The organism is Citrobacter sp. Ce119 (assembly GCF_030334525.1).
Lineage (GTDB): Bacteria > Pseudomonadota > Gammaproteobacteria > Enterobacterales > Enterobacteriaceae > Citrobacter > Citrobacter europaeus.
The window spans coordinates 1-106,272 of sequence record NZ_JAOWDR010000040.1; the positions used below are offsets into that span (position 1 = coordinate 1).

The window sequence follows — 106,272 nt, forward strand, 5'->3', positions numbered from 1 at the left end:
TAGCTCAGCTGGATAGAGTACTCGGCTACGAACCGAGCGGTCGGAGGTTCGAATCCTCCCGGATGCACCATCTTCTCCGAAATAACTGTGAAACTGTTTTTTCATGGTCTGCGAGATAATCGCCAGCACCATCTTCCCCTTTTCGAATCATTTCCTCATACTCCCGGAACACCCCTTAATTCGCTGTCAGCGACAAAATCAATCAATTACGATAAAATAACGTCTGGTCAATCGGCTTGTGAGAAGACGATGTACGAACGTTATGCGGGTTTGATTTTTGATATGGATGGCACCATCCTGGATACCGAGCCTACGCACCGTAAGGCGTGGCATGAGGTATTGGGGCATTATGGGCTACGTTTTGATGAACAAGCCATGGTCGCCCTCAATGGCTCCCCAACGTGGCGTATTGCCCAGTCGGTAATTGAGTTGAATCATGCCGATCTTGACCCACATGCCCTGGCACGTGAAAAAACCGATAAGGTGAGAAGCATGCTGCTGGATAGCGTCCAACCTTTGCCATTGGTTGACGTCGTGAAGGCCTGGCATGGTCGCCGTCCTATGTCGGTAGGTACGGGGAGTGAAAGCGCGATTGCAGAGGCTCTGCTCGCTCATCTTGGGCTGCGTCGCTATTTTGATGCTGTAGTCGCAGCCGATCACGTTCAACGCCATAAACCTGCTCCTGATACGTTTTTGCTCTGTGCTGAACGTATGGGCGTTGTTCCGGCGCGCTGTGTGGTGTTTGAAGATGCTGATTTTGGACTGCAGGCGGCGCGTGCCGCGGGAATGGATGCTGTGGATGTCCGGTTATTGTGAGTGATGGACTATCGCTCCTGTCACTGTTTGCCAGCAGTTTTCTCAGCGCTACGCTATTACCCGGTAATTCTGAGGTTGTTTTAGTTGCTTTGCTGGTTTCTGGGGTAAGTCATCCCTGGGTCTTAGTCTTAACAGCAACAATGGGTAATAGCCTTGGAGGGTTAACTAACGTTATCCTTGGGCGTTTCTTTCCATTGCGTAAAACATCGCGCTGGCAAGAAAAAGCCACTGGCTGGCTGCGGCGCTATGGCGCTGTCACACTATTATTAAGCTGGATGCCGGTTGTGGGCGATTTACTGTGCCTGTTAGCTGGATGGATGCGCATCTCGTGGGGCCCGGTACTCTTTTTCTTATGTCTTGGCAAGGCGCTGCGCTATGTTGTTGTCGCAGCGGTTACGACGCAAGGCATTATGTGGTGGCACTAATTGTGTTGTGAGATAGCCTACAGGGTAACCAATACCATTATGCTAATTAAAACGATTTTGACAGGCGGGAGGTCAATTTGATCCCGGACGTATCACAGGCGCTGGCCTGGCTGGAAAACCATCCTCAGGCGTTAAAGGGGATTCAACGTGGGCTGGAGCGCGAAACGCTGCGCGTTAATGCAGACGGGTCATTAGCAACGACAGGTCATCCTGAGGTGTTAGGCTCAGCGCTAACGCATAAATGGATAACCACTGACTTTGCCGAAGCGCTGCTGGAGTTTATTACGCCTCCTGGCGACGATATTGAGAAAATGCTCACGTTCATGCGCGATCTGCATCGTTATACCGCCAGAAATCTGGGCGACGAGCGTATGTGGCCATTGAGCATGCCTTGCTATATTGCCGAAGGCCAGGATATCGAACTGGCGCAGTACGGTACGTCGAATACTGGTCGTCTGAAAACGCTGTACCGTGAAGGCCTCAAAAACCGTTACGGCGCGTTGATGCAAACTATCTCTGGCGTACACTACAATTTCTCGCTGCCGATGGCTTTCTGGCAGGCGAAATGCGGCGTAACGGACGGTGAAGATGCGAAAGAGAAGATCTCCGCAGGTTACTTCCGCCTGATCCGCAACTACTACCGTTTTGGTTGGGTTATCCCGTATCTGTTTGGTGCCTCTCCGGCCATTTGTTCCTCCTTCCTGCAAGGAAAACCGACAACCCTGCCGTTTGAAAAAACCGACTGTGGGATGTATTACCTGCCATACGCGACGTCGCTGCGTCTGAGTGATTTAGGCTATACCAATAAGTCGCAAAGCAATCTCGGAATTACGTTTAACGATTTGCATGAGTATGTGGCAGGATTAAAGCGCGCGATTAAAACTCCTTCCGAGGAGTACGCGGCGATCGGTCTGGAGAAGGATGGTAAGCGTCTGCAAATCAACAGCAACGTTCTGCAGATTGAAAATGAGCTGTATGCGCCTATTCGCCCGAAACGTGTCACTCGTCGTGGTGAAACACCTTCTGACGCGCTTCTGCGCGGCGGTATTGAGTACATCGAGGTTCGCTCGCTGGATATCAACCCGTTCTCACCGATTGGCGTAGACGAGCAGCAGGTGCGCTTCCTCGATCTGTTTATGGTCTGGTGTGCGCTGGCCGATGCCCCGGAAATGAGCAGCGATGAATTGCTGTGTACGCGTAAAAACTGGAACCGTGTGATCCTCGAAGGGCGTAAGCCTGGGCTGACGCTAGGCATTGGCTGTGAAACAGCCCAGTTCCCGCTGCCGAAGGTAGGTAAAGATCTGTTCCGCGATCTGAAACGCGTGGCACAAACGCTGGACAGCATCGATGGGGGAGAGGAGTATCAGAAGGTCTGTGATGAACTGGTTGCCTGTTTTGACAATCCTGAACTGACTTTCTCTGCACGGATCCTTCGGTCTATGATTGATGAAGGCATCGGTGGCACGGGCAAAGCGCTGGGTGAGGCTTACCGAAATCTACTGCGTGAAGAGCCGTTAGAAATATTGCAGGAAGCTGAATTTATTGCTGAAACCGAGGCTTCAAAGCGTCGTCAGCAGGAGATCGAAGCGGCGGATACTGAGCCGTTTAGCGTGTGGCTGGAAAAGCACGCTTGATACAAAAGAAAAAGGCCACTCGGGAGTGGCCAAAATTTCATCTCTGAAAACAGGGATGATGATAACAAATGCGCGTCTTTCATATACTCAGACTCGCCCCGGAACAAAGAGTTCAGATTATTTTTAAAAAATTTATCGGAGGTGGCTAAATGCCGTTGTTAGATAGTTTTACTGTCGATCACACCCGGATGGAAGCTCCCGCGGTCCGGGTTGCAAAAACGATGAACACCCCGCATGGCGACGCAATCACCGTGTTTGATCTGCGTTTCTGCATTCCGAACAAAGAAGTGATGCCTGAGAAAGGTATCCATACGCTGGAACACCTGTTTGCAGGTTTTATGCGTAATCACCTCAACGGTAACGGCGTTGAGATTATCGATATCTCTCCGATGGGATGCCGCACCGGCTTTTACATGAGCCTGATTGGTACGCCGGACGAGCAGCGAGTTGCCGACGCGTGGAAAGCAGCGATGGCGGACGTGCTGAAAGTGCAGGATCAAAACCAGATCCCAGAACTGAACGTTTACCAGTGTGGTACGTATCAGATGCACTCGCTTAGCGAAGCGCAGGATATCGCTCGTCATATTCTGGAGCATGATGTGCGCGTTAACAGCAATGAAGAGCTGGCGCTGCCGAAAGAGAAACTGCAGGAACTGCATATTTAGTCTTACTAATTAGCTGTTTCAGTATTTAAATTAACCCCGGTTTGTAGCCGGGGTTTTTTATTGCTTAACATAATTTGTATTTATTATATTTGTGAAGAAAATACATCACGTATTAACTAAAGCATGGCCAGAGAAATAATAAAATGTGATCTGGTATACAGAAAGTTGCGGATGATTAACGATGCCAGACCGCATTGATCACATAAATTAAAAAACATAAATAATGAATAGAAAAACATAATGGAATGCACCAGATATCCGGGTAATAACAAGACTCTTTTAATAGCCGGTGGATGAGGTTTTTATCAAATCTTATCTGGTATACATTTAACTTTAGGGATAAAAAATGAAGGTGAAATATTTAGCGCTAGTGGTCGGCGCTTGCTTTTCGCATAACCTTTGGGCAGCGAATACCGCTATTGAGCAGCGTCTTGCCGAACTGGAGCAGCGTGTGATTAATGCCGAGCAGCGGGCCGCAGATGCTGAATCGCAAATTCGCTCGCTGAGACAGCAGCAGGTAGCTGCAGCGCCGACGGTGCAAGTACAGTCTGCTGAACCCTCCGCCTCTACGGAAAATCCACCCAAGTTAACGCTATCCGGTTTTAGCGATATCAAGTTCTATGGCGACGTTGAGTTTAATATGGATGCGGCAAGCCGCTCTGGTAGTCTGACATCAACCAGAACTTCGGCAAATAAAGATTGGGCGCCAGGAACGAATGAACGTTGGGATATCAACGGGCGTCTACTATTAGGGTTTGATGGCTACCAACGACTGAACAACGGTAATTTCGCCGGATTCTCAGTTCAGCCGCTGGCAGACCTGACCGGAAAAATGAATCTCGATGATGCAGTGTTCTTTTTTGGTCAGGAAAAAGACTGGCAAATTAAGGTCGGACGTTTTGAAGCGTACGATATGTTCCCGCTGAATCAGGATACGTTTATTGAATATTCAGGTAATACGGCGAATGATCTTTACAGTGATGGCTATGGCTATATTTATATGATGAAAGAGGGGCGTGGACGTAGCGACAGCGGCGGTAATTTCCTGATCAGTAAAACCATCGATAACTGGTATTTTGAAGTGAATACATTGATGGAAAATGGCAGTACGCTCTATACCGAGAAGCAGTACCACGGGATGGACTTAACCAATGATAAAAACGTGGCCTATGTGCGTCCGGTGATAGCCTGGCAAAGCGGACGCTTCTCGACGGCGGTGGCGATGGAAAGTAACGTCGTCAACAACGCCTATGGCTATTATGAGAATGGGAAGTGGATCGATCAGTCCGATCGTACAGGCTATGGTTTTACTATGACCTGGGATGGTCAGAAAACCGATCCAGAAGATGGTGCGGTGATAAACCTGAACACCGCCTATATGGATGCGACCGACGAGACCGATTTTACCGCCGGGGTGAATGCGTTGTGGCACCGGTTTGAGCTGGGTTATATCTATGCGCATAACAACATTGACGCCTTCAACGCCACTAATCTTGAAGCCGTTTGCGAGGAAGATTGTTGGATAACCGATCCTGGCAGTTATGATATTCACACCATTCATGCCTCATATCTGTTCCCCAACGTACTGGATATGAAAAACTTTAACATCTACCTCGGTGCCTATGCCTCATGGGTTGAGGCCGATCCGAATAATGGCGATAACAGCGAAGATGCACGCTACGGCGGGCGCCTGAGATTTAAATATTACTTCTGATCGCGAGTCTAATAAAAAAGGGATCCGCAGATCCCTTTTATCAGAAGCTTAGTGTGCGCCGCCGCCACCACCGCCTGCGCCGAAGGGCGGTTTGGCAAACCACACCAGGCCAAGCAAAACCAGGAAGATCCCCGCCGACATCCAGAAGATTTCGTTGGCGGAAATAATCAGACCCTGATTGGTGATCTGCTGAGCTATCCAGCCTGACGCCTGCTGCTGCGTCATCCCTAAATCCTGCAGCTTATCGTACATGGCCTGCGCATTTGGGTTGTAGGGGTTTACGGATTCCGTTAACTGCGCATGGTGCAGCGACTCGCGGTTCGTCCACATCGTTGTCGTAATCGACGTGCCGATAGAACCTGCCAGCGTTCGCGTAAAGTTCGACAAACTTGATGCTGCGGCCAGACGCTCAGGCGGTAAGCCGGACAGCGTGATGGTCGTCAGTGGCATAAAGAAGCAGGCTACCGCGAACCCCTGAATAAACTGCGGCCAGGCTGATGCGCCAAAGTCCATACCCGGTTCGAACGTCCACGCACGCCAGTAGAAACAGACGGCATACATAATAAAACTGAACGTCACCAACCTACGCATATCCAGCTTGTGCGCAAAGCGGCCGATAATTGGCGACAGGATCACCGGAATGATCCCTACCGGCGCGGACGCCAGACCGGCCCAGGTTGCCGTATAGCCGTAAACCTCCTGCAATAGCTGCGGCAGCAGGACGATTGCGCCGAAGTAGAGCATATAGGCCAGGCTGATACACAGGCAGCCGATGGTAAAATTGCGCGACTTAAACAGCGAGAGATCGACGATGGGGTGCTCGTCGGTAAGCTCCCAGACGATCAGGAAGCTGATAGCGACAACCGCGACCACCGTCAGGATGATAATCTCCTGCGAGGCGAACCAGTCCAGCTCTTTGCCGCGGTCGAGCATAATCTGCAAACTGCCGATACCGATGACCAGCAGAGCCAGACCAATGGCGTCGATGCGCCGCTGCTCGGTTTTGGTTTCCCTACCGCGCAGGGTTTGCAGGGTCATCAATACCACCGCAGCACCGATTGGCACGTTGATGAAAAATATCCAGCCCCAGTGATAGTTGTCGCTGATATAGCCCCCAAGAATAGGGCCACATATCGGAGCAACAATTACCGTCATCGACCATAGCGCGAGGGCGATGGAACGCTTGGCGGGAGGATAGTTATTCAGCAGCAGGCTCTGTGACAGAGGAATTAATGGACCGGCGACAATCCCTTGTATCACGCGGAAGAAAATGAGCATATTCAGGCTGGTGGACATCCCACATGCCCAGGACGCAATGACGAAGGCAATTGTGGACCACATGAAGAGCCTGACTTCGCCAAAGCGCTTTGCCAGCCAGCCGGTGATCGGAATAGAGATAGCGTTCGCCACCCCGAAAGAGGTGATCACCCAGGTTCCCTGGCTCAGCGAAGAGCCCAGGTTCCCGGCGATAGTGGGGATCGCCACGTTAGCAATGGTGGAGTCCAGCACCTGCATGAATGTCGCCAGGGACAGCGCGATCGTCATAATGACGAGCTGCGCGCCTTCCAGCGGTTTTTGCTGTTGCATCACACGCACCTTTAATTAGCCCGCGTTGGCCCGCACGATCTCTTCGATCATCTTATTGACCGGAGCAAGGTCGATTTCACGTGCATTACTTTCTGCTACCGGCGTGGTGCGAACCTGGCTTGCCAGAATCTGCCCGTCACGATTAGCGGTATCAACGGTTACCAGCGTAGACAAACCGATACGCAGCGGATGCTGCGCCAGTTGCTGCGCATCCAGTTCGATACGTACCGGCAGACGCTGGACGACTTTGATCCAGTTACCGGTCGCGTTTTGCGCTGGTAACAGGGAGAAGGCGCTGCCTGTACCCATATCCAGGCCGACTACTTTACCGGTGTATTTCACGTCATCGCCGTAAATATCACTGATAACGGTCGCCGGTTGGCCGATACGCATGTGCGCGAGCTGTGTTTCTTTAAAGTTAGCATCCACCCACAGATTAGTGGCCGGAACAACTGCCATCAGCGGCGTGGTTGGGCTAATTTGCGCGCCAGGCTGCACGGCACGACGGGAAACATAGCCGGTCATTGGACTGACAATTTTAGTACGTTCCAGTGCCAGCCAGGCATTGCGCACTTCAGTGGCAGCCTGTTGCACGGCGGGCTGGTCTTCCAGCTTGCTACCCAGAATCATCGCCTGGTTAGCATTATATTGTTGAATTGCGACATCAAGCTGGGCCTGCGCGCTGGCGACAGCATCACGCGCATGTTGCAGTTCTTCGCGGCCAATCAGGTTGGCGTTGCCCAGTGGAACACGGCGATTAAAGTCGCTTTGCGCCTGCGCCAGTGCGGTTCTCTGCACTTCAATGCTGGCCTGCAACTGCTTGCTGTTGATCATCAACTGGTGCGTCTGACGCACGCTGGAAGCCAGCGCAGTTTTGGCTTTTTCAAATGCCTGTTTTGCGTCCGTCTGATCAAGGGTGACCAGTACATCGCCTTGTTTTACAAAGTCAGTGTTATCAGCCCAGACTTTCGTCACGCTGCCTGATACCTGCGCCATGATTTGAACCTGGTTCCCTGCCACGTACGCATCGTCTGTCTCTTCGACATGACGCAGTACTAAAAACCAATAAATCCCATATGCCACGGCAATGATAATAAAGAGCAAGGTCAGAAGGAGCAGCGTACTTTTACGTTTGCCATTCTTCTTGACCGGTTGCTGCGGGGTTTGAGTCTCCGCATTTGCGCTCATGTTGTTCTCCACGATCTTCTTTTTTTCACATCGGCTGAGCCGACCTGTTTATCAGACAGGCCAGCAGTGTGCGTGCTGGCCTGTCGGTTTTTTCATTTATAAATCTGGATTTCTGAGCGAGTCGGCGCCTTAGCGCAGCGCTTCTAACACCGCACCATCCTGCTCCATCTGATCAAGACGGGTCAGAAGTTTACGGGTAATTTGCTCGAGCTGATCTTTTTCGGTGGTGCTGAGAGACGACCAGAGCTGATGCAGGCAGTTGTGCTGAGGCGGTAATACCTCTTGCAAAAATGCATGGCCTTTCTCGGTCAATTGCAGATGCAGACAGCGGCGATCGTTATCGCTTTCGCGACGTTCGATCCAGCCACGTTTTTCTAACTCATCCGCGATGCGGGTAGCGTTAGTGCGTGACGAGCCGAGCGCGCAACTCAGTTCAGAGGGCTGAATACTGTGGTTTTCCTGAGACTCCAGCGTAATCAACGCCATAAACAACGTCTCGTTAATCCCTTGAGCTTTCAGCATCTTATTGCGGTTTTCCAGCAGCTTGCCCTGCATGTGCATGCAGAGACGAGTCAGAAGCACTTCCTGATAAGGGAACTCTTCGTAGCGGCTGGCGCGAAATTTTAGCATTTGTTCAATGGGCGTAAACGAACTATCCATTTGGGTATAACCTCATTAATTTCAGCCGATATAGTAACGACAGTGACAAATAAAGTAAATGTATTATTTATTTAAATTGATTTCTTTTATCTATAAGCCAACCAGCATTTTCCAGGCTAATCCGTAGCCCAGAGCACTCAGTAAGGTTGGAATGATGATGCTGCGGGTCTTATAGAAGCTTGCGCCCAGTATGACAAACCCCACCAGCGTCGGTACGAACCGACGAGCGTCGTGCATCACTTCTGGCGCGGTAGACACCACCAACAGGGCGCAAATTGATGCTATGCCAATGGTGTCGAGTAATATGCCCGTTGCGCCGCGCCTGGTCGGGCGAACATTACCCACTCGAAGGCGCAGCGGTAAATAGCGAAAGCAGTAGTTCACGCAGCCGACCAACAGGCCAAGCAGCAGGACCTCATAGCTCATCAGGACCCCCCTGCCAAAATGACTGGATGAGAGCCGTCAGGCATCCGCAGACAATGCCGGCAAGGATGGCGGCAGGAATGGAAAACAGCATAACGCCAGCCAGCGCCCCGGCTAGCGCCGCAGTGACGCAGAGCGCCTGCTGACGCTGGAAAGAGGCCAGTAGGAAGCTCATGAACAGCGCCGGGAGCATGAAGCCCAGCGCCGCCTCAACGGCCGGGTAATCCTTAAGTAAACCGCTGCCGGAAAACGCGCCGATCACTGTGCCAAATACCCAGGAGGCCCATGAGCATAGCGCAATGCCAATCATCCAGTTCTCACTCCAGCGCCGGTTATCCCGTACCAGCTTTGCGGTTGCGGCGGCAAAGACTTCATCGGTGAGGCCAAAGGCCCACAGCGCACTTTTGGGTTTGCTCAGTCGCTGGGCGATTCGGCTACGCAGGGAAGGGCCGTACAAAACATGGCGTACATCCATGGCCATGACGGTCAGAGCGGCAACCCACAGAGAACTGCCTGCAGCGAGCATCGTGGTGATGACAAACTGGCTGGCTCCCGCATAGATAATGCAGGAGAAAAAGACGCTTTCAACGGGAGAAAAGCCAAGGCGAGTGGCATTGAGACCAAATGCAAAAGCGACCGGAATATAGCTAATGACTATTGGCAGGCTGTCTTTGAATCCTTCAGTTAGCGTTGCAGAACTGGGTTCAGACTGGGGTATAGGGCTTTCCATAGGGTTATAGGTTTCATTACCGAAATTAATATAACTTGGTTCAATGAGTTATAACCTTAGCAGACTGATGGGCTCCTTAACACCCTGTGGAGCCCAATCAGCGGTAAACATGCACTATACGCTTAATTTACGGCTTCCTGACGGTGAAAACCTCGCCACCAGACCAACAGATTGAGTAGGGCAACGGTCGTACCGGCCAGACAAACGCCAGCCCACCCGGCATGCTGCCAGGCGGAGGCTGAAATCAGCGACCCTGCCGCTCCGCCAATAAAATAGCTGGTCATGTATCCGGCGGTCAGGCGATTACGCGCGTCCGGATGAGTGCGATAGATAACCGTCTGGTTGGTGATATGTACGCCCTGAACGGTGAGATCCAGCACCAGAATGCCGATAATCAGCATGGGGACGGAAGCGTGCCCAAACCAAATAGCTAGCCAGGAGAGCAGCAGCAATAACAGCCCAAGGGTGGTGGTCAGGTGAGATTTACCTTTATCGGCAAAACCGCCCGCCGGACGCGCGCCTAACGCCCCGGCGGCTCCCGCCAGGCCAAACAGACCAATCATGCCTTCTGAATAGTTAAACGGCGGTGCGGCGAGCAAAAACGCCATTGATGTCCAGAGGATACTGAAATTGGCAAAGGTCAGACAGCCCAGCATCGCGCGGGTACGCAGCAGTTTATCGTGGATAAACAGGCTGAATACCGAACCCAGAAGTTGCGGGTAGTTAAGATGCGTTTCTGATTTCATCTTCGGCAGACCGCGCCACAGCGCAATCGCCATCAGCGCCATTAATACCGATGCCACCCAAAACACGGTGCGCCAGCCGCCCAAATTGGCCAGTAATCCCGCTACGGTGCGCGCCAGCAGAATGCCCAACAGCAGGCCGCTCATAATCGTGCCGACGACTTTACCGCGCTTGTCTGGCGTGGCAAGTGTCGCCGCCAGCGGAACTAAAATCTGTGCGACTACCGAGAACAACCCGGTCAGGGCGGTGCCGAGGATCAGCATGCCCAGCGACTGGCTGCTGGCGGTAATCAGCATGCCGCCTGCCGCTAACAGCGTCATGGAGACGATCAGCATCCGACGTTCGAACATATCGCCAAGCGGGACTAAAAACAGCAGGCCAGCGGCATAGCCGAGTTGGGCCGCGGTGACGATAAACCCTGCGGTACTGGCAGATAGTGAAAAGTTACGGGCGATGGTGTCGAGCAACGGCTGAGCATAATAGTTACTGGCGACGGCAAGGCCGGTGGCGATAGACATTAACAGGATCAGCGAAGGGCTAAGTCCCTGAGTGGTTTTCGTCATTGTTTTCAACTGAGTAATGGGTTGCAGAAAACAATCATAACGGAAGTGATTAACTGTTGCTGATTTGTTGGGTGATGGATTGTGCGGTTTAGGGGGGATAGAGGGAAACAGGCCGGATAAGCGTTAGCGTATCCGGCATTCAGTCGATGTTATTTCTGCGCGGCCAGCGCTTCGTTCACCCAGCCGTCAAACTGCTGCTGGTGGGCTTTGATCCAGCCGTCAACGTGACCCTGCACGTCGGCTTCAGACGCTTTACCGTCATGCATCATCGCGTTCTGCGCGTTGATATCCGCCAGCGGCAGCTTCATGATGGCAAACAGTTTCGCTGCAGCCGGGTTTTTCTCCGCCCAGGCTTTATTGGCGACAATATGCATCGTGTTCACCGGGAAGCCGTAGTTGGCGCCGTTTGGCAGCTTGGTATCAATATCTTTCTGCTCGCCTGGCAGGGAAGAGAACGGTACCTGCAGCCAGACCACATCTTTACCCGGCTTCATGACGTCGCTGACCCAGTACGGTGTCCAGGTGTAGTAAAGAATGGGTTTGCCTTCTTTAAAGCGGGTAATGGTGTCAGCCATCATCGCCGCATAGTTACCGTGGCTGACCTCGACGGTTTTTTCCAGATCGAAAGCTTTGTTCTGGTGGTTGATTACGGCTTCACAACCCCAGCCCGGTGAACAGCCCATCATATCGGCTTTTCCGTCACCGTTAGTGTCAAAGATTTTGGCGATCTTCGGATCTTTTAACTGAGCGATGTTAGTGATTTTGTACTGCTCAGCGGTTTTTTTGTCGATCAGATAACCCTGTGCGGCACCCGTAACGAATACCCCCTCGCGATAAAACTTTTTGTCTCCGCCCGCAGCGGCGTACATATCATCATGCAGCGGCTGCCAGTTCACGGCGGTAAAAGTTGCATCGCCAGAGGCAATGGAGGTATAGCCGACGTTGTAATCAACTTCGCTTGTTTTGTTAACGGTGTAACCCAGCTTCTCCAGCGCGCGGGCAACAAGCTGCGTCTGGAAGGATTCTTCAGAGATTGTGCTCTGAATTGGCTGTACGGTGATGCCTTTGCCCGGCAGGTCGGCAGCGAAAGTGCTGGTGGAGACAAGGGTGGCAAACGCTGTGGCAATAATTATTTTCTGTCGCATCGTTGTTCCTTATTACACTTCATCCTTCAAGCTGCCTCTTTGTTGGCTGCACTCATGCACCCCAGTCACGTACTACTTGTACGCTCCTGGGGATACATTCGTTTGCCGCCGCGATGCAACTTGAATGATTTTGTGTAAGTTAATGAATTGTAGGCCCGGTAAGCAATGCGCCACCGGGCAACGGGTGAATTATTTCGTGAAAGGGCGAGTGATAAGCCCAACGGGACCAGTGGTGTACCAGCGACGGTTGCCACGACTACGCGAGTCGCGACCAACGGCCTGCGTCAGGCGATCCAGGATGATGGCGAGGATTACAATCCCAACCCCACCGACGGTGGCAAGCCCCATATCCAGACGACCGATTCCACGCAGCACCATCTGACCCAGCCCGCCGACGGCGATCATCGACGCGATGACGACCATTGAAAGCGCCAGCATCAGCGTCTGGTTGACCCCGGCCATAATAGTGGGCATCGCCAGCGGGAGCTGCACTTTAAACAGCATCTGACGCGGGCTGGCGCCAAACGAACGCGAGGCTTCAATCAGATCGGCTGGCACCTGGTTAATCCCCAGAATGGTCAGACGTACGATTGGCGGCAGGGCGAAGATAATCGTCACCACCACGCCTGGGACGTTACCAATACCGAACAGCATGACAATCGGCACCAGATAGACGAACGCTGGGGTAGTTTGCATGGCGTCCAGCAGCGGGCGAACAATTTTTGCCGCCCGCGGACTGCGTGCTAACCAGATCCCCATCGGCAGACCAATCACTACGCAGAACAGCAGAGCGGTCAGTACCAGCGCCAGGGTTATCATGGCCTGCGACCACGCACCGATGGCACCGATGGCAATCAAGGAAATCAGCGTAGCAACGCCCATTCCGACACCGGATATCTGCCAGGCAATCAGGGCGAACAGGATAATCGCCACGGGCGCTGGCATACCTAACAGAAGCTGCTGGAAGCCGTTGAGAATGTAATCCACCGGAACACGAATGCCCTGGAAGACCGGACGGAAATGGGTAACAACCCAGTCGATCCCTTCGGTGACCCAACTATCCAGCGGGATCAGTGTTTTATGGAACGGATCCATAATATTGAAATGTTCTGGCGCCGGCGCAGGGGCGCTGGTCAGCCAGTCTGCGCTACCGCCGTCAGTGGGCGCACCAGATGGCGTGCTCCAGGCATCGGCAGTTTGTGCGGCGCTGTCGGCCGCTGGTGTGGTATCCCACGGATTAGTTTGATCAGCCATTGTTTACCCCCTCACGATCTAAAGCCTGTAACAGCATGCGTTTTGAAATGACGCCCACATACTGCTGTTCCTCATCAACAACCGGCACCGCGCACGGGGCCTGGCCGACATGAGAAAGCAACTCGCTGAGAGGAGTTTGTGCATCTACGGCTAACGGCTCATCGATCAATGCCGCTTCAATACCTTGCGCCTGACTTAACGCTGTTTTTAAGGAGTCGATTGAAACAACGCCAACGAATTTATTGCCGCGTTCGATCACGTAACCATATTCGCGATCTTTGTCCTGCAATAATTGCAGCGCTGAACGTGGACCCACCCCGGGCGTTTTACGAATTAAACCTTCGGGGCTACGGCGTGAAATATCTTTCGCACTGAAGACCTGGCTAATATCAACGCCACGGAAGAAGGTGCGTACATAATCATTGGCTGGATTATTCAGGATTTCATCCGGCGTGCCGACCTGGACCACTTCACCGTTTTGCATAATGGCAATTCTGTCGCCAATACGCATAGCTTCGTCGAGGTCATGCGATATAAAGACCACGGTGCGTTGATGTTTCGCCTGTAGTTTTACCAGTTCATCCTGCATCTCAGTACGAATTAATGGATCGAGGGCTGAGAAGGCCTCATCCATTAATAAGATGTCAGGGTTTATGGCTAATGCACGGGCGAGGCCCACACGCTGGCGCATTCCCCCGGAAAGTTCATCCGGGTATCCGTGAGCATAATTCTCCAGACCAACCTGACGTAGCGCATCTAACGCTTTTTCACGACGTTCATCCGCGCCGACACCGGCTAATTCCATGCCGAATGCCGTATTGTCCAGCACCGTCATGTGCGGCATCAGGGCAAAGGACTGGAACACCATCGCAATCTTTTTTCTGCGCACCTCGCGAAGCTCGGCATCGGATATGCGGGCGATGTCTACGCCGTCAATCAATACCTGTCCGCGGGTGGGTTCAATCAGGCGATTGAGAAGGCGTACCATTGTGGATTTACCCGAACCGGATAATCCCATGATGACAAATATCTCGCCTTCTTCAATGGCCAGACTGGCGTTCTTTACGCCAAGCGATAGCCCTGTTTTATCCAGAATCTGCTCTTTTGAAAGTCCTTTTTCAATATATTTGAAGGCTCTCTGGGGATGCTCTCCAAATATCTTATAGAGATTTTTAACTTCTAATTTAATTGCCATGCAATAGAATGATTCCTGTTATTTGTTTATATCGATATATTACCTGATGGAAATAGTGACCTTTTTCTACCCTAACATACTGAGAATCTGAGACAACCCTGAATTTGGTTGTGGCATGAATATTGCCGAAGGCCAGGCGGCGGGACTTCCCGTGATATAAGGGCTGAGCGCGAATGCGGGCGGGTTAATATTTTTTGTAAATGCCAATGAAAAATCGCCTGAATTGCTGGAATGCAGGCGAATAATGCGTCTGATATTGAGTGTAGATCACACAATTATATTTGCACGACAAAAGTGTGATCCTGTTAAAATATTTCCGCGAAAAATGTACGGTATTTCCCGCAGAAATGATTGCTAGAAATTCCAGTCGTCGTCTTCGGTTTCGACCGCTTTTCCCATCACATAGGATGAGCCAGAACCCGAGAAGAAATCGTGGTTTTCGTCAGCGTTGGGCGACAGCGCGGCAAGGATTGCCGGGTTAACCTCGGCCATTTCAGGTGGAAATAGCGCCTCATACCCCAAATTCATCAATGCCTTATTGGCGTTGTAGCAAAGGAAGGCTTTGACGTCATCCACCCAGCCTGTTTCTGCATACAATTCTTCCGTATAGCGCGCTTCGTTATCATACAATTCCATCAGTAGATCGAAGGCAAAGTTCTTTAACTCCTCGCGTGCGGACTCGGAAATATGCTCCAGACCTTTTTGATATTTATAACCAATGTAATACCCATGAACGGCCTCATCACGAATAATCAGGCGAATAAGATCGGCTGTATTGGTCAATTTGCCGCGGCTGGAAAAATACATCGGTAACCAGAAGCCGGAATAGAACAGGAAGGATTCCAGAAACACGCTGGCAATTTTCTTCTTCAACGGTTCGTCGCTGGCGTAATGTGCCAAAACGATCTGCGCCTTGCGCTGGAGTGGGGTATTTTCTTCACTCCAGGCGTAAGCTGTATCCACATCTTTGGTCTGGCAAAGGGTGGAGAAAATAGAGCTGTATGAACGGGCGTGTACCGCTTCCATAAAGCTGATATTCGACAGCACCGCCTCTTCATGCGGCGTTAACGAATCGGCCATTAACGCGGGTGCTCCGGCAACATTCTGAATGGTGTCGAGCAGCGTCAGCCCGGTAAAAACGCGGATGGTCAACTGCTGTTCGGCGGCGTTCAACGTTTGCCAGGCCGGGATGTCATTGGAGAGCGGGACCTTTTCCGGTAGCCAGAAGTTACTGGTCAGGCGGTTCCATACCTCGAGATCTTTATCATCCTCAATCTTGTTCCAGTTGATGGCGCTCACGCGGGATAATGTCATTTTCTCCTCCTTACAGCGCGCATGACACGCAACCTTCGATTTCGGTTCCTTCCAGCGCCAGTTGACGTAGTCGGATGTAGTACAGCGATTTGATGCCCTTACGCCAGGCGTAAATCTGCGCTTTGTTGATATCGCGCGTGGTGGCGGTATCGGGGAAAAAGAGCGTCAGTGAAAGCCCCTGATCGACATGGCGCGTTGCTTCCGCGTAGGTATCAATGATTTTTTGTGGACCAATCTCGTAGGCATCCTGATACAAGGCCAGATTCTCATTGGTCATAAACGGGGCAGGGTAGTAAACGCGCCCGGTTTTACCCTCTTTGCGAATCTCCACTTTCGACACGATCGGGTGAATGCTTGACGTGGCATGATTGATGTAGGAGATAGAACCGGTGGGCGGCACCGCCTGTAAATTCTGATTATAAATGCCGTAGCGCATCACATCTTCTCGCAGCTGCGACCACATTTCGCGCGTTGGCAGCGTAAGGCCGCTGGCAGCAAACAGTGTGCGTACCTTGTCGGTTTTTGGCTGCCAGTCGCCCTGCAGATACTGACTAAAATACTCGCCGCTGGCGTAGCGGGATTGTCTGAATCCGGCAAAGGTTTGACCGCGCTCGCGGGCGATCTTCATTGACGTATTCAGCGCATGCCAGGTGATGGTATAGAAATAGAGATTGGTAAAATCCAGCCCTTCCGGCGAACCATAGGCGATCCCTTCCCGTGCCAGATACCCGTGCAGATTCATCTGCCCAAGACCAATCGCGTGCGACGCGCTGTTCCCGGCTTCGATCGAAGGCACGCTGCGGATGTGGCTCATGTCCGAAACGGCGGTTAAACCGCGAACCGCCGTTTCCACTGTACGACCAAAGTCCGGTGAATCCATGGTATGGGCAATGTTCAACGAGCCGAGATTGCAGGAGATATCATGCCCGGTCTGTGCGTAATTGAGGTTTTCATCGTAGGTGGAGGCGCTGTTAACCTGCAAAATCTCCGAGCACAGGTTGCTCATATTGATCCGACCGGCAATCGGGTTGGCGCGATTCACCGTGTCTTCAAACATGATGTAAGGGTAGCCAGACTCAAACTGGATCTCTGCCAGCCGCTGGAAGAAATCGCGGGCGTTAATGTATTTTTTGTGTACGCGTTGGTCAGCAACCAGTTCGTCATACCGCTCGCTCACGGCGATATCACCGAATGGTTTGCCGTAAATTCGTTCTACGTCATACGGTGAAAACAGCGCCATCCGGGCGTTTTCTTTCGCCAACTGGAAGGTGACGTCCGGGATCACCACGCCAAGCGAGAGCGTTTTGATGCGAATTTTTTCGTCGGCATTTTCACGTTTGGTATCAAGAAAACGCAAAATATCCGGATGGTGCGCGTGCAGATACACTGCCCCCGCGCCCTGACGCGCCCCGAGTTGATTCGCATAAGAAAACGCATCTTCCAGCATTTTCATTACCGGGATCACGCCGGAGGACTGGTTCTCAATGCGCTTAATGGGCGCACCTGCCTCGCGCAGGTTAGAGAGCAAAAATGCCACGCCGCCGCCGCGTTTAGAGAGCTGTAGCGCCGAGTTTACCGCCCGACCAATTGACTCCATATTGTCTTCGATGCGTAACAGGAAGCAGGAGACCAGCTCGCCGCGTTGCTGTTTACCGCAGTTTAAGAAGGTTGGCGTGGCGGGTTGAAAGCGCCCGGAGAGCATTTCATCAGCCAGTTGCATTGCGAGCGCTTCATCGCCCTGCGCCAGCGTGAGCGCCACCATCGTGACCCGATCCTCAAAGTCTTCGAGATAGCGCTTACCGTCGAACGTTTTCAGCGTATAGCTGGTGTAGAACTTCCATGCGCCGAGGAACGTCTGGAAACGGAATCCGCTGGCGTGGGCGTGGGTGAATAGCTTCAGCACGAACGCGCGATTGTAGCGGGCTAACACGCTGGCATCGTAATAGCCTTCATCTACCAATGTGTCCAGGCGCTCCTGCTGGCTGGCAAAAGCCACCGAGTTGGGGCGGACGTGGGCGGCAAAGAAAGCCTCCACCGCCTGATGGTCTTTGTCGAACTGAATGCGTCCGGCTTTATCGTACAGATTCAGCATGGCATTCAGGGCATGGTAATCCAGCGTTGGCTGCATTACGCGTTCTGCGGTTGTCGTTGCCAAAATTCGCTCACTCCTTTCCGAACGTTGTCGATATCGCTTTGGGTGCCCATCAGCTCAAAGCGATAGAGCCACGGCACGCCGCATTTTTGTGAGATGACATCACCCGCGCGACCATAAGCATCCCCGAAATTGCGATTACCGGAGGCGATCACTCCACGGATTAACGCCCGGTTGTGCGTATCGTTTAAAAAGCGGATCACCTGTCTTGGGACCGCGCCAGCCGTACCGCCGCCGCCGTAGGATGGCACGATTAATATGTAAGGTTCGTCTACCCGGATCCGCTCGCGTTCGTTAAGCGGAATGCGGATGGCAGTCAGCCCCAGACGCTGGATAAAGCGGTGCGTATTTTCGGAGCTGCTGGAGAAGTAGACGAGCTGGCTCATGCGCTGGCCACTTGGGGTTCCGGGCGCAGACGGTTGATCATGTCCGGGCGAAATCCTGACCAACTGGCTTCCCCTGCGACCACGACCGGTAACTGGCGAAAGCCTTGCTCGCGCAGGCTATCAGCCAGATCGGGCTGTAAATCGACGTTCACCATCTCGAAGTCAAACCCGCGGCTTTCCATCGCCCGCCTGGTGGCGTGACACTGAACACAGTTGTTGCGAGTGTAAATAACAATGCGCATGATTCGTATTTCCGTTTGTAAATAAAAGATCGACGCGATAGAGGGCGTCGGGTTGTGTGCGTCTTGATACAGAGGATACTAGATGTAGTTTTAAAAAGATTCAACCATACAAGATATGGTAATTTTAGATTAATGAGGGCCGGGTGAGGAGCGTGACGGGGGAAGTGATATGTATCATCGCAGGTTGCTGGATGGCGGCACGTCGCGTCTAATCCGGCCTACAGGAAAGGACTTCCCAGGCCGGATAAGACATTTATGCTGTCATTCGGTAGCGCAGAATCACATACGCATCCCCACCGCCAGACGGTTAAAGCAGTTCATCAGGCTAATGGCAAACGTCAGGTCGCTAATTTCTTTCGCGCTAAAATGGGCGAGCAGCGGCAGATAAACGTCATCTTCGGCATGCGTACTGGCGATATGGGTGACGGATTCAGCCCACGCCAGCGCCGCACGTTCCTTTTCGCTGAAGTGGTGACTCACCCGCCAGCCTGCCAGTGCGTCCAGTTTGGCCTGCGCAACACCGGATTTACGCAGCGCCTTACTGTGCATTTCCAGGCAAAAGGCGCAGCCATTGATTTGCGAGACCCGTAAGTAAATCAGTTCCGTCAGCGTAGGATCCAGCGCGCAGTTTTCCAGCGCTTTGCTTGCCTGAACCAGGGCGTTATAGATTTCAGGACTGAGTTCATAATAGGGCTGGCGTAACATTGTCATGGTATTTCTCCTCGTTTGGCTGACCCGCAATGTAGCACTATAATGGACTGCTAAAGAGAGCCATATTGTTGCAAAAAAAGCAGACCATAAATGCCGCGCTATCAGCAAATCGCCCGTCAGTTAAAAAACGCAATTGAGAACGGTGAACTCAAGCCAGGTACCAGATTACCTTCCAGTTGGACCTGGGCCCAGGAGCTGGGCGTATCACGCTCGACGGTGGAAAACGCCTATGCAGAGCTGGTGGCGCAGGGCTGGCTTGCGCGACGCGGACAAGCAGGAACGTTTGTCAGTGAACAACTGCGGCCTCAAAGCGCGCCAGCATCACCTGCCATCTTCGCCGGAGAAAAACCCAGACCGCAGCTTTTTCAGATGGGATTACCCGCACTCGATCTCTTCCCGCGCGACGTCTGGGCGCGGGTAATGGGGCGGCGTTTACGCACCCAAACGCGTTTTGATCTGGCGGTGGGCGATGTTTGCGGCGAACGGGTATTACGTCAGGCGATTGTTGATTACCTGCGCGTTTCACGCAGTATTGAATGCCAGCCGGAACAGGTTTTTATTACTTCAGGTTACGCAGCATCAATGACGTTAATTCTGCGCGCTTTGTCTCAACCCGGTGAGGGGATGTGGGTCGAAGATCCTGGCTTTCCGCTGATTCGCCCCGTGGTCGCTCAGGAACGCATTGAGCTGATGCCGGTGGCGGTTGATGCTGATGGTCTGGACGTCTGCGCTGGGATCCGCGATTTCCCGCAGGCGCGTTTTGTACTGCTCACGCCCGCACACCAAAGCCCGCTGGGCGTGGCCTTGTCATTAGACCGTCGCCACCGGTTGCTGGAATGGGCGACTCGCGCGCAGGCGTGGGTAATCGAAGATGACTACGACAGCGAATTTCGCTACCACGGTAAACCGTTGCCGCCGCTAAAAAGTCTGGATGCGCCCCAGCGGGTGATTTATGCCGGAACGTTCAGCAAATCTCTGTTTCCGGCTTTGCGCACGGCATGGCTGGTGGTGCCTCTGACCCAGGTCGAACATTTTCGTCAGCAGGCGGCGCTAACGGCCTGTAGCGTTCCGGTTTTATGGCAGCAAACGCTGGCGGATTTTATGCAAGACGGCCACTTCTGGCGACACTTAAAACGCATGCGTCAGCATTACGCCTTGCGACGACAATGGATGGAAAACGCCCTGACCGAACAAGGATTTAGCGTCATTCCTCAGAAAGGTGGGATTCAACTGGTAATGAGTGTAGACGGAGATGATGTTGCGCTGGTGCGCAAAGCGAATCAGGCTGGACTGGCGGTTCAGGCGTTAAGCCGCTGGCGAATAACTTCAGCAGGAAAGGGAGGAATATTGCTGTCGTTTACCAACATTAGCTCACTGGAAATGGCGCAGCAGGCGGCATATCAGCTGCGGCTGGCGCTGGCCTGAATCAGCACGGTTCTTAAGATATTCGTCCCACCATCGCCACTCGTTTATGGACTTTTCTGAAAGCGTTGCTAATGCTGAATCAGGTAAGGTAAGCCCGCAGTAAAAGATAACGAGGAAAAGAATATGTATTTACGACCAGATGAGGTGGCGCGCGTACTTGAAAAAGTGGGCTTTACCGTTGATGTTGTGACGCAGAAAACGTACGGCTATCGTCGTGGCGAAAATTATGTGTACGTTAACCGTGAAGCACGTATGGGACGTACCGCATTAGTCATCCATCCCACGCTAAAAGAGCGCAGCTCTTCGCTGGCGGAACCTGCTACGGATATTAAAACCTGCGATCACTACCAGCAATTCCCGCTGTATTTAGCCGGAGAGACCCATGAACATTATGGTATTCCACACGGCTTTAGTTCACGAATTGCACTTGAGCGCTATCTGAGTGGGTTGTTTGGCGACGTTAGCTCAAACTAATAATGCGACTGGCAGGGCCAGTCGCAAAGAATCGTATCAAGCTTTAGCCTGGTGATAGCTGCTGACCTTAAACAGGCGGCGGCAATAATCAAGAAAGTAGCCATAGACAGCGCCCATCAGCATTGACACCACGATGTTCGAACTTACTGCAGCCGTAATCTGGTGCCAGTCTGCGCCAACCGTTAACAGAATAATCACATATACCGGCGACTGGAAGGTGACGTAAGCCAACACGTCTGCCAGGTTTTTCCCCCATCCTGCCTGCGTGGCTTTCCGCGCCGCACGCATAAATAAATCGCGGTACATGCCGTAAGGCCATGCGATCAGGATGTTGACGGGGATAGCCACCAGTCTGGAGTACAGTGACTGTTCGAAGCTCATTCCTGAAAGGAATATTTCGATCAACATGTTCACGACAGAACAATAAACAACCATCGCGAACGTGTCTGCTACTGCATGACGCAAGCGTGACTGCGGAGAGAACATGTTAATGCTCCTTGTAAAAAGGGAAAAAAAGGTTTTGAATGCCTTCTTGCTAGTGATTTGTCTTGCTGCTTTCGCGTTTGAATAGGATATCTGTCTGGATAATAACTGGCAACTAGCTTAAAATTTTTATTTATAACCTTTTTGTCGATAAAATGCTCTGCAGTGGTCTGTTTTTTGTTCGTTTTGGTATTTTCGTTGCTGTGTTAATTAAAGGTATTTTAGATCAATGGGTTATAGGAATTTGTTTTTCTGAATTTTTTGCGCTCCTTTTCTGAATGTTGACCAATGTGCAATATGTAGACGAGTTGTCCCGTGCGATGCCGTGGTCTGTTTCTCAAGTGACGTGCAGAGATAGCTTGCAGGTATATTCCTGGCAGCTATCCGGTAATGGAATATATTGCATGGACGATAGCAAAATAGATGCTATAAATACCAGGGTTGGCTATTTGTTTAATAACTCTCGAAGAAATTAGACTGGAAATATAATAAGCAGTTGCATACAATATTTAGCGTAATACTGTTTTTACGTTAAAGAGGTTTTGTTAATATGAGTTCAATGTTAAAAAACTTAAATAATATCCGCTCGCTGCGTGCAATGGCTCGTGAATTTTCCGTTGATGTACTGGAAGATATGCTTGAAAAATTCAGGGTAGTGACCAAAGAACGGCGCGATGAAGAAGAACAACTGCAGCGCCAACGTGCAGAACAGCAGGAAAAAATTAGTGCCTTGCTGGCGCAGATGCAGGCAGATGGGATCAGTCCGGAAGAGCTGTTGAGCATAACGCCTGCGACGGCACGTTCAGTTAAAAAACGTCAGCCACGCCCGGCGAAATATCGTTTTACCGATTTCAATGGTGAAACGCAAACATGGACCGGACAAGGTCGCACACCGAAGCCAATTGCTCAGGCGTTAGCTGCCGGTAAATCTCTTGATGACTTTTTGATCTAATTACGACGGCGGTGAGGGTGCCCTCACCGCTTATTTTCAGCAAACGCCGAAATCACCTTCTTCGGTATATCGCGTCACATCAGCTGCTTTCAGCGTAAATTTATCACCGCTTTCATTACTGGCTTGTACCGCCACAATTTGATCGCCATTGACTTCGATAACTTTCAGTTTGGGTCCGCCCATGCGCGGTTGAACCAGATCGCCAGGTTGAAACATATTGCTCTCCTTTATTTATCGCAGAACTCACCATAGATCACGTCATTCAACGGGTACAGCGCTGTTTCAATGATTACCGCTTAATGAGTACGTCGGTTCCAGGGCATGATATTCAGTACTCGCGCCATGCCGCAAAAGCCGGTCACGCCAGCGAGAATCAGCCCGGCACCAACAAAACCGCTCAGCAGGAAGAACGCGCTGTTAACGGCGTAACCCAGAATGACGCCAAGTAAAGCAAGGCTGCCTGCGGCTATCTGTACCTGACGCATCAGTGGTAACGGTTGTGAACTGTCTTTCGCCACCGGCAAACCAGCGGCTTTCCAGCCATCAATTCCGCCTTCCAGCAACCAGACCTGCGCAGGCGCGGCAATGGCGCTCAGTTTTGTCGCTGCGTTTTGTGTACGTTTGCCGGACTGGCAGTGAAAAATTACCTGACCGGCGCGTAAATTCTCAGGCAGCACTCCGTGCTCAAGCGTGGGTAACGGCACCAGATGCGCCTCAGGAATATGCTCGTACAGATACTCATCAGCATCGCGGATATCAATCAGTTTTGCACCTTGTGCGAGGCGCGTCTGCGCCTCGCGCGGGGAAATCGTCCCAATGGTCATGATGGCTCCTTATGGGCAATACAGTGTTTTTAATGTGGCGATCAGCGAATTCACGGCCGCATTTTTAATGGAGTAGAGGATGCGCTGGGCATCGCGCTGGCTGTCTATCAGACCTTCTTCGCGCATACGCGCCAGATGCTGGGAGGTGGCGGAAGGGCTCAGTCCGGTAGCGCGGGCTAACTCGCCTGCGCTGGTACCGGGCGAACCGCAGAGCATGCACAAAATCAGCAACCTTTTCGGGTTACTCATCGCTTTGAGCAGAGCGGCAGCCTGTTCCGCGCTGGCCTGGAGTTGTTCAAGTTCTGTCATATGTATTTAAGCATAGTCTAAATTAAGTAAATTCTAAAATAAAAAGCCAACGTACGCCAGCGTAAAGAGCGTAAAAGAGGGTAAAACAGCAGGGCGAGACGGACGGAGTTAGCTACACTGATTAATCTTAGAGATAAAATCTCTTTTTAAACAATGATTAACTTTTTGCTTGTAGGGAGTGTGTATGGGTTTCTGGAGAATCGTTTTTACTATTATTCTGCCCCCGCTTGGCGTGCTGCTGGGGAAAGGATTCGGCTGGGCATTTATCCTCAATATCGTTCTGACGCTGCTGGGCTACATCCCCGGTTTGATCCACGCCTTCTGGATACAGACGCGTAACTAATCCTCCTTCTGCTACGGCGCTTTGGCGCCGTTTTCTTTGCGCCTCGTTCTCCTCTGCTACACTTTTGGGTGTTGATTGTTAATAACCGAGGTGGATATGGGACTTTTCAATTTTGTAAAAGATGCGGGTGAAAAACTGTGGGATGCGGTCACTGGAAACCATGACACAGCCGATCTGGCAAAAAAGGTGCAGGAACACCTGAATAAAACCGGCATCCCGGATGCGGATAAAGTGAACGTGCAAATTAACGAAGGCAAAGCCACCGTTTCTGGCGATGGTTTAAGTCAGGAAGCGAAAGAAAAAATCCTGATTGCGATCGGTAATATCTCCGGTATCGCCAGTGTAGACGATCAGGTTAAAACCGCTGCGCCCGCGAGTGAAAGCCAGTTTTATACCGTAAAATCTGGGGATACCCTGAGCGCTATTGCCAAACAGGTTTACGGTAATGCCAACCTGTATAACCAGATATTTGAAGCGAATAAACCGATGTTGAAAAGCCCGGATAAAATCTATCCTGGGCAGGTTTTACGTATTCCGGAACAGTAATATTATTCAGGCTTATTCCGTCAGTAATTTGCCGGACATCGCCTGTTGAATAATCGGAATTGGCGTCAGCAGGTGCTGGCGCATTAATTCGCTGGCGCGCGCGGTATCGCGTGCCAGAATTGCTTCGGTCAGCGTCTTGTGTTGATCGTGTTTATCTTCCAGCATTTCAACTGACAACACCGTTTTACGCAGCCAGATAAACCGGTAGCGCGCCGCCAGAGAGAATAGACGTTCGCGCATTTGCAACAAGTATTGTGAACCGCAGCCGGCGACAATCGCCGAGTGAAACGCCTGATGGCGCTGATCCCACTCGTCGAGCATCTGTTCACTGGCGTCAATGGCTTCAAGTTTGCTGAGCATATGCGCCCGCGCCAGAATTTCAGCTTCCCAGGCGTCATCGCCGCGTTCAATCGCCAGCGCGACCAGCATGGCTTCCATATTGGCGCGGGCATCGAAAATATCGAGCAACTCTTGTTCTGACATCGGGGCGACACGATACCCTTTCTGATTAACCACCGTCACCAGCCGCTCCGCAACCAGCTGCGAAAGCGCTTCACGCAGCGGTCCCACGCCAAGATCGTAGCGCGAGGTCAGCAGACTCATACGCAGTTTTTCATCAGGCTGATAAACACCGCGAATAATGTCGTTCTTCAGCCAGCGGTATCCATCAATGGCCGTCGGTTGGGGAATGGCGGTCATGTCTTACTCCTGAACGGATCCCCGGCCTGCGCCGGGAACAGGTTTAATGCGTATTTTGCAACGGTGCTTTTTGCCACGATAGCAGTTTTTTCCAGCGTGACATAATGGGCACGGTACAAATAATTCCTATGGCTAACAACCCGGTAGAGATAACTTCCAACTGTTGTGCTGGCCGAAATAACATGACTACCAGTACAAAGATAATAAACGCGATGACCAGCCAGGTAAGCCACGGATAGAGCCACATTTTCAGTTTAATTTCGCCGCCTTGCGCCAGTAGGATTTTGCGCATCCGTAGTTGTGAAATCGCAATCACCAGATACACCAGCAGCGCGATGGCGCCGGAGCTGTCGATCAGGAATTTAAACACCTTGGCTGGGGCGTAATAGTTGACCACCACGGTGAGGAACGCGGCCCCCGTAGACAGCAATACCGCCACATAAGGCGTTTTACTGCGGTTTGTTTTACCCATAAAGGCGGGCGCATCGCCACGACGGCTCAGGGAGTAGAGCATACGCGAGGACGTATACAGCGCGGAGTTCAGACAGCTGGTCACCGACAGCAAAATAACGCAGTCCATGATCAGTTTCGCGTGCGGGATATGCAGTAACTCCAATACCGAGCGGTACGAACCCACTTCTTTCAGTCCCGGCATATTCCATGGGATCAGTGCCACCACCACGAAAATGGAGCACAAATAGAAGATGGAGATACGCCAGATAACTGAGTTGGTGGCGCGGACGATATGTTTGTCCGGTGTGTCGGACTCGGCGGCGGCGATGGTGACAATCTCCGCCCCCATAAAGGAGAACATGGTGATTAGCATCGCACTGAGCACTGCGCCAAAACCGTTGGGCATAAAGCCGCCCTGATCCCACAAGCGTGAAACGCCGCTGACGTCAGCATAAGGGTAGAAACCGCTAATTGCCGCCGCACCGAGGGTAATAAACGCCAGAATGGCAATCACTTTGCACAGCGCCAGCCAGAATTCGAACTCACCGTAATTTTTGACGCTCAGCAAATTACTGCCGGTTAATGCCAGCGTGATAACCAGAGAAAACAGCCAGACAGGAATGCCCGGCACCCAGGAGTGTAGAATGATGGCGGCGATATTCGCCTCCAGCGGGATAACCAACACCCAGAACCACCAGTACAGCCAGCCGATGGTATAACCTGCCCACGGACCGATGGCCTTATCGGCATAGGTGGAAAAGGAACCGGTATCTGGGGTGGCGACGGCCATTTCGGCCAGCATGCGCATAATCATCACCACCAGCAACCCGGCGAAAAGATAGGCTAATAATACCGCGGGGCCGGCTTCTGCAATCGCCACGCTTGAACCAACAAACAAACTTGCGCCGATAACCCCGGCAATAGACAGCATGGTGACGTGGCGTGATTTCAGCCCGCCCCCTAAATCATGTGATTGTGACACTTGCCCCATCTTTTAAACCTCTCGAAAGTATTTCACTTGGGAGAGCACCCCGGCATTCCCGCGCCGGGGCACGCGTATTATTGTTATTGACCCTGTTTGCCGGATGGCGGCTCCGCCTTATCCGGCTTAAAATTCCCCGTTCGGATACAGGGCTTAACCCTGCTTCGCCTCGGCAAAACACTGAGCGATAATGTCCAGCCCCTGGCGGATTTGCGCGTCTTCAATGGTCAGCGGAACCAGAATGCGCAGCACGTTGTAGTAAGGTCCGCAGGAGAGCAGGATCAGCCCTTTATCGCGTGCACGCGCCACCACTTCCGCAGTCAGTTTGGCGTCTGGCTTCGTGCGATCGCCGTCTTCAAACAGTTCGATAGCGATCATCGCGCCCAGTCCGCGCACATCGCCAATCTCGCGGTGGGTTTCCGCGATAGCCAGCAGGCCTTCGCGCAGGGTTTGTCCCAGCTCGTTGGCTTTTTGCAGCAGATTTTCCTGTTCGAAAATGTTCAGTACCGCCAGCGCGGCGGCGCAGGCAATCGGGTTACCGGCATAGGTACCGCCCAGCCCGCCCGGTGGGATAGCGTCCATCACTTCGGCGCGTCCGGTCACTCCGGCCAGCGGGAAGCCGCCGGCGATGGATTTGGCGAAGGTGGTAAGATCGGGGGCGACGCCCATCTGCTCCATAGCGAACAGCGTACCGGTACGGCCCGCTCCGCTCTGTACTTCATCGGCAATCAGCATGATCCCGTGCTCGTCACAAATGGCGCGCAGACGTTGCATAAATGCAGGTGAGGCAGCGTAGAAACCACCTTCGCCCTGGACGGGCTCAATCACGATGGCAGCAACATCTTCCGGTGCGGCATCGTTTTTGAAGATGCGGTGAATGCTGGCGATAGCATCGTCGTCACTGATGCCGTGCAGCGGGCACGGATATAGCGCGCGATACACGTGGCCTGGCATCAGCCCCATTCCGGCTGAGTAGGGATTGACTTTCCCGGTCAGCGACAGGGTGTAGTGCGTACGACCGTGGTAAGCGCCGCTGAAAGCGATCGTGCCGGTTCGCTTAGTGGCGGCGCGGGCGATTTTTACCGCGTTTTCCACCGCTTCGGAACCAGTCGTTACCAGCAGGGTTTTCTTGGCGAAATCACCCGGCACTTTCTTGTTCATAATTTCGCACAGCTCAAGGTAAGGCTCATAGGCCAGCACCTGGAAACAGGTATGGGACAGCTTTTTCAACTGCGCTTCTACCGCAGAGACGATCTGCGGGTGCAGGTGGCCGGTGTTCAGCACCGCGATACCGCCAGCAAAATCGAGGAATTCACGGCCTTCAACGTCCCACACCCGACAGTTTTCTGCCCGCTCGGCAAAAATTGGGTGGATCTGTCCAACGCCACGGGGAACGGCGTTGCTGCGACGTTGCATAAGTTCTTTGTTGGTGCTCATCAGGTGTTCTCCAGTATTTATTTTATTAAAGGCCGATGCACATATATTTGATTTCTAAGTAGTCTTCGATGCCGTATTTCGATCCTTCACGGCCAAGACCGGAGGCTTTGATCCCACCAAACGGGGCGACTTCGTTGGAGATAATGCCGGTGTTAATCCCGACGATGCCGTACTCCAGCGCTTCGCCAACGCGGAAGACGCGGCTCAAATCACGGGCGTAGAAATAGGCGGCCAGACCAAACTCGGTGTCGTTGGCCTGAGCGATGACGTCAGCTTCGTCTTTAAAACGAAACAGCGGAGCCAGCGGGCCGAACGTTTCTTCTTTGGCGACCTTCGCGTTATCAGGCACATCCACCAGAATGGTGGGTTGGAAGAAGTTCCCGCCGAGCGCGTGAGGTTTACCGCCCGCGATAATGCGCGCGCCTTTATCCAGGGCATCGGCGATGTGTTCCTGCACTTTGGCTACCGCTTTCTCGTCGATCAGTGGTCCGGTGGTGACGTCAGGTTGCAGACCATCGCCGAGGCGCAGCTTGCTTACCGCCTGCTCAAGTTTTTCGGCAAAACGCTCATACACGCCGTCCTGCACGTACAGGCGGTTGGCGCAAACGCAGGTTTGCCCAGCGTTACGGAACTTCGACGCCAGCGCGCCTTCCACGGCTTTATCGAGATCGGCATCGTCAAAAACGATGAACGGCGCATTGCCGCCCAGTTCCAGCGACACCTTTTTGATGTCTTTGGCACATTGCTGCATTAGCTGACGGCCAATTTCGGTTGAGCCGGTAAATGACAGCTTGCGCACCAGCGGGTTGCCGGTCAGCTCGTTGCCGACCGCGCCCGCAGAACCGGTCACCACGCTGAAAACGCCTGCTGGGATCCCTGCGCGATTGGCAAGCTCTGCCAGCGCCAGTGCGGAGTAGGGGGTTTGGCTGGCGGGTTTAAGCACCATGGTGCAACCTGCCGCCAGCGCCGGGCCAGCTTTACGAGTGATCATCGCCGCCGGGAAGTTCCACGGTGTAATCGCGGCGGTAACGCCGATCGGCTGTTTGATGACGATCAGACGTTTATCAGCCTGATGGCCGGGGATCGTATCGCCATAAATGCGCTTACCTTCTTCGGCAAACCACTCAATAAATGAGGCGGCATAGGTGATTTCACCTTTGGCCTCTGCCAGCGGTTTACCCTGTTCCAGGGTCATCAGGCGGGCGAGATCGTCCTGATGCTCAATCATCAGGTTGAACCAGCGACGCAGGATGTTGGCCCGCTCTTTGGCGGTCAGCGCACGCCATGCGGGCAGAGCGCGGTTAGCAGCGTTGATCGCTTCGCGGGTTTCATCCGCCCCCATTTTCGGTACGCTGCCCAATTGCTGACCGTTGGCGGGGTTGGTCACCGCGAGGGTCTCGCCGCTGTTGGCGTCACACCAGTTGCCGTCGATCAATGCCTGCTGGCGGAATAAGGTTGGATCGTTAAGTTGCATAATTGCTTCCTGTCTTAATCGTGTTAACGGGTGAATGCGGCGTGTAATGTCTCAACGCTACGTGCCGCACGCAGCGTGCGTCCGGAATTACTCTGGTTCTCCAGTAGCGCATGAACTTTGCTGACAATATGCGCGCCGATAGGGATCGCCGACGTTGCCGCCGGAGAAGGGGCGTTACAGGTGTGAATTGAGCGTGGCGTGGTGACAAACAGGAAATCGTCTATTAGCTTGCCATCAGGTGACACCGCCTGCGCCCGCACGCCCGCAGGCCAGGGCTGCAGATCGTTCTGCGTCAGACTCGGGCAGTACTTTTGCACCAACCGCAGATAGCCGCTTTTGCACAGCGAATTCTTCATTTCGCCAAGCCCTGAACGCAGGTTGTTTTGCAGCACGCGGCGAATGCCGGAAGAACCGAGGATCTCCAGCGTATCGCTGAGCGAGAAGTCGCGTTTACGATAGCCTTCACGCTTAAATGCCAGTACCGCGTTGGGGCCCACGGTGACGCTGCCGTCAATCATCCGGGTCAGATGAACGCCGAGAAACGGCATCGCCGGGTCGGGGATGGGGTAGATCAGATGGTTAACTATCTGGTTGTGTTCTGACGCCAGGCGGAAATATTCGCCACGGAATGGACAGATGATAAAGCCGGGTTCAACGCCGAGCATTTTCACCAGTCGGTCCGCCATCAGACCAGAGCAGCTAATCAGCGTTGCCCCCTCAAATTCCTGCCCCTGGCGGGTATGGACGATCACGCCCGCAGCGTGCTCCTTTAGCGCGCTGACCTCGGCGTTGTAAATAATCTCGCCGCCTTTGGCCTGGAAAATCTTCGCCATCGCGGCGGTCACTTCACGGTAGCTGACGATCCCGCTCGACGGGACGAAAATGCCGCCCAGCCCGGTGATATTGGGTTCACGCTCACGTAGTTCCTGCGCATTCAGCCATTCGCGCTCCAGGCCGTTAGCGGCGGTGCGATCCCAAAGCGCCCGCATGCGCTCCATTTCCAGTGAGGAGGTGGCAACCAGCATTTTTCCGCAGACGTCGTAGCGGATGCCGTTTTGGTCGCAAAAGGCTTTTGTGGCGCGATTACCGGCCAGGCAAAATTGCGCCTTCAGGCTGCCGGGGGTGTAATAGACCCCGGCATGAATTACGCCGCTGTTATGGCCCGTCTGGTGGCAGGCCGGACCGGACTCTTTTTCCAGCAGCGCTATTCTGGCGTCCGGATAGACATCAATCAGTTGCATGGCGGTCGACATGCCGATAATACCGCCGCCAATAATCACAAAATCATACATCCGCTTTTTTCCTTCGCGCTTACTGATGAGTCTGGTAGTGGTTTGTCGCGTAAGCGAAATAACCACGTTGGCGCATCAGTTCGCGGCGCAGGTCAGGATGCGAGGTGAAGCGGTCACGACCATGCAGCCAGAACAGGTTGTTGATCAGCAGGAATTTACCCACTGGAACCGGAACGGAAATAATGCTCTTACTGGTTTCCAGCGCATCGGACAAATCGCTCAGCCAGACGCCTTCGTCATAGTCTTTAGGCTGGACGAACTGGTCGATGTAACGCATTACCGGACGCCCCTGCTGGTCAACGTCAAACACCGGATGGAACACTTCCTGGCTGACGTTTTTGCTCGGCGGCGCGGCAAAACGCATCGCGCGACGCGCCAGCGGATGGGTAAAGTAGTGATCCAGATGTTCCCAGTCGTCGAGGTGCAGCAGCAGCGAGTTACCACCGGTCATGTTCTGTTCGTCAATCTTCATCATCAGCACATAGTCGGTGATCTCTTCGAGGTAGGTTCCGTCGTTATGCAGCTCCATGACACGATGCGGCTGGCGCAGGTAGCTGTCTGAGTTATCGACGTTTTTCACCACAAAACGCGCATAATATTGCCCACTCATCGCATCAAAATTGGAGCGTCCGATCAGATGTGCCACCGCCGTCGCCAGCTTAACCATCTCTTCCGCCTGCGCGACATCATCTACGCCGACGGCATTGATCAACAGCGCGCCTTCGGCACGATCGAGCAACGTTTTCAGCAGCACAGGCTGCAACTGATTACCGCACAGATCATCGAGGATTTTGCCCACTTTGAAGCGCAGGAAGGATTTGTATTCCAGGGCCTGTACCGGCCACTGCGCAACGGCCTGGATAAATTGTTCAGTGGTCTCAGCGGAAAAAGTCAGCTCCAGTAGACGTGGGGACTGGGCTGATGGTTTCAGCGTGAAACCGCTGTAATGCTGGGCAGGATCTTCAGCGTTCTGTTTTACGGCAGTCAGTGCGTTCATCAAATCGTTCCTCTCAGTAGATTGTCAGGGAGATATGGCGCAGCTCGTTTCGTAGCCATAAATTAAAAATATCTACATTTTTGAAAAACGCGCACAGAATGAGCTTGTTTGTTTATTATTTGTGATCAAAAACAACAATTATTTAACATTGTAAAAGGTGAGGATTTAGAGGCTGGATGGATACTGAGTAGCTATTTCAGGGGCGAAAACCCCTGATTTTAAAGAGGAAGATAAGGTGTATTAATGTTCCAGAGCGATGGCGCAGACGTGTTCCACATGGGTCAGATCGTGGTATAAGTCGGGCAAGGTCATCTTTTGACGAATTACGATTTTGAGATTGACCTCAATTTTGCCCTTCTTGATATCCCTGATCGTGATGTTTTCGATAATGTTTTTCTGTTGATGAATGCGGGTTATCAGACTTTCAAGAGCGTCTCGTTCATCAAGAATAACCCGCACTTTAACTTTTCCGGGAAACTGGTTTCTGGTCTGTAAGAAAATTATGAATGGGCTTAGTTTGATCGCTAATAAAAATAAAGCCGTGGCAAAAACAGCATGCAAATAAAAACCGGCTCCGCAGGTAATTCCCACCCCTGCAGATGCCCAGACAATTGCCGCAGTAGTGAGACCAGAGATAGCATCGTCGTGTCGGTGCAGAATGACTCCCGCACCGAGAAAACCAACGCCGCTGATAATCTGCGCCGCCAGGCGCATAGGATCGCTACGGATATTCATCGAAATTTCAGCATAGTATTCAGCAGATTGTATTGATACGACAGTTAACACACAGCTGGCTACGGATAAAATAACGCAGGTTTTGAAGCCGACCGGTTTCCCTTTCGATTCTCTTTCCAGGCCAATAATGCCACCCAGAATAAATGCAATACTGATTTTGATGATCGTAGTTAAAGGCAACAATCCTTGCTCATTGATGATGGCGGCCAGATTATTCATGCAATTACCTTAATAAGAGAGTCTTTAACGATCAGGAGTTTGCTTTTTTCAATGTGAGGTCCGTTTTGCGTTTCGAAATATCGTCCCGGAAGAAAATCAGGAAGAATACGCTGACCACTGCAGCAACGCCTGCTGAAACTAGCCAGAATGTCTCCCATTGTGGCAACGCCTCTGGACCTTGTTCCGTCACGGTGTTGTTAAAGATTTGCCCGCATACGGTGGAAGCAAATAGCAGACCAACGCCGTTGGAGACGATAAATCGCAAGCTTTGGGCTTGTGCTTTAATCTCTGGCGCTGCTTTACGGTCAACATAAATGTCGCCCACGGTAAAGAAAAAGTCCCAGCAGAATCCTTGTAACATCAGGCCGATCAGCACAAACATCATGTTGGCATCCAGCGAGGCATTAGCAAATAATAGTGTGCGGATAATCCAGCAAACGGCGCCTAACATCAGCGTGATTTTGAAGCCAGCTTTCAGTAAGAAGAACGACAGCAGGAACATGAAAATGACTTCACAGGCGATGCCAACCTGCATCATTGAGGCGGCGTTATCGAATCCAAGCGCTTTTAAAAAGACCGGGATATAGGCGGAATAAGCCGTTTTAGGGATCATCAGGACAAAAATACTGAGCATCAAAACCGAGAAACTGCGGTCTTTGAAGAGCGCCAGAGCATCCAGACATAACAGATCGCGAAGCGTAAACACGCTTCCTTTTGCTTTCGGTGGGGTATTTGGCAACGTAAAACAGTACAGGCCGAGAACGACACCGGAAGCCGACGCGATATACCAGGTGATGGTATTTCCAGAATAACCCATTTCACCAATGATAAAGCCGATGACCATAAAGCCAAATGTGCCGAATACACGAATAAATGGGAAGTATTTTACCCCGTTAATGTGGCTGAAACTGATACTGTTCGCCAGCGCAGTTGTAGGATAAAACAGCAGACCAACCAGGAAAATCATGGTTAACGTCATACCTGTATTTTGCGCCTCAATAAATTGCGGAACAAACAACAGTACACCAGCATTAATTAAATGCAGGATCGCCATGACTTTTTGTGACGAAAAAAAGCGGTCGGCGACCATGCCAATAAATAGCGGGGAAAGAATAGTCGCCAGGCCAAGCAAAGCATAGGATGAGCCAATAATTGTCGCCATACCATAGGTGCTCAATACCAGCCCCATGGTCATATTCCAGGCACCCTGCATGAAATATTGTATGAACATCATAATCAACAGGCGTGGTGTTTTATTAAGGTCCATATTGCATATCCTTATTGGTTGATGCTCAGGTTAAGCCCGTCCCAGGCGACAAGAATGTTCTCTTTGTCGCATGCCGCAACGAGATCGTCGTGCAGCAGACCTCCGCTGTGTGAAATATGCGAGACGATAAGTTGGCTATTTTTCTCGAGGCAACCGAGTTCCGCAAGCCTGTCTCTGGCGGCGAAGACGGTTTCCAGGCTCATGTGGTTATTCGTACGATTATCACCATTAAAACCGTAGGTGCACTCCAGGACAGCCAGATCGATTTTTTTTCCTTTCAGCCACTGCCATGTGAGCTCAGGAAACCAGCCTGAATCATGTCCGTAAAAAATTGACTGGCCTTCTTTTTCGATAAACCAGGTATAACAAAGCTCCCACTTGGCATGGTTAGCCAGCAGCGGAGTGATGCGGTATCCGCGAGTTTCAACGGTCACGAAAGGAACCAGACAATGAAAAGCAAATCTTTCAGCGCTGTAGCCCGGTAACACTTCCGCGGCACCGTTAATTGCACGGTCATTACCAAAAATGTGCAACGGATGAGTAATTTCAAATCCATACCCTTCCATTCGGCTAAATAGATCGCCGACGTTGAAATGATCGGGATGAGTATGTGTGAACAATAGCGATCTGATCTCTGTTGCGTCCAGGCCATCTCGCAGCAGTTGTTGGCTGAATTCAGGCGCCACGTCAATGAGCAGTTCATCGTCGATAATCGCTGAAGAGTGTGTGCGTAAGTCTTTGCCTTTCCGAATGCGGGCTTGCTGGCAGTGCTCACAACGGCAAAAAGGATTGGGGATCCCTTCAGATGCAGCGGTTCCCAGAAAATGAATCTTCATGTTTCCCTCTTAATGACAAATGCGATCGTTGTTTTTTTAGGCAATAATGTAATAAAACGTAATTGGAACGTGTCAATTATGATTCCGGCGTTTTATATGAACAACGATCTTTTTCCTCAGAAGTGATCCTCTTCAAATATTATAAAATTTATACTTATATTTCATTGTGTTAATGTTTTTATGTTATGAGGATTGTCTATCAACAACATCAGGCTTTTTTATTATGACATGTTTATAAAATGCACTTTTTAATATTGTAACGTTCAAATTTAAGTGCTGAAGATAGTTTCCTGATGAGCGCCGTGCTAGCATCAAAGCATCAGGGGAAGGATGTAAAAATGCCAACTATCAAAGACATAGCAAGAATTGCCGGTGTGTCGCATGGAACTGTCTCGAATGTGCTCAATGGCAGAGGGAATGTAAGCGTCGAGAAGATTGAAGCGGTTCAACGTGCAGCCCGAGAAGTTGGCTATCAGTTGAATGCGCAGGCGCAATCGTTGAGAGCCAGCAAAAGTCAGGGAGTGGCACTGATTCTGCCCGACATCAATGCCGAACAGTACTTTCAACTCTATCGGGGATTGCATCAGGTTTGGCAGCCTTCATTAAGCGAACCGATTGACCTTTACCTGACCAACGATCTGCCCAATCTTGAGCTGGAGATTCTGCAAACGCTGGCGGCAAAGTCCTACCAGGCTGTTGTCTCGGTCAGTTGCCTGAATGACAGTCAGCCCTATTACGACTTGCTCAGGCTCTCCCCGGAAAATGTTCTGTTTGCATATCGCCAGCCTGTCGGCGCAGTTTGTTATTTTAGCCTTGACTATGTGACTGCAGGCGAAGAAACAGCGAGGAGGGCGCTGGCGCAGCAGCCGGGCCATATTGGTATATTCTGCGAACGTCTGGAATTTTCCCATAGCGCGAGCTTTACTCAGGCGATACAGGAAACCTGCCGGGAATTAAGTCCGCATACGAAGCTAACGATTTTACCTGCACATGCCAGTGAAGCTAACACCGTCGCTTTTGACTTTTTTCGCGGGGCAATTCCCGATCTGTTTATTGTCCAGGACTCTGAGAGAACGCGAGCACTGACGCAAGCAGCCTGGTTTGGTAGCTCCCAGTCCTGCCCGCCGATATTGCAACTGAGTGATAATCTTCCTGCATCCTTCGACGGGATCACAAGCTACCAGATGGATTATGGTCGCTTGGGGACAACTATTGCCTCCAGTATTCGCCTGCCCAAAAGTAAAGAAAAGCATCGTATTCTGACGAATTGCGGTTTTTCCTGGAATGGACAGTACGTGCCGCCGCCTGAAACCGAGGCGACGCTGAATATGTTAATTTTACCAAGTCCTTCGACTGATGCGTTGAAGAAATTGTTACCCCACTTTTATCGCCAGACCGGTATTAAGGTTAATCTGGCGGTTTATCCCTATGATGAAGTTTTTGAAATCCTTTCCCATCTTCATCTACATCCTTATTACGATTTATTGCGAATCGATATGGCGTGTTTTCCCTGGTTTGCTGAGAAAGCACTATTGCCGCTGGAATCCGTCTCTTCTGAGCTTCCGCTGCTGTTGGAAAATTTCTCTGAGCAAATTCAACAGCACTTCAGCATGGTGAATGGGACGGCATGGGCAATACCCTTTGATGCCAGTATGCAGCTTCTGTTTTATCGACGAGATCTGTTTGAAGACGCGACGATTAAACGGATGTTTTATGAAGCAACGGGAAAAGAGTTAACGCTGCCAGAGAGCTTTGCACAATTTGATGAGATAGCGGCTTTCTTTAGTCAGTTACATCAGCCAGAAAACAGACAGCGCCCGATGGGAACTGCGGTGACCCTGGGAAGCTCGGGGCTTATTGCTACCGAGTATCTGCTGCGTTACTACGCGCTCGGTGGGCGTTTAGTGCGTGAGGGCGAGCCGGTACAACTCGAGCCTTCACTTGCCGCAACTGCACTCGAACAATATCTACAACAGCTTTCTATCGCCGTGAATCTCCCCGGTGAGTGGTGGAGTGACGCGGTAAAACAGTTTGAGCGTGGAAATCTTGCCATGCTGATCATGTATCTCAATTTGTTTAATGATGTGGCGCACACGGCCATAGCGCCCACTATCGGCTATGCTCCCGTTCCAGGGCAACTTCCACAATTGGGGGGCGGTTCCATTGGAATGTCCCGCTACAGTAAAAAGAAAAAACAGGTTGAGCAGTTCTTTCATTGGCTTTATTCCGATGAAATTGCGCGTCATCTGGTTTTGCTGGGAGGAAATAGCGCCTGGTCTGGAATATGTCACGATCAAAACGTTCTCAATCTCTACCCGTGGTTTAATTTATTGAATGAAAAAGGCATGACGGGAATAAGGGAGTCTGAGGGAAGTAAAGGTGAACCTTTCAACCTGCGCCAGGCAGAGATTATTATCGGGCAAGGCGTGACGAATGCAATTAACGGCATTATGGATGTCACTGAGGCCGTGGAATATATCAATGCGCGAATAAGAAACGAAACGGGTGCCTGAGCCTGCCTCTTCCTGATGACGTAAGAGGCAGGGTAATGCTTTGTCAGTAACCGACTTTATAAATACGCCCGGTTTGGATGCCTTCCACACTGCGGCGATAGGCGTTGGCGACGGCGGCGGCGGGCACACTTTCAAAGCCCGGGAAGAAATCGTCGTAAGCTTCGGCGGACTCACTGAGCACGGTTGGGCTTATCAGGTTAATACGCTGACCACGCTCTAATTCGCAGGCCGCGGCGCGAACAAATCCTTCCAGACCGGCATTGATCGTTGCCGCATTCGCTCCCTGTGCGATGGGTTCATGGGCGATGATGCCGCTAATTAGCGTAATTGAGCCGCCATCATTGAGAAAATGCTGCCCGGTTAGTGCCAGACGAATCTGGCCTAACAGCTTATCCTGTAACCCCTGATTAAAGTCCTCATCGGTCATCGTCGACAGCGGCCCAAAGAACAGATTGCCGGTGGCGGAAATGATCGCATCTACCCGACCGACTTTTTCAAACAATGCCTCGACACTCTCCTGCGAGGTGATATCAACCTGGTAATCTCCCTGCGTGCGACCTACGCGGATCACCTCATGTTTACGGCTTAACGCTTCTGTGACTGCGCGCCCCACTGTGCCGCTGGCACCAATAATGACGATTTTCATAACCACCTCCGCAATAGTGTGAGCCGCTATTCTTTAATGAAAATGAAATCGGATAAACTGGCTAAAAGTTAGATGATTACTAACCAGGGGTTTGTAATATGGATAAACTGCGCGGCATGGAAACGTTTATCGCCGTGGTGGAGAGCGGGAGCTTCACCGTTGCAGCAACGAGACTCGAAATGTCTGCGGTGATGGTGGGTAAATATATTACCCAACTGGAAGCGCAGCTTGGCACGCGTCTGCTGGAGCGTAATACGCGCCGCCAGAGCCTGACCGATGCCGGGCGAGTCTATTTTGAAGAAGCCCGCCGCGTGCTGGAGCAGGTGTCGATAGCCGAACGTTCGGTAGAGCGTTTGCGGCTGGCACCGGCGGGGACGCTACGCATTAGCGCGCCCACTTCTTTTGGCGCTTGCGTGATCTCGCCGCTGGCCGCTGCATTTTTACAGGCCTGGCCAGAGGTGCGCATTGAGCTGGATCTGACCAACCGGATGGTTGATCTGGTGAATGAAGGCGTTGACCTGGCAATCCGTATTGGCGATATCCATCAGACTGACGTGGTGGCAAAATACCTGTGTCCCTACCGTATGGCAATCTGTGCTTCGCCAGAATATCTTGCCCGCTATGGTACTCCCCGGACGCCCGCGGAACTGGTGGACCATCTGTGCCTGTCCCATACCGTGTGGACGGCTCGCAACGAGTGGATACTGCCTGGCGTGACGGGTGAGGTCAGATGGAAACGCGATGCGATCCTGCGCTGTAACGATGGCCACGGCCTGCGTATGGCGGCGGTCGCGGGGGCCGGACTGTTATTGCAACCGGAGGTGTTGCTGGCGCAAGAACTGGCTACGGGGAAATTGATTCGGGTGCTGGAAGGGTTTACGCCGCAGCCGCGGTCGATTCATCTTCTGTGGCGACAGGATTTGCGTCCTCTGCCCAAGCTCACAAGGTTTGTTGAGCACGTGCTGGAAGGAACGCGAAGTTTGCGTTGAAGATGAAAATGCCGGATGGCGCTACGCCATCCGGCTTAATACTAACCGATATCCACCTGCGGTTTGCTGTTACGTTTGCGGATCAGTCGCAGCACTGGCGGGACTACGATAACCAGTACCGCCAACACCAGCAGCACTTTCGCCACGCCGCTGGCCCACAGAATATCCATATTACCGTTACTGATAGACAGCGCCCGGCGCAGGTTCTGCTCCAGCATTTCCCCGAGAACGAAGCCTAAAATCAGCGGCGACATCGGGAAGTGCATTTTACGCAAAATGTAGCCCAGTACGCCGAGGGCGACCATCAGCACCAGATCGAAGGTGGTGCTATGGACGGCATACACGCCAACCGCGGAGACTGCCGCGATAGCCGGTACCAAAAACCACAGTGGGATGGTCAGCATACGGGTAAACAGGCCGATTAGCGGGATGTTCATTACCAGCAGCATCACGTTGGCAATCAGCAGCGCCGCAATCAGCCCCCAGACGATATCCGGTTGTTCGGTAAACATCGCCGGACCCGGTGTAATGTTGTACAGCGTCAGCGCGCCCATCATCACCGCCGTGGTGCCGGAGCCCGGTACGCCGAGCGTCAGCATCGGGATAAAAGAGCCGCAGGCCGAGGCGTTGTTGGCGGCTTCGGGGGCCGCCACGCCGCGAATATCACCCTTGCCAAAGCTGTCGCTGTTGCCGCTGAGCTTTTTCTCGGTCATGTAGGTGATTGCGCTGGCAATGGTCGCGCCAGCGCCAGGCAGAACGCCGACGAAAAAGCCAATCACCGATGAACGCAGGGTTGCGCCAACGCACTGCGCACCTTCTTTGGCGTTAAATAACATGCGGCCCGTTTTACGCACCAGCGTCTGGCCACTGCTGGTATGTTCCAGCATTAACAGTATTTCAGAGACGGAGAACAGCCCAATCACCACCACGATAAACTGCACACCGTCGGAGAGATGGACGCTGTCAAAGGTAAAGCGATAAACCCCGGTATTGGCGTCTACGCCGACGGTCGCAAGGCCGAGACCGATAAGCGCTGCCAGAAATGATTTCAGCGGATTTTGCGCCATCATACTGCCGAGGCAGGCAATAGCGAAAACCATTAAGGCGAAGTATTCCGCCGGACCGAAGGCCAGCGACCATTGGGCTAACGCTGGGGCAAACAGAATGATGCCGCCGATAGCGATAAGCGAACCAAAGAAAGAACTGACCGCCGAGATAGAGAGTGCGACGCCGCCGCGGCCTTGCTGCGCCATCGGATAGCCATCGAGCGCGGTCATAATCGCCGCCGCATCGCCGGGAACATTCAGCAGGATGGAGGAGATACGCCCGCCGTATTCACAACCAATGTAGACGGTCGCCAGCAGGATCAGCGCAGATTCTGCGGGCAGATGCAAAGCGAATGCCAGCGGCAGCAGGATCGCCACGCCGTTAATGGGCCCAAGTCCAGGCAGCAGTCCGACAATAGTACCGACAAAACAGCCAATCAGGGCGATGACCAGGTTTTCCGGTGTCATTGCCACCGCGAAACCCTGAGAAAGATAAATCCAGGTATCCATCGTTTCTCCGTTAACCCAGCCAGGCGCCGAGTGGTAAGGTGACGTCAAGCAGTCGGTCAAAGGCATACCACAGCAGAATGCCAAGCACCGCGCCGGAAATACCCGCAGCCGGGATGGTTGCGCCGAACAGCATGCCAATCACCACGGTGAGAATGGCGGTGGCGATGGGAAAACCGAGCCACTCAAAACCCCAGGCGTACATCAACAAAACAATCACCATCGTTAGCAGCTTTTGCAGCACGTGGCGACGAGGCCAACTGATGGTGTCCGGATGGCGCAACAGCAGCGCCACGGCGCAGACCAGCATCAGGCTGATAATGCCAAGCGGGAAGGGACGCGGCCCAACCGGTTCATAGCTGTATTCGCTGGTGATTTGCCAGGCCACGAACAGCCCGGCTATACAGAGCAACAGCCAGATACCTGCAAAAATACGATCGCTCATCATCTTTGCCTCTGTGCTTATTTCGCCAGACCGAAGGCTTTCGCCTGCTCACGATAATCCGTGACCTGCCTTTTTACGTACTCGTCGAGCTGCTTACCGCTCATGTTGAATTCAAACAGGCCGCGCAGATCGCGCTGCTTTTTAAATTCATCGGTCTGCTGGAGTTTGTTAAAGGCATCAACCCACCACTGATACTCGGCGTCGTTGACTTTGGGGCCCACGTAGAAGCCGCGAATGATGGGCCACACGAGGTCATAACCCTGCTCTTTGGCGGTTGGCACGTTAGCTAACTGACCCGGCAGACGTTCTTCCGAGAACACCGCGAGCACGCGAATTTTGTCGCCGCTGAGATAAGGCACCATTTCACTGAGATCGCCGGAAACCACCTGCACGTGATTGCCCATCAGCGCGGTAACCGGTTCGCCGCCGCCTTCAAAGGCGACGTAGCGCATCTTATGCGGATCAACGTTGGCTTTTTGCGCCAGCAGCGCCGACTTCATCCAGTCCTGGCTACCGATAGAGGCGCCTGCGCCAATGACCACGCTGTTGGGATCTTTCTCCATTGCCGTTAGCAGGTCTTTCAGCGTTTTCCACGGTGAGTCCTGGCGTACGGCAATCATGCCGTAGTCGGTGCCGACACTCGCCAGCCAGCGGACATCATCCACGCCGTAGCGACCAAACTTGCCCTGTGACAGATTCAGCAGTGAGCCGCCGGAGAAGGCCACTACGGTTCCCGCTTCAGCCGGGCGTTGAGCGACGATCGCGTTATAGGCCACGGCGCCAACGCCGCCGGGCATGTAGGTTACGCGCATCGGTTTTTCGATCGCGCCGGTTTCCATCATGCTCACCTGAATCAACTTACAGGTGAGATCGAAACCGCCGCCGGGTTTAGCAGGGGCGATACATTCCGTGCGCGATGGCGCTTGTTCGGCCAGTACAGAGGTACTCATCAGTAAAATGCTTGCAGTAAGGGTACGAAGTAACTGTTTTTTCATTGTTTATCCTCACGCCGGAAAACCGGAATTTCGGGTACGGAAGAAGATTTTTGTGATTATGTGAGCCGATGTGTAGCAGTTCGGTTGCGTGATTGTTAAAACATTAACCTTTCAATTCCCTTTCAATGCGGCAGAAACTTTACAGGATGTGATATGCGTCTCTTATTAGCGGAAGATAACCGTGAGTTAGCTCACTGGCTGGAGAAAGCGCTGGTGCAAAACGGTTTTGCCGTCGACTGCGTTTTTGATGGCCTGGCGGCCGACCATCTTTTACATAGTGAAACGTACGCGCTGGCGGTGCTGGACATCAATATGCCGGGGCTGGACGGCCTTGAAGTCGTTCAGCGGCTGCGTAAGCGAGGGCAGACGCTGCCTGTACTGCTGCTGACGGCGCGCAGCGCGGTGGCCGATCGAGTGAAGGGGTTGAACGTCGGGGCCGATGATTATCTGGCAAAACCGTTTGAAATCGAGGAACTGGATGCCCGACTGCGGGCCTTGCTACGCCGTAGCGCGGGGCAGGTGCAAGGTATACAGCAACTGGGGGAATTGGCCTTTCACGATGAAGGCTATTTTCTGTTGCAGGGGCAGCCCCTGGCGCTCACTCCGCGCGAACAGGCATTGCTGACGGTGCTGATGTACCGTCGATTACGACCGGTTTCGCGCCAGCAGTTGTTTGAACAGGTTTTCAGTCTGAGCGATGAGGTCAGTCCCGAAAGTATCGAGCTGTATATCCATCGCTTGCGTAAAAAACTACAGGGAAGCGATGTGCGTATCGCCACGTTGCGCGGCCTCGGCTATGTGCTGGAGCGTAGCGATGAAGTGGGCTAAACCCCAATCGTTGTATCTGCAACTGCTGATGTTTCTGGGCCTGCCGCTCATGTTGCTGTGGGGACTGTCTGCATTTAACAGCTATGTCAGCGCGCTACAGGCGGCGACGCAGGCATATGACCGAACGTTGCTTTCGTCCGCGAGGACTGTCTCCGAACGACTGGTGGTGCGCAATAAACAGCTGGAAGTAAATGTGCCGTGGGTGGTGCTGGACAGCTTCGAACTCAACATGAACGACAGGTTGTATTACAAGGTGGTCGATCCGATGGGGAAGGTTATCTCAGGTTATGACGATTTACCGGCGATGCCGCCTGCAACCTCGCGTACGCGGCTATATCCGGCGCTGGCGTGGTTTTATCACACTGAATATCGCGGCGAGGCCATTCGCGTGGCGCGTCTGCTGCAGTCCGTCAACGAGGGCGGTATTGCCGGCATGGCGGAGATTTATGTCGCTGAAACGCTGCAATCTCGGCGTTATCTGGCGCGACAGTTGCTGTTTTCCTCATGGGTTTCACAAGGTCTGCTGGTGCTGCTCACGCTGGTGCTGGTTGGCTGGCTGCTGCGTCGGGTGTTACGTCCGATGCGCCAGTTATCATCGTTGATGGTGCGTCGTGAGCCAGGCCTGTTGACGCCGTTGCCAGAGCTGCTGCCGTGGTCGGAAACCCGTCTGCTGATTGTGGCATTCAATCGTTATCTGGACCGACTTCGCGGCCTGATCTCTCGCCAGGAACGCTTCAGCGCGGATGCTTCACATCAGCTTAAAACGCCGCTGGCGGTGCTGAAAACCCAGGCCTCGGTGGCCCTCGCCAGCCAGCAGCCGCAGCAGTGGTATGAGAGTCTGCAAGCCATGAGCGCCACGCTGGATAACACCATTCAACTGACTGAAAGGCTGTTACAGCTGTCGGCGGTGAAGCGCAAAGAGCAAGGAGAAAGGCACTTCTCGCCGGTTAATTTGTATGAGGTGGTGCAAAGCAGCTGTTTTACCCGGCTGGCGCAGGCGCGTAGTAAAGGGATCGATCTGGGCTATGAAGGAGAGCAGGACGCGGTGTGGATTGAGGGGGATGAAGTTCTGCTCGGCGAACTGAGCGGAAATCTGCTGGATAACGCACTGAAATATACGCCGCCGCATGGTGTGGTGACTGCCCGATTGCTGCGAGAAGGAGAGGCGGTGGTGCTGGTGGTTGAAGATAGCGGGCCGGGTATTGATGAGCAGATGGTGCATCAGGCGCTGCTGCCGTTTCATCGTCTTGATAACGTCGGTAATGTTCCCGGTGCCGGGATCGGACTCGCGCTGGTCAACGATATTGCTCGTCTGCACCGCACGCACCCTCAGCTTTCACGGAGCGAAGCATTAGGCGGGTTAAGCGTGCGTGTGCGATTTTTAAGCGTAGCGAGCTGAAATACCTTTTTGATGATGCGAACGTTATTAATATAATTAAAAGTAATTAATTGTATTGTTATTGTAATTTTAAATTTCGCCGCGAGGCCGTGAATTATATTTTACTTGCGGTATTTAACAGCAATTCTGCGACAATTTAGCGTCAATCAAACTAAACTTTTGCGTTATTTATCATACATAAATCACTTTTTCATAGACCACGAATTGTTACCTGTCAATAGCAAAAGTGTTGTTAAAAGTCATCTTTTTTGCTGAATTGGCTAAAACTTTTCTTGACTCAATCCTCATCAAAATCATATAGATATGATTGTGCTCGGGATGTTTATCACAGTAAGAGACATTATTTTTTACATTTACTGACAATGTGCCATTGCGTTTTTTAGACTTGTGATATAATTAGCAACATAAATGAGAAAAAAACAATTAAAGATCAATAAATAATGGGCTGAGATATGCTTAAAAAATCGCTAAAGATTAGCAGCCAAGGATATCCAGTCTTTTTAAAACTGGTCGATTTCATTGTAATCAATGCGACGTTGGTTTTTAGCGCCCATCTGTTAGGTCTGGCGCCATTTAACACCATTGCCATTCTGAGTATTCTCTTCTCAGTCTTTTTCTTGCTGTTTGCTGAATACATAAAAATGTATCAACAAAAGATCAAGACGATCGGTTTACGTAATCAAAAACGGTTGGTTTTTTGTACGCTGTTGGCGATTTTTTTTAACGAACTGGTCAGCATGACGGTGGCTGAACCCGAATCACTCGGCTACCTCGACAAACTGCCTTCACCATTTTATTCAGCCATTATTTACTGGTACTTTATCCCATTACCTTTTCTTTATTACATTCGCTTTTTCATTTTTAAATATTCAACGAAAAAGAGTATGCGCGTGGCGATTATTGGTCTGACCGACAATGGCCTGGCTGCAGAAAACGCGTTAATGAATGAATACGCCAATATCACACTCGATCTGGCGTTTTACGATGAGCGCGCCTTATCCCGCTGCGGCGATATCGTAGATAAGGTGAAAAGCCCCTTCCGTGGCCCGGTGATCAATCTGGTTGAGGAAGCCCGGCAGGGAAATATAGACGAAATCTACATCGCCTTACCGATGGTCGCTTTACACCGTATTCGTCATTTTTTAGCGATGATGTCGGACACCACTGTAGACACCTATATTGTTCCTGACTTCTATACCTACAGTAACAACATGTCCAAGCTGCGCTCCATTCACAACCTGCAAACTATCGGAATCTTTAGTTCGCCGTTTGAAGGGGCGGGTTCATTTATCAAGCGGGCGGAAGATTTGGTGCTTGGCAGCATCATTATGGTGATGATTTCTTCGCTGATGTTGGCAATTGCCATTGGAATCAAACTCACTTCCCGCGGGCCGGTGTTTTTTAAACAAGATCGGTATGGTCTTAGCGGACAAAAAATTAAGGTCTGGAAGTTTCGCTCAATGCGCGTCATGGAGAACGCCGACACGGTTATTCAGGCTACGAAAAACGATCCACGGGTAACCAAATTCGGGAGCTTTTTACGCCGTACTTCGCTGGATGAACTGCCGCAATTTATCAACGTATTGCAGGGAAGTATGTCGATTGTCGGCCCCAGACCTCATGCGGTTACGCATAATGAGCAGTACCGCAAACAGGTCGAAAATTACATGATCCGCCATAAAGTTAAGCCTGGGATCACCGGGCTTGCGCAGATTAACGGTTTCCGCGGGGAAATCGATGCGCTTTATAAGATGGAAAAAAGGGTTCAGTACGATATTGAGTACATTCAAAACTGGTCGTTATGGCTGGATATAAAAATTATTATTAAAACTATTTTCAAAGGATTTGTCGGTAAGAATGCATACTAAATTACTCGTTATTACCGGAATCGTGATATCGCAGCCCGCATGGGCTGATTTAACACCGAAATCACACATTGGCTTTGCAGGGATCGACTTCCAGAGCAAGGTCGCTGTGGACTATGGTTATAATGATAACGTGACTTATCAGCCACATAGCTGCGATGCTATCGGTTCCTCGTTTCAGAGCGCGGCGCCCGTTCTGAGTATGAGCGGAGAACGCGGTCAGGATAAGTATTTGCTGATGTACTCCGGAGATTATCGTAATTACTCAAGCGATTCCGCGGATAACTATAACGACCATTTTTTTCGTTTTAACGGCGCCTGGCGGTATGGGCTCAAGCATGGCTTAACCCTCAATCTGGAGGATACGCTTGGGCATGAGTCCCGCGGTCGTGGTATCACCGAAGGTTTTCTCCCTGGGCAGTTCGAGCAGTATGGGATTAAATCTCCGCTGACGACGAATTTTATCAACAGTGAATTGCGCTACAGCTACGGCGCACCCGATGGGCGCGGAAAAGCGGAACTGGCGTTGTTGTACAAAAAACTGACCTTCGGCAATACGTCTGATGTCCAGGACAGTAGTGAAGATTTCTACAATTATATTCAGGAACAGGAATGGCACGAAAATAGCCTGGTGGCAGAAATTTTTGACCAATACACATCCAGAACGCGTTTTCGCTATAGCTTTATTACTAACCAGCGTCGCTATGATAACAACTCAGAAAAAGACACTAATGAGTATTATTTGCTGTATGGCCTGAAGTCGCAGTTGACGGGCAAAACCAATGTCGACATGAATATTTCATGGCTGTACAAGACATTTGAAAACAACGCAAACTCGCATGATTTTAATGGTCTAAACTGGGACATAAAAGGGGAGTGGAAACCGTTACAACAGTCTGTTTTCACGGTTCACTCGGCGCAAAGCATTAAAGACCCATCGGAAGTTGGGGGTTATATTTTAGTGACCCAGTATGGTCTTTCTTATCAACATTTCTGGTTAGGCAACCGTTTTTCTACCTTGCTGGATTACTCATACACTTCAGAAGACTATAAAAAACAGAATAAGGATCGGCATGATAAAGATGGGGTATTTAGCGTAACCATGAGCTATGACTACACGCCGTCAGTTAATTTTGAGATTAAATATCAAATAGATACATTGAATTCGAATAAGGATACTGATTCGTTTTATATCGGTCCCAACGACAATCAGGAAGTCATTAGAACGTTGGGTTATGATAATTCTATGATTATGCTTAAAGCTAAGGTTCAGATCTAAAATGAAAATAATAGAACTGTGCGCGGTTTTGCTATTCAGTATCCTGATGGTCGGATGCACAACGTCCAGCCCGAGATTAATGGACGATCCTGCTACTGTTCAGCAGGATTACCGACTTGGGGCAGGGGATACTGTCAATATCGCTGTTCATGGTCAACCCGATATGACGATGAGATTTATTTTGGATAAGAGTGGGGAGATCAATTTCCCGTTTGTTGGCGCTCTTAAATTAAAAGATAAAACTGTCGATCAAGTGACCAACGAATTAACTCAACGCCTGACCGGAGATTATTTTACAACTCCGATGGTGACGGTGAGTATTGCCGAGTTCCGTAAATATTATGTTTCTGGCGAGGTGAAAAGTCCGAATGGATTCGCCTGGGAGCCAGGACTTACCGTCGAGAAATCTATTGCGCAGGCGGGCGGATTTACAGATCGTGCTGACCGAAAAGATATCAACATTCGTCTGTCAGGTAGCAATCAGCTGCTGGAGAATGTTGATTTAACGCACTCTGTTCATCCTGGGGATGTCGTGATTATTGGCATGGGGTTCTTCTGACGATGAAACTATCAATAGTGGAAAACGGCAAAAAACGAGAAAGCACGGTCGAATTCTCCCGCTTTGCCAAAGAGCTGAAAAAGAACGCCTGGAAAATCGCGCTGGCCGGTATTATAGCCGGGGTTGTGGCTTATCCGTTAATCAGCATGATGTCCTCAAAGTATGTTTCAACGGCGACGGTGCTGATCAAAGCGCAGGCCGATAACGTTTCTCCGTTTCCACAGGTTGATGGGTTCGATTCAACGCGCAGTGGTTACTACGAAACGCAATATGCGTTGATGCATTCGCGGATTGTGCTTGAGCAAGCCGTGCGCGATATGAAGCTGGATGAAAACCCGGAGTTTACCGGGGAAAAAGCCGGTGCTCAGGGGGCCGATAGCAGTGAAGGTCGGCAGCTGAGAATGGAGCAAGCGCTGAAAACGTTATCGAAAAACCTGAATGTCATCGGTATTCGCACGACGAATCTGGCTTCCATTACCTATGAATCAACTTCGCCTCAGGTTGCGGCTGATATTGCCAACGGCGTCGCGCAGGCTTTCATCAACTATACGGTGGAACAAAAGCGTCTGAAAGCAGAGAAAGCCCGCGAACTGAATTATGAAAAAATGGAAGAGATTCAGAAGTCGATAGCCAAGCAAAAAGAAGAGATGGACAGCTATCTGAAAAACGCCGGGCTGCTGACCTTCCGCGGTATTGATGGTTTTGAAACCGAACAGTTAAGTATCGTGACCAATCGCCTGGCCGATGCGACCCAGCGTCGTGTTGCGGCTGAATCCGTCTATAACGAGGTGAACGGGGGAGGGAAGTCCGTTGAGAGCGTTATCTCACTGCCTTCAGTCTCTAACCACGCTCAGATCCAGGATTTGCGCATTGCGTTGATTCAGGCGCAGCGTACCTTGTCTGAACTACGCAAAGTGTATGGGCCAAAAAACCCCGCTATTTTAAAAGCCGAGGCTGATGTTCAGTCGATCCAAAGCCAGACCGGACGGGTGTTGGGAGAGCTGAAAGTCGGTTTGCGCCAGCAATATCTGGCGGCGCTGGCGGATGAAAAGAACTATCAGCAGCAGGTGGCGCAGCAGAAAGAGGTTTTCCAGAAAATGGCGTCTAAGCGGGATGCTTATAACAGCCAAAAACTGTCGTTAGATAAAATGGAAGACCTGTATAAATCGCTTTATCAGCGTACTCAGGAGCTATCGCTGTCCGGCGTGAGTGCCGATGCGGTGTTATACGACCCTGCCGTACCCGCGCTAAAACCGGCGAAACCGAATAAATCACTGCTGTTGGTGATGGTGGTCATGCTGGTGGTCGTGTTCAGCATCATGTATTTCATTGTCAAAGCGGCGATGGATAACTCAATCGCAACCCTGAGTCGCATGAAAAAACGGCTCAATGTTGCTCCGCTGGGTGAAATCCGTCGTTTTAGCGGAACGTCTGGGCGCGCGCAGGTGCGGGACATGATCATGAAGAACCCGCTAAATGCCGATATTGTGCACGGTATCCGTACCCGGATTATGCTGGATAATCGACCATTACAGACGCTCGCCGTGGCGTCGACGGAGCATGGCGATGGGCGTTCTTTGTTAGCGAATCTGTTAGCGAACTCCTTTAGCTTCGACCAGAAAACGCTGCTTATTGATGCGGATTTCTTTAACACTGGCGGGCTCTCTTCAGAGCTGGCATCAGCCACATCCGCAGGCGTAGCGGAACTGCTGCGCGGGGAGACTGAGCTTGAACAGGCGCGGATCACGCTCAGTGATAATCTCGACTTTATCCCGCACGGCAAGAGCACCATCTCTTCTTTACTGATGCTGTCGTCGGAGCACGTTGAACCCTTAATGCGCGAGCTGAAATCGCATTATCAGCGCATCATTATTGATGTTGCTGCTGTGAATCAGAGTCAGGATGTTCAACTGATCAAACGTGCCGTCGATGGGGTTGTTTTCATTGTGAAAGCCGGGGCCGGATCGGCGGGACAAATCGCCAACGCGCTGGATAAGATCGAGGAAAATAACGGTGTTGTGATTGGCGCGGTGCTCAATGCAGTTGAAGAAAAAGATCTTGAGACGCAAGAAGGTCTGCGTTCACTCAACTTCAGTACCGATCAACTGATGACGACGCCAGGCCGCGTATGAGTCTACTGAAGAGCGCTTCCACGATAGCCGGTTCATCAGTCATCTCGCAGTTGATTGGTGCGCTGTCTATCTGGTTGATTTCACACAAGTACGATATGGCTGAAGTGGGGCTTTATGCGCTCAACTACAGCATCGCCGTGGTGGGCGCTCAGGTATGTACCTTTGCATCGCAGCTTTTAATTCCAAAACAGCACGACGACGAACTGGTACAAAACGTTGTATTTTGCCTGCTCCAAAGCACGATCATTGCCTTACCGTACGCTGTGCTCACCGCGTGGCTGTTTCATCAGAACATCTTGTTCCTCTATCTGCTGACGCTGGCAACGGCATGGGTTTTAATCTCGGAAAACCTGTCGCTACGCACGGCCAATTTTCGTTTTCTGATTTTCCAGCGCATTTCTGTCTCGGTGGTGGTATTACTTTCGGTTCTGGCTACGCATCATGTGCAACTGTTTTATTGGTCATGGGCCTGTGCAACGATGGCGCTGACCATTAGCTGTATTTTGCACTCGTTTGATATTCGGGCGGTGGCGGCCCGACATCTGCGACCCGCCAGTAATTGGCATTTTTTCAAACAGAATATTCATCACATTACCAAAGTGGGCAGTGCGGAAGTGCTGGCGATGGCCAGCAGCAATTTGCCGGTTATGCTGATTAACTTTTGGTTCTCGGCGCTGACGGCGGGTTATTTTTCCGTGGTTAGCCGCTTTTGCCTGGCGCCGGTGGTGATCATTGGCAACGCGGTGCGCAATACTATTTTTTCCAAGTGGTCTATCGATTTCAGAAATAACACCTTTAATTATCAGGAATATACCAGGGTGCGGATGCTGCTGTTGGTGCTGGGTGTCATCTGTACCCTTGGGGTGTTTATTTTCTATCCGATAGTGATGCGTCTGGGCTTTAGCGAAGACTGGATTAACTCCATTGAAACGTCGCGCTACATGTTGCCCTATTTGTTCCCGGCACTGGCGATAAGCCCTCTGACGGTGATTGAACTTATTTTTGGCTCCCACCGCTATTTTCTGCGCATCCAACTGGAACAGCTGGCGATCGTGTTATTCGCTTTTGTCGTCATCCCCTATTTTTATAAAGATTATGCCACGTCGGTTATCCTGTTTTCTTCACTGACATTTATTCGCTACGCCTTCATTTATCTGAAAATGAATAAGCGAGCCAATCTCCTGAAAGATAAGCCGGTGATACTATGACGCTGAATACCGGATACTATTTGCAGGTTTATACCTTTGTCACGCTAATCCTGTGTGGTCTGGTGCAATACTTTACCGGCATGCAGTCGGTGCTGTGGATCCCCTTTTTCCTGACCCTGTTGATGGTGGGATTATTGGTGATGCAGACGCGTGATAGCTCGCTGCAACTGGATGCGCAGGAGACGATTGTCCTGGCGTTGTATTTCTCGTTCCTGGTGCTGGCTGGAACATCGACGCTGATTCAGGGCGGGATCACCGTCGCGATTGTGGCATTTAAAAACGAAATTGCATTGTCGCTGGTGATGATCTGTTTGCTGCTGGGATTTTGCCGGGAATCGCAGATTTATCGGGCAACGCGCTATCTGTATTGGGTGTTTTACGCGCAGATCCCGGTAATGATTTATCAGGTTTTACTGGTCGTTCCCCAGCGCGTCGCGGTGCGTGGTGAAGATGAGAAATGGGACTCCGTGGTTGGCACGTTTGGCGGAGACCCCATGGGGGGCGGTAACACTGCCGCGATGGGCCTGTTTTGCCTGTTGATTATGTTGTTAAAAGTCTCTGAGTATAAGCATGGGCTGACCTCGTTTAAGTCAATGGCGTTGCACATTGTTCTGGGGATCGGGCTTTGTATCATTGGCGAAGTGAAGTTCGTCATTCTGCTTTCGCCTCTGTTTCTGGCGTGGGTGTGGATCTCACCGAGCTACGTCAAAGACGTTAGTAAGGTCAATCTGAAGACGCTGTTGGTTATTGTGGCAGGCATGTTACTGCTGATTAGCCTGTCGATCGTGATCCTCGCGTACTATTATTCTTCCGCGTTTGGCGGCGATCCCTCGAAAAGCTCGCTAAGCATTTTCATCGACTCCTTAAGCTATATTTTTGACCCGAACTACATTATGTCTACCGGGGAGTTAGGGCGCTTTACGACGTTTTTGTTCTGGTTAAAAAATAACGATCTGTGGGGGCTTTCAGGAACGTTATTTGGTTACGGGCTCAACGCCACTAACAGCGGGAGTACGGTGTCGCCGGGCTTTTTGAATATCATCTATAACTTAATTCTCGACTCGACTTCCCTGAGTATGCTGCTGTGGGAAGTTGGGGTGATCGGCACGTTACTCTTTATTAGCTTATTCATTTATATCCTGAAAGTTTGTCAGCCAAAGCCATTACTGACGCTTGAACAACTGGACCAGCAGGACCTCCAGTTATTGAGCTTTGCACCGGCGTTTAACGCTTTTGCTATCAGTTGCTTAATTAGCTTACCTTACAGCCAGATACTGATGATTACACCGATGTTACAATTCCTGTTCTATTTATCACTAGGATCAAGTTTAGTGATTCGTCGAACCGTCCTTCTCTGTGTAGGGTAATTGTATGGACCAAAAACCGTTTATTTCAGTGAGTATTAAAACACTCAATGAATCTGAATGTATTGAGAAAACGATCGACAGTATTCGCCGACAGCTTGTTGATTATCCACATAAAATTATAGTGGCAGATAGTTTGTCAACGGATAACACCCAACAGCTCGCTATCGATAAAGGGGCGACCGTGGTGTCCTTAACTAACCCAGACGATCGCTGCTGCGGCGTCGGGCATCAGTTAGGTTACCTGTATAGTGAAGGGGAATATCTGCTACTGATGGATGGTGACATGGAGCTGGAAGAGGGCTTTGTGGATCAAGCAGTCGCATTTTTGCAGGCTGAGCCGGAATATGCAGGCGTCGCGGGAACCGTTGAAATGGACGATGCCGTTAACTATGAATTTAAATCGCGTAAGCAGCGTATTAATAAAATTTATCCGCTCGGGGATAGTGACCATTTAGGCGGTGGCGGGTTATATCGTCGATCTGCAATTGAAAAAATTGGTTATCTTACCAACCGTAATTTGCACGCTTATGAAGAAGCCGAACTGGGCCTGCGTTTGCTCGATGCGGGTTATAAACTGCGTCGTCTGAATATTCCGTATTTTATTCATACTTCCCATACTATGCCGACCTTTCAGATGCTCAAGCACCGCTGGAAAAGCGGATACTATCAGGCTCCGGGCGAGCTTTTACGTTGTGCCTGGGGAAAACCTTATTTCGGCAAAGCGTTAAAAATGGTCAGGAACGAGGCGATTTTTTCTGTTTATTTGATTGCTTTGTTCATTGCGGCGGTGACCTTCAATCTCGAACTTTTCGACATTGCATTTTTGCCGTTGCTTGCGTTTATTGTCCTGAAAACCGTGCAGAATCGATCGTTATTGAACGGATTGCAGAGCGTAATGAACCTGGCCGTGCTTTCTGCCGGATTGGTTAAAGGCTTGACTAAACCAGTACGCGATCCGTTGACTCCGCCTGACAGTAAAATCATTCATGAATAACTAAGGCTGGCGCAATGAAAGTTTTATTAGTGAATAAGTTTTTTTTCATTAAAGGCGGCGCGGAAACGGTTTATTTTCAAGAGCGCGATATGCTGAAACAGGCTGGTGTGCAGGTTATTGATTTCTCGATGCAGCATGAGAAAAATTTCCCTTCAGACTATGCGGATTATTTCGTCAGCAATGTGGACTATCACAAAGAAAGCAATCTGCTGGGTGGGCTCAAAACGGCGGTTAACTTTATTCATAATTCGCAGGCCTGCAAAAAGATGCTGGCGCTACTACAAAAAGAGCGTCCGGATATCGTCCACTTTCATAACATTTACCATCAGTTAACGCCGGCGTTAATTAAAGTTGCCCGCAATTTTGGCTGCAAAACGGTGCTGACCGCGCATGACTATAAGATAGTCTGTCCCGCCTATTCCATGCTGCGCGACGGCAAGGTGTGTGATTCCTGTATCACCGGAACGGTTTTTAATGCTTTCAGGTATCGTTGCCAGGAAGGGTCTGCCTCAAAAAGTCTTCTGCTCTCTTTGGAGGCGACCTGGCAGTATATTGCGCAAAATTACCAGGCTCTGGATGTGATCGTTTCGCCAAGCGTCTTTTTACGTGGGGTTTTACTGCGTACGCTGCCGAATTCGCGTATTGATGTCATCGTCAATGGCGTTGATGACAGCCGTCCCCTGGATGAGGTAAGCGACGAGGGTTATATGCTGTACTTCGGTCGCCTGAGCCGTGAAAAAGGTGTGGCAACGCTGTTGGCGGCGCATGAGAAAATGCAGAACAAAGCGCTGCTGAAAATTGTGGGTCACGGTCCGCTGCACGATGAGTTAGCCGCCAAATACCCGGACGTTGAGTTTTTAGGTTATGTGCAACAAGGGGAAGCCCTCGACAACCTTATTAAACATGCGCGGGCGGTGATCCTGCCTTCAGAATGCTATGAAAACTGTTCAATGGCGATATTAGAGGCGATGTCCTTAGGCAAGCCGGTTATCGGGTCGCGCATTGGCGGCATCCCCGAACAAATTCGTGACGGTATCGAAGGGATTTTATTTGAACCGGGCAATGCGCAGGAGTTAGCTAATGCGATGGATGCCCTGGCCGACTCGCCAGAGAAAGCGCGGGTCATGGGCTTACTTGGTCGTGCGCGGTTGAGTGAAAAATATGCGCTGAGTAAACATATGGATACCCTCCAGGCGCTCTATAAAGAACTGCTGAGCAGGCCATAGTATGAGTAAAAAAATAACGGTTTTTGGAACGCGTGGTATTCCCGATGTATTGGGCGGTGTAGAGACACACTGTCAGAATCTATATCCTGCCATTAAGCAGCAGTTCGACGTGGATATTTGCGTGATTGCTCGCTCGCCATATGTAAATTATAAACGATCGGTTTATAAGAAAGTCGAAACCTACGCGCTGTGGGCGCCCAAAAAGCGCTCGCTGGAAGCGATTGTCCATTCCGTTTTAGCGGCGTTTAGGACAAGTATCGACCATTCGGATATTGTGCATGTCCATGCTATTGGACCAGGCCTTGTGATCCCATTATTACGCGTGTTAGGGAAGAAGGTGGTTTTTACCCACCATGGGCCCGATTACGATCGGCAGAAATGGGGTTTCGTTGCCAAAAAAATATTGCTACTCGGTGAGCGTTGGGCGGTGAGATATGCCAACGAAGTGATTGTGATTTCTGACGTTATTAATCAACTGATCCAGAAAAAACATGGTCGCTATGATGCACATTTAATTCACAATGGCGTAAACGAGCCGCGATTGTTATCTGATCTGACCATCGACAATACGCTCTCCCGCTTTGGGCTGCAGCCGAAAAACTACTTCGTGGTGGTTGGGCGATTTGTGGAAGAAAAAGGGATGCATGATGCCATCGCCGCCTATCAGCGCAGCGGTTTGACCATGCCGTTAGTGTTAATTGGCGATGCGGATCATCCGACCGAATACAGCGTGCGCCTCAAAAAGCTTGCCGCGGACACGCCAGGCGTCGTGATGACCGGTTTCTTACGGGGTGATGAGCTGCAGGCGGTATTTTCGCAGGCCAGGCTGTTTGTGATGCCTTCATACCATGAAGGATTGCCCATTGCGCTACTGGAAGCGATGTCATTCTCTCTTCCTGCCGTCGTCAGTGATATTCCGGCTAATCTTGAAGTTCAACTGCCCGCCGAGGCCTATTTTAAGGTGGGGGATGTGGCCAGTCTGGCCGAGAAATTAACCCAGTGGGCGACAACCAATAGCGTGGACTATCGTGTATATTTACAAAACTACAATTGGCATGAAATCGCCAAAAAGACGGTTAACGTCTATCACTCCATTGATAAAGATATAGGTTAATTTTGACCAGTCCTCAAAATCGTCCTCCCGTCATCGAACGATTTTATTCTCATCTTGATGAGTCGATTGTTGAGGGGTTGACCCCTGAACAAAAGGAAGGGGTGGAAAATGCTATCCTGGCATCGACGCTGGCTTCGCGGCATCAGATCGATATTCGCCGAAGCTTTCCTTTTTTCAGTAAGCGTTATTATCTGGTTTTTTTGTTTGGCAGAGATTTACGCCGCCAGCACCGCCAGGAATCGACCCTGTCGAGAATGTTGCTCACTTTTTTGCTGCTGATTGCCGTGTTGTTCGTCACCTGCTGCGTATTGCTGACGCTGTATATGATCAAATCCGCGTTAGGTATTGATGTGTTCCAAAATTTTCATGTAGGTATCTGGGACTGGTGGTTAAGCCTGAAAGACCGCTAGCGTTAACAAACCTGTGGAGGGCGTCACTGCGATGAAGTGTAAATGGGTTTCTGCGCTGTTGTTGATGTCCTTTCCGTTGACGGTCATTTCCGCATTAACGACCGTTACCCCCAAAGCATTGACTGGCCCGCTGACCAATCCAGGGATTGGCGTGGCAAGTTTTCATCAGGGATACGGTGAAACGCTGGGGCTGGCTGATTATCCCAATACCGGGTTTGAGTACGAGCGGTTTTACTGGCGAGACCTGGAGCCCATTGAAGGTCAGTATAATTTTGCGCTGGTGGATGATGCCTTCAAATACGCGGCGGCGCATCGTCCCGCGATGAACGTTGGACTGCGGTTTATGGCGCTAGCTGACCCGGGGGATGGTACAAAAATTCCCGACTGGCTGATTAAAAAAGGCGTGAAAGGCACCTGGACGCCCGATAACAAAACATTTATTCCAGATTTAGACGACCCTCTGTTTATTGAGTACAGCCAGCGTCTGCTTAACGCATTCGGAAAACGCTACGACGGCAATGAGAATCTTGCGTTTGTGGATATCGGCATGGTGGGGGCATGGGGTGAATGGCATAACAGCAATTTCTCTAATCTGCAGCCACTGCTGGAACGGTACACCACCGCGCAGTTGGACCGCTACGTCGCAATGCATTTTTCTGCCTTCCCTTCGACGCCGAAAATTATGTTAATGAGCGGTGGGCAAAGCCTGGCGAATGCGGTGGCGCGCGGTGCGGGATGGCGGGCGGACTGCTGGGGCGATCTGCGCGTATTTTCAAACACCTGGAACCATATGGCTGATGATTATCCGCAGCGAATATTGGCCGCGCAGCAGAGTTATTCAGGGTTTAATGACGCCTGGAAACGTGCGCCGGTTAGTCTGGAAATCTGTTCATATATGCAGGACTGGAAGAATACCTTCCACTATACGCGCGCCGAAGTGCAGGGCATTTTTGACTGGGCGATCAAGCAGCACGCCAGCACTATTAACCTGAAATCGAGGGCGATTCCCAGCGATTATCGACCGATTGTTGACGATGCGCTGAGTAAACTAGGCTATCGGTTTCGCTTAGCGTCTCTAAGCCATGAATCCGTGTGGGACGGCGGACAAACGCTGACATTAAACAGCACGTGGTATAACGAAGGTATCGCCCCGATTTATCTGCCCTACACGCTGGCATTTCGTGTGGTGGATAACGCTAATAAAGTGGTGGCGCAGGGGAATGCGGCGGATGATATACGACGTTGGCTCCCGGGTGTTTATCAGGTCAGCTATGCCTTGCCCATGCCGGGAGGACTGGCGAAAGGGCAATACGCGATTGAGGTCGCGATGCTGGATAAATCCGGTGCGCCGAGAATTAACTTCGCCAACCAGGGTAAGCAGAGCAGCGGCTGGTATCGCGTATCAACGATAACGGCACGCTAACCCAGCACGGCAACGCGCCTGGCGGTCAGGCGCGTTGCCGCATACATCAGATGTGATACCCATTCGGGTTATTTTTTTGCCAGTTCCACGTGTCACGCATCATTTCATCAAGGTTATAGATGGCCTTCCAGCCTAACTCTTTGTATGCCAGTGACGGGTCAGACCAACATTCGGCAATGTCGCCAGGTCTTCTGTCGACAAACTGATAGCTTATTTTTGTCTGCGCCGCTTTTTCAAACGCCTCAATCAGATTAATTACGGAATAACCGACTCCGGTACCGAGATTAATCACCTTGTAGGCAGCGCCTTTGTTCTGGCAATCCAGTGCGGCTAAATGGCCGGTCGCTAAATCCATTACGTGGATATAATCACGCACGCCGGTGCCGTCGGGAGTGGGATAATCATTACCGTACACCGACACGGTTTCCAGCTTACCAATCGCGACCTGGGAGATGTACGGAACCAGGTTATTAGGGATACCGTTAGGATCTTCACCAATCCGACCCGATGGATGGGCGCCGACCGGGTTGAAATAGCGCAGGCAGGTAATGCGGAAATCGGGTTGCGCGCGTGAGAAGTCGGCCAGAATTTGTTCGACCATTAATTTAGAGGTGCCGTACGGATTGGTGGTTCCGCCCGTACGCGATTGCTCGCTCAGCGGTACGCTTTCCGGATTGCCATATACCGTAGCTGATGAGCTAAAAATGAATCGATTAACGCCTGCGGCCAGCATCTCATCCAGTAAAACCAGCGTACCGGTGACGTTGTTTTCATAGTAGGCGAGGGGGTCTTTTATCGACTCTGAAACCGATTTTAGCCCGGCAAAATGAATGACATCGGAGATGTTATGGTTGGCGAAAATATTTTTCAATGCCTGTCTGTCGAGAACATCGGCGATATAGACAATGGGTTCTCTTCCGGTGAGCTCCGCGACCCTGTCCAGCGAGATTCGGCTCGCATTCGCCAGATTATCGATGACTACGACATCATCGCCTCTTTCCAGTAGCGTTAACACAGTATGTGAACCAATATAACCTGCACCACCAGTGACAAGAATTGCCATACAGACTCCAGAAAAATGCTATCAAAATGGGCATTAATTCACGTCACTGCCCTGGAAGAAGGTTATGGGTGACGCCTCGTAAGATAATAGTTACGATACCTCACCATACACTTGTAAGATATTTTTTTAAGTATAGATAAAAAGCTGAATTTGTTTATTTTTGTATCATAAGCAATAAAGTTACTTGAGAAATTCAGCGTGTGAACACCGTCACTGTGGTTGATCGACGAGTTGATTTGTTCGATCAGATTCTCATCAAAATTAGCGTTATTCAGGGTGACTAATTCCTTGATGTAGATAGATTTTCCATAGGTTTCAGGCGTGCATTCCTGGGTGAGGAAATACATTTTGTTATCGACAAGATAAGGAGCGCCCGCTCCACGGTGATGAGGGTTGCTCACTTTCAAGGCAGGAGTAATTCGCTGCCACTGTCCGTAAAGATGCTCTGCTGAATGAATAATTATTTTATTATCCATGGTGGTGGACATCAGATAGCAGGTCTCATTCATTGAAAGAAAAATGTTATCGGTTACTTCGGTATCAGAGATTAGAACTTTAATTTGCTTCCAGCGAGCTGGAAATTCTACCGACTGAAACAGTATTACTTCTTTTCTTTCTGATGACTCAGGAATCATGAAGAGCTGATCGTTGATATTAATCAGGAAAGGAAATGACAAATGACACATCAGGTCGTCAAAACCTTCGAGCTTCACATCATCAATTTCAGTCAGTTCACGATCAAGAATGCGGCATCGGAGCGTGCCTTTCGAGTTGCGAAAGCTAAAAGCTTCATAAAAAACATAGAGTTTGTCGTCTTTTTCAATAAGAAAAGGATCGGCCTGAAACGTATATTTCTTTTTTAACTGCTGTGCGGCTGATTTACTTAATATTTCCAGCGTATTATTTGGGAATAAGTGTGTGCCGTGATCCTTAATAATCATGATATCCCACGACTCATGATAGAATAACATATTTATTATTCTTTTTATTTTTGCTTGCATTCGTACCGGCTCCTTTTATCGCCTGCACCATGTATGAACGGCCGTTTGCGACTCAGTGCATGAGACCTGCCGCAATGTTATATTAATGTGCGAAAACCGATGTGGGAACACCAGTGGCTATTTTAAAGCTAGTCGCAAGTGTGTTTTTTGTCTATAGCACAAAAGTAGGTAAAAGCTATCCAGAGCATCCTTGCTCCAGTGGATGATTTACTCGAAATGCACCTGCGGGTTATCTGCAAGAGAAACGTAGGTTTTGCTGTTTTTATCCAGTGTACGGATTTCACCGCTTTCGATGTCATAAACCCATCCGTGCAGACGAAGCGCGTTGTTTCGCAACCCAACCGCGACACAAGGATGCGTTTTAATGTTGTTGAGCTGTGCGATAACGTTCTCTTCCACCATGGCGTTAACTTTATCGATTGGGTTATCCCAGGTTTTCTTATCGACCACGGCTTTCGCGGCATCGGCATAGTGCAGCCAGTGAGCGACAGCAGGCATCGGATCCAGAGGCTGGCTATCGGCAATGGCTTTCATCGCGCCGCAGTTGGAGTGCCCGCAGATGACGATATCCGTCACGCCAAGTGCCACTACCGCGTATTCAATAGTCGCGGAAACGCCGCCTGGTTCCGGTCCAAAAGACGGTACGATATTCCCGGCGTTACGGATAACGAAAAGCTGTCCGGGCTCTTGCTGAGTAACGAGTTCTGGCACCAGACGGCTATCGGAACAGGAGATGAAAAGCGCTTTAGGATTCTGGCTGGACGCCAGGCTGCGAAAGAGTTCCTTACGTTGAGGGAAAATCTCTTTTTGGAAGTTGAGGAAGCCCTCAATGATATGTTGCATAGCAGTGTCTCTTTTCTCTGTTTAAGCAGGTTATGATGAAGATCACACTTTCCAGTTTAACACCAGCCGACGGAAGGGAAAGAGTTTATAGCAGTTCTGCAACATCTTTGGATAATTTTGCCCCACCGTAGTGGGGCGAATAGTTTGCTGTGCGTTATGCTCTCTGCCGTTTTTGGTACGCCGCTTTAAGCCGGTTCATCGCTTCTACCAGTACCGGGCGCGGGCACCCAACGTTGAGTCTCATGTGACCCTCGCCGCCGGGGCCATATTGCGCGCCGGGCGATAGACCAAGCTTTGCTTCATGCACAAAAAAAGCGTTTAGCTGTTCATCGCTAAGATTCATCTCTTGTGCGTTCAGAAACAGAAGATACGATGCGCCGCCATACACAATTGAGATTAAAGGGCAGTGCTGTTCAAGTTCACTTTTAACAAATGCCACATTATCGGCCAGGTAGGCTAATAATTTCTGGTGCCAGTCGCCGCAATGGGTAAAGGCGCTGTAAATGGCTGCCTGCTGTAAGGAATGCGTCTCGGCAAGGTAGCAGTTATCCAGGAAACCATAAAACTGATGGCGTAATTCATCATTTTTAATAATGGCTATTCCGCCCTGGATCGCAGCGGTATTGAAGGTCTTGCTGATAGAGGTCAGCACGATTGATTGGCTGCCTGCCGCTTCGTCGAGAGTAAAAAACGGCAGATGGCGCTTGCCAGGCAGCGTTAAATCACTGTGCACTTCATCAGACAGAATAATGACGCCAGCAAGCTTGCAATAGTGACTGACTTTTTCCAGCGTTTCTCGCGACCACACCATACCGCCCGGATTATGCGGCGAAGGGAAAAGAAACATTTTGCACTGCTTGAGCTTCTCGCTGAAATCATGCCAGTCAAATTCGTAATGACCGTCTTTTTCAATGAGGCGCGTTTGAATCAAATTCCTGCCGCTGGTTTTTACCAGATTAGGATAGGGGTCATATATTGGCGTACAGGTTAAAATATTATCGCCCGGACGGGTAAGCGCCATTAAAGAGAGTACGATAGTTTTTATGACACCGGGAATAAAATGTAACCAGTGCGCCTTGATGTCAGTATCATACTGTTGTTTATACCAATCGATAACGGACTCTTTCCATTGTGGATAATCCATGTTATAGCCTTGTACCGGTTGTGACACCACCGAACGCAACGTGCTCATGATTGGCTCTGGCGTTACAAAATCCATATCTGCAATCCACAGCGGTAATACATCGGTGGTACCGTACATCTGTTGTAATTGTCCGTATTTACGGCAATTCACATCCCTTGTGACAATATCATCAAACAAAGACATTGCTGACTCCTGGAAAGTCTCTGAAAATAATTTAAGCAACGCAATACAGCGAAGAATGTTTATGTATATCTAATAGATATAGTAATTAACCCTGGTGGTGGTTAATTTTAGCGATTAATAACCTATGACTTTTGCTCCACCATATGCTCTGTAGATTCGTTGGGTTCATATTTAGCAATGCCAATACCGGTTGCTGCCCACAACAAAGCAAAGATAACCCCGCTGTAGCAGAGGATTGCCCATGGCAAATAATCAAGCGTTGCCACGCCCAGCATCGTGGCGCAATAAACACCTGAGGCAGACCAGGGAATAATCGGTTCGACAACGGTTCCGGCATCTTCGGTAGTACGCGAAAGATTCTTTGTCGCAAGCCCTCGTTTTTTGTACTCCTCTTTAAAGGCATCACCACACAGCAGCAATGGCAAGGTCCCATTTGCCGTGCAGGCACAAATGGTGACCGTCGTTACAATTGTGGTAGCCACCAGGCGAAATGTGGATTTCACGCCTTTAGTAAGCGCGTTTATCACGGTGTGTAGAGAGCCTGTCGCACTCATTGCTCCGGCAAAGCTGAAGGCGCTGAAAACGGTAACGAAGCTGCTAAACATTGAAATGGCGCCGCCGCGTTCCAGTAAGCGAGAAACATCGGAAGACAGTGTTGGCAGATTGTCTCCGGTGAGCATCGCGAGCTTAAAGCCGCTGACCACGGATTCACCGACCGAAGAGGCGGTAAATTGCTGAAAGACTAATGCCAGAATCATTGAGACGATTGTGGATAAAAAGAGCATCGGGATTGGTGGTCTTTTTGATAGTGAGCCATACAAAACGATGATCGGCGGCAGCAGTAGCAGAATGTTGAAGTGATAAATCTGACCGATAGAGTTCATCAGGCTGGTGATATTTGCCGGCGCGCTGGACGAAGCATCAATGCCCATGCCCATATAGCTGTAAACAACGCAGCAAATAATAAAGCCCGGGCCGGTGGTCCACAGCAGATGGCCGATATGTGAGTACAGGTTTACCCCGGCAGCCAGCGCCGCCATGTTGGTTGAATCAGAAACCGGCGAGAGCTTATCACCAAACCAGCAGCCGGAGACAATAGCGCCAGCAGCAATCGGCAGCGAAACATTCAGGCCAATTGCTACGCCAATCATGGCAATCCCGACGGTGCCGATGGATCCCCAGGAAGTGCCGGTACATACTGAGATCAACGCTCCCAGCATAAATGCTGAAATATAGAAAAACTGCGGATTAATCCATTTCAGACCATAATAAATCATCATTGGAATAGTGCCTGACACCATCCAAGCGCCAATTAAGAAACCGATACTGGCAACAATTAATATAACAGGCAGCGCTTCAGATATTTTATTACAAATAGATTGTAGAATGTCATCCCACGTGTAGCCGTGCGCGATGGCGATAAACGAGGCGGTTGCCGTTCCCATCAGGATCATGGGTTCAGCACGAATATTAAAGATAAAATACCCGATGCTAATTCCGCCCAGCATGACAACCATCGGTAAAACTGACCAAAAGAAAGACAATGGCTTTCTGTTGTTAGCGGTGCAGCTATTTAATTCCATAATTCCATCCCAATCGTTAATGGTTGAACACGTCAAATAAATACCTGCTACAGGTCACTCATGTCTGAGTAACATAGTTGCCAGAGCTCATGGCTGAACCCTATTTTATTAACTGCAGCAGATTATCTGTTTTGACCTGCTATTCTGGTGCTTATATTTTGGTAGTAAGGTAAGAGAGAGTCTGGCGAATAAATTACCCCTCGGCATAAGGTGAATGATTTCGGCGTTGTTGGCTCAGTTTGCGATACTGCTGCGGCGGCATGCCGACGTATTTATGAAACGAGCTGTAAAAACGGCTGCTGGAGCGAAAACCTGCAATCGTCGCGATATCCAAAATTGTTTTATCCGTGTCGCTGAGTAAAGCCCGCACATGGTTGATGCGCATTGCGGTAATGTACTGTTTCATGGTTAGTTGCATCACCCGGTGAAAAATACCCATCGCGTAATTGGGGTTGAGCTTAACGTGTTCGGCAATAGCATCGACCGTGAGTTGTTTGTCGCAATTGGCGGCAATAAACTCCAGCATCTGGCTGACGTAAAATTGTGAATGCCGTGAAATGCTGTTTTTCTGGGTGCGTGACGTCTTGTTACCCAGTACCGGCTGCCAGCCAGCGAGGCTAAATCGCTTGAGCATCAGGGCGATTTCATCAATGGCTAACTGACGAATTTGCTCATTGTCGCTGTTGAGTTCACCCTGCCAACGCTGCACTTCAAATGCGCTCAACTGCTGCGAAACAAGCGAAGTGATCACCATTCCGTGCGTCACGTGGTTAATCAGTTCCCTGTCCAGCGGCCAGGACAAAAACAGATGCATCGGTAAGTTGAAGATGGCCATCTGTTTACAATGCCCGGCATCCGTCAACTGATGAGGTGTGCAGGCCCAGAACAGAGTGATAAATCCCTGTTTGCTCTTCACCACTTCGTCATTGAAAAGGTACTCCACATCGCCATCAAACGGCACATTCACCTCAACCTGACCATGCCAGTGGCTGTAGTTCATGGCCAGCGGCGCCCGCAGCTCGACGTCCATACGCTGATACTCAGAGTAGAGTGCCAGCGGACTTCGCGACTTTTTTTCATAGCTGCGACACATATGTGGGTCGAGCGGCAGCTGCGGGGTACTTTTTGCCATTATGGGTGGGTTCCTGAATAGTGGATCTGACCATGGGTAGCGCCAAAGCATGAACATAGCTTAACTGAAAAAAAACGCCGTTTTCTCTCCATTTTCGCGAAGTTATTCCCAAAAACTCAGATCCTGTGCCTGCCGCTTGCCGATCTGAGTTAACGGGAAAGGGGAGTTTTAATCTTAAAAACGGTCAGACATAGGAGGCTTTGTTTTACCTGCCGGATGGCGGCGCTGACGCCTTATCCGGCCAACTAAAGCTTGTAAGCCGTAGCCCTGATAAACGAAGCGTCATCAGGCTGTGCCGATCTCCAGCCCTGTTACAGCCTGTTTTTTGCTCTCATCCTGTCCCCTCAATCATGCGTTTTGGTATCCGATTTTACCCCTTGAACCCTAATCTCATGACCGCTGTCACATTTATAACCTGATTTATGAACGATCATGTTCAAAAATTATTTTTAGAGTGATAACGTCAGATTGTGCGAGGTTGATGTCCGCTTGTTACCCAGCTCATGCAATTTTTTATTGCATGAAAACAATTATTTAAAGAAATTCAGGGGGAGCAATGAGTGAAGCCAATTTAGACAGAGTAAGCCAACTGGATGTCCCGGAAGAACAGGGTGCCAGTAAGAAAACGATCCGCAAAGTTATGTTCGCCAGCATTTCAGGAACCGTTATTGAATGGTATGACTATTCGCTGTATGGAGCTGCTGCTGGACTGGTTATCAATAAACTCTATTTTCCGAATCTTTCGCCAACCATTGCCACGCTGGCCGCTTTTTTAACCTTTGCGGTCGGCTTTGTCTCTCGCCCTTTAGGTGGGGTAATTATTGCCCATATTGGCGATCGTTATGGACGTAAACCGGCCTTGATTTTTGCTGTGGTATTAATGGGCATCGCCACATTGGCGTTGGGACTGTTACCCACGTATCACCATATTGGTATTTGGGCGACAATTGCGCTGGTGGTTATCCGCCTGATGCAGGGATTTGGTTCGGGCGCGGAGCTTGCGGGGGCGCAAACCTTTGTTGCTGAATACGTACCGGTTAAACAGCGTGGTTTTTATACCTCGCTGATTAATGCCTCTACCGGGGTCGCTATTCTTCTTTCATCGCTGGCGTTTTTTCTGGTAACGCAATTGCCGGATGAGGCCTTTATGAGCTGGGGGTGGCGCGTTCCATTCTTGTTCTCCATTGTATTGTTTATTGTGGCTATTTATATCCGTAAACATCTGGATGAAACCCCTGAATATGTAAGATCAATGGAAAAAGCTGAAAGTAATAAGAAAACCCAGTCTGTCCCTATTAAAGCGTTGATCGTTAACAGCCCGAAAAACCTCATCTGCGGCTTCTTCAGCCTGGCAGGCCATCAGGCAAATGGGTATTTGCTCAGCGTTTTTAGTATCAGTTATCTGACTAATACGCTGGGGATGGCGAAATCTGAGGGTTTGATGGCGCTGATGATTGCCGTGACGGTCAATACCATTATGACGCCGATAATGGGAAAAATGGCCGATAAATATGGTACTACCGTGGTCTTCTCTTTTGGCGCGATTTTCCTCGGTGCTTTCGCTTTCCCATTATTTTGGTTTCTTGATAGCGGTAATATCGTGCTGGCAACCATCGGAATGTGTATTGCTTACGGTATTGGGCATGGCGCGACGTCTGGGGCGCAAGGCGCATTCCTTGCGAATCTCTTTCCAACTCAGTACCGCTACTCTGGTATCGCTTTATCACGGGAGCTTAACAGCGTTATTTTTGCCGGTTCGACCCCCGTTATTGCCGCAGCGCTTATCACCTTTGGCGATGGTGAGCCAACTCTTTTAATTTGCTATCTCATGTTTTGCAGTTTGTTGACTTTAGTGGCCGTACAAATGGCAAGGGGATTAAAAGAACATCATTAATGGACGTTCAGGGAATAGCGTAAAATTCACTAATGAGGTAAAGATGAAAATTATCATTGCAGAAAATAAAGATATTTTAGGTCAGAAAGCCGCTGAAGCAGGTATCCTTGCCATGCAACAAGCATTGGCTCAGAAAGAACACATTGCCATTATTCTTGCGACCGGTGCCAGCCAATTCCAAATGCTGGAAAATCTCATTCAGGCGGATATTGACTGGTCCCGAGTGACGATTTTCCATCTGGATGAATACATTGGTTTAAGTGACGATCATCCGGCAAGCTTTCGCCGCTATCTGCGTGAACGCGTAGTTGAAAAACTCCCTACATTGAAGCAGTTTGTCGGCGTTAATGGTTCTGCTGAAGATATCGATCTGGAGATTGACCGTCTGAACAGGTTGATCGGCGCACAGGCTATTGATGTTTGCTTCGCAGGTATTGGTGAAAATGGACATCTGGCCTTTAACGATCCGCCAGCTGATTTTACTACCACTGTTCCCTATTTACAGGTTGCACTGGATGATGCGTGCCGCCAGCAACAGTTAGGCGAAAAATGGTTTAGTTGCATAGAAGAGGTTCCGTCCAGGGCTATTTCAATGAGCATAAGCCAGATTATGTGCTCCCAAGTGCTGATCCTAAGTATCCCTGACAGCCGTAAAGCTCAGGCAGTAAAACAGGCCCTGCAAGGCCCTGTGATAAATACGGTTCCAGCCTCTATTGTTCAGCGTCATCCCGCATGCCAGATATTTCTGGATAATGAATCCGCATCGCTAATGACTGAACGGTAAGGGATGAAAGATGAAAGTCACTCCAGGTTTGTTTGATATACAGGTAAATGGGTTTGCCGGCATTGATTTCAATGATGAAAATATTGATGCCGAGATGCTGGACTCTGCGCTAGAAGCTATGCTGAAAACCGGCGTGACCTGCTGTCTGCCAACGCTGATCACAGCATCTAAAGCTGTATTGATGAAACGCTTTCAGGCGCTCGATAAAGCGGTTGCTAACAGTGAGCTCGGTGCGTTAATGGTTCCGGGATATCATCTGGAAGGACCTTTTCTGAACCCGGCAGACGGATATGCCGGGTGTCACCCTGCGGAAGATATGACGCCACCTGACCCCCAGTTCATTGCTGACCTCGAACACGGCCTTTCAAGACCGATTCTGCTGGTCACCTGCGCCCCTGAATTTGATGAAGGAGGGGAATTTGTGCGAGGGCTAGCGGCAAGGGGAAAACGCGTTGCAGTCGGACACTCCAGTATTGGTCATGCCCAGCTTCAGATAGCGGTCAGTGCAGGTATCAGTTTGTGCACACATCTGGGAAACGGTATTCCTCAGGAATTGGCAAAGTTGGATAACACATTACAGGCGCAATTGAGTTGCGATGCGTTACATGCCAGTTTTATTGCTGATGGATTACATATTCCGCCGTTTGCGCTCAAAAACCTGCTACGGGCGAAAACGGTGCCCCGTTCAATTTTGGTAACGGATGCGATGAGCGCTGCAGCCTGTGAACGCCCGGGGATGTACCCTTTTGCCGGGGCAATGGTCGAACGCGCTGAAGACGGTACGGTTCGCCAGCCAGGGGCAAGCAATTTGGCGGGTTCCAGCCTGACGTTGGACAGGGCGGTGCGTAATCTTGTGACCTGGCAACTTGTAGGCTTTGATGAGGCCGTCGCGATGGCGAGCGTTCACCCCATGCAATTTATGCAAAAAGCCATGGCGCACCACCAGTGTGCAAACCTGGAGAGCAGAATCATTTGGGATGAAAACAATACCGTTATTGAATGCCGCATTGGCACTGCCTTAAGCAGGTGCTTTCATTAAAAAACGGGGCAGCAATGCCCCTGTAACATTCTTACCGTCTTTTCCTTATCTAGTAATATCCCACAACGTTGTAACTCTTTGTTCCTGCTCATATGAAAAGGTAAATCAGGGTTGATCGATGCGTTGCCTTTCTGGATACTTCGTCAGGTAGCTCTGATGACAACATGTGCCTCTGCAGAGTTACTGTGGGGGAATGCGGCAAACTTCCCGGTCTGAACCCGAAACGTGTTAATAAGAGCATGAATAATAAACGCACAATAGACTTTCTTACCCATTTACCGATTACCCGCGGCTTGCTCAATGATAAGGAACGCGTGTTTCTTGCGGTTCTGAAGGGCGAGGTTAAAACCCGAAGTGAAGCCACGAAACGATTGAAGATTCGTTCAACGACGATCTCTGACTATGTGGCTGAACTTCTGGAGGCTCGCTTGTTAACGGAAGAACCCAGCGAGCATGTCGGACGAGGGAGGCCGTCATTGACGCTTGGCGTCAATGCCAACAGAGTGGTGACGATTGTTTTTCAGGTGATTAGTCAGTCAGTGCACACATTTATGGTCAACCTGGCGGCGCAGATTATTGCACATGAGCATACCGAGGCGCCTCCTGGCAGCGACAATAAGGCTCTGGAAGCTATTTTTCGTCATCTTTATAACGACATTATTGCCAGGCGACCTGAAGATGCAGAAATAGCAGGCATTGTCTTTTCGCTGGGTGGAGTTTTTGATCGGACCACGAATCGCTGGATCCACACCTCTCGCTGGCCCAGGATGCACAACCTGGATATCAGCGCTGTTTTTCCAAAAGAAAGCGACTCAATCACGCTTTCACGCACGCTGGACAATGAGCTATTGATTCATCTGCTCCAGCAAGATGAAAGTACATTGCTGTTACACTGGGGATACGGTGTTGGTTTTGCGTTTGGTCAGTCCGGGGACAATATTGTCGAAGGGGGGTATGCTTTTGGCGAAATTGGTCACTGGCATATCTCAGGACAAAATGCACCTTGCCACTGTGGACAAAAAGGGTGTCTGGAAACGGTTGCAGCGCTGTGGTCAATCGGACACGAAGTGCTCGGAAAAGAGTTTCAGGCGGGTGATGATGAAGAGAATATTGCTACTCTTCTGGCATCAAAGGATCTGGCAGATAACCCAGCAATACAGCAAGCGATTGATCAGATGACAACCGCAGCTTCAAACGTTTGTCGCGTATTCTTTCCTAAAAAGCTGATTGTTTCTGGCCCTTTCGTTAAAAATACCGGTATTTGGCAAGCGTTTTGCGCAGGGTTTGAGCAACAAAACAGCTTCTTTGGGCAGACGATCCAGCAATTGTCCGTTAGTCAGGTTAACCGCGATCTCGGTGTCTACGGTGCGGCGATACCCATACTCGAACAAGGGCTCGCAAAGCTGTTACAGTGAAGACGCATTTCTTCATGGCCCGATCTGAATTTGCTCGAGAATTGTGCGGAGTAGCTGAATAGCGCGCCAGATGTCATCCTCTGTGTCACCATCCCACTCAGGAATGGTGACCAGTTCGGATTTAAACTGTTTCATCAGGATGTGCGCATCAGCAATCTCATCCCGACCGCAGCCCGTAGCAATGCGCGATATCGATTCTGCGGACAGGCTGGAGTAAGGGGTGAACTCCTCACGCTCTGCGCTGATAAGCTTTTGTATTTTTCGCATGATACGTACGTGCTCAGAGTCTCTAAATCAACCGTTTAATTGAATTTTCCAGAGAAAATAATACAGGGTGTTCTAAACCGCAAAAATGAGAGGGTTTGTTGTTTTTATTTGCTATAACAGGAAAAACATAAATAACTTTATTTTTAGGGCAATATATATTTTTATATGGTTTAACACTTCGCTGTTTAATGGTCTGGCTTGTTGACAAATTCCCATGCGGTTTAATTTTCTGGGATAAGCCTTGTAAAATAGAAGAATATACGTCACGTAGTCCACTCTGTGATTTTTTTATACTCAGCGTACTGATTATTTTAACTTTTTCATTAAGAATGAGCCGTGATACATGAAAGGTTTGTCCTACATGTGTAGGAATATTCTCTTTGCTGCGTGTTAATGATTTGATGTCCGCTAAGTATCAAAGTTTAAATTTTGTAAACCAAAATGTTATTTTCATGATTTATTCACTTGAATTATGAAAAAATCATAAAATACGCGCATGGCTATGTTAGAATTTGCATCCTGAGTCTAATGATATATAAATCAATAATATTGCAGACTCACCTGCTCTATAGCCATCGCCTCTCTTTATTTATCGGGATTCTTAAACGCAATGAACGCGATAATCGTTGACGATCACCCATTGGCTCGCATAGCCATCCGCAACTTACTCGATACAAATGGTATTACCGTAACAACCGAGCTCGACTGCGGGGATCACGTGGTTCAAACCGTTGAAAAAACGAAACCGGAACTGCTGATTGTTGATGTGGATATACCGGGTATTAGCGGCATCGAAGTGCTGGAGCAGTTGAGAAAGCGGCACTATGCTGGTGTAATCATTATCATTTCAGCTAAAAATGAATATTTTTACGGTAAACGTAGCGCCGAATATGGTGCCAACGGATTTGTGAGTAAAAAAGAAGGTATGAATAATATTCTTGCCGCCATTGAAGCCGCTAAAAATGGTTACAGCTATTTCCCCTTTTCTCTTGAGCATTTTACGGGTTCATCTGTCAGCGAGCAGGATAAGCTTGATACATTGTCGACCCAGGAAATGAGAGTGTTGCGTTATATTCTCAACGGTATGGATTACAGCACAATTGCCAGCAAAATGAACATCAGCAATAAAACCGTAAGTACCTATAAAAGTCGTTTGATGGAGAAATTAGATTGCTCATCATTAATGGAAATATATGATTACGCGCAGAGAAATAAAATAGGATAGAGTAATGCTGGAACGCTTGTTTATTTTTTTGATGGTCATATTTACCATCGGGGTGTCTACGGATGTAAGCTCTGCCCGGCAAGTTGAGCTGAAAAGTAACTATAGTACCTCTGTACAAAATATCAGTCTGAACAGGGAAGAAACGAACTGGTTAGCGCATAAAAAAACCTTGGTTGTTGGCACCTGGTTACCGGAAGTCTCCCCCATTGTTTACCAAAATAGTGGGGAATATTACCGGGGAGTCAATGCGGATTATCTTGCGCTAATGCAAAAGAATCTCAATCTAAAAATTGTTATAAAGCAGTATGATAATGAGCAAGAAGCACTGGCCGCGCTCGCCAGTAACGATGTCGATACGCTGATAACCCAGCTTTCAAGGCGCCAGGATGTCGGCGGGAATTTATTGCGCACTTCGGCATTGCTGACAACGTGGCCGACGCTTGTGACCTCGCTAAAAAACACCATGCTGCCGCTGACCACGGACCATCAGGTTAGCGTCGCGTGTGTGCGTGATTGTCCTTTCCTTGATGTTATCCAGGATGCTTTTCCTGATGCTAAAGTCTCATTTTACGATGACGAATATCAGGCCATGGCGTCGGTTGTGAATGGTGATAGCCAATATTACATTGGTAACAATATCACCAGCAGTCATTGTATCTCCCGATATTTTTCACAATCACTGGTTATTACGCACTACTTTGATAAACAAGAGCAATATAATTATTTTGTGGTTAAGGAAGAACAGCCGGTATTAAGAAACATTCTTGATGGTTTCATTACATCAATCAGCAATGAAATTCATATGCAGGTCATGCAGAACTGGCTGAACCGCGGCAACCTGGCCTATCTGAATGCGCCGATTCCATTCACCGATCGGGAGAAAGCGTGGCTGAAGAAAAAACATACTATTCGTATTTTGATCAATCCAGATTACCCGCCCTATACGCTTGTTGATCGCAGTGGTGAATTACGCGGTATCCTTGGCGATTTGCTGAATATTATTCATCTGCAAACGGGGCTTGATTTTGAACCCGTTTTAGCTGATTCGAAAAGTGAACAGATGAAAAAAATAAGCGGCGAACAATGGGATATGTATCCCACCATCACCCTGACTAATCAAAATCAGCGTAATTCGACCTTTAGCGATCCGCTGATGAATGTCGCATTTGTGATTATCACTTCCCGCGAGGAAACGGCCGACTCGCTACTGAATAAACCGATCCGTATTGCGTTGCCCGCTGGACATGTGTTGGAAAGTGACCTGAGACAACGCTACCCCAAGGCCACTTGGGTGGATGCCGATACTGGTAGCGTCGCGATGACTATGCTCAGGGATGGCAAGGTTGACTCGGCAATCGCTACCGAATTGTCGGCAAGGTACATGGTCGATCATGACTACCAGAAAAATATGCACTTTTTTAGGCTTCCTGATATGCCGGGTGCCTCGGTAAGTTTTGCGGTCTCTCCTCACGAGCCCATGTTGAAGTCCGTAATGGATAAAGCGCTGCAGGCCATACCGCCACGTGAAATTTTGCAGATGACGGAGAAGTGGTCGAAAATTTCCAATACGCAGGTCGATATCTGGAGCCGATATAGCAAACAGTTCTATCAACTGGTGGTGTTTGCGCTGCTGCTGATAGCGATTAGCCTGATCTGGGGGATCTCACTTTCGCGTGAGGTCAATAAAAGAAAGCAATCGCAGCGTCTGCTGGAAGAGCAACTCCATCTTAAAGAAGCATTGTCTCAAGAGCTGGAGATCGAAAAGAACAAAGCAATTGAAGCGACCAAGGCCAAAAGTCGTTTTCTTGCGAGCATGAGCCATGAATTACGTACCCCTGTAAGCTCGATTGTGGGTTTTCTGGAATTACTGTCGAGTTCAGAACTCAGTCCGGCGCAGCGAAAGGAGGCGATTGCCCTTACCGGGGCGACGGCCCAGTCATTACTTGGGCTGATTGGTAAGATTCTGGACGTGGATAAGATTGAGTCTGGTAAATACCAGGTTGTTCCTCAATGGACGGATCTCTCGCAGCTCATTGAATTGCAGTGTCACTCTTTCGATGCTTTAGCCAGACAGAAAGGCATTACGCTTGCCTGCGTTAGCCAGTTGCCGGCGAACGAGCGGGTCTTTGTCGATCAGCAGGCTTTACGGCAAATTCTCACCAATCTGGTGGGTAATGCGCTGAAGTTTACCGAGCAGGGCAGTATTCACGTGACGGCCCGTTTGACGCCTGACGAGGAGAATCACGGCAACCTGACCATCGCTATTAGCGATACCGGTTGTGGGATTAGTGAAGAGGAGCAGGCTGGGCTATTTCATCGTTATGCTCAGGGGCGCAGCGGGCGTCAACAAACGGGTTCCGGTCTGGGGTTATTTATCTGCAAAGAGCTGGTGACGCTGATGGGCGGTACGCTTGAACTGATGAGCGTCCCGTCGCAAGGAACCACGTTTACCATCACGTTGCCGGTTGAGACTGCCCGACAGTCAGTTGTTCCGGATGGCGACACGCCAGGCGCTCTGTTGCCGCTACCGTGCCTGTCTATTTTAATAGCAGATGATAACCCGACCAATCGTCTGCTGCTTAAGCGACAGTTGAACGCCATTGGTTACAGCGTGGATGAAGCGTGTGATGGCGAGGAGGCCGAAGCCAAACTGGTTAAAAAATCATACGACCTGTTGATAACCGATGTGAATATGCCGAAGAAGGACGGGTTTGATCTCGCGGCTTCATTGCGTCGTCAGCAGCCTCATTTACAAATATGGGGGCTAACGGCCAGCGCGCTCCCGCAGTCACGCGATCGGTGTCTGCAAAATGGGATGAATTTGTGTCTGTTTAAGCCCGTGTCGATTAAGACGCTGACGCATGAACTGAGCAAAATCGAAACCGGTTATTCGTCTCCTTGTTCGATCCGACATCTGAAATTCAATGTTCTGACGGAAAATACCGGCGGCGATCGTGCATTAATGAATGAGATACTCGAAACATTTCGCGAGGCAACGCTCAGCGATTTACAGGCGGCCGGAAAAGCCGTTTTGCAAGATGAACCTCAGCTGTTTTTGCGGGCTCTTCACCGGTTACATGGTTCGGCGCAAATTCTGGGTATTACTGCTCTTCAGACGCTGTGTGAACCTTTTGAATCTATGCGACATGACTGTCTTCCTTTGGCTGTACGCCAGGAAGCATTACAGAAGATTGTTGCGGTCATGCGGGAAATTGAGATTGAGATCGACAGTCTGATTAGCCATTAACCCCCCCGATCGGGTAGCCGTAGCTGCCCGATCGGGAGAGAAAGTCCTGGTTCAACACTCCGTAGTGCTGAGTATTACTGGCCTGCGCCCAGCATCTCGCTATCGATAACAATGCCTTCTTCAGCACCCTTTAACACAAGGTTTGCCTCGTAGTATTTACCAGAAGACAGCAGTTTTTGTGCGCTGGCAACGGCTTTACGAGTCTGATTTAAAGGCATCAGGTATTGAGTCTGAAGTACGTTGATACCCGCCAACTGTAAGGTATCCACCGCACCTTTCCAGTCGCCTTTGGCCATTTTGCCATTCGCTGTATTGATAGCGGATTCTTTGGCCGGAGTGGCAATGTAGTCTTCTGACAGCGCGACAGTCGCGTTAATAATCACGTACTGATCGTCAATCATTTTGGCTTTAGGCGCAGTTTTTACAAATTTCGCCCAGTCGTGGCTGTCACCTGCCAGCAGGGAAGCGGCGTCGTCGGTTAATTTTTTAGCACTGTCAGGCTGTCCATGAAACAGGGCCAGACGGGCAAGCTGAATATCACGCATCGCATTTGCACCTTGCACCGCGACCTGCATAATATCGGCAGCTTCTTTTTGTACATTGGCTGTAGCGGTTTGTGCCGGAGTGGTAGTGGTCGCTGCCAGTACCGGAGCTGAACCCATCATGGTTGCAAGCAGACCCGCAAGAATAATCTTTTTCATTACTTTCTCCTGAATAAAGTTGGCATATGTCACCAAACGAAATAAGCATATTAAATAAATTAAAAGAGTGGAATCAGAGCCAGGAAAGAATAATGAGCGTTTAATCCTACAGGTGTCAGACGTCTGACGCGTGTAGGATTATACGGATAACGGCATTCCTTTTATCTTATATACGAACGCTGAGTGAAAGTCTTATCATTTCATTGTAAGTAATATGTATTAAGTGAGAATTACTCTTTAATTAACAGGTTACATTGCGTTTCTATGTAACGGAGGATGTATGTTTGTTTTTAATCAGCGTAGCCTGAAAGCGTTTAATGAAAAAACACTAACTCATTATAAGAGACACGCCACAATCATGGCGGTGCTGTTGTTGGTTTGTGGCATCTGCTGCTTAATCTATCCAATCGCTGCGGGTGTTTACTTAAGCTACGCAACAGGTTTTATGTTTCTGGTGTGTGGTTTCTATTCTATCTATAGCTTGTTTAGCTCTGGTAAAAAGCAGTTGAAAGCCAAATTTACCTATGCCTTTTTTGCTATCGCGTGGTTACTGCTGGGATACTGTTTCCTCGAGAATCCTGTGATAGGCATGAATTCATTGGCAATAGTTTTTTGCTGCCTGTTTATTCTTGGCGGTATTTTTCGTGTTGCTTCCGGTGTCAAAATGTTCCGCAGTCCGGGTTATGGATGGAATATTTTCATCGGTATTTTTGATCTGCTTATTGCAGCCGTGTGGCTGAATATGGATCCCGACAGGTCATATGTGTTTACCTCAATATTTATTGGCGTTGAGATGATCTTTAGTTCTTTAGCTTTTATCAGTCTGCGCAGAAATACGACGTTGGTAGAAACTGATAAACTCGCCGATAAAAATTAATGCTACCTCTGGAGTGCATTGTGAATATTAAATTGGTTGTTTCTGCAGTTATTCTTATGACTTCTGTTATGGCGCCGATGAGCCGTGCTTTTGCTACGCAGGCAACGGAAGCTGCGCCACAGGATATGACCTGTAAAGAATTCGTTGATATGAGTCAGCAATACAAGACGGCAATTGCCTTTGTGATTGTTAATAAAAATTCGGACTTTAAAGGTGATGATTATGTTCCACTGCATCAGGTGGAAACGGAAGCTGTACCGAAAATGGTTAAAATGTGTCATCAGCATCCGAATATAAAACTGGGTGAACTGGCTGTAAATCTGAAAGGTTCCGGTCTGCACTATTAATTAACCGTTTTGATAGCCTGGCATTAGTTAGAATTGACAACCTCTGTACCTACCCCAGTTGTTCCCCTACAAGAAAATACCCGTGTAATGTTTACCTTGCTAGCCACGAGAAACTCGCTGGATAGCAAGGCCCGCTAATGACCGTAGATCTGACAAACAAAGTCCTATCCCTGGGATAAGATCCCAGGGATAGGACAACAAGTCAGCGTCGGGCTTTAAATCGCGCCAGCATGTTTTCAACGAGAACAAAGAATAGCGGGACAAAATAGATAGCCAGCACGGTTGCGGCCAACATCCCACCGATAACCCCCGTACCGACGGCATTTTGCGCGCCAGAGCCTGCGCCGTCGCTTATTGCCAATGGAATAACCCCCAGGATGAAAGCCAGTGAGGTCATTAAAATAGGACGTAAGCGCATTTGCGCGGCCTCCACCGCGGCTTCAAGCGGTGCTTTTCCTTCGTTTTGCATAATCTCGACGGCGAACTCGACGATCAGAATGGCGTTTTTAGCCGACAGCCCCATGGTGGTGAGTAGCCCGACCTGGAAGTAAACATCATTGCTCAGACCGCGCAGATCGGTAGCCAGCAAAGCGCCGACCACCCCGATTGGCACAATCAGCATCACCGAGAAGGGTATCGACCAGCTTTCATACAGCGCCGCCAGTGCCAGAAACACGACGATTAGCGAAATGCCGTACAGCATTGGCGCCTGGTTTGTGGACAGCGCTTCCTGATAAGACAGACCTGTCCAGGCATAGCCAACGCCTGCGGGCAGTTTATTAATCAGCGACGCCATAAATTTCATTGCATCGCCGCTGCTTTTTCCTTCGACCGGCTGGCCCAGAATTTCCATTGCAGGCTGACCGTTGTAGCGTTCAAGGCGGGGGGAGCCGTAGGTCCACTCGGTGGATGAGTAAGCGGAAAGCGGCGTCATTGCGCCAGAGGCATTACGTACGTACCAGTGATTGATATTGTCCGGCAACATACGAAACGGCGTATCGGCCTGTACATACACTTTTTTAACGCGCCCCTGGTTCAGGAAGTCATTGACATAGCGACTACCAAACGCGGTGGAGATGGTCTGATTGATATCCGATAACGCAACGCCCATGGCTTCTGCCTTCCTGGCGTTGACGTGAATGCGGAACATCGGCGTATCTTCCAGACCGTTCGGACGCACCCCGTCAACCTCTCCTGACGACTGGCTGGCCAGCGCCAGAAGCTCGTTTCGGGCCTGCATCATTTTTTCATGCCCAAGGTTACCGTTATCCAGCAGCTCCATATCAAAGCCTGAAGCGGTCCCCAGTTCCGCGACTGCGGGTAAATTAAACGGATAAACAACGGCGTTATTAATGGTGCTTAAGGCCATCATCGCCCGTCGAATAATGGCGGTAACCGAGTTTTCCTCGCCAACGCGTTCTGACCAGGGCTTCAGGCTGATAAACGCCAGACCGTTGTTTTGCCCCTGACCGCTGAAGCCAAATCCGCCGACGGTGAAAACCGAAGCAACGTTTTTCTGTTCTTTCGTCAGATAGTAATCCGTTATTTCTCCGAGCACTTTGCTGGTGTTCACCATCGTTGAGCCGGAAGGTAATTGCGCCGTGGTCATGAATACCCCCTGATCTTCTTCAGGCAGAAAGGAGGTCGGGGTGCGTGAAAACAGCACGATCATGCCCGCGCCAATCACTAAATACACGACCATGTAACGGCCCGTGCAACGGAGAAGTTTACGGGTGCTGTCCGTGTAGTGCTGAGTACATTTCTCCATGAAGTGATTGAAACGGGTAAACAGAAAATGTGTGTTTACTTTTTCTCCCTCATGGGATTTCAACAGCATGGCGCAAAGTGCAGGCGTCAGGCTCATCGCCACAAACACCGACAGCAGCATCGAGGAGATTAAGGTGATAGAAAACTGGCGGAAAATCTCCCCCGTCGCCCCGCTCATAAATGCCATCGGCATAAATACAGCGGATAACACAACGGCAATACCGATCAGCGCTCTCTGGAGCTGGCCCATCGCTTTATGCGTCGCCGCTTTTGGTGACAAATGTTCTTCGGCAATAATGCGTTCTACGTTCTCAACCACCACGATAGCATCATCGACTAACAACCCTATCGCCAGCACCATGCCAAACATCGTGAGTGTATTAATCGAAAAACCGGCGACGTCGAGTATTGCAAAGGTGCCGAGGATAACTACCGGAACGGCGATTGTGGGGATAAGTGTTGCACGAAAACTCTGCAAAAACAGGTACATGACGAGGAATACCAGAATGATTGCCTCGATCAATGTATGAAAAACGCCCTGAATCGAAATCTCGATAAACGGCGTGGTGTCATAGGGATAAACGGTTTTCATACTGGGCGGAAACCAGGCCGATAATCTGTTCAGCTCTTGTTTGACCGCCTGGGACGTTTCCAGGGCATTGGCGCCAGCGGCAAGTTTAATCGCAATCCCGGCGGCGGGTTTGCCGTTGTAACGTGCAACCGTGGCATAATTTTCCGCACCCAGTTCAATGCGTGCGACATCGCGCAGCAGAACCTGGGAGCCATCTTGCTGGACTTTGAGGAAGATCTGGCCAAATTCATCAGTAGTTTGCAGGCGCGTCTGGACGATGATCGACGCATTTAGCTGCTGATCGGCTGACTGAGGCATGCCCCCCAGTTGCCCGCCGGATATCTGATTGTTCTGAACTTTGAGTTGGGTAATAACGTCTTGCGGAGTGAGGTTATACTTGTCGAGCTTTTGCGGATCCAACCAGATGCGCATGGCGTATTGCGAACCAAACAACTGTACGCTTCCCACCCCGGCAGTGCGGCTTAGCGGGTCTTTAATATTTGAAGCCACATAGTCGGCAATATCATATTGGCTGAGACTGTTATTATCAGAGATAAAGCCGGCGACCATTAAGATGTTGCTGCTGGATTTATCAACGCTTATCCCTTGCTGCTGTACCTCCTGCGGCAGGGAAGGCATCGCCAGCTGTAATTTATTCTGTACCTGAACCTGCGCAATATCGGGTGACGTACCCGTTTTGAAGGTCAGGATAATCGAGGCATTACCTGCCGCATCGCTGGTGGATGACATATACATCAGGCCATCAAGACCATTCATATTCTGTTCAATCACTTGCGTCACGGAGTCTTCAACGGTCTTTGCGTCTGCCCCTGGGTAAGCGGCGCTGATGGTGATGGTCGGGGGAGCAATTTGTGGATACTGGGCGACAGGCAGGTTCATTATCGCGATACCGCCCGTAAACATCATGATAATGGCGAGTACCCAGGCGAAAACCGGGCGCTCAATAAAAAAGTTGGCCATGAAGAAAGTGTCCTTAATGCCTGAAATATTACTGTTCAGTTACCGCGTCAGGTGTGTTCAGTTTTGAATGGAGGACCCGGGCTTTGATTCCCGGACGAATCCTTTGTAGTCCAGACACAATGACCCGATCGCCAGGGCCTAATCCCGCGGTCACTAGCCATTGATTGCCAACGGCCTTCACGGCGTTTATTTCACGCAGTTGCACCACGTTTTCCGGGTCAAGGATCAGCGCGGTGGCTTTTCCTTGTTCGTTATGCGTAATCCCTTGCTGGGGAACCATCAACACGTTCTGCTGACTGCCTTCGTCCAGCAGCGCCGTGACGTACATGCCGGGTAAAATTTCACCCTCAGGATTGGGAAATACGGCGCGCAGGGTCACCGAACCGGTGGTCTCATCAACGGCGGGATCGGAAAACTCAAGCGTACCGGTATGGCGATAGGGCTTGCCGTTTTCCAGCATCAGTTCAACCGGAATTTTGCCTTGTTGTTGGGCGATTTGGCCGTTGGCTTTCTCTTCTTTCAGGCGCAGGAAGTCTTGTACTGACTGGGTTAAATCAACATAAATCGGATCCAACCGTTGAACGGTGACCAGCGCATTTTCCTGATTGGCAGTGACCAGGGCACCCACGGTCACGGAGGATTTACCGCTGATGCCCTCAATTGGCGAGGTGACATTGGCATAGCGCAGGTTGATAGTGGCTTGCTCAAGCTCCGCTTTAGCAACGGCGACATTGGCCTGTGCTTCATTAAGCTGTGAGCGCGTCGTGTCGTAGTCCTGGCGGCTGACGTAATTGGATTTTATTAACGCTGACTGCCGATTTAATGTCAGACGTATGTTATTGGCCGTCGCCATTGCCTTAGCCAGCGCACCTTTGGCTGAATCCAGTCGCGCCTGCAGCGGGGCAGGATCAATTTGATACAGTGACTCTCCTTTGCTGACTTTATCTCCTTCAATAAAGTTGCGCTTTATGATGATCCCCCCAACCTGAGGGCGAATTTCGGCGATCTCAAATGAAACTGCGCGGCCCGGAAGTTCACTTTTAATATTCACTGAGGAGGGCGCTAAGGTAACAACGCCGACCTCGGGCGCCATGGCGGTGGTTTTTACTGCAGGTTTATTATCGCAGGCGGTGATGATGGCGCTACTAAAGAATAATGGTATCAACAGTAAGCATTTTCTGTTCATTGTAATCCCTGAATAATGTGAAAACACAAAGGTTCTTTTATTGCATGCAGGGTGGGGGAATTGTCGGTAAATAACAAAAGATGGTCAGGCATGAGAAGGATAAAGCCCATTTCTTCGCTAAAGAATTAGCGGTTAAAAATTATATGTAACAGGAAGAATACATGTTAAGCGAAGGATCTCATGAAGCTGGATGGCGCAATTAGATAAACGCGAGTTGATGTGGTGGGCGTTAGTTAGCGCCCGACTCCGGAATATATTAGCGCCATCTTACTACTGGGATTATTTCACTAGCTCCGGAGTTACCTGAGTTACTGTGTTGGCGTAGTAGGGGCCTCCCCACATGGGTTCAGGCCAGAACGCGCCATAGCCGTAATCCCACATATTATAGGTGGTGTTGACAGACTCAGTTAAATGCCAGACCTGAATACCCTGTAAATCAACTTTAACAAAGTTATACGGGACCTTGTTGATGAATCCTGATTCATCTCCTTGAATTGTTCCCAAAATAGTCACGAAATGGTTTCTGTAGTTTACCGGATCGAGAAAACCTTTCTGCTGGGCAAGAATTCGTCCCTGATAGCTCGCGTCTATTTGTGGCTTAGCAGAGTCGTTCAGTGGCAAAACGGCGATTTCCAGTAACGTATCCGTTTTGGTGTTAATCACATTGATGACTTTACCACCAAAGCGGGCCTGTTGACCGGTATATAATCCCGGCTGGTTATGCACGGAGATAAAGTTTTTTTGTATATCAGGTTGATTATTACCTTTGATATTCTCAGGAATGGAAGCACATGATGCCAGGGTGAAAGCAAGGGCAATAATCATCAACCCTTTTGTTTTTTTCATTTTTACTTTCCTGCTAAAAAAAGACAGGCCTATAGTAAACCTTTGCGTATTATTGTCAGCAAACGTGCTGTTGATTATCTAAAATTAATATAATTGTAGCTTATGGTAATAATAGACTGTGTTGTAGCTGGTCGCTGAATGAGGACTATATTTTCAACGACCATAAAAGCAACGCGTGCAATTGCTCTTGCGCCTCACGCTGGGGGTGTTAATAAAGCGGGCGATCAATTTGCTGACCGCTATTACCCGACGGAATGACCGCGTTCATTACTCCCGTCACCCAGACGGTAAGCCAGCGCCACCACTAGCGACTGCACCAGGCACAGCGTTGCTGACTGGGAGCGAAACGCGTCAACCTGTGCCTCCTTCACCACAAAGCAGAGATCGCTGAATGTTGCCAGCGGGCTTATCTGGCTGTCGGTAATGACAATCTGGCGCGCGCCTGCATTGGCCGCGGTTTCGCTGACCATCACCGTTTCTTCCGCATAGGGCGAGAAGCTGATCGACACGACGATATCACGCGCTTTGATGCGGTTAATCTGCTCGCGCAGCATCCCGCCCATTCCATCGAGCAAAATAGGGCGACACTCAAGATGGCTCAGGGCATAGGTGAGATAGGCCGCCACGCTAAACGAACGACGCAGACCGGCGATGTAGATGGTGTCGGCTTCAGCCAGTAATTGTACCGCGCGTTCCAGCATTTCTGGTTCGGCACGGGCTGCCAACTGCTGTAGGGCCTGAGTATTCGAACGGGCGAATTCCTGCAAGATATCGAGCGGCGTTTCCGGCACGGCTTCGCTTTCCATCTCACGGAACAGGCGTGCGCGGTCGCTGTAGCTGGCAGTTTCCTCCACCAGATTCATACGAAACAGCTGTTTCATTTCGTTAAAGCCGGTGAAATCAAAAGCATTGGCAAAGCGGATCAGCGTCGAGGGAGGCACTCCGGCACGTTCGGCAATGACGGCAACCGTATCAAAGGCCACGCTATTTGTATTATCCAGCACATAGCGGGACACCTGCTGCAGCCTTTTGCTCAGGCCATCGTAGCGATCGCGGATCTGCTGCTGCAGCTCGTTCAGGCTGGTTGCTGTCGTCATTTTACCTCCTGTTGCATAGTTTTATGATTCTAAACGCAAAACCGCGTCTTTGAAATGTCACGCATTCATCTGGCCGTAAAAACGAAACAAAAGCTCCAGTCTAATCGCTTGCTGAAACATTCTGCCAGTACACGTTAATCATGCGATTCCGCTTGTTAACATAAAAATCCATCCTTGATCACATTAATCATTATTTATTTTGTTTCAACTTAAAATGGAATGTTTGTTTCATATATAGTACACAGATAACGGCGTTCAGGTAACAATCACGTATCAACAGCGAGAGGTTAAGGATGGAGACAGTAGCGAATTTTATTCATGGCGAATGTGTCACCGGTTCAGGCCAGCGCGTTCAGGCGATCTTCAACCCGGCCACCGGCGAGCAGATCCGCCAGGTGGTGATGAGTTCGACACGGGAAACCGAACAGGCCATCGCGGCAGCGCACGACGCATTCCCCGGTTGGGCGCGGCATTCTCCGCTAAAACGTGCGCGAGTGATGTTCCGCTTTAAGGCGCTGCTGGAACAGAACATGGAAAGGTTGGCTCGCATCATCAGCGAAGAGCATGGCAAGGTGTTCTCTGACGCTGTCGGTGAACTGACGCGCGGCCTGGAAGTGGTGGAGTTTGCCTGTGGCATCCCGCATCTGCAAAAGGGCGAACACTCCGCCAACGTAGGGACCGGCGTCGATAGCCACTCTCTGATGCAACCGCTTGGGGTTTGCGTCGGGATCACGCCGTTTAACTTTCCGGCGATGGTGCCGATGTGGATGTTCCCCATCGCGCTGGCAACCGGAAATTCCTTCGTGCTGAAACCCTCCGAAAAAGATCCTTCTCTCGCGCTGGCGCTGGCGAAACTGCTGCAAGAGGCGGGATTACCGGACGGCGTGTTCAACGTGGTACAGGGAGATAAAGAGTCCGTTGACGTGCTGCTTACTGACCCGCGCGTGCAGGCCGTAAGCTTCGTCGGCTCAACGCCGATTGCGGAATATATTTATCAGACGGCCTCGGCTCACGGTAAGCGTTGCCAGGCGTTGGGTGGCGCTAAAAATCACTGTATTTTAATGCCGGATGCTGACATGGATATGGCAACCAACGCCATTATGGGCGCCGCTTACGGCGCGGCGGGTGAACGCTGCATGGCGCTTTCGGTTGTGCTGGCGGTGGGGGATAAAACCGCGGATGAGCTGTGCTCGCGACTGGAAAAACAGATTGCGGCGCTGCGCGTCGGACCGGGGCTTGATCAGACGCCGGAAAACGAAATGGGGCCGCTTATCTCCTCGGCGCACCGTAATAAAGTACTCGGATACATCGACAGCGGGGAATCACAGGGGGCCAGCCTGCGTGTGGATGGTCGGCGTTTTAGCGTTAAAGGCCATGAGCAGGGCTATTTTGTCGGGCCAACCCTGTTTGATAACGTCACGCCGGAAATGACCATCTATAAGGAAGAGATTTTCGGGCCGGTACTTTCTGTGGTGCGTGTAGCCGATTACAACAGCGCGGTGGAACTGATTAACCGCCATGAATATGGTAACGGCACGGCGATTTTCACGCGCGACGGCGGCTGCGCGCGTCGCTTCTGCGAAGAGGTGCAGGCGGGCATGGTGGGCGTAAACGTGCCTATTCCGGTGCCGATGGCGTTCCACAGCTTCGGCGGCTGGAAGCGTTCGATTTTTGGCGCGCTCAACGTGCATGGTAACGATGGCGTGCGCTTCTACACCCGCATGAAGACCGTCACCGCACGCTGGCCGGAGATGCTGCAGGACACTGGGGCCGCGTTCTCCATGCCAACGCTGGGCTGACAGGAGGGGTTATGCAAACCGAACGTATGACCATGGCTCAGGCGCTGGTCAAATTCCTTAATCAACAATATGTCTGTGTCGATGGTCATGAAATGCCCTTTGTTGAGGGCGTTGCCACCATCTTTGGTCACGGTAATGTGCTCGGTATCGGCCAGGCGCTGGAGCAGGAACCCGGTCATCTGCAGGTAATGCAGGGATGTAATGAGCAGGGAATTGCGCACATGGCGACCGGGTTCGCTAAACAGCATCGACGCCAGCGTATTTTTGCCGTGACGTCGTCGGTTGGACCGGGGGCGGCGAATATGGTGACCGCCGCGGCGACCGCGACGGCGAACCGTATTCCGCTGTTGCTGTTGCCAGGCGATGTCTACGCCAGCCGTCAGCCGGACCCGGTATTGCAGCAAATTGAGCAATTCCATGAGCTTGGCATCAGCACCAACGACTGCTTCAGACCGGTCTCGCGTTATTGGGATCGGATTAATCGCCCGGAGCAGTTAATGAGCGCGATGCTGAACGCGATGCGAACGCTCACTGACCCCGCAGACACTGGCGCAGTTACCCTCTGCCTGCCGCAGGATGTGCAGGGAGAAGCCTGGGACTATCCGCTGAGTTTCTTTGCGCGCCGCGTCCATCTGATCGAACGTCGCCCGCCCGACCCGCAGCGTCTGGCGATGGCGCGGGCGCTGATTGCCCGCAAACGCCGCCCGCTGGTGGTGTGCGGTGGCGGGGTACGATATTCCGGCGCGCATGAGGCGTTGCGTGCGTTTGTTGAAACGCTGCAACTACCGTTTGCTGAAACTCAGGCTGGAAAGGGGGCGCTGGTTAGTGACCACCCACTTAACCTCGGAGGCATTGGGGTAACCGGCGGGATGGCCGCCAACCAGCTTGCAACCCGGGCCGATCTGGTGATCGGCATCGGCACGCGACTCACCGACTTTACCACCGGTTCGAAAGCGCTGTTTTCCCATCCGGAGGTTGAGTTCCTGCTGCTGAACGTGGCGGAGTTTGACGCACTGAAGCTTGATGCCACCGCGCTTATCGCCGACGCCCGTACCGGGCTTACGGCATTAACTGAAACGCTGCAAGACTACCGTAGCGATTGGGGGGGCGAGATCGCACAGGCGCAGGCGGCCTGGCGTGATGAGTGCCAACGTTTATGGGATCGCGACTGGCGTCCTGACGATGTTCCCGAAGTGGCAGGGCATCTTGACGCCCAACTGGCGGAATATGGCGACACGCTCAACACGCGGTTGACCCAGACGCGGGTGCTGGGGCTTATCAATCAGCACATCGAAGATAACGCTATTGTCGTGGGCGCCGCCGGATCGCTGCCTGGCGATTTACAACGCATCTGGCAGGTCAAAACCCCGGACAGCTATCACCTGGAATACGGTTACTCCTGTATGGGCTATGAGATTGCGGCTGCTATTGGGGCCAGGCTGGCGAAGCCGCAGCAGCCGGTGTATGCCATGGTGGGGGATGGCTCATACATGATGCTGCATTCCGAACTACAAACTGCCGTTCAGGAAGGGATAAAAGTCACTATCCTGCTGTTTGATAACGCCAGCTTCGGGTGCATTAACAATCTGCAGATGGGGCACGGGATGGGGAGTTTCGGCACGGAAAACCGTCACCGCAACCCGCAAACCGGGAGGCTGGATGGGCCGCTGGTGAAAGTTGATTTTGCCCAGAATGCCGAGAGCTACGGCTGTCGTGCCTGGCGGGTGCATGATGAAAAAAGCCTGCTGGCGGCGCTGGAAGCCTCTCGTGCGCATCCTGGCCCGACGCTGCTGGATATTAAAGTCCTGCCGAAAACCATGACCCACGATTACGCCGCCTGGTGGCGAACCGGTGATGCGCAGGTGGCTGATTCACCGTCGGTGCGCAAAGCCGCTGAGCAGACGTTTGAACAGGTGAAAAACGCTCGTCAATACTGACGCTGGGTAATGCCGGATGTCGCTGCGCTTATCCGGCCTACAACTACTTCTAACCTGTAGGCCGGATAAGGCGTTTGCGCCGTCATCCGGCATGCTGCAACAACGAAATTTTCATTTCATTTTTCCTGCCCCTTCATCCTTCGCCTCCTTCCTGAACGGAAGGGGGCTAATTCCTTCATCTTTCCTGTCTTTATGTTGTGATATTGATAACAAATTTTATCTCGTTCATCTCAAAAGTGTTAACTTGCACTCAAAAACATAATTTTCACTATTTATAAAAATGAAATAAATGTTTTATTTAAGGGGGCGTTAGTTCATCGCATTCACCAACACCGGGAGCCGTTATGTTTAACATTGCTTTACTGGGCGCTGGCCGAATTGGCCAGGTACATGCAGCTAACATTGCCAGTCACAGTGCCACCACCCTCTGGTCCGTCGTCGACCCGAATCAGGAATTTGCCACCCGTCTTGCCACTCAGTACCAGGCTCGTCTGCAAAGCCTGAATGAGGCGATGGCGGATCCTAATGTTCACGCCGTACTGATCGCCTCCGCGACCGATACCCATGCGGATCTGATTGAACTGGCCGCTCGTCATGGCAAAGCCATCTTCTGTGAAAAGCCGGTCCACCTGGATCTGGCCCGTGTACGCGACTGTCTGAAAGTGGTCAAAGAGTACGACGTACCGTTGTTCATCGGCTTCAACCGCCGCTTCGATCCACAGTTCCGCCGTGTGAAAACGGATGCACTGGCCGGGCGTATCGGTAAGCCGGAATCGCTGCTGATAATCTCCCGCGATCCGTCGCCGCCGCCTGCGGAATATGTGCGCGTGTCCGGCGGTATGTTTCGCGATATGACCATCCACGATTTTGATATGGCGCGCTTTATCATGGGCGAAGAGCCGGTTTCTGTGTATGCCCAGGGCAGTAACCTGGTCGATCCGGCGATTGGCGAGGCGGGCGATATCGACACCGCGTTCATCGTACTGAAATATGCCTCCGGCGCGATGGCGACCATCGTCAACAGCCGCCGCTCCTCCTACGGCTACGACCAGCGCCTTGAGCTACACGGCTCTGAAGGGCTGCTGTGCGCGGGCAATATTCTCGAAAACCAGGTGCAACACTACGCGAAGACAGGCTGCACCAGCGCGTTACCTGAACACTTCTTCTTGCAGCGTTATAAATCGGCCTATGCCGCGGAATGGGAACACTTTGTTGCGGTTCTGCGCGGCGAAGCAGTCCCTGATTGCAGCGGGGACGATGGTGAGCGTGCGCTGTATCTGGCGGATAAAGCGCTGGAGTCACTGCATAGCCAACGTGAAGTTCTCCTCTGATTGTCACCACAACCTACCCTACACAGAGAGACATAATAATGAAAAAACTGATCTTAGCTGTCCTCATCGCCATGACATCCGGGGCAGCCATTGCTGAAAATGAGCAAATTGTTTTCAGTACGCCAAACCTGGCGATGCCATTTGAAGTTCACATGCAGCGTACGGCGGTGAAAGCCGCAAAAGAGATGGGCGTGAATTTACAGGTCCTGGACGGGCAAGGTAGCTCGCCAAAACAGGTCGCTGACCTGGAAAACGCCATCACCCGTGGCGCACAGGGTTTTATCGTTTCGCCGAACGATGTCAACGCGGTGTCCAGTGCGGTAGATGAAATTCAGGATGCGAAACTGCCCGTTGTTACCCTCGACCGCTCCGTTGACAGCCAGAAAAAAGTGCCGCACTTCGGCGCGAACAACTACAAAGGCGGCCAGGCGATTGGCGACTTTGTCAAAACCAAATTCCCTGACGGGGCGGACATCATTCTGCTGACCGGCCAGCCGGGCTCCTCCTCCAACATTGAACGTACTAAAGGCATTCGCGACAGCCTGAAGGCGGGCGGTGAAAAGTACAAGATTGTCGCCGATCAGACCGGAAACTGGATGCGTTCTGAAGGGATGCGCATTGTCGAAAGCGTGCTGCCTTCGCTGCCGAAACGTCCGCAGGTGATCCTCTCAGCTAACGACGATATGGCGCTGGGCGCGATTGAAGCATTGCAAGGACAAGGGCTGAAACCGGGTGAGGTTCTGGTTACGGGCTTCGATGCCGTGCCGGAAGCGCTGGCGCGCGTGCGCGAGGGCTGGCTGGCGGTGACGGCGGATCAGCGTCCGGGATTTGCGGTGAAAACGGCCATGACCCAGTTGGTGAATAACGTACGGGAGAAGACCGCGATAACCGGGGCTGACTATCCGCCAACGCTTATCACCAAAGAGAACCTGCAGCAGGCCGAGCGTATCGGCGAAGCTGGCAATTGATATGTCCGCAGCCGCCGCGCAAGTGGCGGCTCACTATGAGGAGGAGCAGACCGATGTCGCAACCCTTACTGAAAGTGACTGACCTGGCGAAAAGCTTTTCCGGCGTCTGGGCGCTGAGCAGCGCGCAACTGACCGTCGGAGCAGGCGAAATTCATGCGCTGTTAGGTGAGAACGGCGCCGGAAAATCGACTCTGCTAAAAGCGCTGGCGGGTGCGCAGCCGCAAACACGCGGGGATATCTGGTTTAACGGCGAAACGTTGCCGGTAGAGGACTCTCCGGTAGAGCGGCAGAACAAGGGCATTATCACTATTTATCAGGAATTTAATCTGCTGCCGAATATGACCGTCGCCGAGAATATGTTTCTCGGGCGTGAACCGCGCAAACGCAATCTGATTGTTGACGAAAAGGCGGTGAATCAGGAGGCGCAGGTAATTCTGGATTATCTGCAACTGAACGTTGCGCCAACCACGGCCGTGGCCCGACTGAGCGTGGCGCAGCAGCAAATGGTGGAAATTGCGCGGGCGCTGACGTTGAACGCAAAGCTCATCATCATGGACGAACCTTCCGCCGCGTTGAGCGACAGCGAAGTAGAAAGTCTGCACCGGGTGGTGCGGGAACTTAAAGGGCGTGGCGTGAGCATTATCTATGTGACCCATCGCCTGCATGAAGTGTTTCAACTCTGCGACCAGTTCACCGTTTTCCAGGATGGGCGTTTTACCGGAAGCGGTGCGGTTGCACAGACCACCGTAGAACAGCTGATCCGCCTGATGGTAGGGCGCGATGTGGCCTTTAATCGCCGCCCGGCCAGCGAAACTCACCATGAAGATAAACCTGTGCGTCTGGCGGTGAAGGGGCTTAGCCGCGAAAAACCACCGCTGGATCCGCATGGCATCGCGCTGCACGACATTAGCTTCCACGTGCATGCTGGCGAAGTATTAGGCATCGCCGGGCTGGTGGGTGCCGGGCGCACCGAAGTGGCCCGCTGCCTGTTTGGTGCCGACGGTTTTACTTCCGGCAGCTTTGAACTTGATGGCGTGCCCTATCAGCCGCGCGATCCGCTGTTTGCGCTGGATCAGGGGCTGGCGCTGGTACCTGAAGATCGTAAAAAAGAGGGCGCGGTGCTTGGGTTGTCGATCCGTGACAACCTGTCGCTCTCCAGCCTCTCGTCACTGCTGCACTGGCGCTGGTTTGTGAATACCCGTAAAGAGGATGCCCTGATCGAATCTTACCGCCAGGCGCTACAGATCAAAATGGTCAACAGCGCGCAGGAGGTACGCAAACTCTCCGGCGGGAACCAGCAAAAAGTGATCCTCGCGCGCTGCATGGCGCTTAATCCTCGGGTGTTGATCGTGGATGAACCGACGCGCGGCATCGATGTTGGCACCAAATCAGAAGTCCATCAGGTGCTGTTTGATATGGCGAAAAAGGGCGTGGCGGTGATCGTGATCTCCTCCGATCTGCCGGAAGTCATGGCGGTTTCCGATCGGATCATCACGCTGAGTGAGGGCCGGGTGACTGGCGAGATCCACGGTGACGACGCCAATGAAGAGCGGCTAATGACGATGATGGCCATCAACCACAACGCCCTGAATGCGGCATAACGGAGTGATTCATGACGCAGATTATTTCTAAAACGCAGGTTCCTGCCAAACGCGGCGGACGTCTTGATCCCATTGCCTTTTTTGAGCGCTTTGGGGTACTGATTTTCATGATCCTGCTGCTGATTTTCTTTCAGTTGCAGAACAGCAACTTTCTTTCTGAACGCAATATTTTCAACATCCTGACCGAAGTCTCCATCTACGGGATCATGGCTGTGGGGATGACGTTTGTCATTCTGACCGCTGGGATCGATCTGTCGGTGGGTTCCATCCTGGCGGTCTGTGCTATGACCGCCGCGTATGTGATTAAGGGCGACAACTTCACTACCGTTGACCCGAATGCCTGGGGCGGCATGAGCTGGCTGATTGGCCTTGGGATCTGTATGGCGATGGGGACCGCGATTGGTTTCCTGCATGGCCTCGGTGTGACCCGCCTGCGTCTGCCGCCGTTTATCGTCACCCTCGGTGGGATGACTATCTGGCGCGGCCTGACGCTGGTGATTAACGACGGCGCGCCGATTGCCGGTTTTGACGCGGGCTACCGCTGGTGGGGGCGAGGCGAACTGCTCGGTATCTCTATTCCAATCTGGATATTCGCGTTGGTGGCCGTAGGCGGTTATCTGGCGCTGCATAAAACCCGCTGGGGGCGCTTCGTGTACGCCATCGGCGGCAACCCGGAGGCGGCGCGTCTGGCAGGGGTCAACGTGAAGCGCGTGCTGGTGAGCGTCTACGTGTTAATTGGCTGTCTGGCAGGGTTGGCGGGCTTCATTCTCAGCGCGCGGTTGGGCAGTGCGGAAGCAGTGGCCGGGATCTCGTTCGAGCTGCGCGTCATCGCTTCGGTAGTCATTGGCGGCACCTCGCTGATGGGCGGCTACGGGCGTATCGGCGGCACCATTATCGGCTCGATCATCATGGGCATCCTGATTAACGGTCTGGTGCTGATGAATGTCTCGGCTTACTACCAACAAATTATTACCGGCTTAATTATCGTTCTGGCGGTGGCGTTCGATACCTACGCCAAGAGCCGTCGCGGCGCACTGTGAGGATCATGATGAAAGAGGTTCGTATTGGATTGATTGGCACCGGGTATATCGGCAAGGCGCATGCCATCGCCTATGCCCAGGCCCCGACGGTGTTTAACCTGCGCGGCAAATTGGTGCGTGAAATGGTGGCGGAGGTCTCGCCGGAGCTGGCGGCCGAGCGGGCGCAGGCGTTTGGCTTCAATCGCTCAACCGGAGACTGGCGTGCGCTGGTGGCCGACCCGGCAATTGATGTCGTTGATATCTGCTCACCCAACCATCTGCATAAAGAGATGGCGCTGGAAGCGATTCGCCATGGCAAGCATGTGTACTCAGAAAAGCCGCTGGCGCTGAACGCCCACGACGCGCGTGAAATGGTTGAGGCTGCACAGCGGGCAGGAGTGAAAACGCTGGTGGGGTTCAACTACATGAAGAACCCGACGGCGCAACTGGCGAAAGAGATTATTGCGCGCGGTGAGATTGGCGAGGTGATCCATTTCTACGGCACCCACAACGAAGACTACATGGCCGATCCGCTTGCGCCGATCCATTGGCACTGTTTTAAAGAGACCGCCGGACTTGGTGCGCTTGGCGATCTGGCGGCGCATATCGTCAATATGGCGCAGTACCTGGTGGGAGATATTCAGCAGGTCTGCGGCGACCTGAAGATTGTGGTGCCACAGCGTCCAGCGCAGGTTGGTTCCTCGCAAATGGTGACGGTAGAAAACGAAGATCAGGCTCACGCAATGGTGCGCTTCGCGGGCGGCGCGCAAGGGGTGATTGAAACCTCCCGCGTGGCTTGTGGCCGCAAGATGGGGTTGTCGTATGTGATTACCGGGACCAAAGGGACTATCAGTTTTACCCAGGAGCGTATGGCGGAGCTGAAGCTCTATCTGCATGACGATCCGGTCAACCGCCAGGGATTTCGTACTTTGCTGGTTGGCCCGGCACACCCGGACTACGGCGCATTTTGCATGGGGGCCGGGCATGGTATCGGTTTTAACGACCAGAAAACCGTGGAAGTACGCGACCTGGTGGACGGTATTGCCGCCGATGCGCCGCTGTGGCCGGACTTTGAAGAGGGCTGGAAGGTGTCGCGCGTGCTTGACGCTATCGCACTCTCGCACCAGGAAGGCCGCTGGCTGAATGTGAACGACATTGTCTGAAGAGGTATCAACGTGGAAAAGCAGTTTGATGTGATATGCATGGGCCGCGTGGCGGTTGACCTCTACAGTCAGCAAATTGGCGCGCGCCTGGAAGATGTGTCGAGCTTTGCCAAATATCTTGGCGGCTCGTCCGGCAATGTGGCTTACGGCACGGCACGCCAGGGATTGCGCTCCTCAATGCTGGCGCGGGTTGGCGACGAACATATGGGGCGTTTCCTGCGTGAAGAATTAAGCCAGGTAGGCTGCGATACCAGCCATCTGATCACCGATAAAGACCGCCTGACGGCGCTGGTGCTACTCGGCATTAAAGACCGGGACACCTTCCCACTGATTTTTTACCGTGATAACTGCGCGGATATGGCGATTACCGCCAGCGATGTTGATGAACAGTACATCGCTTCTGCTCGTTGTCTTGCCATCACCGGGACGCATCTCTCTCATCCACAAACCCGCGAGGCGGTGTTGACGGCGCTCGCTTACGCCCGGCGTCACGGCGTGCGTACGGCGCTGGATATCGACTATCGCCCGGTGCTGTGGGGGCTTACTTCCTTAGGCGACGGCGAAACACGTTTTATCGCCGCCGATCAGGTCACTCGCCAGTTACAGGAGGTGTTGCATCTTTTTGATGTGATTGTTGGCACTGAAGAGGAGTTTCATATCGCGGGCGGCAGTACCGATACGCTGCAGGCGCTGGCGCAGGTTCGCGGTGTGAGTCACGCGACGCTGGTCTGCAAGCGCGGTGCGCTCGGCTGCTCGGTGTATACCGACGCGATCCCGCCCCGGCTTGACGATGGCCTGACGGTGACAGGCGTGCGCGTAGAGGTGCTGAACGTGCTGGGGGCGGGGGATGCGTTTATGTCCGGTCTGCTGCGCGGCTATCTCAACGATGAGGGATGGGAGCAGGCATGCCGCTATGCCAACGCCTGCGGTGCGCTGGTGGTGTCGCGTCACGGCTGTGCGCCGGCGATGCCGAGCAAAGTTGAGCTTGATGATTATCTTTCTCGCGCTGCAGAGGTTCCACGTCCGGATCTCGATCCGCATCTCAACCATTTGCATCGCGTGACGACCCGTCGCCGCGCATGGCCGGAACTGTGCGTGATGGCCTTCGATCACCGCAGTCAGCTTGAAGAGATGGCGCTGCAGTGCGGCGCATCCCTGAAACGTATTCCGGCATTGAAACAGCTTATTTTGCAGGCCAGCCGTGAAGCGGCCAACAGCGCCGGGCTGGAGGGCAAGGCCGGGCTGCTGTGCGATGGTACGTTTGGTCAGGATGCGCTGAATTCGATAACCGGAGAGGGATGGTGGATCGGGCGCCCTATCGAACTGCCGGGATCGCGTCCGCTGGAGATGGAGCACGGCAATATAGGTTCGCAGCTCATCAGTTGGCCGCAGGAGCATGTGGTGAAGTGTCTGGTTTTTTTCCATCCGGAAGATGCCCACGCGCTGCGTCTGGAACAAGAACAGAAAATTACCGAAGTGTACCGCGCCTGTTGCCAGTCCGGGCATGAGCTGCTGTTGGAGGTGATTTTGCCCGCCAGTATGCCGCGCAGTGATGAACTGTATTTGCGCGCCATTTCCCGCTTCTACAACTTAGGTGTTTACCCGGACTGGTGGAAACTCCCGCCGCTCACTTCCGCTGGCTGGAGCTCGCTGAGTGAAATTATCGCGCGACGCGATCCGCACTGCCGTGGCGTGGTGATCCTCGGGCTGGATGCTCCGGCTGAGCAACTGCGTGCTGATTTCAAAGCGGCTGCGGGCCACGGGGTGGTGAAAGGGTTTGCTGTGGGACGCACGCTGTTCGGCGACGCTTCCCGCGCGTGGTTGAAACACGATATTGACGATGCGCAGCTGGTGGCGCGCATTAAAGATAACTACCTGCAGCTTATCGCCTGGTGGCGCGAGCGCGGACAAGCATAATTCAGGAGAAGATGATGACGGTACAATTAGGTATTAATCCACTGACATGGACGAATGACGATCTTCCTTCACTGGGCGCTGAGACGTCGCTTGATACGTGTCTGAGCGAGGGCAAAGAGGCCGGATTTGCCGGTTTCGAACTGGGCAATAAATTCCCGCGCGAGGCGCGACTGCTTGGCCCCATTTTACAGCGTCACGACCTGCAACTGGTTTCCGGTTGGTACTCCGGACGTCTGCTGGAACGCAGCGTGGAGGAGGAGATTGCCGCCGTGCAATCGCACCTGACGTTACTGCGCGAACTGGGCGCGAAGGTGCTGGTATTTGCCGAAGTCAGTGGCTGCATTCACGGCGAGCAGCAGACGCCGGTGCATCTGCGTCCGCGTTTCCCGCAGGCACGCTGGCAAGAATACGGTGAAAAACTCACCGAGTTTGCGCGCTACACCCAGCAGCAGGGAGTGCAAGTTGCTTATCACCATCATATGGGCACGGTGATTGAGTCTGCTGAGGATGTGGATAATCTGATGACGCATACCGGTGATGAGGTTGGGTTACTGCTCGACACCGGACATTTGACCTTCGCCGGGGCCGATCCGCTGGCGGTGGCGCGGCGCTGGGCATCGCGTATCAACCATGTTCACTGCAAAGACGTGCGCGCCGACGTGCTGGCGGATGTCAAAAATCGCAAAACCAGCTTCCTTGATGCGGTATTGAGCGGGGTCTTCACCGTACCGGGCGACGGCTGCGTTGACTATCCGCCGATCATGGCCTTGCTGAAGGAGAATCGGTATCAGGGTTGGTTAGTTGTGGAGGCGGAGCAGGATCCGGCCATCGCGCACCCGCTGACGTATGCGCGTCTGGGTTATAACAACCTTAGCCGTCTGGCGCGTGATGCCGGGCTTATCTGAGGAGGTGACATGTCACGTTTATTATCACGCTGGCAGCAGCCGGACGCGCAAGGGTGTACGCAGTCGGTGACGCCTGAAGGCGCTGGCTGGGGATATGTCGGGTTTAGAGCGTATGAACTGGAGGAAGGGCAGCAGTTGACGTTGCCCGCTGTCAGCGAAGAACGCTGTCTGGTACTGGTCGCTGGACGCGCGACCATCACCACGCCGGGCGCAACCTTTACGGATATCGGCGAGCGGATGAGCCCGTTTGAACGCATAAAACCGTGGGCGGTGTATGTCACTTCTGGCGAGGCAATACAGGTCCAGGCGGTGACCAGACTGGAGCTGGCAGTTTGCGCTGCACCAGGAAAAGGAACCTACCCGACGCGGCTGATTGCACCTAAGGATATCGATGGTGAAGCGCGCTGCAAAGGCCATAACCAGCGTTACGTGCATAACATCTTACCGGAAGATAAACCTGCTGATAGCTTGTTGGTGGTGGAGGTGTGGACCAATGAAGGCTGCACCAGTTCTTACCCAAGCCATAAGCATGACGCCGATAATCCTCCTCACGAAACGTATCTGGAAGAGACCTACTACCATCGGCTCAACCCGCCGCAGGGATTCTGTATGCAGCGGGTATACACCGACGACAGGTCGCTCGATGAGTGTATGGCGGTCTACAACCGCGACGTGGTGATGGTGCCAAAAGGGTACCACCCGGTGGCAACCCTGGCGGGATATGACAGCTACTACCTTAATGTGATGGCGGGTCCGGTACGCAAATGGATGTTTACCTGGGAAGACGATCACGCGTGGATTAACAGCGATTATCCGGTTGAGAGATAGGATGAAAGCGTGTGGCGACAGTGAATCGCCACACGTGGAGTCAGGGCCCGTGCGTTGCCGTGGCGCTACTCTGGTTCAGCAGTAGGAACAGGGTAAGAGGGGAAGTCGATGCTGGATGGCGGCTCACTCCTACAATTTACTGACGCAGACGTTTGTGGGCGAAAAGGTATTGCCTAACAGATAGGCATTATTCATTTTATACATTTGCGCACGTTTTCCGGGCGTGAACGGATCGTAGATATTATGGGTAAACATCTCATCCGACACATTATCCAGACTGTGTTTACTCATTTTCATGTCTTCCAAAAACACAACGCCTTTGTCTCCTATGCGGTAATTAAAACTGACGGAGCGTTGCAGGATAAGCCGATGTCCTGGACGGTTGTCTGCTGGTGGCGTCGTGGTAATAATTCCAGAAAAATCAAGGACGCCGGTGTTATCTTTTTGCAACTGGAGCATCAGGCTACCGTCGTATTTCCCGCCCCCGGGTAGTTCGGGGAGTGAGAGTGTTGAAACGCAATGCACGCTTATCCCCTGATTAACTGTAATGAGCGCAATTCCATTCGCGCTCAACAAGGCGCTGACGGCGACCAGAACGGCGGCTCCTGCAAGTAATATCTTAGTTTTATATTTAGTATTCATGGATATAAAGGTCCTTGCATCCAGCAAACTTTGTTTTTTCTACATTATTGAAAGTGCAGCGGGATAAAAATACACGACCTTTTTCGCCGTAGACGTACAGATCGTCAGGCTGGAAAATAAACAATGCGCCAGCCAGACACTTCAGGTGTAAATCAGCCATTTTTTGTGCTTTTTCAAGCTTTGCGGTCGCTACTTCTCGCGAGCTTTCAAAAACGGTATAGACCGGACAGAGGTCGATATTGCCAAGTTTATACAGGTGTACATCGGGAAGATTGGTTTTAGCGCTGTTAAACAATGTGTTGACTGGGTAAAGAAGCATGATTAAGGAGATGCCCCCGGCAGCTAACAACATCATTTTTACGCGTTTAGACAGGGAAGGCGTGGCTTTCGGCGGTGCAAGGGAAGTCACGGTAACTGAAGGCGGTTCTTCAATGGTGGCTACCAGCCCTTCAGCGATGAAAAAGCCGACCCGCGGCACGGTTTGAATAATCTCATGTTCACAACCGAGTTCCTGTAATCCTTTACGAATCAAAGAAATATATTGGCTTAACGAATTATTTGAGGCCTGCAGACCATTTTTGTCCCAGACATTGGTAAACATCTCTTCTCTCGAGACCACTTTTCCTTCCTGCTCGAGGAGATAGGTGAAGATCCTGTTTGCTGTAATAGACAGGGTAAGGGCGTTATCCGACGGATTCAGACTGGCCAAAACGCCATCATCAGTTCTGAATGTAACTTCATTGTTAATTAGATATTTCATTTTTTCATCATTAACAGAGTATTACTTAATTATAAACCATAGTGGTATTTCTTCTTCACTACAGGAGCGCGGGATGTTACAAGTCCGATGCAGGAGGCGGGGCGTTTCATTTTAGCATCGTAAAGAACACTCCCGGCATAAAAAACCATGAAATTACTCATTTTAAGTATAAATACCTGCTTCATTTTGATGAAATTATAAGAGCGCTACTATTTTCAGATAGACCACTATATTCATTCACCGGTTTGATAACTCCGTAATTCTGGGTCGCTAGTTGATTTACAAATTGTCGGTAGCTTAGTAGATGGCAATTTTTATAATGAGAAAACGATAAATTACTTAAGTAAAATAATCGAAAAATAGTATGGTATCAAGAGTCTTAAACAATAATTAGAAACGGGTTGAGATTTTTAACTTATTACGGTCAATTCCTGATGGTACAGATTTCCCGGAACTTGCTTATCGCGAAGTTGTGTTTTTTGATTGACTGTAACCCTCTTTCTCGCTTTCACAATTTAACTAACTCCAATGAGTTACGTTTATCAAATAAATCTTACAATGAGATTGCTCTTATAAGTTGTTTGTTATTTCAGAACTGTGCTGATAAGTAATTTTTTTACGGGGCGCGAAATAAATTAATATGCGTTTTACTTAATTTGAAATGTTTGTTAGTTGTATCAGAGATGGATTTGTCACATTACATTGTTTATGCAATTCATTAACACTCATCTGTTCGTTTTTTCAGCATCATCAAAATTTAAACCTATAATAAAATTGAATTATGGATAAATCATCTATAAATTGCGAATTTATCAGTATAAATAGATTGTTGGTTGGTGCGGCCATATCATTCGTCACGTACAAGTTGCTCAATGTTTCAGCGGGAAAATCTCCAGAGAAGAGGTACCTGACCGCTGGGTAATTACGAGCATCCCATAATGCTATGTGACCACGAATTTTACCAGGAAGGGTAATCGTGGAATTATTCGGAATGGTAATGATGAACAAGATCTTTAAAGTGGTATGGAGTGTTTCGCACTCGTGCGCTGTTGTTGTTTCTGAACTGGCAAAGCGTTGCAGCGCTTCTATAGAAACCAATAGCTCAGGTAGTATTGAATCTAAAACGCATAAATTCAATATTTCAAAAATAGCGCTAAGCATAATCGGTGCCGTACTGGCTACGCATTCCATATATGCTTTTGCCGCCGACTACGTCTTGCCAGATTACTTACCATCGACTAACGCTAATGGCGCAGGGCAACTTGTTGTCGGTGACGGTGAAACTATGAATATTATCACCGGTACCAAAGGATATGGCAGCATTGCCTCAGGTGCATCGGGCTTTAAAACGATGACGATTCAACAGGCAATGGATAATGGGTATATTTCGTCAGGGAGTGAAAATATAAACCTGACGCAGACGACTTTAGGTGGCCGAACCCACAGCATTCAATATGTTGACCCCATCACCGGGGCTTCGCGTACACTCCAGGTGTATGACAGCAATAATTTTGCAGCAAATAGCGTTGGCGATCTGACGACTTATCTGGGGGTCGGCGTCGGTGATGGGCAGTATGTGAACATGAAGCTGGCGACGGTGACATCAGGCGGTACGCTGGATGTGAATGTCGGTTCAACGGGAAGCGACTGGGCATCAAACCCGGCAAATATCTTCAATGCTGTCACGAAGGTCTCTGGAGTTTATAACGTTGAGAGCAGCGCCAGCGATACTAAAGACGCGGTACTGAATTACAATGCCAAAACTATCGTGCAAAGCGGTAGCGTTGGCAATGTCGCGAACAATGCCGGTAAAGATTATAACTTTGATACTGCAACCTACAACGGCACCTTCTCCAGCTCGCTTGGCGAGTATACGGTCAATAATCTGGATGATTTAAAAAACTACAATGATGCTCTGGTGAAAGCCGTAGAGGCTGGCCAACTTTCGCCCGCGGACTACGAGGCTGAGCTGCATAAAGCCTACACTACAGAACAGAAAAACATTCACTTTGACACCAATATCCCGGACGGCGATGCGGTGTTGCAGGCTGCAAATCGTGATGTGAACAGCTTTATTAAAGCGTCCGGGGCGCGCTCTGTCGTCAATATTTCTGCTGATGCCAATATTCAGGCGGTGTTCAGCGATACTTCCGTGGTGACGCTAACCGACGGAGCCACGCTCAATAACAACGGTACGCTGGGGGCTGCAGCCGGTGCATCCGGTGGTGATTATGTCGTTTCCGCGCGTGATAGCATCGTAAATAACAACGGGATTATTGACGCGGGAACCAGTCGTGATGTGAAAAATGCGTGGGTTGGCGCTCATACAGGGATTCTCGCGACCGGAACGACGAAGGTACAGAGCGACGGCGTTATCAACCTCGCCTCGCACCAGGATATCTATAACGCCTATGGCGTGCTGATGAATGACACGGCAACCTTTATTAATAACGGGGTAATGAATATTGCCACCGGAGGCGAGCCTGCGAAATCTTCCGATAGCGTCTATACCTACGGCGTATTTGTGCAGCGTAATGCTGTTGCTACCAATAACGGCACGATTTACATCGGACGTACTGCGCAAGCGGTAAAAGATGAGGCGACCAGCGAGGTTCAGGTCACTCTTCCGGCCATTGGTATGTATGTGAAGAGTGGGACCATCACTAACACCGGTAACATCACGATTGGCGAAAAAGTCGAGAATGCTGTTGCCATTCAGGCCAACGGTAGTACGTCTCCTGGCGCAATCAACGTTACCCAGGACGGCGTCATTGATATCAATGGCACCGGCTCTGCGCAAAATATTGGCTTGATGGGAATTAACGGTGCAAAAGGGCTGGTGAACAGCGGCACGATTAACCTCAATGGGTACAGTGCCAGCGGCATTGAGCTGCAGGGAGGGAGCCAGGCGCTGCATTCGGGCACGATAAATATCACCAATGGCAGCACAACGGACAATTCGTTAAAAAATATTGGCGCCTGGGTCGAAGGGGCCGGGTCTCAGCTTACGATGAGTGGGAGCGTGAACCTTGCCGCAGATAACGCCATTGGTCTGCACGTTCGTGACGGCGGTGTTATCGATATTACCAATACGGGCAATGTCTCATTTACCAGCGGCAAGAACCAAATTGGCTATTTTGTTTATGGTGCAGGTTCAAAAGTTAACGCTTCTTCTACTAATACGCAGGACGTCTCGACTGAAGGCTCAACGTTATATCGCATAGAGGGTGGCGCGACTTTTGATGGCAGCGGGTCGTCTGGTACGACAATGATGGCATCAGGCACAAACAGCACAATTCTGCAGGTGACCGGGGCGGGGAGCCATTTTGATTCCGGCTCGCAATCGCTGAGTATTACCGGGGACGGTGCGACCGGGATTAGGGTTGAAGGCGGAGCGGATGGGGTTATCACCAAAGACGCGGTGATCGTGAAACTTTCCGGTAAAGACACCACAGCCGGGATTGTTGATGGTAATTATTATGACTTGTCCGGGAATGTTGATGAGAGCCAGAAAGGCGACTCAACCCTGACCAGTTACGCCACGCTGAATACCAGCAATACGGCGGATGGCGCTTTCGGCTACATCGCTCGTAACGGCGGTACGCTCAACCATAAAGGTAAAATCGACTTTGATCAGGCGGGCAGCACAGGCGTGCTGGTTTCCGGCGGTACGTTGAATAACGACGGCGACATCAAGGTTAATGGCGTGGCGGTCAGCATTGAAGGCGCTGATTCCGTTGTGAACAACAATGCGACGGTTAGCGCGACGGATGGCACCGCAGCCTATCTCGTCGGCAATGATGCGTCATTAAGTTTGACGGGTTCGGGAGAAACCAAAGCATCAGGAGACGCGCACGGTATCTTGCTGGCCGCTGGCGCGCAAGGTCTGCTGGTCGATGGAGCCACTATCACCATGGACAGCACAGGTAAAGGCAGCGCCATTGAAAATGTCGCCAACATCGCGGGTATTCAGCTAAAAGATACAACCATCAGCGTGGGGAATGGTATCGGTATTCATACCGGGGCATCCCTGGCGCAGACCAACTCCGGAACGATTAACGTGACGGGGAGCGGTACGGGGATCTTGTTTGAAAATATCGACGGCAGCGAAACGAATCAAACGCTGGATATGTCTGACTCGCGCGCTCTGGTTATCAATGTTGAGCAGGCTGCGGGGAAAGGGATCGTCACCAATGCGTCAACTGACCTGAAAACGGGCGTCAGCGTTAACGTGCTCGACGCTAACGGTGGTGAAGCGTTGATTGTTGGTGGCACGACCAAAAATGTTGAACAGGCTGGTGAGCTGACGTCGAAATCGACCAGCCACGCGGTGGTGAATGTTGATAACGGTTCTCTGGAAACGTTTATCAATAAAGGCGTTATTAAAGCGCTGGATGCGTCGCAAAAAGCGGTAGAAATGCTCTCGGGGGCAGGCATCGCGTTTACTAACGCGGCGGGCGCCAGCATTGTTGGTCAGGTTAACCTGATGAGCGGTGATAACACCGTTATGCTGGAGTCTGGCAGTACCGCAACCGACATCCAGACGGGTAGTGGTAACGATCTGTACGTCCTGAAAGATGTCAAAGAGACAGAAACCTCGCTGTTTACCAGCCTTAATGGTGGTGACGGGGAGGATACACTTCAGTTGAATAACGCACAGTACATCCTTAATCGCACCGATGCTATTACCGGCATGGAGCATATCGATCTCACCGCGGGTTCAGTATTTACCGTTAATAATGTTGATTATGCGTTGGGTGATAGCCAAAACGATGCGATCGGTACGGGTTACAACATTGATGCGACCAGCACCTTGACGCTGAATTCTGACGCTGCGCTGGCCTTTAACAGCCATCTGGCGGGAACGGGAACGGTCGCCGTTGATGCCAGCGGTAATGCGTTTGATTTTACCAGCAACAATGCGGCTGATGGATTCAAGGGGACGCTGGCGCTGACGAACAGCACCTTTGAGCTGGCCGGATTAAATACCCTGGCGCTGAACCAGGCAACATTAAATATCGGCGAGGGGAACGTCACCCACGTGGGGTCTGGTGAGCAGAATATCGGCGGCGTGGCGTTTAACGGCGGTACCGTCAGCTTTGACGGTGTGACGCCGGGGCAGAGCAGTGCCGCAGGAACAATTCATGCTGGCGCGATGGATCTGTCCGGACGCGGAACCGTGCAGGTTGATACCGGCACGATTACCAACGATCGGCCGCTGGCTGATACCACGCTGTCACTCCTTGAACAGGACGATGCGCAGTCGCTGATCCAACTGGCGACATCAGATACTGCCGTCTCTGGCGGTGCGGGCAATCTGACGCTAACCGATAGCAATGGCAATATCATCAGCGATGGGATTGAAGCCGGCATCAGCCAAAATGGAGAGATTGTTGCGAACGGAACCTATGATTATCGCCTTACCGGCGGGGAAAACGATGATGGGTTGTACATTAGCTATGGTCTGACACAGGTCGAACTGCTGGCCCCCGGAGACAATGCACTGGTCCTGGATGCGAACGGTAAAGCCGGTAATGCCGCAGATCTCAGCGCCCGCGTGACCGGCACTGGCGATCTGGCGTTTGACAGCGCCAGAGGGCAGACGGTATCGCTGTCGAATATGGATAACGATTACACTGGTATCACCGATGTACGCAGCGGCAACCTGCTGATGAAAAACGATAATGTTCTGGGACAGACCAGCGAACTGCGTCTGGCCGCTGATACCGGTTTTGACATGAACGGTTATAGCCAGACTGTCGGTAAGCTGACGGCGGCGGCTGACTCACTGCTGAACATCAATGGCGGTAGCCTGACCCTGCAGCAGGGTGGCACAGCCGACGGGATATTGACCGGAAGCGGCGCGTTAAACATCAATGGCGACACGCTGACCATCACCGGTGAAAACAGCACGCTGACGGCAAAAACGACCATTGCAGAAGGCGCGCGCGTGCTGATGAACACGACGCTGGGCCTTGGCACCGGCGATATTGTGGCGGCGGGAACGCTGACGATGAGCAAGGCCGCAGGCGCGCTTTACAACAGCATCAGCGATGCCGGACGGGTTGAACTCAGCGAAAGCGATGTCGCGCTGGTGGGCAACAACAGCGCCTTTACGGGGCAATTTGCTGTGGATGCGGATTCCCGGCTCACCGTGTTTACTGCAGAAAATCTGGGCAGCGCAGAGGTGAGCAACGGCGGTTCACTGGTGCTGAACAGTAATACCGACTGGCAGCTTAATAACGAGGTTTATGGTAGCGGCGATGTGACCAAGCTGGGAGCCGGCTCCATTACCGTCGGCAATAACGCCGCCTGGACGGGCAAAACGGAGATTGAGCAGGGCGGCCTGGTACTGGGGGACGGCACATCTCCGGTCACGCTGGCCAGTAGCGAAGTCAACATTGCGGCTGCGGGGATGCTCTCGGGCACGGGGGGCGTTGCAGGTCATGTGAATAACGCCGGTGTGCTGCAGGTGGGAACCGGGACCGGCGACAACCTCCTGTTCACGGTGGGGGGCGACCTGGTTAACAGCGGTACCCTCGCAACCGGTGTGAATGGTCAGCAGGCCGGTAACCAGCTGGTGGTCAATGGCAATTATACGGGGAATGGTGGGCATCTTTCCCTGAACACCGCGCTGGGGGATGACAATTCCGTTACGGATAAGCTGGTGGTGAAAGGCGATACCAGTGGCACCACCTCCGTCAGCGTCACCAACGCCGGTGGGAAAGGGGCCGCCACGATTGATGGGATCGAAGTTATTCATGTTGATGGCGCATCGGACGGTGAGTTCACCCAGGCTGGCCGTATTGTGGCAGGGGCATATGACTACAGCCTTGGGCGCGGTCAGGATGAGAACAGCGGCAACTGGTATCTGACCAGCGGCAAAACCAATCCGGATCCCGAACCAAATCCGGATCCGGATCCCGATAAAGATCTGCGCCCGGAAGGCGGCAGCTACACGGCTAACCTGGCGGCAGCCAACAACATGTTCGTCACCCGTTTGTACGATCGCCTGGGCGAAACGCAGTATACCGATGCCCTGACCGGCGAGCAGAAAGTCACCAGTATGTGGATGCGCCACGTTGGCGGGCACAACAACTGGCGTGACGGCAGCGGCCAGCTGAAAACCCAGAGCAACCGTTATGTATTGCAGCTGGGAGGCGACATTGCGCAATGGAGCCAGAACGGACTTGACCGCTGGCACCTGGGCGTGATGGCGGGCTACGGGAACGACCACAGTAACACCCGGTCATCACGCACGGGTTATCGTTCCCGGGGTTCAGTCAATGGCTACAGCACCGGCGTGTATGCCACATGGTATGCCAATGACGCGTCGCATAACGGCGCCTGGCTGGACAGCTGGGCTCAGTACAGCTGGTTTGATAACAATGTTAAAGGCGATGACCTGCAGGGCGAGTCATATAAATCGAAAGGGGTGACCGCTTCGCTGGAAATGGGATATGCCCAGAAAATGGGCGAATTTTCCGGCAGTCAGGGCACGCTGAATGAATGGTACATCCAGCCTCAGGCGCAGGCGGTCTGGATGGGCGTGAAGGCGGACGATCATCAGGAAAGCAACGGCACCCGTATCACCAGCAACGGTAGCGGCAATGTACAGACCCGGCTGGGCCTGAAAACCTGGATTAAGAGCCATCATCAGATGGATAACGGTAAAGAGCGTGAATTCCAGCCGTTTGCCGAACTGAACTGGCTGCACAATTCACGTGATTTCAGTACGACCATGGACGGCGTGAATGTTCGTCAGGATGGGGCGAAAAATATCGCCGAGGTAAAAGTGGGTGTGGAAGGACAGGTGAGTCCGCGTCTTAATCTGTGGGGCAACATCGGGGTCCAGGCTGGCGACAAAGGCTATAACGACAGCGCTGCGATGGTCGGTGTGAAATGGAACTTCTAAGCTGATTCTGCCGGGCAAGTTCAGCCAGACTGGCGTATGTCAGTCTGGTTATTT

At 51.1% G+C, this 106,272-nt stretch carries 89 protein-coding genes; 44 read left to right on the top strand and 45 right to left on the bottom strand.

The annotated features are described in order from the left end of the window. The first annotated feature begins 249 nt into the window (after nucleotides 1-249). The 5 genes from yqaB to OGV80_RS04060 all read left to right on the top strand — a co-directional run bounded on the left by yqaB (nucleotide 250) and on the right by OGV80_RS04060 (nucleotide 5,254). Nucleotides 250-816 (top strand): fructose-1-phosphate/6-phosphogluconate phosphatase, encoded by a 567-nt coding sequence (gene yqaB / locus OGV80_RS04040; protein WP_043017322.1) that lies wholly within the window; start codon nucleotides 250-252, stop codon nucleotides 814-816. Next, nucleotides 813-1,241 carry a YqaA family protein gene (locus tag OGV80_RS04045; protein ID WP_003825961.1) on the top strand — a complete coding sequence of 143 codons (429 nt, stop codon included), beginning with the start codon at nucleotides 813-815 and terminating at the stop codon, nucleotides 1,239-1,241. Before yqaB ends, OGV80_RS04045 begins: the two co-directional genes overlap by 4 nt. Before the next feature lie 77 nt (nucleotides 1,242-1,318). Further along, nucleotides 1,319-2,875, top strand: coding sequence for a glutamate--cysteine ligase (gene gshA, locus OGV80_RS04050; protein ID WP_016154161.1), 1,557 nt, complete (start codon nucleotides 1,319-1,321; stop codon nucleotides 2,873-2,875). 149 nt (nucleotides 2,876-3,024) lie between these two features. Further along, nucleotides 3,025-3,540, top strand: coding sequence for an S-ribosylhomocysteine lyase (gene luxS / locus OGV80_RS04055; RefSeq protein ID WP_016154160.1), 516 nt, complete (start codon nucleotides 3,025-3,027; stop codon nucleotides 3,538-3,540). Nucleotides 3,541-3,886: 346 nt separating this feature from the next. Continuing rightward, nucleotides 3,887-5,254 carry a carbohydrate porin gene (locus tag OGV80_RS04060; protein WP_286513754.1) on the top strand — a complete coding sequence of 456 codons (1,368 nt, stop codon included), beginning with the start codon at nucleotides 3,887-3,889 and terminating at the stop codon, nucleotides 5,252-5,254. 48 nt (nucleotides 5,255-5,302) lie between these two features. Here the strand turns inward: OGV80_RS04060 and emrB are convergent, their stop codons facing one another. From emrB to OGV80_RS04130, 14 genes are all read right to left on the bottom strand, one after another. Further along, on the bottom strand, nucleotides 5,303-6,841 hold the full coding sequence (gene emrB / locus OGV80_RS04065) for a multidrug efflux MFS transporter permease subunit EmrB (RefSeq protein WP_043017320.1): 1,539 nt from the start codon (nucleotides 6,839-6,841) through the stop codon (nucleotides 5,303-5,305). A 15-nt stretch (nucleotides 6,842-6,856) separates the two neighbouring features. Further along, nucleotides 6,857-8,029 (bottom strand): multidrug efflux MFS transporter periplasmic adaptor subunit EmrA, encoded by a 1,173-nt coding sequence (gene emrA / locus OGV80_RS04070; RefSeq protein ID WP_043017319.1) that lies wholly within the window; start codon nucleotides 8,027-8,029, stop codon nucleotides 6,857-6,859. Nucleotides 8,030-8,158: 129 nt separating this feature from the next. Continuing rightward, nucleotides 8,159-8,689, bottom strand: coding sequence for a multidrug efflux transporter EmrAB transcriptional repressor EmrR (gene emrR / locus OGV80_RS04075; protein ID WP_003037300.1), 531 nt, complete (start codon nucleotides 8,687-8,689; stop codon nucleotides 8,159-8,161). A gap of 90 nt (nucleotides 8,690-8,779) precedes the next feature. Then, the gene (gene ygaH / locus OGV80_RS04080) at nucleotides 8,780-9,115 is read right to left on the bottom strand and encodes an L-valine transporter subunit YgaH (RefSeq protein ID WP_043017318.1); all 336 of its coding nucleotides are present in this window, start codon (nucleotides 9,113-9,115) and stop codon (nucleotides 8,780-8,782) included. Further along, nucleotides 9,105-9,842, bottom strand: a complete 738-nt coding sequence (locus OGV80_RS04085; protein ID WP_047409251.1) for an AzlC family ABC transporter permease — start codon at nucleotides 9,840-9,842, stop codon at nucleotides 9,105-9,107. Before OGV80_RS04085 ends, ygaH begins: the two co-directional genes overlap by 11 nt. Before the next feature lie 122 nt (nucleotides 9,843-9,964). Then, entirely contained in the window at nucleotides 9,965-11,149 is a 1,185-nt protein-coding gene (locus OGV80_RS04090; RefSeq protein WP_080626193.1) for an MFS transporter, read from the bottom strand. Nucleotides 11,150-11,298: 149 nt separating this feature from the next. Further along, nucleotides 11,299-12,294, bottom strand: a complete 996-nt coding sequence (gene proX / locus OGV80_RS04095; protein WP_043017315.1) for a glycine betaine/L-proline ABC transporter substrate-binding protein ProX — start codon at nucleotides 12,292-12,294, stop codon at nucleotides 11,299-11,301. A gap of 189 nt (nucleotides 12,295-12,483) precedes the next feature. Further along, nucleotides 12,484-13,548, bottom strand: coding sequence for a glycine betaine/L-proline ABC transporter permease ProW (gene proW, locus OGV80_RS04100; RefSeq protein ID WP_043017314.1), 1,065 nt, complete (start codon nucleotides 13,546-13,548; stop codon nucleotides 12,484-12,486). Continuing rightward, the gene (gene proV, locus OGV80_RS04105) at nucleotides 13,541-14,743 is read right to left on the bottom strand and encodes a glycine betaine/L-proline ABC transporter ATP-binding protein ProV (protein WP_003037282.1); all 1,203 of its coding nucleotides are present in this window, start codon (nucleotides 14,741-14,743) and stop codon (nucleotides 13,541-13,543) included. The genes proW and proV overlap by 8 nt, the downstream gene beginning before the upstream one ends. A 354-nt stretch (nucleotides 14,744-15,097) precedes the next feature. After that, nucleotides 15,098-16,057 (bottom strand): class 1b ribonucleoside-diphosphate reductase subunit beta, encoded by a 960-nt coding sequence (gene nrdF / locus OGV80_RS04110; RefSeq protein ID WP_075145744.1) that lies wholly within the window; start codon nucleotides 16,055-16,057, stop codon nucleotides 15,098-15,100. 10 nt (nucleotides 16,058-16,067) lie between these two features. Beyond that, on the bottom strand, nucleotides 16,068-18,212 hold the full coding sequence (gene nrdE, locus OGV80_RS04115; RefSeq protein ID WP_193145222.1) for a class 1b ribonucleoside-diphosphate reductase subunit alpha: 2,145 nt from the start codon (nucleotides 18,210-18,212) through the stop codon (nucleotides 16,068-16,070). Further along, nucleotides 18,185-18,595, bottom strand: coding sequence for a class Ib ribonucleoside-diphosphate reductase assembly flavoprotein NrdI (gene nrdI / locus OGV80_RS04120; RefSeq protein ID WP_047409260.1), 411 nt, complete (start codon nucleotides 18,593-18,595; stop codon nucleotides 18,185-18,187). Before nrdI ends, nrdE begins: the two co-directional genes overlap by 28 nt. Further along, nucleotides 18,592-18,837: a glutaredoxin-like protein NrdH gene (gene nrdH, locus OGV80_RS04125; protein WP_193145220.1), complete on the bottom strand. Its 246-nt coding sequence runs from the start codon at nucleotides 18,835-18,837 to the stop codon at nucleotides 18,592-18,594. The genes nrdI and nrdH overlap by 4 nt, the downstream gene beginning before the upstream one ends. 279 nt (nucleotides 18,838-19,116) lie before the next feature. Further along, nucleotides 19,117-19,548 carry a carboxymuconolactone decarboxylase family protein gene (locus tag OGV80_RS04130; RefSeq protein WP_286513765.1) on the bottom strand — a complete coding sequence of 144 codons (432 nt, stop codon included), beginning with the start codon at nucleotides 19,546-19,548 and terminating at the stop codon, nucleotides 19,117-19,119. A 90-nt stretch (nucleotides 19,549-19,638) separates the two neighbouring features. On the opposite strand from OGV80_RS04130, the gene pdxR reads away from it, so the two are divergent. Together pdxR and OGV80_RS04140 are read left to right on the top strand one after the other, a co-directional pair. Beyond that, nucleotides 19,639-20,973 (top strand): MocR-like pyridoxine biosynthesis transcription factor PdxR, encoded by a 1,335-nt coding sequence (pdxR, locus tag OGV80_RS04135; protein ID WP_286513768.1) that lies wholly within the window; start codon nucleotides 19,639-19,641, stop codon nucleotides 20,971-20,973. 123 nt (nucleotides 20,974-21,096) lie between these two features. Next, on the top strand, nucleotides 21,097-21,447 hold the full coding sequence (locus tag OGV80_RS04140) for a DUF2002 family protein (protein ID WP_016154145.1): 351 nt from the start codon (nucleotides 21,097-21,099) through the stop codon (nucleotides 21,445-21,447). 36 nt (nucleotides 21,448-21,483) lie between these two features. On the opposite strand, the gene alaE is transcribed toward OGV80_RS04140, so the two are convergent. Next, the gene (gene alaE, locus OGV80_RS04145) at nucleotides 21,484-21,933 is read right to left on the bottom strand and encodes an L-alanine exporter AlaE (protein WP_016154144.1); all 450 of its coding nucleotides are present in this window, start codon (nucleotides 21,931-21,933) and stop codon (nucleotides 21,484-21,486) included. A 547-nt stretch (nucleotides 21,934-22,480) separates the two neighbouring features. Here alaE and stpA point away from each other — a divergent pair. Then, nucleotides 22,481-22,882 carry a DNA-binding protein StpA gene (gene stpA, locus OGV80_RS04150; protein WP_047409266.1) on the top strand — a complete coding sequence of 134 codons (402 nt, stop codon included), beginning with the start codon at nucleotides 22,481-22,483 and terminating at the stop codon, nucleotides 22,880-22,882. A gap of 36 nt (nucleotides 22,883-22,918) precedes the next feature. Here stpA and OGV80_RS04155 read toward each other — a convergent pair whose 3' ends face one another. The 3 genes from OGV80_RS04155 to OGV80_RS04165 form a co-directional block, all read right to left on the bottom strand. Then, nucleotides 22,919-23,098, bottom strand: a complete 180-nt coding sequence (locus OGV80_RS04155; protein ID WP_043017306.1) for a GDFGVC terminal motif YodC-like protein — start codon at nucleotides 23,096-23,098, stop codon at nucleotides 22,919-22,921. Between the two features lie 80 nt (nucleotides 23,099-23,178). Then, a complete protein-coding gene (locus tag OGV80_RS04160; RefSeq protein ID WP_043017305.1) occupies nucleotides 23,179-23,706 on the bottom strand; it encodes a rhodanese family protein in 528 nt (175 codons plus the stop codon). Nucleotides 23,707-23,715: 9 nt separating this feature from the next. After that, entirely contained in the window at nucleotides 23,716-24,015 is a 300-nt protein-coding gene (locus tag OGV80_RS04165; protein WP_006687216.1) for an ArsR/SmtB family transcription factor, read from the bottom strand. A 184-nt stretch (nucleotides 24,016-24,199) separates the two neighbouring features. On the opposite strand from OGV80_RS04165, the gene OGV80_RS04170 reads away from it, so the two are divergent. Together OGV80_RS04170 and lysM are read left to right on the top strand one after the other, a co-directional pair. Further along, a complete protein-coding gene (locus tag OGV80_RS04170; RefSeq protein ID WP_003037242.1) occupies nucleotides 24,200-24,358 on the top strand; it encodes a YqaE/Pmp3 family membrane protein in 159 nt (52 codons plus the stop codon). A gap of 96 nt (nucleotides 24,359-24,454) precedes the next feature. Then, nucleotides 24,455-24,904 (top strand): peptidoglycan-binding protein LysM, encoded by a 450-nt coding sequence (gene lysM / locus OGV80_RS04175; RefSeq protein WP_075145751.1) that lies wholly within the window; start codon nucleotides 24,455-24,457, stop codon nucleotides 24,902-24,904. 12 nt (nucleotides 24,905-24,916) lie between these two features. On the opposite strand, the gene csiR is transcribed toward lysM, so the two are convergent. The 9 genes from csiR to OGV80_RS04220 form a co-directional block, all read right to left on the bottom strand. Continuing rightward, the gene (gene csiR / locus OGV80_RS04180; RefSeq protein ID WP_043017304.1) at nucleotides 24,917-25,603 is read right to left on the bottom strand and encodes a DNA-binding transcriptional regulator CsiR; all 687 of its coding nucleotides are present in this window, start codon (nucleotides 25,601-25,603) and stop codon (nucleotides 24,917-24,919) included. A gap of 43 nt (nucleotides 25,604-25,646) precedes the next feature. Beyond that, a complete protein-coding gene (gene gabP / locus OGV80_RS04185; protein ID WP_043017303.1) occupies nucleotides 25,647-27,047 on the bottom strand; it encodes a GABA permease in 1,401 nt (466 codons plus the stop codon). 144 nt (nucleotides 27,048-27,191) lie between these two features. Next, on the bottom strand, nucleotides 27,192-28,475 hold the full coding sequence (gabT, locus tag OGV80_RS04190) for a 4-aminobutyrate--2-oxoglutarate transaminase (protein ID WP_043017302.1): 1,284 nt from the start codon (nucleotides 28,473-28,475) through the stop codon (nucleotides 27,192-27,194). Nucleotides 28,476-28,500: 25 nt separating this feature from the next. After that, nucleotides 28,501-29,949 carry an NADP-dependent succinate-semialdehyde dehydrogenase gene (gabD, locus tag OGV80_RS04195; RefSeq protein ID WP_047409279.1) on the bottom strand — a complete coding sequence of 483 codons (1,449 nt, stop codon included), beginning with the start codon at nucleotides 29,947-29,949 and terminating at the stop codon, nucleotides 28,501-28,503. A 23-nt stretch (nucleotides 29,950-29,972) separates the two neighbouring features. Further along, nucleotides 29,973-31,241, bottom strand: coding sequence for an L-2-hydroxyglutarate dehydrogenase (lhgD, locus tag OGV80_RS04200; protein WP_047409284.1), 1,269 nt, complete (start codon nucleotides 31,239-31,241; stop codon nucleotides 29,973-29,975). Nucleotides 31,242-31,260: 19 nt separating this feature from the next. Then, nucleotides 31,261-32,238 (bottom strand): glutarate dioxygenase GlaH, encoded by a 978-nt coding sequence (gene glaH / locus OGV80_RS04205; protein ID WP_087052092.1) that lies wholly within the window; start codon nucleotides 32,236-32,238, stop codon nucleotides 31,261-31,263. Between the two features lie 240 nt (nucleotides 32,239-32,478). Then, nucleotides 32,479-33,192, bottom strand: a complete 714-nt coding sequence (locus OGV80_RS04210) for an MgtC/SapB family protein (protein ID WP_043017298.1) — start codon at nucleotides 33,190-33,192, stop codon at nucleotides 32,479-32,481. A gap of 31 nt (nucleotides 33,193-33,223) precedes the next feature. Then, the gene (locus tag OGV80_RS04215; RefSeq protein WP_043017297.1) at nucleotides 33,224-34,459 is read right to left on the bottom strand and encodes an MFS transporter; all 1,236 of its coding nucleotides are present in this window, start codon (nucleotides 34,457-34,459) and stop codon (nucleotides 33,224-33,226) included. Between the two features lie 11 nt (nucleotides 34,460-34,470). Beyond that, entirely contained in the window at nucleotides 34,471-35,295 is an 825-nt protein-coding gene (locus OGV80_RS04220; protein WP_043017296.1) for an MBL fold metallo-hydrolase, read from the bottom strand. A gap of 338 nt (nucleotides 35,296-35,633) precedes the next feature. Here OGV80_RS04220 and OGV80_RS04225 point away from each other — a divergent pair, with 338 nt between their 5' ends. Next, complete coding sequence (locus OGV80_RS04225; RefSeq protein ID WP_167373400.1) at nucleotides 35,634-37,808, top strand: extracellular solute-binding protein; 2,175 nt, start codon at nucleotides 35,634-35,636, stop codon at nucleotides 37,806-37,808. Nucleotides 37,809-37,851: 43 nt separating this feature from the next. On the opposite strand, the gene OGV80_RS04230 is transcribed toward OGV80_RS04225, so the two are convergent. Continuing rightward, on the bottom strand, nucleotides 37,852-38,454 hold the full coding sequence (locus tag OGV80_RS04230) for a short chain dehydrogenase (RefSeq protein ID WP_286513778.1): 603 nt from the start codon (nucleotides 38,452-38,454) through the stop codon (nucleotides 37,852-37,854). A 98-nt stretch (nucleotides 38,455-38,552) separates the two neighbouring features. On the opposite strand from OGV80_RS04230, the gene OGV80_RS04235 reads away from it, so the two are divergent. Continuing rightward, nucleotides 38,553-39,443, top strand: coding sequence for a LysR substrate-binding domain-containing protein (locus OGV80_RS04235; protein ID WP_087050848.1), 891 nt, complete (start codon nucleotides 38,553-38,555; stop codon nucleotides 39,441-39,443). 41 nt (nucleotides 39,444-39,484) lie between these two features. Here the strand turns inward: OGV80_RS04235 and OGV80_RS04240 are convergent, their stop codons facing one another. The 3 genes from OGV80_RS04240 to OGV80_RS04250 are packed head-to-tail and all read right to left on the bottom strand — an operon-like array spanning nucleotide 39,485 to nucleotide 42,436. After that, the gene (locus tag OGV80_RS04240; RefSeq protein WP_043017292.1) at nucleotides 39,485-40,999 is read right to left on the bottom strand and encodes a tripartite tricarboxylate transporter permease; all 1,515 of its coding nucleotides are present in this window, start codon (nucleotides 40,997-40,999) and stop codon (nucleotides 39,485-39,487) included. A 10-nt stretch (nucleotides 41,000-41,009) separates the two neighbouring features. Next, nucleotides 41,010-41,444 (bottom strand): tripartite tricarboxylate transporter TctB family protein, encoded by a 435-nt coding sequence (locus OGV80_RS04245; RefSeq protein ID WP_087050849.1) that lies wholly within the window; start codon nucleotides 41,442-41,444, stop codon nucleotides 41,010-41,012. Between the two features lie 14 nt (nucleotides 41,445-41,458). Continuing rightward, nucleotides 41,459-42,436, bottom strand: coding sequence for a Bug family tripartite tricarboxylate transporter substrate binding protein (locus tag OGV80_RS04250; RefSeq protein ID WP_087052095.1), 978 nt, complete (start codon nucleotides 42,434-42,436; stop codon nucleotides 41,459-41,461). 153 nt (nucleotides 42,437-42,589) lie between these two features. Here OGV80_RS04250 and tctD point away from each other — a divergent pair, with 153 nt between their 5' ends. From tctD to OGV80_RS04315, 13 genes are all read left to right on the top strand, one after another. Continuing rightward, nucleotides 42,590-43,264, top strand: coding sequence for a transcriptional regulator TctD (gene tctD, locus OGV80_RS04255; protein ID WP_003826032.1), 675 nt, complete (start codon nucleotides 42,590-42,592; stop codon nucleotides 43,262-43,264). After that, nucleotides 43,251-44,663 carry a sensor histidine kinase gene (locus OGV80_RS04260; protein WP_286513781.1) on the top strand — a complete coding sequence of 471 codons (1,413 nt, stop codon included), beginning with the start codon at nucleotides 43,251-43,253 and terminating at the stop codon, nucleotides 44,661-44,663. The genes tctD and OGV80_RS04260 overlap by 14 nt, the downstream gene beginning before the upstream one ends. Before the next feature lie 452 nt (nucleotides 44,664-45,115). Continuing rightward, nucleotides 45,116-46,531, top strand: coding sequence for an undecaprenyl-phosphate glucose phosphotransferase (locus tag OGV80_RS04265; protein ID WP_043017288.1), 1,416 nt, complete (start codon nucleotides 45,116-45,118; stop codon nucleotides 46,529-46,531). Next, nucleotides 46,521-47,807, top strand: coding sequence for an outer membrane beta-barrel protein (locus tag OGV80_RS04270; RefSeq protein ID WP_286513784.1), 1,287 nt, complete (start codon nucleotides 46,521-46,523; stop codon nucleotides 47,805-47,807). The genes OGV80_RS04265 and OGV80_RS04270 overlap by 11 nt, the downstream gene beginning before the upstream one ends. Nucleotide 47,808: 1 nt before the next feature. Further along, nucleotides 47,809-48,366 (top strand): polysaccharide biosynthesis/export family protein, encoded by a 558-nt coding sequence (locus tag OGV80_RS04275; RefSeq protein WP_043017286.1) that lies wholly within the window; start codon nucleotides 47,809-47,811, stop codon nucleotides 48,364-48,366. A 2-nt stretch (nucleotides 48,367-48,368) separates the two neighbouring features. Further along, complete coding sequence (locus OGV80_RS04280; RefSeq protein ID WP_200008198.1) at nucleotides 48,369-50,498, top strand: GumC family protein; 2,130 nt, start codon at nucleotides 48,369-48,371, stop codon at nucleotides 50,496-50,498. Then, nucleotides 50,495-51,706, top strand: coding sequence for a lipopolysaccharide biosynthesis protein (locus tag OGV80_RS04285; protein ID WP_075145756.1), 1,212 nt, complete (start codon nucleotides 50,495-50,497; stop codon nucleotides 51,704-51,706). Before OGV80_RS04280 ends, OGV80_RS04285 begins: the two co-directional genes overlap by 4 nt. After that, nucleotides 51,703-53,073 carry a capsular biosynthesis protein gene (locus tag OGV80_RS04290; protein WP_286513789.1) on the top strand — a complete coding sequence of 457 codons (1,371 nt, stop codon included), beginning with the start codon at nucleotides 51,703-51,705 and terminating at the stop codon, nucleotides 53,071-53,073. Before OGV80_RS04285 ends, OGV80_RS04290 begins: the two co-directional genes overlap by 4 nt. 4 nt (nucleotides 53,074-53,077) lie before the next feature. Then, nucleotides 53,078-54,067, top strand: coding sequence for a glycosyltransferase family 2 protein (locus OGV80_RS04295; protein ID WP_043017282.1), 990 nt, complete (start codon nucleotides 53,078-53,080; stop codon nucleotides 54,065-54,067). A 14-nt stretch (nucleotides 54,068-54,081) separates the two neighbouring features. Then, on the top strand, nucleotides 54,082-55,293 hold the full coding sequence (locus OGV80_RS04300) for a glycosyltransferase family 4 protein (RefSeq protein WP_075145758.1): 1,212 nt from the start codon (nucleotides 54,082-54,084) through the stop codon (nucleotides 55,291-55,293). Nucleotide 55,294: 1 nt separating this feature from the next. Beyond that, complete coding sequence (locus OGV80_RS04305; RefSeq protein WP_286513795.1) at nucleotides 55,295-56,407, top strand: glycosyltransferase family 4 protein; 1,113 nt, start codon at nucleotides 55,295-55,297, stop codon at nucleotides 56,405-56,407. Between the two features lie 2 nt (nucleotides 56,408-56,409). Beyond that, nucleotides 56,410-56,817 carry a hypothetical protein gene (locus tag OGV80_RS04310; RefSeq protein ID WP_043017279.1) on the top strand — a complete coding sequence of 136 codons (408 nt, stop codon included), beginning with the start codon at nucleotides 56,410-56,412 and terminating at the stop codon, nucleotides 56,815-56,817. A gap of 31 nt (nucleotides 56,818-56,848) precedes the next feature. Continuing rightward, nucleotides 56,849-58,240, top strand: a complete 1,392-nt coding sequence (locus tag OGV80_RS04315; protein WP_080626200.1) for a DUF4832 domain-containing protein — start codon at nucleotides 56,849-56,851, stop codon at nucleotides 58,238-58,240. A gap of 46 nt (nucleotides 58,241-58,286) precedes the next feature. Here the strand turns inward: OGV80_RS04315 and galE are convergent, their stop codons facing one another. The 6 genes from galE to melR all read right to left on the bottom strand — a co-directional run bounded on the left by galE (nucleotide 58,287) and on the right by melR (nucleotide 65,189). Beyond that, nucleotides 58,287-59,303 carry a UDP-glucose 4-epimerase GalE gene (gene galE, locus OGV80_RS04320; protein ID WP_087052100.1) on the bottom strand — a complete coding sequence of 339 codons (1,017 nt, stop codon included), beginning with the start codon at nucleotides 59,301-59,303 and terminating at the stop codon, nucleotides 58,287-58,289. A 62-nt stretch (nucleotides 59,304-59,365) separates the two neighbouring features. After that, nucleotides 59,366-60,304 (bottom strand): glucosamine inositolphosphorylceramide transferase family protein, encoded by a 939-nt coding sequence (locus OGV80_RS04325; RefSeq protein WP_043017276.1) that lies wholly within the window; start codon nucleotides 60,302-60,304, stop codon nucleotides 59,366-59,368. A 207-nt stretch (nucleotides 60,305-60,511) separates the two neighbouring features. Then, nucleotides 60,512-61,147, bottom strand: coding sequence for a carbonic anhydrase (locus OGV80_RS04330; RefSeq protein WP_043017275.1), 636 nt, complete (start codon nucleotides 61,145-61,147; stop codon nucleotides 60,512-60,514). Between the two features lie 154 nt (nucleotides 61,148-61,301). Then, nucleotides 61,302-62,474: a MalY/PatB family protein gene (locus OGV80_RS04335; protein ID WP_181231148.1), complete on the bottom strand. Its 1,173-nt coding sequence runs from the start codon at nucleotides 62,472-62,474 to the stop codon at nucleotides 61,302-61,304. A gap of 122 nt (nucleotides 62,475-62,596) precedes the next feature. Further along, nucleotides 62,597-64,057, bottom strand: coding sequence for a Na+/H+ antiporter NhaC (gene nhaC / locus OGV80_RS04340; RefSeq protein WP_181634378.1), 1,461 nt, complete (start codon nucleotides 64,055-64,057; stop codon nucleotides 62,597-62,599). Between the two features lie 193 nt (nucleotides 64,058-64,250). Then, the gene (melR, locus tag OGV80_RS04345; RefSeq protein ID WP_286513802.1) at nucleotides 64,251-65,189 is read right to left on the bottom strand and encodes a transcriptional regulator MelR; all 939 of its coding nucleotides are present in this window, start codon (nucleotides 65,187-65,189) and stop codon (nucleotides 64,251-64,253) included. A 556-nt stretch (nucleotides 65,190-65,745) separates the two neighbouring features. On the opposite strand from melR, the gene OGV80_RS04350 reads away from it, so the two are divergent. The 4 genes from OGV80_RS04350 (at nucleotide 65,746) to OGV80_RS04365 (ending at nucleotide 70,321) form a co-directional block, all read left to right on the top strand. After that, nucleotides 65,746-67,083, top strand: a complete 1,338-nt coding sequence (locus OGV80_RS04350) for an MFS transporter (protein ID WP_043017271.1) — start codon at nucleotides 65,746-65,748, stop codon at nucleotides 67,081-67,083. 43 nt (nucleotides 67,084-67,126) lie between these two features. Continuing rightward, nucleotides 67,127-67,867 (top strand): glucosamine-6-phosphate deaminase, encoded by a 741-nt coding sequence (locus tag OGV80_RS04355; RefSeq protein ID WP_080626204.1) that lies wholly within the window; start codon nucleotides 67,127-67,129, stop codon nucleotides 67,865-67,867. 10 nt (nucleotides 67,868-67,877) lie between these two features. Continuing rightward, a complete protein-coding gene (locus tag OGV80_RS04360) occupies nucleotides 67,878-68,906 on the top strand; it encodes an N-acetylglucosamine-6-phosphate deacetylase (RefSeq protein ID WP_043017269.1) in 1,029 nt (342 codons plus the stop codon). A 239-nt stretch (nucleotides 68,907-69,145) separates the two neighbouring features. Continuing rightward, nucleotides 69,146-70,321 carry an ROK family transcriptional regulator gene (locus OGV80_RS04365; RefSeq protein WP_167373401.1) on the top strand — a complete coding sequence of 392 codons (1,176 nt, stop codon included), beginning with the start codon at nucleotides 69,146-69,148 and terminating at the stop codon, nucleotides 70,319-70,321. 12 nt (nucleotides 70,322-70,333) lie between these two features. Here the strand turns inward: OGV80_RS04365 and OGV80_RS04370 are convergent, their stop codons facing one another. Next, nucleotides 70,334-70,588 (bottom strand): hypothetical protein, encoded by a 255-nt coding sequence (locus OGV80_RS04370; protein ID WP_080626207.1) that lies wholly within the window; start codon nucleotides 70,586-70,588, stop codon nucleotides 70,334-70,336. 610 nt (nucleotides 70,589-71,198) lie between these two features. Here OGV80_RS04370 and evgA point away from each other — a divergent pair. Continuing rightward, nucleotides 71,199-71,813: an acid-sensing system DNA-binding response regulator EvgA gene (evgA, locus tag OGV80_RS04375; RefSeq protein ID WP_043017266.1), complete on the top strand. Its 615-nt coding sequence runs from the start codon at nucleotides 71,199-71,201 to the stop codon at nucleotides 71,811-71,813. A gap of 4 nt (nucleotides 71,814-71,817) precedes the next feature. Then, nucleotides 71,818-75,060, top strand: a complete 3,243-nt coding sequence (locus OGV80_RS04380; protein WP_080626208.1) for an ATP-binding protein — start codon at nucleotides 71,818-71,820, stop codon at nucleotides 75,058-75,060. Between the two features lie 74 nt (nucleotides 75,061-75,134). On the opposite strand, the gene OGV80_RS04385 is transcribed toward OGV80_RS04380, so the two are convergent. Further along, complete coding sequence (locus OGV80_RS04385) at nucleotides 75,135-75,761, bottom strand: YfdX family protein (protein ID WP_043017264.1); 627 nt, start codon at nucleotides 75,759-75,761, stop codon at nucleotides 75,135-75,137. 280 nt (nucleotides 75,762-76,041) lie between these two features. Between OGV80_RS04385 and OGV80_RS04390 the strand changes: the two genes are divergently transcribed. Together OGV80_RS04390 and OGV80_RS04395 are read left to right on the top strand one after the other, a co-directional pair. Continuing rightward, entirely contained in the window at nucleotides 76,042-76,638 is a 597-nt protein-coding gene (locus OGV80_RS04390) for an HdeD family acid-resistance protein (protein WP_286513810.1), read from the top strand. Next, on the top strand, nucleotides 76,638-76,985 hold the full coding sequence (locus tag OGV80_RS04395; RefSeq protein ID WP_043017262.1) for an HdeA/HdeB family chaperone: 348 nt from the start codon (nucleotides 76,638-76,640) through the stop codon (nucleotides 76,983-76,985). Before OGV80_RS04390 ends, OGV80_RS04395 begins: the two co-directional genes overlap by 1 nt. Nucleotides 76,986-77,187: 202 nt before the next feature. Here OGV80_RS04395 and OGV80_RS04400 read toward each other — a convergent pair whose 3' ends face one another. From OGV80_RS04400 to OGV80_RS04415, 4 genes are all read right to left on the bottom strand, one after another. Continuing rightward, nucleotides 77,188-80,304, bottom strand: a complete 3,117-nt coding sequence (locus tag OGV80_RS04400) for an efflux RND transporter permease subunit (RefSeq protein WP_286513811.1) — start codon at nucleotides 80,302-80,304, stop codon at nucleotides 77,188-77,190. Nucleotides 80,305-80,332: 28 nt separating this feature from the next. After that, nucleotides 80,333-81,490, bottom strand: a complete 1,158-nt coding sequence (locus tag OGV80_RS04405; RefSeq protein WP_047409348.1) for an efflux RND transporter periplasmic adaptor subunit — start codon at nucleotides 81,488-81,490, stop codon at nucleotides 80,333-80,335. A gap of 279 nt (nucleotides 81,491-81,769) precedes the next feature. Beyond that, on the bottom strand, nucleotides 81,770-82,336 hold the full coding sequence (locus OGV80_RS04410) for a Slp family lipoprotein (RefSeq protein WP_047409353.1): 567 nt from the start codon (nucleotides 82,334-82,336) through the stop codon (nucleotides 81,770-81,772). 242 nt (nucleotides 82,337-82,578) lie between these two features. After that, the gene (locus OGV80_RS04415) at nucleotides 82,579-83,433 is read right to left on the bottom strand and encodes a MurR/RpiR family transcriptional regulator (RefSeq protein WP_043017258.1); all 855 of its coding nucleotides are present in this window, start codon (nucleotides 83,431-83,433) and stop codon (nucleotides 82,579-82,581) included. Between the two features lie 293 nt (nucleotides 83,434-83,726). On the opposite strand from OGV80_RS04415, the gene OGV80_RS04420 reads away from it, so the two are divergent. From OGV80_RS04420 to iolB, 10 genes are all read left to right on the top strand, one after another. Beyond that, nucleotides 83,727-85,232, top strand: a complete 1,506-nt coding sequence (locus OGV80_RS04420; RefSeq protein WP_087050862.1) for a CoA-acylating methylmalonate-semialdehyde dehydrogenase — start codon at nucleotides 83,727-83,729, stop codon at nucleotides 85,230-85,232. An 11-nt stretch (nucleotides 85,233-85,243) separates the two neighbouring features. After that, entirely contained in the window at nucleotides 85,244-87,169 is a 1,926-nt protein-coding gene (gene iolD / locus OGV80_RS04425) for a 3D-(3,5/4)-trihydroxycyclohexane-1,2-dione acylhydrolase (decyclizing) (protein ID WP_193145192.1), read from the top strand. A gap of 344 nt (nucleotides 87,170-87,513) precedes the next feature. Then, nucleotides 87,514-88,500: an inositol 2-dehydrogenase gene (gene iolG, locus OGV80_RS04430; RefSeq protein ID WP_043017255.1), complete on the top strand. Its 987-nt coding sequence runs from the start codon at nucleotides 87,514-87,516 to the stop codon at nucleotides 88,498-88,500. A gap of 38 nt (nucleotides 88,501-88,538) precedes the next feature. Next, nucleotides 88,539-89,468, top strand: a complete 930-nt coding sequence (locus OGV80_RS04435; protein WP_047409365.1) for a sugar ABC transporter substrate-binding protein — start codon at nucleotides 88,539-88,541, stop codon at nucleotides 89,466-89,468. A 53-nt stretch (nucleotides 89,469-89,521) separates the two neighbouring features. Then, entirely contained in the window at nucleotides 89,522-91,069 is a 1,548-nt protein-coding gene (locus OGV80_RS04440) for a sugar ABC transporter ATP-binding protein (RefSeq protein ID WP_043017253.1), read from the top strand. Between the two features lie 11 nt (nucleotides 91,070-91,080). Further along, nucleotides 91,081-92,109 (top strand): ABC transporter permease, encoded by a 1,029-nt coding sequence (locus OGV80_RS04445; protein ID WP_003826102.1) that lies wholly within the window; start codon nucleotides 91,081-91,083, stop codon nucleotides 92,107-92,109. 8 nt (nucleotides 92,110-92,117) lie between these two features. Next, a complete protein-coding gene (locus OGV80_RS04450; protein ID WP_286513824.1) occupies nucleotides 92,118-93,251 on the top strand; it encodes a Gfo/Idh/MocA family protein in 1,134 nt (377 codons plus the stop codon). 12 nt (nucleotides 93,252-93,263) lie between these two features. Further along, a complete protein-coding gene (locus OGV80_RS04455; RefSeq protein ID WP_043017251.1) occupies nucleotides 93,264-95,168 on the top strand; it encodes a bifunctional 5-dehydro-2-deoxygluconokinase/5-dehydro-2-deoxyphosphogluconate aldolase in 1,905 nt (634 codons plus the stop codon). Between the two features lie 14 nt (nucleotides 95,169-95,182). Further along, nucleotides 95,183-96,073, top strand: a complete 891-nt coding sequence (iolE, locus tag OGV80_RS04460) for a myo-inosose-2 dehydratase (RefSeq protein WP_043017250.1) — start codon at nucleotides 95,183-95,185, stop codon at nucleotides 96,071-96,073. A gap of 9 nt (nucleotides 96,074-96,082) precedes the next feature. Further along, nucleotides 96,083-96,901 carry a 5-deoxy-glucuronate isomerase gene (iolB, locus tag OGV80_RS04465; protein ID WP_286513818.1) on the top strand — a complete coding sequence of 273 codons (819 nt, stop codon included), beginning with the start codon at nucleotides 96,083-96,085 and terminating at the stop codon, nucleotides 96,899-96,901. Between the two features lie 129 nt (nucleotides 96,902-97,030). Here iolB and OGV80_RS04470 read toward each other — a convergent pair whose 3' ends face one another. Together OGV80_RS04470 and OGV80_RS04475 are read right to left on the bottom strand one after the other, a co-directional pair. After that, complete coding sequence (locus tag OGV80_RS04470) at nucleotides 97,031-97,543, bottom strand: hypothetical protein (RefSeq protein WP_043017248.1); 513 nt, start codon at nucleotides 97,541-97,543, stop codon at nucleotides 97,031-97,033. Continuing rightward, on the bottom strand, nucleotides 97,533-98,303 hold the full coding sequence (locus OGV80_RS04475) for a winged helix-turn-helix domain-containing protein (RefSeq protein ID WP_087052111.1): 771 nt from the start codon (nucleotides 98,301-98,303) through the stop codon (nucleotides 97,533-97,535). The genes OGV80_RS04470 and OGV80_RS04475 overlap by 11 nt, the downstream gene beginning before the upstream one ends. A 976-nt stretch (nucleotides 98,304-99,279) precedes the next feature. Here OGV80_RS04475 and OGV80_RS04480 point away from each other — a divergent pair. Continuing rightward, the gene (locus OGV80_RS04480) at nucleotides 99,280-106,218 is read left to right on the top strand and encodes an autotransporter outer membrane beta-barrel domain-containing protein (RefSeq protein ID WP_286513821.1); all 6,939 of its coding nucleotides are present in this window, start codon (nucleotides 99,280-99,282) and stop codon (nucleotides 106,216-106,218) included. Nucleotides 106,219-106,272 lie beyond the last annotated feature (54 nt).

What these genes read in the sequence shown, in the direction of transcription:
- yqaB (WP_043017322.1), top strand. Translation starts at nt 250, where the DNA reads ATGTACGAACGTTATGCGGGTTTGATTTTTGATATGGATGGCACCATC.
- luxS (WP_016154160.1), top strand. Translation starts at nt 3,025, where the DNA reads ATGCCGTTGTTAGATAGTTTTACTGTCGATCACACCCGGATGGAAGCT.
- OGV80_RS04060 (WP_286513754.1), top strand. Translation starts at nt 3,887, where the DNA reads ATGAAGGTGAAATATTTAGCGCTAGTGGTCGGCGCTTGCTTTTCGCAT.
- emrB (WP_043017320.1), bottom strand. Translation starts at nt 6,841, where the DNA reads ATGCAACAGCAAAAACCGCTGGAAGGCGCGCAGCTCGTCATTATGACG.
- emrA (WP_043017319.1), bottom strand. Translation starts at nt 8,029, where the DNA reads ATGAGCGCAAATGCGGAGACTCAAACCCCGCAGCAACCGGTCAAGAAG.
- emrR (WP_003037300.1), bottom strand. Translation starts at nt 8,689, where the DNA reads ATGGATAGTTCGTTTACGCCCATTGAACAAATGCTAAAATTTCGCGCC.
- ygaH (WP_043017318.1), bottom strand. Translation starts at nt 9,115, where the DNA reads ATGAGCTATGAGGTCCTGCTGCTTGGCCTGTTGGTCGGCTGCGTGAAC.
- OGV80_RS04085 (WP_047409251.1), bottom strand. Translation starts at nt 9,842, where the DNA reads ATGGAAAGCCCTATACCCCAGTCTGAACCCAGTTCTGCAACGCTAACT.
- OGV80_RS04090 (WP_080626193.1), bottom strand. Translation starts at nt 11,149, where the DNA reads ATGACGAAAACCACTCAGGGACTTAGCCCTTCGCTGATCCTGTTAATG.
- proX (WP_043017315.1), bottom strand. Translation starts at nt 12,294, where the DNA reads ATGCGACAGAAAATAATTATTGCCACAGCGTTTGCCACCCTTGTCTCC.
- proW (WP_043017314.1), bottom strand. Translation starts at nt 13,548, where the DNA reads ATGGCTGATCAAACTAATCCGTGGGATACCACACCAGCGGCCGACAGC.
- proV (WP_003037282.1), bottom strand. Translation starts at nt 14,743, where the DNA reads ATGGCAATTAAATTAGAAGTTAAAAATCTCTATAAGATATTTGGAGAG.
- nrdF (WP_075145744.1), bottom strand. Translation starts at nt 16,057, where the DNA reads ATGACATTATCCCGCGTGAGCGCCATCAACTGGAACAAGATTGAGGAT.
- nrdI (WP_047409260.1), bottom strand. Translation starts at nt 18,595, where the DNA reads ATGAGCCAGCTCGTCTACTTCTCCAGCAGCTCCGAAAATACGCACCGC.
- nrdH (WP_193145220.1), bottom strand. Translation starts at nt 18,837, where the DNA reads ATGCGCATTGTTATTTACACTCGCAACAACTGTGTTCAGTGTCACGCC.
- OGV80_RS04130 (WP_286513765.1), bottom strand. Translation starts at nt 19,548, where the DNA reads ATGACAATGTTACGCCAGCCCTATTATGAACTCAGTCCTGAAATCTAT.
- pdxR (WP_286513768.1), top strand. Translation starts at nt 19,639, where the DNA reads ATGCCGCGCTATCAGCAAATCGCCCGTCAGTTAAAAAACGCAATTGAG.
- OGV80_RS04140 (WP_016154145.1), top strand. Translation starts at nt 21,097, where the DNA reads ATGTATTTACGACCAGATGAGGTGGCGCGCGTACTTGAAAAAGTGGGC.
- alaE (WP_016154144.1), bottom strand. Translation starts at nt 21,933, where the DNA reads ATGTTCTCTCCGCAGTCACGCTTGCGTCATGCAGTAGCAGACACGTTC.
- stpA (WP_047409266.1), top strand. Translation starts at nt 22,481, where the DNA reads ATGAGTTCAATGTTAAAAAACTTAAATAATATCCGCTCGCTGCGTGCA.
- OGV80_RS04155 (WP_043017306.1), bottom strand. Translation starts at nt 23,098, where the DNA reads ATGTTTCAACCTGGCGATCTGGTTCAACCGCGCATGGGCGGACCCAAA.
- OGV80_RS04160 (WP_043017305.1), bottom strand. Translation starts at nt 23,706, where the DNA reads ATGACCATTGGGACGATTTCCCCGCGCGAGGCGCAGACGCGCCTCGCA.
- OGV80_RS04165 (WP_006687216.1), bottom strand. Translation starts at nt 24,015, where the DNA reads ATGACAGAACTTGAACAACTCCAGGCCAGCGCGGAACAGGCTGCCGCT.
- OGV80_RS04170 (WP_003037242.1), top strand. Translation starts at nt 24,200, where the DNA reads ATGGGTTTCTGGAGAATCGTTTTTACTATTATTCTGCCCCCGCTTGGC.
- lysM (WP_075145751.1), top strand. Translation starts at nt 24,455, where the DNA reads ATGGGACTTTTCAATTTTGTAAAAGATGCGGGTGAAAAACTGTGGGAT.
- csiR (WP_043017304.1), bottom strand. Translation starts at nt 25,603, where the DNA reads ATGACCGCCATTCCCCAACCGACGGCCATTGATGGATACCGCTGGCTG.
- gabP (WP_043017303.1), bottom strand. Translation starts at nt 27,047, where the DNA reads ATGGGGCAAGTGTCACAATCACATGATTTAGGGGGCGGGCTGAAATCA.
- gabT (WP_043017302.1), bottom strand. Translation starts at nt 28,475, where the DNA reads ATGAGCACCAACAAAGAACTTATGCAACGTCGCAGCAACGCCGTTCCC.
- gabD (WP_047409279.1), bottom strand. Translation starts at nt 29,949, where the DNA reads ATGCAACTTAACGATCCAACCTTATTCCGCCAGCAGGCATTGATCGAC.
- lhgD (WP_047409284.1), bottom strand. Translation starts at nt 31,241, where the DNA reads ATGTATGATTTTGTGATTATTGGCGGCGGTATTATCGGCATGTCGACC.
- glaH (WP_087052092.1), bottom strand. Translation starts at nt 32,238, where the DNA reads ATGAACGCACTGACTGCCGTAAAACAGAACGCTGAAGATCCTGCCCAG.
- OGV80_RS04210 (WP_043017298.1), bottom strand. Translation starts at nt 33,192, where the DNA reads ATGAATAATCTGGCCGCCATCATCAATGAGCAAGGATTGTTGCCTTTA.
- OGV80_RS04215 (WP_043017297.1), bottom strand. Translation starts at nt 34,459, where the DNA reads ATGGACCTTAATAAAACACCACGCCTGTTGATTATGATGTTCATACAA.
- OGV80_RS04220 (WP_043017296.1), bottom strand. Translation starts at nt 35,295, where the DNA reads ATGAAGATTCATTTTCTGGGAACCGCTGCATCTGAAGGGATCCCCAAT.
- OGV80_RS04225 (WP_167373400.1), top strand. Translation starts at nt 35,634, where the DNA reads ATGCCAACTATCAAAGACATAGCAAGAATTGCCGGTGTGTCGCATGGA.
- OGV80_RS04230 (WP_286513778.1), bottom strand. Translation starts at nt 38,454, where the DNA reads ATGAAAATCGTCATTATTGGTGCCAGCGGCACAGTGGGGCGCGCAGTC.
- OGV80_RS04235 (WP_087050848.1), top strand. Translation starts at nt 38,553, where the DNA reads ATGGATAAACTGCGCGGCATGGAAACGTTTATCGCCGTGGTGGAGAGC.
- OGV80_RS04240 (WP_043017292.1), bottom strand. Translation starts at nt 40,999, where the DNA reads ATGGATACCTGGATTTATCTTTCTCAGGGTTTCGCGGTGGCAATGACA.
- OGV80_RS04245 (WP_087050849.1), bottom strand. Translation starts at nt 41,444, where the DNA reads ATGATGAGCGATCGTATTTTTGCAGGTATCTGGCTGTTGCTCTGTATA.
- OGV80_RS04250 (WP_087052095.1), bottom strand. Translation starts at nt 42,436, where the DNA reads ATGAAAAAACAGTTACTTCGTACCCTTACTGCAAGCATTTTACTGATG.
- tctD (WP_003826032.1), top strand. Translation starts at nt 42,590, where the DNA reads ATGCGTCTCTTATTAGCGGAAGATAACCGTGAGTTAGCTCACTGGCTG.
- OGV80_RS04260 (WP_286513781.1), top strand. Translation starts at nt 43,251, where the DNA reads ATGAAGTGGGCTAAACCCCAATCGTTGTATCTGCAACTGCTGATGTTT.
- OGV80_RS04265 (WP_043017288.1), top strand. Translation starts at nt 45,116, where the DNA reads ATGCTTAAAAAATCGCTAAAGATTAGCAGCCAAGGATATCCAGTCTTT.
- OGV80_RS04270 (WP_286513784.1), top strand. Translation starts at nt 46,521, where the DNA reads ATGCATACTAAATTACTCGTTATTACCGGAATCGTGATATCGCAGCCC.
- OGV80_RS04275 (WP_043017286.1), top strand. Translation starts at nt 47,809, where the DNA reads ATGAAAATAATAGAACTGTGCGCGGTTTTGCTATTCAGTATCCTGATG.
- OGV80_RS04280 (WP_200008198.1), top strand. Translation starts at nt 48,369, where the DNA reads ATGAAACTATCAATAGTGGAAAACGGCAAAAAACGAGAAAGCACGGTC.
- OGV80_RS04285 (WP_075145756.1), top strand. Translation starts at nt 50,495, where the DNA reads ATGAGTCTACTGAAGAGCGCTTCCACGATAGCCGGTTCATCAGTCATC.
- OGV80_RS04290 (WP_286513789.1), top strand. Translation starts at nt 51,703, where the DNA reads ATGACGCTGAATACCGGATACTATTTGCAGGTTTATACCTTTGTCACG.
- OGV80_RS04295 (WP_043017282.1), top strand. Translation starts at nt 53,078, where the DNA reads ATGGACCAAAAACCGTTTATTTCAGTGAGTATTAAAACACTCAATGAA.
- OGV80_RS04300 (WP_075145758.1), top strand. Translation starts at nt 54,082, where the DNA reads ATGAAAGTTTTATTAGTGAATAAGTTTTTTTTCATTAAAGGCGGCGCG.
- OGV80_RS04305 (WP_286513795.1), top strand. Translation starts at nt 55,295, where the DNA reads ATGAGTAAAAAAATAACGGTTTTTGGAACGCGTGGTATTCCCGATGTA.
- OGV80_RS04315 (WP_080626200.1), top strand. Translation starts at nt 56,849, where the DNA reads ATGAAGTGTAAATGGGTTTCTGCGCTGTTGTTGATGTCCTTTCCGTTG.
- galE (WP_087052100.1), bottom strand. Translation starts at nt 59,303, where the DNA reads ATGGCAATTCTTGTCACTGGTGGTGCAGGTTATATTGGTTCACATACT.
- OGV80_RS04325 (WP_043017276.1), bottom strand. Translation starts at nt 60,304, where the DNA reads ATGCAAGCAAAAATAAAAAGAATAATAAATATGTTATTCTATCATGAG.
- OGV80_RS04330 (WP_043017275.1), bottom strand. Translation starts at nt 61,147, where the DNA reads ATGCAACATATCATTGAGGGCTTCCTCAACTTCCAAAAAGAGATTTTC.
- OGV80_RS04335 (WP_181231148.1), bottom strand. Translation starts at nt 62,474, where the DNA reads ATGTCTTTGTTTGATGATATTGTCACAAGGGATGTGAATTGCCGTAAA.
- nhaC (WP_181634378.1), bottom strand. Translation starts at nt 64,057, where the DNA reads ATGGAATTAAATAGCTGCACCGCTAACAACAGAAAGCCATTGTCTTTC.
- melR (WP_286513802.1), bottom strand. Translation starts at nt 65,189, where the DNA reads ATGGCAAAAAGTACCCCGCAGCTGCCGCTCGACCCACATATGTGTCGC.
- OGV80_RS04350 (WP_043017271.1), top strand. Translation starts at nt 65,746, where the DNA reads ATGAGTGAAGCCAATTTAGACAGAGTAAGCCAACTGGATGTCCCGGAA.
- OGV80_RS04355 (WP_080626204.1), top strand. Translation starts at nt 67,127, where the DNA reads ATGAAAATTATCATTGCAGAAAATAAAGATATTTTAGGTCAGAAAGCC.
- OGV80_RS04360 (WP_043017269.1), top strand. Translation starts at nt 67,878, where the DNA reads ATGAAAGTCACTCCAGGTTTGTTTGATATACAGGTAAATGGGTTTGCC.
- OGV80_RS04365 (WP_167373401.1), top strand. Translation starts at nt 69,146, where the DNA reads ATGAATAATAAACGCACAATAGACTTTCTTACCCATTTACCGATTACC.
- OGV80_RS04370 (WP_080626207.1), bottom strand. Translation starts at nt 70,588, where the DNA reads ATGCGAAAAATACAAAAGCTTATCAGCGCAGAGCGTGAGGAGTTCACC.
- evgA (WP_043017266.1), top strand. Translation starts at nt 71,199, where the DNA reads ATGAACGCGATAATCGTTGACGATCACCCATTGGCTCGCATAGCCATC.
- OGV80_RS04380 (WP_080626208.1), top strand. Translation starts at nt 71,818, where the DNA reads ATGCTGGAACGCTTGTTTATTTTTTTGATGGTCATATTTACCATCGGG.
- OGV80_RS04385 (WP_043017264.1), bottom strand. Translation starts at nt 75,761, where the DNA reads ATGAAAAAGATTATTCTTGCGGGTCTGCTTGCAACCATGATGGGTTCA.
- OGV80_RS04390 (WP_286513810.1), top strand. Translation starts at nt 76,042, where the DNA reads ATGTTTGTTTTTAATCAGCGTAGCCTGAAAGCGTTTAATGAAAAAACA.
- OGV80_RS04395 (WP_043017262.1), top strand. Translation starts at nt 76,638, where the DNA reads ATGCTACCTCTGGAGTGCATTGTGAATATTAAATTGGTTGTTTCTGCA.
- OGV80_RS04400 (WP_286513811.1), bottom strand. Translation starts at nt 80,304, where the DNA reads ATGGCCAACTTTTTTATTGAGCGCCCGGTTTTCGCCTGGGTACTCGCC.
- OGV80_RS04405 (WP_047409348.1), bottom strand. Translation starts at nt 81,490, where the DNA reads ATGAACAGAAAATGCTTACTGTTGATACCATTATTCTTTAGTAGCGCC.
- OGV80_RS04410 (WP_047409353.1), bottom strand. Translation starts at nt 82,336, where the DNA reads ATGAAAAAAACAAAAGGGTTGATGATTATTGCCCTTGCTTTCACCCTG.
- OGV80_RS04415 (WP_043017258.1), bottom strand. Translation starts at nt 83,433, where the DNA reads ATGACGACAGCAACCAGCCTGAACGAGCTGCAGCAGCAGATCCGCGAT.
- OGV80_RS04420 (WP_087050862.1), top strand. Translation starts at nt 83,727, where the DNA reads ATGGAGACAGTAGCGAATTTTATTCATGGCGAATGTGTCACCGGTTCA.
- iolD (WP_193145192.1), top strand. Translation starts at nt 85,244, where the DNA reads ATGCAAACCGAACGTATGACCATGGCTCAGGCGCTGGTCAAATTCCTT.
- iolG (WP_043017255.1), top strand. Translation starts at nt 87,514, where the DNA reads ATGTTTAACATTGCTTTACTGGGCGCTGGCCGAATTGGCCAGGTACAT.
- OGV80_RS04435 (WP_047409365.1), top strand. Translation starts at nt 88,539, where the DNA reads ATGAAAAAACTGATCTTAGCTGTCCTCATCGCCATGACATCCGGGGCA.
- OGV80_RS04440 (WP_043017253.1), top strand. Translation starts at nt 89,522, where the DNA reads ATGTCGCAACCCTTACTGAAAGTGACTGACCTGGCGAAAAGCTTTTCC.
- OGV80_RS04445 (WP_003826102.1), top strand. Translation starts at nt 91,081, where the DNA reads ATGACGCAGATTATTTCTAAAACGCAGGTTCCTGCCAAACGCGGCGGA.
- OGV80_RS04450 (WP_286513824.1), top strand. Translation starts at nt 92,118, where the DNA reads ATGAAAGAGGTTCGTATTGGATTGATTGGCACCGGGTATATCGGCAAG.
- iolE (WP_043017250.1), top strand. Translation starts at nt 95,183, where the DNA reads ATGACGGTACAATTAGGTATTAATCCACTGACATGGACGAATGACGAT.
- iolB (WP_286513818.1), top strand. Translation starts at nt 96,083, where the DNA reads ATGTCACGTTTATTATCACGCTGGCAGCAGCCGGACGCGCAAGGGTGT.
- OGV80_RS04470 (WP_043017248.1), bottom strand. Translation starts at nt 97,543, where the DNA reads ATGAATACTAAATATAAAACTAAGATATTACTTGCAGGAGCCGCCGTT.
- OGV80_RS04475 (WP_087052111.1), bottom strand. Translation starts at nt 98,303, where the DNA reads ATGAAATATCTAATTAACAATGAAGTTACATTCAGAACTGATGATGGC.